Annotated in this window: 71 protein-coding genes and 28 pseudogenes (2 of these 99 only partly in view); 56 read left to right on the top strand and 43 right to left on the bottom strand. The window is 59.2% G+C overall.

What is annotated here, in order from left to right:
• The 3 genes from MTX23_RS27090 to MTX23_RS27080 form a co-directional block, all read left to right on the top strand.
• Positions 1–793: the 3' portion of an ABC transporter substrate-binding protein gene (locus MTX23_RS27090; protein WP_348637520.1), read on the top strand. The gene continues 248 nt to the left of window position 1, outside the view; only the last 793 of its 1041 coding nucleotides appear in the window; the start codon falls outside the window, past its left edge; it ends in the stop codon at positions 791–793.
• A 183-nt stretch (positions 794–976) separates the two neighbouring features.
• Entirely contained in the window at positions 977–2026 is a 1050-nt protein-coding gene (locus MTX23_RS27085; RefSeq protein WP_348637519.1) for an ABC transporter ATP-binding protein, read from the top strand.
• Positions 2027–2063: 37 nt separating this feature from the next.
• On the top strand, positions 2064–3818 hold the full coding sequence (locus tag MTX23_RS27080; RefSeq protein ID WP_280973223.1) for an ABC transporter permease subunit: 1755 nt from the start codon (positions 2064–2066) through the stop codon (positions 3816–3818).
• Positions 3819–3923: 105 nt separating this feature from the next.
• On the opposite strand, the pseudogene MTX23_RS27075 reads toward MTX23_RS27080, so the two are convergent.
• Both MTX23_RS27075 and MTX23_RS27070 read right to left on the bottom strand, forming a co-directional pair.
• Positions 3924–4114 (bottom strand): annotated as a pseudogene (locus MTX23_RS27075) (IS630 family transposase); the annotation flags it as partial.
• A gap of 27 nt (positions 4115–4141) precedes the next feature.
• Positions 4142–5239, bottom strand: a complete 1098-nt coding sequence (locus MTX23_RS27070; RefSeq protein WP_280990745.1) for an ISAs1 family transposase — start codon at positions 5237–5239, stop codon at positions 4142–4144.
• Between the two features lie 786 nt (positions 5240–6025).
• Here MTX23_RS27070 and MTX23_RS27060 point away from each other — a divergent pair.
• Positions 6026–6226 (top strand): annotated as a pseudogene (locus MTX23_RS27060) (ATP-binding protein); the annotation flags it as partial.
• A 248-nt stretch (positions 6227–6474) separates the two neighbouring features.
• Here the strand turns inward: MTX23_RS27060 and MTX23_RS27055 are convergent.
• From MTX23_RS27055 to istA (MTX23_RS27025), 7 genes and pseudogenes are all read right to left on the bottom strand, one after another.
• Positions 6475–6809 (bottom strand): annotated as a pseudogene (locus MTX23_RS27055) (ATP-binding protein); the annotation flags it as partial.
• Positions 6810–6938: 129 nt separating this feature from the next.
• Positions 6939–7715 carry an IS21-like element helper ATPase IstB gene (gene istB, locus MTX23_RS27050; RefSeq protein ID WP_280978213.1) on the bottom strand — a complete coding sequence of 259 codons (777 nt, stop codon included), beginning with the start codon at positions 7713–7715 and terminating at the stop codon, positions 6939–6941.
• A gap of 17 nt (positions 7716–7732) precedes the next feature.
• Positions 7733–9271, bottom strand: a pseudogene (gene istA, locus MTX23_RS27045) (IS21 family transposase).
• 251 nt (positions 9272–9522) lie between these two features.
• A pseudogene (locus tag MTX23_RS27040) lies at positions 9523–9795 on the bottom strand (IS701 family transposase); the annotation flags it as partial.
• A gap of 119 nt (positions 9796–9914) precedes the next feature.
• Positions 9915–11114: an IS256 family transposase gene (locus MTX23_RS27035; RefSeq protein WP_280973221.1), complete on the bottom strand. Its 1200-nt coding sequence runs from the start codon at positions 11112–11114 to the stop codon at positions 9915–9917.
• Between the two features lie 1408 nt (positions 11115–12522).
• A pseudogene (gene istB, locus MTX23_RS27030) lies at positions 12523–13222 on the bottom strand (IS21-like element helper ATPase IstB).
• A gap of 10 nt (positions 13223–13232) precedes the next feature.
• A pseudogene (istA, locus tag MTX23_RS27025) lies at positions 13233–14756 on the bottom strand (IS21 family transposase).
• A gap of 159 nt (positions 14757–14915) precedes the next feature.
• On the opposite strand from istA (MTX23_RS27025), the gene MTX23_RS27020 reads away from it, so the two are divergent.
• A complete protein-coding gene (locus MTX23_RS27020) occupies positions 14916–15134 on the top strand; it encodes a hypothetical protein (RefSeq protein WP_280973219.1) in 219 nt (72 codons plus the stop codon).
• Between the two features lie 460 nt (positions 15135–15594).
• Here the strand turns inward: MTX23_RS27020 and MTX23_RS27015 are convergent, their stop codons facing one another.
• The gene (locus MTX23_RS27015; protein ID WP_280973218.1) at positions 15595–16872 is read right to left on the bottom strand and encodes an acetyl-CoA carboxylase biotin carboxylase subunit family protein; all 1278 of its coding nucleotides are present in this window, start codon (positions 16870–16872) and stop codon (positions 15595–15597) included.
• A gap of 1493 nt (positions 16873–18365) precedes the next feature.
• Here MTX23_RS27015 and MTX23_RS27010 point away from each other — a divergent pair.
• The 3 genes and pseudogenes from MTX23_RS27010 to MTX23_RS27000 all read left to right on the top strand — a co-directional run bounded on the left by MTX23_RS27010 (position 18366) and on the right by MTX23_RS27000 (position 19426).
• Entirely contained in the window at positions 18366–18758 is a 393-nt protein-coding gene (locus MTX23_RS27010; protein ID WP_280973217.1) for a hypothetical protein, read from the top strand.
• Positions 18759–18819: 61 nt separating this feature from the next.
• A pseudogene (locus MTX23_RS27005) lies at positions 18820–18999 on the top strand (IS3 family transposase); the annotation flags it as partial.
• 22 nt (positions 19000–19021) lie between these two features.
• Positions 19022–19426, top strand: a complete 405-nt coding sequence (locus MTX23_RS27000) for a hypothetical protein (RefSeq protein WP_280978361.1) — start codon at positions 19022–19024, stop codon at positions 19424–19426.
• Here the strand turns inward: MTX23_RS27000 and MTX23_RS26995 are convergent.
• The 4 genes and pseudogenes from MTX23_RS26995 to MTX23_RS26980 form a co-directional block, all read right to left on the bottom strand.
• Positions 19395–20091 (bottom strand): annotated as a pseudogene (locus tag MTX23_RS26995) (transposase); the annotation flags it as partial. The gene MTX23_RS27000 and the pseudogene MTX23_RS26995 overlap by 32 nt on opposite strands.
• 298 nt (positions 20092–20389) lie before the next feature.
• Positions 20390–21468, bottom strand: a pseudogene (locus MTX23_RS26990) (IS630 family transposase).
• Between the two features lie 287 nt (positions 21469–21755).
• Positions 21756–21881, bottom strand: a complete 126-nt coding sequence (locus MTX23_RS36445; protein ID WP_348637518.1) for a hypothetical protein — start codon at positions 21879–21881, stop codon at positions 21756–21758.
• Between the two features lie 110 nt (positions 21882–21991).
• A pseudogene (locus MTX23_RS26980) lies at positions 21992–22135 on the bottom strand (transposase domain-containing protein); the annotation flags it as partial.
• Positions 22136–22873: 738 nt separating this feature from the next.
• On the opposite strand from MTX23_RS26980, the gene MTX23_RS26975 reads away from it, so the two are divergent.
• Entirely contained in the window at positions 22874–24037 is a 1164-nt protein-coding gene (locus tag MTX23_RS26975; RefSeq protein ID WP_280973216.1) for a Xaa-Pro peptidase family protein, read from the top strand.
• Between the two features lie 177 nt (positions 24038–24214).
• Positions 24215–24325, top strand: a pseudogene (locus MTX23_RS36440) (M20/M25/M40 family metallo-hydrolase); the annotation flags it as partial.
• Positions 24326–24868: 543 nt separating this feature from the next.
• Here the strand turns inward: MTX23_RS36440 and MTX23_RS26970 are convergent.
• Positions 24869–25282, bottom strand: a complete 414-nt coding sequence (locus MTX23_RS26970) for a hypothetical protein (protein ID WP_280990703.1) — start codon at positions 25280–25282, stop codon at positions 24869–24871.
• Positions 25283–26564: 1282 nt separating this feature from the next.
• On the opposite strand from MTX23_RS26970, the gene MTX23_RS26965 reads away from it, so the two are divergent.
• Together MTX23_RS26965 and MTX23_RS26960 are read left to right on the top strand one after the other, a co-directional pair.
• Positions 26565–27491 (top strand): TauD/TfdA family dioxygenase, encoded by a 927-nt coding sequence (locus MTX23_RS26965; RefSeq protein WP_280973213.1) that lies wholly within the window; start codon positions 26565–26567, stop codon positions 27489–27491.
• A gap of 666 nt (positions 27492–28157) precedes the next feature.
• Positions 28158–29347, top strand: a pseudogene (locus tag MTX23_RS26960) (IS3 family transposase).
• A gap of 529 nt (positions 29348–29876) precedes the next feature.
• On the opposite strand, the gene MTX23_RS26955 reads toward MTX23_RS26960, so the two are convergent.
• The gene (locus tag MTX23_RS26955; RefSeq protein ID WP_280973212.1) at positions 29877–31232 is read right to left on the bottom strand and encodes an LLM class flavin-dependent oxidoreductase; all 1356 of its coding nucleotides are present in this window, start codon (positions 31230–31232) and stop codon (positions 29877–29879) included.
• Between the two features lie 2268 nt (positions 31233–33500).
• On the opposite strand from MTX23_RS26955, the gene MTX23_RS26950 reads away from it, so the two are divergent.
• A complete protein-coding gene (locus tag MTX23_RS26950; protein WP_280973211.1) occupies positions 33501–34235 on the top strand; it encodes a class II aldolase/adducin family protein in 735 nt (244 codons plus the stop codon).
• A gap of 334 nt (positions 34236–34569) precedes the next feature.
• A pseudogene (locus MTX23_RS26945) lies at positions 34570–34692 on the top strand (IS630 family transposase); the annotation flags it as partial.
• A 41-nt stretch (positions 34693–34733) separates the two neighbouring features.
• On the opposite strand, the pseudogene MTX23_RS26940 reads toward MTX23_RS26945, so the two are convergent.
• Together MTX23_RS26940 and MTX23_RS26935 are read right to left on the bottom strand one after the other, a co-directional pair.
• Positions 34734–34901: pseudogene (locus MTX23_RS26940) on the bottom strand (IS256 family transposase); the annotation flags it as partial.
• Positions 34902–35429: 528 nt separating this feature from the next.
• Positions 35430–35531 carry a group II intron maturase-specific domain-containing protein gene (locus MTX23_RS26935; RefSeq protein WP_348637582.1) on the bottom strand — a complete coding sequence of 34 codons (102 nt, stop codon included), beginning with the start codon at positions 35529–35531 and terminating at the stop codon, positions 35430–35432.
• Positions 35532–36277: 746 nt separating this feature from the next.
• Between MTX23_RS26935 and tesB the strand changes: the two genes are divergently transcribed.
• The 5 genes from tesB (at position 36278) to MTX23_RS26910 (ending at position 42227) form a co-directional block, all read left to right on the top strand.
• Positions 36278–37138, top strand: coding sequence for an acyl-CoA thioesterase II (gene tesB / locus MTX23_RS26930; RefSeq protein ID WP_280978211.1), 861 nt, complete (start codon positions 36278–36280; stop codon positions 37136–37138).
• A gap of 376 nt (positions 37139–37514) precedes the next feature.
• Positions 37515–38051: a helix-turn-helix domain-containing protein gene (locus MTX23_RS26925; protein ID WP_348637581.1), complete on the top strand. Its 537-nt coding sequence runs from the start codon at positions 37515–37517 to the stop codon at positions 38049–38051.
• Positions 38052–38532: 481 nt separating this feature from the next.
• Positions 38533–39720, top strand: coding sequence for a pimeloyl-CoA dehydrogenase large subunit (pimC, locus tag MTX23_RS26920; protein WP_280973209.1), 1188 nt, complete (start codon positions 38533–38535; stop codon positions 39718–39720).
• Positions 39721–39849: 129 nt separating this feature from the next.
• On the top strand, positions 39850–40992 hold the full coding sequence (gene pimD / locus MTX23_RS26915; RefSeq protein ID WP_280973208.1) for a pimeloyl-CoA dehydrogenase small subunit: 1143 nt from the start codon (positions 39850–39852) through the stop codon (positions 40990–40992).
• Positions 40993–41402: 410 nt separating this feature from the next.
• On the top strand, positions 41403–42227 hold the full coding sequence (locus MTX23_RS26910) for an enoyl-CoA hydratase-related protein (RefSeq protein ID WP_280973207.1): 825 nt from the start codon (positions 41403–41405) through the stop codon (positions 42225–42227).
• Between the two features lie 284 nt (positions 42228–42511).
• On the opposite strand, the gene MTX23_RS26905 is transcribed toward MTX23_RS26910, so the two are convergent.
• Together MTX23_RS26905 and MTX23_RS26900 are read right to left on the bottom strand one after the other, a co-directional pair.
• The gene (locus MTX23_RS26905) at positions 42512–43084 is read right to left on the bottom strand and encodes a UPF0149 family protein (RefSeq protein ID WP_280978210.1); all 573 of its coding nucleotides are present in this window, start codon (positions 43082–43084) and stop codon (positions 42512–42514) included.
• A gap of 84 nt (positions 43085–43168) precedes the next feature.
• Positions 43169–43382 (bottom strand): annotated as a pseudogene (locus tag MTX23_RS26900) (transposase domain-containing protein); the annotation flags it as partial.
• 498 nt (positions 43383–43880) lie between these two features.
• Between MTX23_RS26900 and MTX23_RS26895 the strand changes: the two are divergent.
• Together MTX23_RS26895 and MTX23_RS26890 are read left to right on the top strand one after the other, a co-directional pair.
• Complete coding sequence (locus MTX23_RS26895; RefSeq protein WP_280973206.1) at positions 43881–45017, top strand: reverse transcriptase domain-containing protein; 1137 nt, start codon at positions 43881–43883, stop codon at positions 45015–45017.
• Positions 44909–45193 carry a group II intron maturase-specific domain-containing protein gene (locus tag MTX23_RS26890; RefSeq protein WP_280978209.1) on the top strand — a complete coding sequence of 95 codons (285 nt, stop codon included), beginning with the start codon at positions 44909–44911 and terminating at the stop codon, positions 45191–45193. Before MTX23_RS26895 ends, MTX23_RS26890 begins: the two co-directional genes overlap by 109 nt.
• Here MTX23_RS26890 and MTX23_RS26885 read toward each other — a convergent pair.
• A pseudogene (locus MTX23_RS26885) lies at positions 45121–45746 on the bottom strand (transposase). The gene MTX23_RS26890 and the pseudogene MTX23_RS26885 overlap by 73 nt on opposite strands.
• Positions 45747–45788: 42 nt before the next feature.
• On the opposite strand from MTX23_RS26885, the pseudogene MTX23_RS26880 reads away from it, so the two are divergent.
• Positions 45789–46269, top strand: a pseudogene (locus MTX23_RS26880) (transposase); the annotation flags it as partial.
• 284 nt (positions 46270–46553) lie between these two features.
• On the opposite strand, the gene MTX23_RS26875 reads toward MTX23_RS26880, so the two are convergent.
• The 3 genes and pseudogenes from MTX23_RS26875 to MTX23_RS26865 all read right to left on the bottom strand — a co-directional run bounded on the left by MTX23_RS26875 (position 46554) and on the right by MTX23_RS26865 (position 50463).
• Positions 46554–47897, bottom strand: coding sequence for an MATE family efflux transporter (locus tag MTX23_RS26875; protein ID WP_280973205.1), 1344 nt, complete (start codon positions 47895–47897; stop codon positions 46554–46556).
• 17 nt (positions 47898–47914) lie between these two features.
• Complete coding sequence (locus MTX23_RS26870; RefSeq protein WP_280973204.1) at positions 47915–49045, bottom strand: ATP-grasp domain-containing protein; 1131 nt, start codon at positions 49043–49045, stop codon at positions 47915–47917.
• A 339-nt stretch (positions 49046–49384) separates the two neighbouring features.
• Positions 49385–50463 (bottom strand): annotated as a pseudogene (locus MTX23_RS26865) (IS630 family transposase).
• Between the two features lie 207 nt (positions 50464–50670).
• On the opposite strand from MTX23_RS26865, the pseudogene MTX23_RS26860 reads away from it, so the two are divergent.
• The 7 genes and pseudogenes from MTX23_RS26860 to MTX23_RS26830 form a co-directional block, all read left to right on the top strand.
• Positions 50671–51255, top strand: a pseudogene (locus MTX23_RS26860) (acyl-CoA dehydrogenase); the annotation flags it as partial.
• Between the two features lie 1383 nt (positions 51256–52638).
• On the top strand, positions 52639–53496 hold the full coding sequence (locus MTX23_RS26855; RefSeq protein WP_280973203.1) for a MaoC/PaaZ C-terminal domain-containing protein: 858 nt from the start codon (positions 52639–52641) through the stop codon (positions 53494–53496).
• 1181 nt (positions 53497–54677) lie between these two features.
• Positions 54678–56036, top strand: a complete 1359-nt coding sequence (gene ectB / locus MTX23_RS26850; RefSeq protein WP_280978208.1) for a diaminobutyrate--2-oxoglutarate transaminase — start codon at positions 54678–54680, stop codon at positions 56034–56036.
• A complete protein-coding gene (locus MTX23_RS26845) occupies positions 55979–56869 on the top strand; it encodes a crotonase/enoyl-CoA hydratase family protein (protein WP_280973202.1) in 891 nt (296 codons plus the stop codon). The genes ectB and MTX23_RS26845 overlap by 58 nt, the downstream gene beginning before the upstream one ends.
• Positions 56870–57433: 564 nt before the next feature.
• Positions 57434–58129 carry a hypothetical protein gene (locus MTX23_RS26840; protein ID WP_280973201.1) on the top strand — a complete coding sequence of 232 codons (696 nt, stop codon included), beginning with the start codon at positions 57434–57436 and terminating at the stop codon, positions 58127–58129.
• Between the two features lie 356 nt (positions 58130–58485).
• The gene (locus tag MTX23_RS26835; RefSeq protein WP_280973200.1) at positions 58486–59832 is read left to right on the top strand and encodes an aspartate aminotransferase family protein; all 1347 of its coding nucleotides are present in this window, start codon (positions 58486–58488) and stop codon (positions 59830–59832) included.
• Positions 59833–59928: 96 nt separating this feature from the next.
• A complete protein-coding gene (locus MTX23_RS26830; protein ID WP_280973199.1) occupies positions 59929–60042 on the top strand; it encodes a group II intron maturase-specific domain-containing protein in 114 nt (37 codons plus the stop codon).
• Positions 60043–60288: 246 nt separating this feature from the next.
• On the opposite strand, the pseudogene MTX23_RS26825 reads toward MTX23_RS26830, so the two are convergent.
• Positions 60289–60408 (bottom strand): annotated as a pseudogene (locus MTX23_RS26825) (ATP-binding protein); the annotation flags it as partial.
• Between the two features lie 508 nt (positions 60409–60916).
• On the opposite strand from MTX23_RS26825, the gene MTX23_RS26820 reads away from it, so the two are divergent.
• A complete protein-coding gene (locus MTX23_RS26820) occupies positions 60917–63019 on the top strand; it encodes a recombinase family protein (protein WP_280973198.1) in 2103 nt (700 codons plus the stop codon).
• A gap of 6 nt (positions 63020–63025) precedes the next feature.
• On the opposite strand, the pseudogene istB (MTX23_RS26815) reads toward MTX23_RS26820, so the two are convergent.
• A pseudogene (gene istB / locus MTX23_RS26815) lies at positions 63026–63664 on the bottom strand (IS21-like element helper ATPase IstB); the annotation flags it as partial.
• 12 nt (positions 63665–63676) lie between these two features.
• Entirely contained in the window at positions 63677–65215 is a 1539-nt protein-coding gene (gene istA / locus MTX23_RS26810) for an IS21 family transposase (protein ID WP_280978207.1), read from the bottom strand.
• 205 nt (positions 65216–65420) lie between these two features.
• Here istA (MTX23_RS26810) and MTX23_RS26805 point away from each other — a divergent pair.
• The 6 genes and pseudogenes from MTX23_RS26805 to MTX23_RS26780 form a co-directional block, all read left to right on the top strand.
• Positions 65421–65599, top strand: a pseudogene (locus MTX23_RS26805) (transposase domain-containing protein); the annotation flags it as partial.
• Positions 65600–66022: 423 nt separating this feature from the next.
• Positions 66023–66289, top strand: coding sequence for a hypothetical protein (locus tag MTX23_RS26800; protein WP_280973197.1), 267 nt, complete (start codon positions 66023–66025; stop codon positions 66287–66289).
• A 12-nt stretch (positions 66290–66301) separates the two neighbouring features.
• Positions 66302–66559, top strand: coding sequence for a hypothetical protein (locus tag MTX23_RS26795; RefSeq protein ID WP_280973196.1), 258 nt, complete (start codon positions 66302–66304; stop codon positions 66557–66559).
• 1752 nt (positions 66560–68311) lie between these two features.
• Positions 68312–69601, top strand: a complete 1290-nt coding sequence (locus tag MTX23_RS26790; protein WP_280973195.1) for an aminotransferase class I/II-fold pyridoxal phosphate-dependent enzyme — start codon at positions 68312–68314, stop codon at positions 69599–69601.
• Between the two features lie 553 nt (positions 69602–70154).
• Positions 70155–70943 carry an SDR family NAD(P)-dependent oxidoreductase gene (locus MTX23_RS26785; RefSeq protein ID WP_280973194.1) on the top strand — a complete coding sequence of 263 codons (789 nt, stop codon included), beginning with the start codon at positions 70155–70157 and terminating at the stop codon, positions 70941–70943.
• Between the two features lie 62 nt (positions 70944–71005).
• A complete protein-coding gene (locus MTX23_RS26780; protein WP_280973193.1) occupies positions 71006–73438 on the top strand; it encodes a CoA transferase in 2433 nt (810 codons plus the stop codon).
• A gap of 127 nt (positions 73439–73565) precedes the next feature.
• Here MTX23_RS26780 and MTX23_RS26775 read toward each other — a convergent pair whose 3' ends face one another.
• Positions 73566–73715, bottom strand: a complete 150-nt coding sequence (locus MTX23_RS26775; RefSeq protein ID WP_280973192.1) for a hypothetical protein — start codon at positions 73713–73715, stop codon at positions 73566–73568.
• 1030 nt (positions 73716–74745) lie between these two features.
• Positions 74746–75042 (bottom strand): hypothetical protein, encoded by a 297-nt coding sequence (locus MTX23_RS26770; protein WP_280978360.1) that lies wholly within the window; start codon positions 75040–75042, stop codon positions 74746–74748.
• On the opposite strand from MTX23_RS26770, the pseudogene MTX23_RS26765 reads away from it, so the two are divergent.
• Both MTX23_RS26765 and MTX23_RS26760 read left to right on the top strand, forming a co-directional pair.
• Positions 75005–75226: pseudogene (locus MTX23_RS26765) on the top strand (group II intron maturase-specific domain-containing protein); the annotation flags it as partial. The gene MTX23_RS26770 and the pseudogene MTX23_RS26765 sit on opposite strands and share 38 nt — an antisense overlap.
• 66 nt (positions 75227–75292) lie before the next feature.
• Positions 75293–75553: pseudogene (locus MTX23_RS26760) on the top strand (transposase); the annotation flags it as partial.
• A gap of 338 nt (positions 75554–75891) precedes the next feature.
• Here MTX23_RS26760 and MTX23_RS26755 read toward each other — a convergent pair.
• Positions 75892–75965 (bottom strand): annotated as a pseudogene (locus tag MTX23_RS26755) (IS5/IS1182 family transposase); the annotation flags it as partial.
• A 198-nt stretch (positions 75966–76163) separates the two neighbouring features.
• Between MTX23_RS26755 and MTX23_RS26750 the strand changes: the two are divergent.
• The 9 genes and pseudogenes from MTX23_RS26750 (at position 76164) to MTX23_RS26710 (ending at position 86818) form a co-directional block, all read left to right on the top strand.
• Entirely contained in the window at positions 76164–77975 is a 1812-nt protein-coding gene (locus MTX23_RS26750; RefSeq protein WP_280973191.1) for a hypothetical protein, read from the top strand.
• The gene (rfbF, locus tag MTX23_RS26745) at positions 77972–78751 is read left to right on the top strand and encodes a glucose-1-phosphate cytidylyltransferase (RefSeq protein ID WP_280973190.1); all 780 of its coding nucleotides are present in this window, start codon (positions 77972–77974) and stop codon (positions 78749–78751) included. Before MTX23_RS26750 ends, rfbF begins: the two co-directional genes overlap by 4 nt.
• Entirely contained in the window at positions 78730–79839 is a 1110-nt protein-coding gene (rfbG, locus tag MTX23_RS26740; protein ID WP_280973189.1) for a CDP-glucose 4,6-dehydratase, read from the top strand. Before rfbF ends, rfbG begins: the two co-directional genes overlap by 22 nt.
• A gap of 620 nt (positions 79840–80459) precedes the next feature.
• Positions 80460–81299, top strand: a complete 840-nt coding sequence (locus MTX23_RS26735) for an NAD(P)-dependent oxidoreductase (RefSeq protein WP_280973188.1) — start codon at positions 80460–80462, stop codon at positions 81297–81299.
• Positions 81299–82297: a glycosyltransferase family 2 protein gene (locus MTX23_RS26730; protein WP_280973187.1), complete on the top strand. Its 999-nt coding sequence runs from the start codon at positions 81299–81301 to the stop codon at positions 82295–82297. Before MTX23_RS26735 ends, MTX23_RS26730 begins: the two co-directional genes overlap by 1 nt.
• 239 nt (positions 82298–82536) lie before the next feature.
• Positions 82537–82851 (top strand): hypothetical protein, encoded by a 315-nt coding sequence (locus MTX23_RS26725; RefSeq protein ID WP_280973186.1) that lies wholly within the window; start codon positions 82537–82539, stop codon positions 82849–82851.
• 519 nt (positions 82852–83370) lie between these two features.
• The gene (locus MTX23_RS26720) at positions 83371–83562 is read left to right on the top strand and encodes a hypothetical protein (protein ID WP_280990702.1); all 192 of its coding nucleotides are present in this window, start codon (positions 83371–83373) and stop codon (positions 83560–83562) included.
• A 197-nt stretch (positions 83563–83759) separates the two neighbouring features.
• Positions 83760–85017: pseudogene (locus tag MTX23_RS26715) on the top strand (IS256 family transposase).
• A gap of 488 nt (positions 85018–85505) precedes the next feature.
• A pseudogene (locus tag MTX23_RS26710) lies at positions 85506–86818 on the top strand (IS5 family transposase).
• A gap of 91 nt (positions 86819–86909) precedes the next feature.
• On the opposite strand, the gene MTX23_RS26705 reads toward MTX23_RS26710, so the two are convergent.
• The 3 genes from MTX23_RS26705 to MTX23_RS26695 form a co-directional block, all read right to left on the bottom strand.
• Entirely contained in the window at positions 86910–87326 is a 417-nt protein-coding gene (locus MTX23_RS26705; RefSeq protein ID WP_280973185.1) for a GtrA family protein, read from the bottom strand.
• Between the two features lie 718 nt (positions 87327–88044).
• Complete coding sequence (locus tag MTX23_RS26700; RefSeq protein ID WP_280973184.1) at positions 88045–89388, bottom strand: UDP-glucose/GDP-mannose dehydrogenase family protein; 1344 nt, start codon at positions 89386–89388, stop codon at positions 88045–88047.
• Positions 89388–90473: an NAD-dependent epimerase/dehydratase family protein gene (locus MTX23_RS26695; protein WP_280973183.1), complete on the bottom strand. Its 1086-nt coding sequence runs from the start codon at positions 90471–90473 to the stop codon at positions 89388–89390. Before MTX23_RS26695 ends, MTX23_RS26700 begins: the two co-directional genes overlap by 1 nt.
• Before the next feature lie 400 nt (positions 90474–90873).
• Here MTX23_RS26695 and MTX23_RS26690 point away from each other — a divergent pair, with 400 nt between their 5' ends.
• Complete coding sequence (locus MTX23_RS26690) at positions 90874–90999, top strand: hypothetical protein (RefSeq protein WP_280973181.1); 126 nt, start codon at positions 90874–90876, stop codon at positions 90997–90999.
• 589 nt (positions 91000–91588) lie between these two features.
• Here MTX23_RS26690 and MTX23_RS26685 read toward each other — a convergent pair.
• The 5 genes from MTX23_RS26685 to MTX23_RS26665 all read right to left on the bottom strand — a co-directional run bounded on the left by MTX23_RS26685 (position 91589) and on the right by MTX23_RS26665 (position 97279).
• The gene (locus MTX23_RS26685; RefSeq protein ID WP_280990735.1) at positions 91589–92446 is read right to left on the bottom strand and encodes an aminotransferase class I/II-fold pyridoxal phosphate-dependent enzyme; all 858 of its coding nucleotides are present in this window, start codon (positions 92444–92446) and stop codon (positions 91589–91591) included.
• 664 nt (positions 92447–93110) lie between these two features.
• The gene (locus MTX23_RS26680; RefSeq protein WP_280973180.1) at positions 93111–93329 is read right to left on the bottom strand and encodes a hypothetical protein; all 219 of its coding nucleotides are present in this window, start codon (positions 93327–93329) and stop codon (positions 93111–93113) included.
• Positions 93330–93856: 527 nt separating this feature from the next.
• Entirely contained in the window at positions 93857–95143 is a 1287-nt protein-coding gene (locus tag MTX23_RS26675) for an ATP-binding protein (protein WP_280973179.1), read from the bottom strand.
• Between the two features lie 93 nt (positions 95144–95236).
• Positions 95237–95443, bottom strand: a complete 207-nt coding sequence (locus MTX23_RS26670; RefSeq protein WP_280973178.1) for a hypothetical protein — start codon at positions 95441–95443, stop codon at positions 95237–95239.
• Between the two features lie 1557 nt (positions 95444–97000).
• Positions 97001–97279 (bottom strand): helix-turn-helix transcriptional regulator, encoded by a 279-nt coding sequence (locus tag MTX23_RS26665; RefSeq protein WP_280973177.1) that lies wholly within the window; start codon positions 97277–97279, stop codon positions 97001–97003.
• A 354-nt stretch (positions 97280–97633) separates the two neighbouring features.
• On the opposite strand from MTX23_RS26665, the gene MTX23_RS26660 reads away from it, so the two are divergent.
• The gene (locus MTX23_RS26660) at positions 97634–97912 is read left to right on the top strand and encodes a DUF2285 domain-containing protein (protein WP_280973176.1); all 279 of its coding nucleotides are present in this window, start codon (positions 97634–97636) and stop codon (positions 97910–97912) included.
• A 501-nt stretch (positions 97913–98413) separates the two neighbouring features.
• Here the strand turns inward: MTX23_RS26660 and MTX23_RS26655 are convergent.
• The 5 genes from MTX23_RS26655 to MTX23_RS26635 form a co-directional block, all read right to left on the bottom strand.
• Positions 98414–99322: a LysR family transcriptional regulator gene (locus MTX23_RS26655; protein ID WP_280973175.1), complete on the bottom strand. Its 909-nt coding sequence runs from the start codon at positions 99320–99322 to the stop codon at positions 98414–98416.
• A 345-nt stretch (positions 99323–99667) separates the two neighbouring features.
• Positions 99668–100540, bottom strand: a complete 873-nt coding sequence (locus MTX23_RS26650; protein WP_348637580.1) for an isocitrate lyase/phosphoenolpyruvate mutase family protein — start codon at positions 100538–100540, stop codon at positions 99668–99670.
• Positions 100541–100551: 11 nt separating this feature from the next.
• Positions 100552–100770 (bottom strand): hypothetical protein, encoded by a 219-nt coding sequence (locus MTX23_RS26645; protein WP_280973173.1) that lies wholly within the window; start codon positions 100768–100770, stop codon positions 100552–100554.
• A gap of 1161 nt (positions 100771–101931) precedes the next feature.
• Positions 101932–102213: a helix-turn-helix transcriptional regulator gene (locus tag MTX23_RS26640; protein ID WP_280973172.1), complete on the bottom strand. Its 282-nt coding sequence runs from the start codon at positions 102211–102213 to the stop codon at positions 101932–101934.
• 580 nt (positions 102214–102793) lie between these two features.
• Positions 102794–104656, bottom strand: a complete 1863-nt coding sequence (locus MTX23_RS26635; protein ID WP_280973171.1) for a hypothetical protein — start codon at positions 104654–104656, stop codon at positions 102794–102796.
• Positions 104657–105633: 977 nt separating this feature from the next.
• Here MTX23_RS26635 and MTX23_RS26630 point away from each other — a divergent pair.
• From MTX23_RS26630 to MTX23_RS26600, 7 genes are all read left to right on the top strand, one after another.
• On the top strand, positions 105634–106866 hold the full coding sequence (locus MTX23_RS26630) for an extracellular solute-binding protein (protein ID WP_280973170.1): 1233 nt from the start codon (positions 105634–105636) through the stop codon (positions 106864–106866).
• A 6-nt stretch (positions 106867–106872) separates the two neighbouring features.
• A complete protein-coding gene (locus MTX23_RS26625) occupies positions 106873–109845 on the top strand; it encodes a hypothetical protein (RefSeq protein WP_280973169.1) in 2973 nt (990 codons plus the stop codon).
• 659 nt (positions 109846–110504) lie between these two features.
• Entirely contained in the window at positions 110505–111683 is a 1179-nt protein-coding gene (locus MTX23_RS26620) for an ABC transporter ATP-binding protein (RefSeq protein ID WP_280973168.1), read from the top strand.
• Positions 111680–112633 (top strand): sugar ABC transporter permease, encoded by a 954-nt coding sequence (locus MTX23_RS26615; RefSeq protein ID WP_280973167.1) that lies wholly within the window; start codon positions 111680–111682, stop codon positions 112631–112633. Before MTX23_RS26620 ends, MTX23_RS26615 begins: the two co-directional genes overlap by 4 nt.
• Complete coding sequence (locus MTX23_RS26610) at positions 112630–113481, top strand: carbohydrate ABC transporter permease (protein WP_280973166.1); 852 nt, start codon at positions 112630–112632, stop codon at positions 113479–113481. The genes MTX23_RS26615 and MTX23_RS26610 overlap by 4 nt, the downstream gene beginning before the upstream one ends.
• A 17-nt stretch (positions 113482–113498) precedes the next feature.
• Positions 113499–114734, top strand: coding sequence for a hypothetical protein (locus MTX23_RS26605; protein WP_280973165.1), 1236 nt, complete (start codon positions 113499–113501; stop codon positions 114732–114734).
• Positions 114731–115343, top strand: the 5' end (the start) of a protein-coding gene (locus tag MTX23_RS26600; protein ID WP_280973164.1) for a DUF1592 domain-containing protein. The gene runs 1070 nt beyond the window's last position; only the first 613 of its 1683 coding nucleotides appear in the window; the start codon lies at positions 114731–114733; its stop codon lies beyond the right edge, outside the window. Before MTX23_RS26605 ends, MTX23_RS26600 begins: the two co-directional genes overlap by 4 nt.

The following is a 115343-nucleotide window of genomic DNA, read 5'->3' as shown; positions in this document are numbered from 1 at the left end:
GGACGATCTCTTTGAGGAGATCGACTACTCAATTTATAACAAGGAGGAGTTGGGCGCGATCCCGGATTACTGCAAGCAGTCGTACGGCATTGCCAGTTACATATACTCCTACAATATGGTCTATAACGTGACAAAGTTCCCGGCCGGCAAGCCGCGGCCAACCAGCTGGGCCGAATTCTGGGACGCACAGAGGTTTCCTGGGACTCGATCGCTTCAGAGTGGCCAATACGGAACTGTGGGCCCCTGGGAGGAGGCTCTCCTGGCGGATGGTGTGCCTGTTGACAAGCTTTATCCAATGGACATTGATCGCATTTTCAGCAGCTTGGATAAGATCAAGCCGCACGTCGTCAAATGGTGGACGAGCGCATCCGAGATTCAGCAAATTATGCGCGATCACGTGGCAGATATCGTACAATCCTCTGACGGGCGGGCGCTTCTTTTAATCGAAAACGGCGAGCCGATCGAGATCAATCGAAATCAAGCTAAGCTGGTTTGGCAGTATTGGTCCATCCCAAGGGGTAGCCCAAATGCGCAGAACGCACAGAAGTTTATCGAATTCGTGACCCGCGCCGAGCCCCAGGCGGCCCTTGCGAGACTATTCCCCCAGGCTCCGTCCAACCGCAACGCCCTCAAGCTGATACCGGAGAAGCTGGCCCGCAAGCTTTGTACCTATCCTGACTACATGGCGACCAGCTATTCTATAAACCCGAGGTGGTACGTCGAGACCGGATTGGACGGCCTGACGAATGCGCAGCATCTACTCCAGCGCTGGAACCAGTGGATTCTTCACTAGGTCTCCAGATCATTTCGCAGAGCAGCGATTTCGTCTTCGGTGAAATGGCGCCAGCCGTCAGTGGCCCACTGGCTCCGCACGCGGCTCGCCGCCCTTCAGTCGTTAGCGCAATCCGGTCATTCTGGAGTACGAATAGTGAATGTGCATGTTGGAAGTGCAGCCCCACTTGCTGAGGATCAAAGCTTGGAGAGAAGTGTCGTTTCTGCGCAGATTGAATTTCGCGGCGTTACCAAGATGTATGGGCCGATCGCTGCGGTGAAAGACTTGTCGCTTGTGGTTGGTCGCGGCGAATTTCTGACGCTCCTCGGTCCAAGCGGCTCAGGCAAGACTACGGCGCTGATGCTGCTCGCAGGCTTTACCGAGCCCAGCGAGGGCGACATTTTAATTGGTGGAAAATCCGTTGCCGCAGTGCCGTCCTATCGACGCGACCAGGGAATCGTCTTCCAGAGCTATGCGCTGTTTCCGCACCTTACGGTGCACCGGAACTTGGAATTTCCGCTCGAAATGCGTGGCATGAAGGCCGCCGAGAGGACAGCACGGGTCGATAGGATGCTTGAGTGCGTGCACCTCAAGGATTTTGACGGACGCATGCCGTCGCAATTGAGCGGCGGCCAGCAGCAGCGCGTGGCTCTTGCCCGCGCGCTGATTGCCGATGCACCGATACTCCTGCTCGACGAACCGTTAGGGGCGCTCGACCGCAATCTCCGTGAGCAGATGCAGGCCGAGATCAAGAGCCTGCACAGGAAGTTCGGCAAGACTACTATCTGCGTCACCCACGATCAGGAGGAGGCACTCACGCTTTCGGATCGGATTGTCGTCATGCGCGCCGGACGGATCGAACAGACCGACACGCCGGAAGCGCTCTACGATCGGCCCGCGACGCGCTTCGTGGCGAGTTTCTTGGGCGAAGCGAACATCCTCGAAAATCCTGAATTCGCGATTGAATCTAATGCTGCGCAGCCGTCCAGTACCGTAGCCATGATCCGACCGGAACGCATTTGCATCGCCTCTCCCGCGGCGCCGAAACGCGCTGATGCCGACCAGCGTCAGTCCGTAACCGGCACCGTGGAAGACATGATCTATGCTGGCCCGTTGCGGAAATATCACGTGCGCGTCGGGAACAACGTGCTCGTCGTGCGCGAGCATGTCGGGGCAGGCCAGCAGATATTTCAGCGTAGCGACCAGGTGCGGCTGGATTGGCTACGAGCCGACATTCGCTTTGTCGTGGCATGAGGCGACGCGAGTGAAAATGCTTCAAAGGATCTGGCGAATGCCCATTTGGCTCACCGTGCCGGCCTTCGCCATTCTGCTGATCGTCTTCGGCATACCTATCATGCGGCTCTTCTTGAGCAGTCTCGATGCGCCGGCCTTCTCGATCGCAAATTATCAGGCGTTTTTCGCTCAGCGGGCGAACGTGCTCGTTCTCTTGCAGACCGTCAAGATAAGCGCGGTCGCCACGGTCATCTGCGTCATCATAGGCTATCCGACAGCCTATCTGATCGTAGCCGTCTCGAAGCGGCTGCGCGTCGTGCTCATCGTGCTCATCCTCATTCCGTTTCTGACCAGCGGATTGGCGCGCACGTACGCCTGGGTCGTGATTCTCGGCAGCCACGGCCTGATTAACAATCTACTGCTCGATCTCAGGCTGATCTCCAGTCCGTTGTCTCTCATCTACAACCGCATGGCCGTCTATATCGGCATGGTGCATATCATGCTGCCAGTGATGATTCTGCCGCTGGTCAGTGTCATGCTGGGTATCGACAAGTCGCTGATGGCGGCGGCCAGCAGCATGGGTGCGCGGCCTCTGTCTGCCTTCTGGCGTGTGTTCTTCCCGCTTAGCCTGCCTGGTGTGCGTAGCGGTTCGATGCTGGTCTTTATTTTCTGTCTCGGATTTTACATCACGCCGGTCGCGCTCGGCGGGCTGCGCGACGCCATGCTGTCAACCTTCATCGTGGCTCAAGTCGAGAGCGCATTCAACCTCGCACAAATTGCCACCACAGCCTTCATCCTCCTGGGGATTGCCGCGATCATGCTCTCCTTGGTCGGCCTCGATCTTTCCAGCAAGCAGGGCCTCGCGGTCCAACCAGCGCGGAAGTACAGATCTAGCCGGCTGCCCGTACTTGGCGCGCTGAGAAAAATTCTTAATGAACTCGCTACCCGTTTTCGGGTGCGGCGCTGGATTTCCCAGCTCTACCGGGCTCGGGGCGGCAGCCGTTGGCTGAGCATCATTGGCACGATGTATGTCGGGCTCGTCATGGTCTTTCTGCTGTTTCCTGAACTCATCGTCATCGTCATGTCGTTCAGCGCCGGGCCATTTCTGGAATTCCCGCCCTCTGGCTTTTCGCTACACTGGTATTACGCCTTCTTCGACGATCCGTCTTGGACCGGCGCACTCTGGGCCAGCATTCAGATCGGGATCGCGGTTACCGCCCTGTCGACCATCGTCGGCATGCTCGCGGCCTACGGCCTCAGCCGCGCCCATCCGCGGCTGCGCGGATGGCTGACCATGGCGATCCTGACGCCGATCACCTTTCCGGCCATCGTAGTCGCCGTCGCAATCTATTTCGGGCTGATTAAACTCGGACTGATCGGAACAAAGACCGGCATCATCCTAGCACATACCATCGGCGCTATGGGCTCTGTCGTCGTGATCGTCTCGGCGACTCTGGCGAATTTCGACCGGCGCTTGGAGCAGGCGGCGATGAGCATGCGTGCTGGACCGCTGCGGACATTCACGAGGGTGACGCTGCCTCTGATTCGGCCGGGTATTATTGGGGGCGCCGTATTCGCGTTCATCCATTCGTTCGACGAGGTTGTTATCACCTCTCTGGTCAACGGACTCTCAATATATACCCTGCCACTGAAGATGTGGCAGAACATGCAGAACCAGATTGACCCGACGATCGCTGCGGTTGCGTCGCTGCTGACGCTTTTGCCCGTACTGTGGCTCGTCGCGCTCTATGTAACGTGGTGGCGGTCGAGACTGAACTCGCGATGCGGCGTGCAAGCGCTTTCTGAAACCTGAAATGAGGGGCCGCCTGTGAGCTGGACTTGACGCCTGAGCGGCACACCGCTTGGCACCGCGGATGAGCACAAACATCGGGACCGGTTTGGGCCTGTCCGCGTGAATCTAAAGTTCGCCACATAAGGTCTGCTGGGCTTTGTGGCAGAAGCGCTCGACTGAAGCCAAAATCTGATCTGCGGACTTGGTCCATCTGAAAGGCTTCGGGTTTTGTTGTGAGGGCCGATGAAGATACGGACGTCGGCCTCGAGCTGCCTGACGGAAGTGTGAACACCTCGCTGGATCTACTTCGCGCTCAGGCGCTAGGCCGCCCCCGGGGGGCAGGGCTATCGCATGTGGCCGAGGAGTTCGAAGAGGAAGGCATCGTTCCAACCGGCGCGCTTGAGCTTGCCACGCAGAGAGATCGCGGTGTCGGGGTGGGCTCGGGCGACGTTGAGGGCCAGGCGTCTGAGCACGGCCAGATTGGCCGGTCCGTTGTCTTTGCGGTTTCGGGCGCGGTCTTCGTCGAGGGTGACGTCGAGCGGCCAATGCAGGCCGTTTTCGATGGACCAGTGGGTCCGGACGATACGCAAAACGTCCTTGCGGCTGTAGGGGCGGCTCATCAGGAAGTAGCGCTCGACCGTGTCGTCCTTGCCCCGCTTGCTGGTGATGCGGGCGACAGCTTTGAGGCCTGGGAAGTTGTGCTTCCTGGCCATGCCTGGAACCGCCGCGACGAGCGCGACGCGCTTCTCGTTGCGTCCATGTTCCGCATCGGTGGTGGTGAGCGATGTCTTGCCCTTACGTTTGGCGGCACGGATCGCGGCTTTGGCATCCTCCAGCAGAGCGGACTGGTTCTCCTTCACCGCCAGCACATAGTCGCCGCCCCGCTCCACAATCGCTTCGACCATCCCGCGGTGGCAATGCAGGGCGTCGGCCGTGACCACGCAGCCCTTGAGTTGCGGAAGCTCCAGCAACTGCAGGGCGCCGTCCACTTCGTTGTTGTTCGGCGCCAGGACATTGGCGAGCGCCATGCGCGTCTGCGCCGCCCAGGCGGTCACCATCACCGGCGGCATATGGCTCTTGCCGCGCTCGTAACCGCGTCGCAATGCCTTGCCGTCGAGCGCAATCACTCCGCGCGGCCGTTTGATCTTCGCACCTTGAGCAAAGGCCTTCATAAATTGCCGGAACGCAGCCTCAAACGCCTTTGGATCGAGCATCCGGAACACCCGACTGAACGTGTCGTGGCTCGGCAGGCCGTTCTTCAGCTCCAGCACATCTTGCCAAAGATAGGCCTTCATCCGGGCAAACAGCGCCATGTCCGTGCAACTGGTCGCCCCGCACAGCGTCGCCATCAGCGAGATAAACAATATCTCCGTCAGGTCATGCAGTGCGTTGTCGGCCCGGGGGTCTGGCAACTCGGAAAAGCATTCCGCAAATCGCTGCATCGGCCGCTCCTTCCAGATCAGGAGCCACCTTCAGAATCGCTTTCTGCCGATTTGGCAACTACTTGCAGAATTCCACATGCGATTCCCCTGCCGCAGCAAGGGGGGGATGGCATGACGTGGAAGGGCTACGAGGCAGATCTCGAGCCACGGCTCGCAGATCTGCACGGTCGGGTCCATCGGGGAACGTACCGCCCACAACCGTCCCGCCGGATGTACATACCGAAGGCGGACGGGAAGCAGCGGCCACTTGCGATCGCGACTCTGGAAGACAAGATGGTCCAAGGGGCCATGGTCATCGTGATCAACGTCATCCGCCATCTATGAAGGTGACTTCTGCGGTTTCTGCTATGGGTTTCGGCCCGGCAGAAGCCCACACGATGCGTTGGATGCCTTGTGCACAGCGATCGACATCCAGAATTTCTTTGGGGCGGTCAGCCAGGCATGGCTTGTCCGCTTCCTGGACCATAGGATCGGCGACAAGCGCATCATCCGCCTGATCAGAAAGTCGTTGAAGGCGGGTATTCTCGAAGAGGGGATCGTGACCGTTAATGATAGGGGAACGGGGTAAGGTTCGGTGATCTCACCGCTCCTCGGCAACGTCTACCTGCATTATGTGCTCGACCTGTGGACCAAGCGCTGGCGATAGCGTGAGGCGACCGGCGACATGATCATCGTGCGCTATGCGGACGATGTGGTGGTGGGCTTCGAGCGCGAGGACGACGCCATCGTTTCCTCGATGCGATGCGCGTGAGGCTTGAGGAGTTTGCGCTTACGCTCCATAGCGCCGTGCTCGAGATCGTCGATGATCGCTACGACAAGGGATCATTATTGATCACAAGCCAGCTCCCCGTGTCGCAATGGCATGACGTGATTGCCGATCCCACGCTTGGCGTTGCCATCTTGGATCGCATCATTCACAACGCTCACCGCATCGAGCTCAAGGGCGACAGCCTGCGGCGTCGGGCCGATGATAGGACAAAAGCGTGACCACCGTGCGCCCGATCGTCCCACCGGCCCACAGCCCTCCCGCGCGCGACCGCTGCGTCGCTCGTGGGGCACTCCGCGCCGCGCGCGGGACCTTCCCATGGACCGCTGGAACGATCTTCAAACCCTCCCGCCCGTCTTGACCAGGAGGATCATTTCCAGCACACATAATCCCATCAGTCGTGTTCGCCTCTGCAAGTGATCACCATCATCTGGAATCCGTCATCACCATCGCCCGGAACCGCTGATCATCATCCCTGGAATGCGCAAGCGTTGTGAAGCAGGCGATCAAGTATGGTATCAGCGTAAGTTGCGTCATTTATGAGCTCATGCCATTTGGCAATTGGAAGCTGCTGGTGACGAGTGTTGATCGACGGCCGTAGCGGTCCTCAAGGATTTCGAGCAGATGATGCCGCGCATTGGCGTCGATGGCCTGGAGGCCCCAATCGTCCAAGATCAGGAGCTCGACGGCGGCGATGCTCTTCATCCGCGAAGCGAGTCGGCCGTCGCCCCGGGCAAGGTCCAGTTCTTCGAACAACCGCGGCAGCCGGGTGTAAAGTACAGAGTGGTTGTCCCGGCAGGCCTTGTCCTGCGCTGCGTAACAATTGCGTATTTCGCAAAAACGGGACAGTGGTTTCGCTAACTGACGGACAGCAGTTTCGCTAAATCGCGGACAGCGTGGCGGCGCTGGCTTTTGGTTGCCTGATTGTTGAAGTCAGTTGGTATTCGTTTCGCTGTTTTCGACGTTGGTCAAGGGGCGCGCGGCTTTTTTCCTTCGCATGCTGTCGCCTTCGAGGGCGATACGGTGGGAGTTGTGGATGATCCGGTCGAGGATAGCATCTGCGATGGTTGGCTCGCCGATCATGTCGTGCCATTGGGCAACGGGCAGCTGAGCGGTAATCAAGGTCGATTTGCGCCTATAGCGCTCTTCGAAGATTTCGAGGAGATCAAGGCGCTGCTGGTCATTGAGGGAGTGGGTGCCCCAGTCGTCGAGGATGAGCAACTGGACACGTGCGAGCTTATCGATGAGGCGCGGGAAGCGACCATCGAGATGGGCCATGGCGAGGTCTTCGAACAAGCGCGGCATACGCAAATAAAGGACGGAATGATCGAGCCTGGCCGCCTGGCGTCCGAAGGCGCACGCCAGCCAGGTTTTACCAGTCCCGGTCAGGCCGGTGATGATGAAGTTCTCATGGGCTTTCAGCCAAGCGCCTTGCGCCAGTTGCAGGGTGTTGCGCCGGTCAAGGCCGCGGCGGGACGCGAAGTCGACGTCTTCGATACAGGCGTCGACGAAGCGCAGCTTGGCTGCGGCGAGGCGATTGGTCAGGCGCCGGTCGGCACGCATGGCGGCTTCACGATCGAGCATCAGGCCGAGCCACTCATCCCGGCTGAGATCGGCGGCATTGTCCTGTTCGGCTAGTTGCCGGTAAGCGGCCGCCATTCCGGCAAGGCCGAGCGCCTGCATCTGCTCGAGGGTCGGGTGGGGCAGCATCGCGATGTTCCTTTCCTTCATTGATAATAGCCCCCACCACGGATGTTGGCGTGCGAGGGGGTGGCTTTGACGGGTGCGGCAGCAGGGCTCACTCGGTCGAGCCCAGATTTGAGGATCGCGCTCACCGAGGAGTAGCTGATCGCATTGATGACGAGTGCCCGCTCGCAGGCCGCTTCGAGCCGATCGCGCTCGTAGCGCCGTGCCAGGGCGATGATCCCCATGGCGGAGCGATAACCCTGCTCGGGATGCGGGCGCTCACGCATCATCCGCTCGACCAGCGTGGCGGCGTTGACGCCGATCCGCGCTGCCATCTTGATCAAGCTCGCCGGCGTCATATTGGCATAACGCTGATGGGCCTTGGGCATGTGCTCGTTCACGGTGACATGGCCGCTGCGCTGAGAGCGGCGCACATGGCTGGCAACACGCGTGTGATCCTGGAAGATCTCGACGGCTCGATAGGTGAGCCGGACGTCCACCCGACCGCCGATCAGCCGGTGCGGCACCGAGTAAAAGGTCTTGTCGACTTCGACGTGATAATCGGGATGGACCTTCGCCGTTTTCCATTCGGCGTATTCGAACGGTTCGCTCGGCAGCGGCGTCAACGCAGCGCGCTCGATCTCCTCGAACAGCTGCCGGCGGGATTTGCCGATATGGGGCATCGGCCGATGGTTCAGCTCCTCCAGCAGACCGCCGATCGCAGTATTGAGATCGGTCAGGTTGAAGAACCGCCGATGGCGCAGCCGTGCCAGAATCCAGCGCTCGACAATCAGCACCGCGCCCCTTGTCGCGCGGCTTGCGGCTGCGGGTCGGCAAAATCGTCGTGTCGTAGTGCTCGGCCATGGCCGCAAAGGTTTGGTTGAGCGTCGGTTCGAACCACAACGCCTTGACGGCCCCGGCCTTCAGATTGTCGCAGACGATCGCCTTGGGAACTCCGCCGAAGTACGACAAGGCCCGGGTCTGGCCTTCGATCCAATCTGGTAGTCGCTGACCGAAGCTCCCCATAGCGAAGGTCAGCGACGAGGCCCCGAGCACCGCGACAAATATCTGCGCCTGACGGATCTCGCCGGTTTGCGGATCGATCACCTCCACCGTCGGATCGGCATAGTCGGTCTGCATCACTGCACCCGCCGCGTGGCGATGACGGAAGGTCGGGTTCGCCCGGCGCCGATAGGCGTCAAACTTCTCGCAGAACCACGTGTAACCATAGCCGTCGGGATGCGCCGTCCGGTATTCCTGCCAAAGCAGCGTCAGCGTCACGCCCTTGCGCTTGAGCTCCTGCGCCACCCGCGGCCACTCAGGCTCGCTCAAGTCCTGCGGAGGCCGCCCGACCCGCCGGAACAGAGCCCGCTGCAACGCCGCCTCGCTCGCGTAAATCGGCGGTAACGGCCAGCTTAAGCCCGCTTCGCGTGCTCGCAGCAGGTAGGTGGCAACCGAGCTCTTGCTGATCTGCAGCCGTTCCGAGATCTCCCGAACCGACAGGTCCTGCTCGTACGTCAGCCTCAGGATGATCGTAGGTCCTTCACAGTGGTTCGTTTCGCTTGCTTCCGCCTCGGCATTGCCCCTCTCAAACTCAGCTTGAGAGAGAACATTGCCTGAACGGCGCTCCCGAAAACCAACCTCCCGCAACTGTCCGCGATTTAGCGGAATCCCTGTCCCGGAATTACTGAAATCGCTGTCCGCGAATTACCGAAATCGGTGTCCGGAAATTGCCGAAACACGCAACAATCATTCAATTGGCAACTCCGGCACAAACGGAGATCGCACTCTCAGGCCGATAACCCTGGACAACGAACATCAGAATTGGTGCAATGTCGCGCAGCTCATCGGCATCCCTAATGCCCTCGGCCCAGAATCGCCTGCTGGCGCCACGGGCCTAGATCGCCAGCCGCCTCTGCCCGCATCCAACCCGTCTTGCGCGGCTCGTTACCAATAGTCCCTCGAGAAACTGCCACGCCGAGGCCGCGACCCGCTCCTGTGTAAACAGCGCAAGGATCCGCGGCGTGGCATCTCGCAACGACGTAGCAAACAGCGTCAGCGTATCTTCAACCGAAGCGCCACCAATCATCAGATCCTGAATCATGGTCGCCCATGGATTCAGAACCCTCAGAAAAACGCAACTGTCATGTAGAGTAGATCGTGTCCCTGAGCGTGGTGTAACTGGCGGTGGGACACCGCGTTCGCCGGCAAGAGCCGGACTGGTCAGCTGGCGATAGCCGGGAGACTGACGGTTGGATCATCGCTCAACGGCGCGATGGTTTCCAGCGTCATGTAACGGGCGCGCTGGACGGCCCATTCATCATTCTGTTCGAGCAGGATCGCGCCGATGAGGCGGACGATGGCGTCCTCATTGGGGAAGATGCCGACGACCTCGGTCCGGCGCTTGATCTCGCCGTTGAGGCGCTCGATCGGGTTGGTCGAGTGCAGCTTGGTGCGGTGCTGCGGCGGGAACGTCATGTAGGCCAGCACATCGGTCTCGGCCTCGTCGAGGAAGCCGGCGAGCTTGGGTAGCTTGGGGCGGAGCTGATCGGCGACCTTTCGCCATTGCGCTCGTGCGGCTTCGGCATCGTCCTGGGCAAACGCAGTGGCGATGAAGGCGGAGACGACACGCCGTCCGCTTTTGCCGGCATGGGCCAGCGCGTTGCGCATGAAGTGCACGCGGCAACGCTGCCAACTGGCGTTGAGCACCTTGGCGACGGTCGCCTTGATGCCCTCGTGGGCGTCGGAGACGACCAGCTTGACGCCGCGCAGGCCGCGGCGGGCGAGCTTGCGCAGGAACGCCGTCCAGAATGTCTCGGCCTCCGAGGGACCAATGTCCATACCGAGAACTTCGCGCCGGCCATCGCTGTTGACGCCGACCGCGACGATCACCGCGACCGACACGATGCGCCCCTGCTGGCGCACCTTCACGTAGGTGGCGTCGATCCACAGATACGGCCAATCGCCCTCGATCGGGCGAGCGAGGAACGCCTTCACCTTGTCGTCGATCTCCGCGCACAGCCGCGAGACCTGGCTCTTGGAGATGCCGCTCATGCCCATCGCCTGCACCAGGTCGTCGACCGAGCGGGTGGAGACGCCCTGCACATAGGCTTCCTGCACCACGGCGGTGAGCGCCTTCTCGGCCATCCGGCGCGGCTCCAGAAAGCCGGGGAAGTAGGAACCCTTGCGCAGCTTGGGGATACGCAGCTCGACCGTGCCGGCGCGGGTCTCCCAGGTCCGGTCGCGGTAGCCGTTGCGCTGCGCCAGGCGCTCGGAGCTCTTCTCGCCATAGGCGGCCCCAGTCTGGCCTTCCACTTCCAGCTCCATCAGGCGCTGGGCGGCAAAGCCGATCATCTCGCGCAGCAGATCGGCATCAGGGGTCTTCTCCACGAGCGTGCGGAGGTTCATCATCTCATCGGTCATCGGTGGTTCCTCGAATCAGGTTGGTATCAGCAACCCGACCCTACCGGCGAACTGCCGGTGACCACCGCAAAGCCGCCCGCCCGCTACGGCGCCATGGGAGGGCGCGCGTGCGGACGGCTTTGCTCTACCGAGCTACACCACCAATGGGGACACGACCCTAGAGTACAGCGCCTGCCACGTTGAGCCGTCCTCCACGATCCTTCACGACGGAGGTCGAGAGGCGGTCTGGGACTTGCTTGATAACGCACTATGAAGGACTGTCCCTGGGTCATGAATCGCAAACCTTGTGCAGGAACAGACGCTCCACACCGACCTCATTCTCGAGCGTAACAGTCGTCCGTTCCTTAATCACGGGCACGGTGATCGATCCGCTGGGGCCGATTCTACCGATCCCCGTGTCCTCAAGAAGACGTCAGTCGCGATTACGCCATGTGAAGAACCGGTGCGGCAGCCAGCTAAAGCGATGTTTTGAACCGGGATGGTTGCGACGAACGTGCGGATGACGCGCAAAGGCTCTGTCAGCCACGCAGGCCGAAGTTGTAGCTGGCCCAGCAAGGACGGCGCCATAGAGGCTCGCCGCATCCACGTTGAAGGGGTATTGCGGCTACAACCACCCTTCATCGGCTTAGGGTCTGGATCTCGGGGCTGGTCCGCGGCATCCACGGCTTCCATACGTCGCGAGATGAAGCGTTGCCCGGTTGCTGAGCCCGTCATCGACCACGTCAAGGCCGAGAAGGCATCGAACAGCGCGAGCGCCTTCTCTTCGACGACATAGCGCCGTCGCAATGAGCGCTTGTGGGCGAGGAATTACTCGATCTCGTGGCCGAGAAACTCTGGAAGCGTCCATCGGAATTCACAGCACGTCCTCCCCGTTGCCGTGCGCGACCTCACTCAGCTGTCGACGGCGATCTTCCCATCGATCTGGGTGGAAGAGGCGCTGTGGCGGCCGGGAGCGACGTGCAGGTTGGCAACGGTGACGCGTCCCGAGGCCTGCGCGTAGAAGCTGGCGGCGCTGACAGCGACACCGACCGACGTAGTCGCCGATATCCTCCGTGATCTCGAAGAGACGATCCCTGAGCCAGACAATTTGGTTGATCGCACGACCATCTGATACCGGATTGCGGATTCCGACGAAGTCGCCCCTGCGTACCGAGATGATCGCGCCCCCGGATTCCGACATGATGTCGCCCCCAGGGCCGGTGCCGCTGGCGATGGGATTGTTGGCGCTGAGCCGGCTTTCGTCAATCGTCCTGTGATCTGATCTCTTTTGGTTGCTGCTGCGCTGTGAGCATGTGGGCAACGCGCCAGCGTTGTCCAAGCTTGTCCTTCAGGACAAGCGTCATACCCACAGCCGTTACGGTTCGGCCTTGGACGCTGCTGACCTTTGGGGGCGCTTGCGCCGCAAGGACTAGCCAGTAAGCTCGACACGCTGGGCGTTGTGGACGAGACGATCGAGGACGTCATCGGCGTAAGTGGGATTGCCGATCACCTCGTGCCATTTATCGACAGGCAACTGGCTGGTGACAATGGTGGAACGGCGGCCGTAGCGTTCTTCGAGAATCTCAAGGAGATCGTGACGCGCCTCGGCGGTGAGCGGCTAAAGCCCCCAATCGTCCATGATGAGCAGCTGGATGCCGGCCAGGGCGCGGAAGAGCCGGCCATAGCGCCCGTCGCCGCGGGCCAATGAATATCACCAAAAAGCTTCGGGACTCGCTGATAGAGAACGGAGCGGTCATCGCGGCAGGCCTTGTGGCCCAAGGCCGAAGCGAGCCAGCTCTTGCCGACGCCCGTTGGACCGGTGATGATCAGATTGTCGTGCGTGCCGATCCAACTGCCTTCGGCGAGCTTTTGGAAGAGTCCGCGATCGAGGCCACGCGCGGCGCGATAATCGACGTCTTCAATGGCGGCCTGGTGACGCAGGCGGGCATAGCGCAGCCGCCGCAGCAGCTTTCATAGCGATGGGTGATCTCTCGGTCGACCAGGAGCCCGAGCCACTCGGCGTGGCTCATGGCCCCGGCCTCGCCGGAGGCTTCGATCTCGTTGAAGGCCTTGGCCATGCCGGCAAGGCCGAGGAGATTGAGCTGATCGAGAGTGGGATGGGTGAGCACGGGCGGTCCTTCAGTTGTAGTAGCGCGCGCCGCGGATGTTGGGGTGAAGGATCGCCGGCTCCTCGGCGGCGCGCTGGAGCGGGGATCAAGATTGTTGTCGAGGATGGATTTGACCGAACCGTAGGTCCGGGCGCCGATCTCGATCGCCCGTGTGGCCGCGGTTTCAAGGCGTTGGGCACTGAAGGGCCGCGTCAGGCGGAAATGCCGAGGCAGGCCCTGAAGCCTTGTTCGGATGCGGGCGATGCTCCAGGATCAGATCGCACAGGAGCGCGGTTGAAGGGCCGATCGCCGCCGCCTCGCGTCGGATCCGCGCGACGGTCCAGTCGGCATAGCGCCTGTGGCTCGAGGGCATGTGCTCGGGGACTGTCGTATGCTTGCGGTTGCCGCTCATGCGCTGATGCGCGGTGATGCGCTCGCCCTTGAAGAAGATTTCCACCGTCCGCGCGGTGATCCTTGCTTCGACCGGCTGGCGGGCGAAGCGATACGGCACGGAGTAGAAGTGGTGGTCGATATCGACATGGTAATCTATGCCGACCCTGCGCGCCCGCCATTCGGCGAAGACATAGGGCTCGACGGCAGTGGCCGCAGAAAGGGCCGGTCCAACTCCTCGAGCAGCTGGCGGCGCGTGACCCCGAGCCGGCGGATGGGCCGGACCTCGTTCAGATGGTGGAGGAATTCGGCGATGGCCCGGTTCAGCTCGGCGAGGCTGTAGAAGGTGCGATGCCGCAGCCGGCCCAGAAGCCAGCGCTCGACGATCAGCACTGCGGCCTCCACTTTCGCCTCGTCCTTGGGCTTTCTCGGCCGTGCCGGGAGAACCGCCATGTCGTAATGGGCCGCCATCTCGGCATAGCTGCGATTGACCACAGGATCGAAGTGGCAGGCCTTGATCACCGCCACCTTGGCATTGTCGGGAACGAGGAGCTTCGGGGCGCCGCCGATCGCCTCGAGCGCGCCGACGTGAGCGGAAAGCCAATCGCAGAGCCCCTGCGTCCAGGCGGCCTTGGCGTAAGTGAAGCTCGAGACACCCATCACCGCGACGAAGATCTGCGCCGGCCGGGTCTCGCCCAAAAGCCGATCGACGATCACCGGCGACGGTGTCGCCGGCGTAGTCCACGAACAGCTTCTCGCCGCCGGTATGGCTCTGACGCATCGTGACCGACAGCCGGCCTTCCCAGCTGCGGTAGAGATCGCAGTACTGGCCGTAGCGATAGCCGTCCGGATTCTGGGCGATGTATTCCTCCCAGAGGATCGCGAGCGTGACGTGCTTTTTCTTCAGCTCGCGATGGACCACCGCCCAATCGGGCTCGGCGCGGTGCCGATAGCCCTGCTTCGTCCCGGCGCGGCCATAGAGCGAGCTTCTCCTCCAGGATCGCATCGGTCGCATCATCCGGCAGCGGCCAGGAGAACCCGGCAGCGCCGGTGCGCTCCAAGTCAACCGCACGGTCGAAAGCGCGATCCCCAAGCTCCGCGCGATCGCCTTGTGCGATAACTCCACGCCGAGCTTGAGCCGCAAAATCTCCCGCACCTTCCGCATCGCTACCCTCTCCGCCGGCATGAAGCCCCCTTCCTTTCAGGCAAAAGGAGGCACTCTACGCGCTGCCAGCCGCCCCACCGGATCCGTCACCAAGGGGGCGACATCATCTCGGAACGGAGGGCGACAATTGATCGGTACAGGGGGCGAGATTATTTCGGAATGAGGGCCGACATCATTTCGGATTCAGAGGGCGACTCCCTCGGAATCACCAGCCGGATGATTGGTTTTCTTGTCTCCGTGGCTGGAACGTTTCAATCGATGAATCGAGGTGTCACGGGCAGATGGTCTGTCGACAAGGATCTTTTTTCAACGGTTGCGGCCAGCGGATCTATTTTCTGCATCGCCATCGACGCCGTCGTCGACACGATCGAGTTCTAGCTCGCTGAGGTATCGAGCTGGCGACGGCGAAGCGCTTCTTGAGGCTAGCGCTGAAGCGTCACGCGCGGCCTGTCGTGTCATCGACGGCAGTTAGCGAAACCGAGAAGCGATTATCGCCTAGAATACCACGAAGCGCATGCAGCGTCATCCCCGGCGGCTACCGAAGACGATGCGGGTTCACGAAGCAGGTATTTGGACGCTCTCATCGAGCAGGAACATCTGCGTGTCGCGCACTGACGACCAGCGGCCGTTATGTCCTTGGCCGGCCACGGTGCTATTCTCGACGGGACCCAGATCATGATCGATGGTAAAAGGAGAAGGCAAGCTGGCTTTCAATCCGCATCCATCCCTCTCCAAGCAACTCCCTATCTGGCCGCTTGATCCGCTGTCACCGATTCTCGAAACAAGTCCTAGCTTTTCCATGCCCTCAATTGCACCAGCGTTCGGCGATCTCCACCATCTACCGGACGTCATCTGCATCGGTGCGGGCAGTACGAGGCTGCAGGCGTTGTTTCTGCTCACCTTGGGTTGGAAATGGTGTGATCGACCAATCAATGAAGTGTACAGCATGTTGAAGTATCGCCTTGGTCTGAGCAAGGTTAGGCGAAGCGGCGATAACATGTCCAATCCTGTCTCGATAATCGCCCTTTCTGACGATCGGAGTATTTGGTTCAATAGAAAACTTGACCTCTGTGACACCTGGTACAGCAGCAGCCTGACTTTCGCCACCAATGGCATCGAGGATGCCATCGCGATCGGGGACCAGAATCTTTGCGCCTGCAGAATGCGGATGACTTCTGCGCAAATTGCATTTTTCCCCGATCACAAGCTTGATGTGCTCGGTGATGAGATCGACACCGTAGGCCAACTTTACAAGTTGAGGGTTTGGTGTGCCAGCAAGACGCGGATTGACCTCAATCACCACAGGGCCAAGCGTAGTCCAGCGTACATCAACGTTCGTTGGCCCCCAGGCAAGGCCGAGGGCTTGCAAAGCGCTCAGCGAAACATCGGCGATCCCTCTATGCTCGTCATCACTCAGCAAAGCCGGATAAATGTACTCACGACAGACGAAATGTGGTGGGCCACCGAAGTCAGCGGTGCCAATCGCGATGACCTCATTCCCCATCATTTCAACGCTATAATGAGGGCCTTGGGCGAATTCTTCGACCAATATCCTTGGGGAAGACCGCCATATGTACTTCTCACCCAACAGATATGCTGAATGTTCCGCTAACTCATCGACATCGCGGCACAATCGGACACCGCTGCTGCCGGAGCCTGCGGCAGGCTTGACAATCACCGGCAGGCCGATTTCCGCAGCAGCTTTTTCTACGTCGGTCGGATTCACCGCCAAGCGATAGGCAGGCACTGGGACGCCAGCTTCCGCGAGAAGCTGACGTTGAGCGAATTTGTCGCGGCACCGTTCAACCGCTGCGGGGGGCGGACCCGGCAGGTCGAAATACAGGCAGAGCTTCCCGACCGCCGCACACACTGATTCGCCAGCGCTAGTGACGCCGGCAATGTCAAACATCGGAGGTAACCTGGAACACTCGTGTATCATCGCATCAACATTATCTGTGTCGACACGGATTGCCTCGCAGCCTCCCGCCGCAAGATAGTCATGCCGAGTTGGATCAGCCGACAGAGTGATAGGGTGGAGACCAAGACGCTGGGCCGTTTGGACGTACAGCCGACCATTACTTGCGCCTTCAAGCAAAATGAGAGCTCTTCTTGACATTGAGTGGAAACTCCGAGCACAGCATACAATGCTGCGGGCCGAGCGTGGAGCCGCACCCGCATCGGCCAAGTTTGCGCGGAACAAACATCAGAACAAAAGAACAGTAGCCAATATTCTGCTCCGGCGCGATCAAGGCCACTTCTCAATTCAAACACGGAGTAGCCAGTGGCGAGCGATGACGGCCATGAGTGGCTGCCTCGGTTTTGGGAAATGTTGATCTTCATGCTTATGGGACATGAAGGCACCCACTTTCAATCAAGATCGGTATTAGAGAATATCAATAAATATCTTTGCGATGATACTACCAACTTAGAGAGGGGCACACGGCGAGGTCGGATGCCAAGTTCGCCGTCGCGAGATACGCATGCTAACCTACTACTGAGTTTTCATCAGCGGCCGTTAGAGTCTCGCGCGGAACCGAACGTTGCGGCCCTCGTCGACAGGATTTGTATATTGAAATTGTCGGCATGCGCGCGGAGAAATAGGATGTAACGTTGCGTTTTTCGACACCCATTGATTGCCTTGCAAGCGTGATCGGAAATGCGGGACGAGCCAAACGCTTCGTACTGTGCCAGGGTGAGGATGCCGTGCGAGCGCAAAAGCATCGAGCCGATAGCCGCGATGACGGGTTCCTGCAGTGAGTATTCAGGTGTTGTTGCATTTTGTCGGCCAAGGCGACTGGCCGATTAGGCAAGTGTTAGCTAATGTCTGCGAGTGCTGCCGGACATAGAGCGCCGAGGAGAGATCGAAGCTTGGACATTGATAGCAGGCTTCCCTAAGAAGGAACGGCATTCCGACGTTGCACGACAATATTGCGGTCAGTTGGGCAAGTAAGTCACTTGTCAGGTTGCCGTGTCTCCTTCGAGTACGAAGATTGTGTCCCGTGGCGTGGTGTAGGTGAGTTTCGGTCACTCCGTTCACCGGCATGGGCCGGACCGGTCAGCTCCCGATGGCCGGGAAGCTGACGGCGGGATGACCGCTCAACGGGCGATCGTTTCCAGTGTTAGGTAGCGGCCGCAATGGACGGCCCATTCATCGTTCTATTCGAGCAGAATCGCGCCGACGAGGCGGACGAAGGCGTCCTCGTCGGGGGAAGATGCCGACGCACCTCGGTGCGCTTGAACCTCGCCGTTGACGCGTTCGAGTAATCGGTATGAGATTTCTCGGTGCCAACGTTCCGCTGAGATATTCTATATTGTAGCGTATGGTGCGACCATCCGGACAAAGACACCGGGAGCACGAAGTGCGGGCAAGCCGATGCACACGATGAGCCGAAGCTCGAGTTAGTAGCTAGCCGCCTCTGCGACTCGCCCTATTGCGCCGAGAGCGCGAATCCGTGGTTGTCGTGTCGCCCGCAACTCCCGTCATGTGTCTGACAGGAGGTGCGAATGCGACGGGTGATTGGCAACATCCACCGAACTTTCGGAGAGGTCTGATATGACGCGGACGGCGCTGGAGGGTTTGGTAAGACCCTGCTAGCGAGTGATGAGGTGGTGCTCGAAGTGACCGGCAACAGCATGGCGTTGTCGCGAGTTCTGGCGCCATTCGTGGCGCGGGTGGTTATCGCCAATCCGCTGCAGGTGAAGGCGATCGCCCAGGCTCACGTCAAGACCGACACGATCGATGCGTGCACGCTCGCCAGTCTGCAGACTGCGGGATACCTGCCGCAAATCTGGACGCGTGATGCGGAGACCGAACGCAGGCGCAGGCTGGAGGCGCGACGCTATCAGGTCGTGCGGGCATCGCACGCGGCTCAAGAACAAGGTGGACTCGATCCTGCACGCACACCTGATCCCGAAGTGCCGACACGCCAATCTTTTCGACTCCCGCGGTCGTGCCACCGTGCTCCGGCCGGTCAAGGCTGGCAGCAGATGCGGCCGTCTTGACCGGCCCTGCGCGCGCCGACGTCTGGCGGTGCTGGAAAGGGCTTGCAAGCAAGTGCGCTTCCCGGCGACGATCCGCATCGATCAAGGCAGCGTATTCGTGTCGCGTGATCTTGACCTGTGGGCCTACCAGCGCGGCGTCACGCTGGACTTCTCCCGGCCCGGCAAGCCAACCATCGAGGTCTTCAACGGCCGTTTCCGCGTCGAATGCCTCAACGCCCATTGGTTCCTGTCCTTTGCGGATAACAACTCGTCCCAGTGAGCACGTGCTGGCGCGGGTCGATCGCGTGCTCGACCTGTCTTGCCTAAGGGAAGAGGTCACGGATTGTTATTGCGCGAGCGATGGCCGACCCGAGCAGCATGTAGTTGACCTACTGAGCGAGAATCAACCCGAAGACGACGTCGCGGTCACAACTGGACAAACGAACGAAGACGAGATGATCGAGCCGCAAGTCGATGAGGTTGAAGCGATGACAGGCATCGACATCAAGGTGGTCACCGTCGATGCCGGCTATGCCTACGCTAAGGTCTACCGCGCTCCCGGTGTCCGCTCAAGAGCGATTGCCTATCGAAAGGGCGGGTTAACGAGGCAGTTGTTGTGCGTAACGATTATCCTGCACTGCTCGGCGCCCGCCGCCGTCGCTGCCAGGTTGTATTCAGCATCTTGCTGACCGCGGCCTTGACCCCCTCATGGGCATAGATGACCAGCTCGATGCCGCGTGGGCCGCTCTCGGGCCAGTTTGCGCAGGAATGCGGTCCAGAACTTCTCGGCGTCAGACGGGCCGATACCCATGCCGAGCGCCTCGCGCCGACCGGCGCTGTTGACACCCACCGCGATGATCACCGCGACGGAGACGATGCGCCCGTTCTGGCGTGCTTCACATAGATGGTGTCGATCCACAAGTATACCAGTCGCCCTCGATCGGGCGATTGAGAAAGGCTTTCACCTTGTCGTCGATCTCGACGCACAGCCACCACACCTGGCTCTAGGAGATCCAGCTCATGCCCATGTCCTAATCGTCGACGGAGTGGGTGGAGACGCCCTGGACGCAGGCTCATGGACCGCCGCGGTGAGCGCCTTCTCGACCATCCGCCGCGGCTCGAGAAAGCCCGGGAAGTAGGAGGCTTTGCGCAGCTCGGGAATGCGCAGCTCGACGGTGCCGGCACAGGTCCTCCCGGTTGCGATCGCGGTAGCCGTTGTGCTGGGGCCAGCGCTCCGGGGCTCTTCTCGCCATAAGCGGTCCCCGTCAGGCCCTCGACTTCGAGCTCCATTAGGCGGTGGAACGGCAAAAGCCGATCATCGCGCGCACAGATCGGCATTAGGGGTCTTCTCCACGAGCGCGCGCGCAGGTTCATCGTGTCGTCGGTCATCGGTGGTTCCTCGAATCAGGTTGGTGTCCGCAACCCGAACCTTACCGGTGAATCATCCGGGACCACCCGAAGCCGCTCGCTACGGCGCTATATGTGGGGCGCACGTCGCGAGCGGCTTCGCTATTGCCAAAGCCGGTAAGTGCACTTGATCATTTGCGTTGGCCTCGTTGGGCTTGCCGCGCGGCCTCTTACTGATGGACGTCGGTTGTGGCATCGACACTGCACCGCGCGGGGCATTACCGAACTGGGCCTTATACCAATCCTCAAATTGATCGACCGATATAGGCCCAATCGCGGAGCGCGATTGACATGATCTTCCACGGCTGATCGATGAGAGTGTTCCAAGCGTAACAGCAGTGATCGCCGATGTTGTCATGGGATTTGAAGACGCGGTTTGACAGCCAATTTTGGCGCATGAACTGCCAGATATTCTCCTGGCTGTTCAGCTCGGGCGAACGCGGCGGCAACGGCATCAGCGATGTTGTGCGGGATCTTCAGCTCCTTCGCTCCGTGCCAGCCGGCCTGATCGAGAATGACGATGGCGTGGGCGCCAGGGCTGACCTTGCTTGCGATCTCGTTGAGATGAAGCTGCATGGCCTCGCTGTTGCAGAGGGGCAGAACCAGTGCCGCGCCGGTTCCGAGCTCCGGGCACACGGCACCGAACAGGTAGGTCGATTGCGTGCGCTGGTCGTGAGCCGCCCGCGGCCGCGCTCCCTTTCTAGCCCAGCGATAGGTGAGCTTGTTCTTCTGCCCCACCCGCATCTCATCCTGAAACCACACCTCTACCGGGGTGTCCGGCAGCAAGGCTGCTGCGGATTTCCTCCACGCGAGCGTGGAAGTTTTTTAGATGCCTCGATCGCCTCGGGATCCTGCTTGTACGCTCTCGGCCGGGCGCTGACGTGTGAGAAGCCGAGGTCCTTGAGGGCTCGATAGACCGTATCGTCTGACACCGAGATGCCGAACTCCTCATGCAGCCGCATGATCAGGTCACAGGCCCGTCAGCGCACCACGCCCGCACCACGCCATGGATGGGCGGGGTCGGCCCTTCGTCCACGATCCGCGCCAGAAACGCCCGGTGCTCCGTGTTGAGCTTCGCCGGCGCGCCTGGCGCGGGAACATTGATCAGACCATCGGGCCCTTGCTTGTTGAATCGGATCACCCAGTCACGAAGCGTCTGCCGGTCCATCCCGCCAACCTTGGCGGCCTCCGCCCGCGATGCGCCATCGAGCACCGCAGCGATCGCCAGAAGGCGCCGGACCTGATCGCTGTCCTTCGACCGCCGCGCGAGCCGGCGAAGCTCAACCGCTGAAAAATCCGTTCGAACCGCAATCGGCTGGCCCATGGCAACTCCCTCCAGTTGCCATGTTGAATCATCGATCCTCTGATTTGGGAATGCCCGTCGTGAGTCAGCATCTCGGCGGGTTGGTATTAGCTATGTGGCCGGCAGTCGCCAGAACCTCCGTATGGGCGCCCGGAAATGGGACGTGGCCGCCGAAGAAGTGGTTTTGCGGGCGGACAATCTCCAAAATTGTTACGGCATGACAGGTCTTCGAGTGGATGCTTGGCACAAGATCATGTGGCGTGGCGTGCTGCAGAGTATCCATTTGGCGTAGGATGCTGGTCGGGCGGTCAGCCCTGGGCAGCGCGCGGTGTTCGTTCTGAAAACTTGATTAGGTCTGTCAGGCTTTCGATGCCGAAGTCGCTGAACGCCTGAAAGCCGCCTTCTCCGACGCCATAGACCCAGACGACCTCCATCCTTGATCTCCATTTCTATGGCGATGTCGCGCAGCCAATCTTAGTCCTCACCGATGTCCTTCGCGATCCAGTGGTGGTGGTAACGTGATGGACCTTGTTGACGTGGATGGTCATGCAGCTCGAGCGGAGATTGCTGATGTCGACATCCAATTTCCAGGGATAAGTTTGTCCAGCCGATCAACCGGGTGGGCGGCAATGCGAGTAAGGACATCGGCCAGCCGGGCTTGCGTGTCGACGCCGTTCATTTTAGCTGTTTATGCTGAGCACCGAACTATGCCGAATGGCTTTGTGAAGAGTCCGTCGTTCGCGTGGACTTGCCACTGGTCAAGCGGTCGTCGTCCCGGTTCCGTTCGGCATAGTCTGGCGTCTCGCAGCGTCTCAGGGAAGGAATCGCCGCGCCTCTATCTGCGGGGTCGGGTCTAGAAGCAGATCCAACGCTCACATTGCTGCGAAAGTACCCGATAGAAGAGACACTCGAGACTCGGAAAGCGGGAAAATACGAAGCTCCGGAGGTTTGACTTCGGAGAAACGACAACGTTGTCGCGGCGCCCGGAAGAATTTGCGAACATGAGGGGCTTCCTGTACGCGCTGCATCGCTCTTTTAAGACCTGCCCAGAAAAGAGATTGGCTTTCCGCGCAGAAAGGAGAACCACCTCACACACGTCCTTCACGATCGGGAGCTGGCCCTCATCCAAACAAAAGCTTCTAACGATGCTTATAGCTGTGTAAGCGCGAAGCGCAATGTCATTGACATCTATCTCCGTTTCGCTTCTATCCGATTGGATCTTCTGCATGTAGTGGTCTGCTTTGAAACTACCAAGATCAATAGTTGATATTCCTGCCTTAGAACACATCATCCTCGGCGAGGCATGGCGAACCCAGAACGATCGTGGCATAGAAATGAGCTCTGCCCGATCCATTGGATCTCGACCGCAAGCCGTCCTTGCGATGCGAGCGCAAGTCTATGTCGCTGAGACTAAGGGAGGTGATTTATGGCCACGACAACGGTCTCAGCGAGTCCTTTGATAGGTGCGGCGTTCCCGAGGTCAGAGTACGAGCGCAGGCAGCAGAAGGCGGTTGAAGCGATCATGCGTGCGGAATTAGACGCCGTATTGGTCACCGCCCACGGCCACCTCAGGTACCTCACCGGATATCACGGATTTGGTGGGTATTTCGCCCCGTTCCCGTTGATCCTCTCACCGGGGCGGGAGGCGACATATGTTGTCCGAGAGTATGATGTCGATGCTGTTCGCGCCGAGGGGTGCGTCAGTGAGATCGTCCCCTACACCCATCAGCACGAATTTCCCGAGGTGTGCGCCGATGTACTTCGGCGGCATGGATTGGCTGGCCGGAGGGTAGGGCTCGAACTCGGTTGCTGGAACCTCGCGCCGGCCGATGTGAATGCACTTCAAGCGCAAATGCCTGATCTGAAGATCGCCGATGCGACTCGTCTGATCGCATCGGTAGCGGCCGTGAAAACCGAGCTGGAACTCAAGGTAATGCGCGAAGCGATGGCCGTTACCGATCTGGCCGTGCGCACGTTTCAAAATTCGGTACGGGAAGGCGTGACTGAGACAGAAGTGTACGCGAACATCGCGGGGGAGATTAGCAAAGCGGGCGGCGAACTTTGGCGCTCTTTTACTCTGGTGTTCGGTGAGCGGACAAAGGTCCCGCACGGCAGTCCGGTGTGTCATCCGATCCGAAACAACGAGCCCGCTATGATCGAGATCGGCGGTTTGAAGCACGGCTACGCCGTGGGGCTGGTCCGAAGCGCTGTGCTCGGTCGGCATCCTGAGACCGAATCTCTGCACGCCCTATCGGTTGAAAGCCTCGAGGCGGCGATTGCTGTGATCAAACCCGGTGTAACCGCGGAGGCCGTGGATGCCGCCGCGCGCAACGTGGTCGAGCGATCCGGGCGCCCGCGGGCATTTCGCCACCGGACCGGTTATCAAACTGGCATCCATTGGACGGAGCGCGGTAACCTGAGCTTGGAGCCTAATGCGGCGGACATCCTTGAGCCCGGTATGACCTTCCACATGCCGATCATTCTGTTCAGTGAAGGCGGCCACTTATTTGGGTGCAGCGAGCACGTCCTCGTGACGGAACGAGGCGCAGAAATACTCAGCCGTACGCCACACATGCTCTATCGAGCCTGATCCTTAAGTTTGAGAGAAGATATGCACAGCCTTGAAACTTTCCGGGATCTGAAGCGCGAGGCGCGCGAGTGGCGCCACTACCTGCACGAAAATCCAGAGCTCGACTCGAGTACGCACGCAGCGACGTTTGCGACCGAGAAGTAGGTTCATTCGGTATCAATCACGTAGAGTCGGCGGGGGCACGATGGTGGCATCACCATGCTGCTGAGCGCCGCGAAATGACTTGCGAATATGCGCAACTTCAAAGGCTCCGTTGCTTTTATCTTTCAGCCGGCGGAAGAGGATGGACGGTCGTGCCCCGTGTGATGGTGTAGCTCGATAGAGCAAAGCCGTGCCGCACGGGCGTGCTCGAACTGCTGCTCCGGAGATGCGGCTCTCAATCGGGGGGCCGGCACACAGCCGCTGCTGGTGGGGTTGATCCACGTGGTCCTCTCAAAAACGCAACCCTGGCAGAATTTCTCCTCAGAGCCTCGCGGCAAAGGAGCGTTCCTAGAACCGATCGTCTGTGAGAGAACCGATGAACTGCCGAAAGGGCGTCTCGATCACGTCTATTTTATCGGCTAGGACCTTGTGTCGCCGTTTCAAGTGTGTGTCCCACCGAGACATCCGTAGCTGATGGACCCAACCCATGGATCTCTGTCAGATCGACGCCGCGCGCCGCACAGCGCCGCCCTGAGATGGAAGGTGGGTGGACGCGTTGATCTGTTTGGCCTTGATGCGTGACTTGGATAGCTTTCTGATCGGCTTCGCGCGTCTATTGTTCAGTGCCGCGATCAGGACCTCCAGCTTGCGGTCCCTGTCCAACATCTCCGCCTGGTAGACGTCGTAGAGTTACAGCGATTGGGGCAGCGCGAAGGGATGTTCGTGCCGATCGTTGCCCACCAGTGCCGTATGGATCGTCGCGATGGATGAATGGCATCGCACGTCCCCATAGGTTGCCAACAGGTAAGGATTCCGCTTGGACGGAGCGCCGCTCCCGTGCTGGCGCAAACCACGCGGCATCACTGACATCGGTCTTGCGTCGGGCACGTTCTTGGTCCGCCGCGCATTTACCAGAATCACTTCAAGCCCGCGCTGCTCCAGGACCTCGTGGACCGGGATTCGATAGACCACGGTGGATTCCATCGCTACACTCGTCGCGTCGCACATTTTGAACCAGTCCGCCAGCTCATGCAGGTCTCGTGTGATTGTACCGAAAGAGCGCACAGGCACGCCGGTGCAAGCTGGTTTCACCGCCATGTGCATCTTTTGATCCGATGTCGATGGCGGCGGCGGGGACGTTGACCAGCCTAAGTTCTGGGCAGTCGCCGGCCGTCCTCTACTTGGGCATGGCAATACTCCATTCAATGATGAGCAGGAGGGTTTAGGCTGTGCCAATCGTCATCTTCCTGATCGGCATCGTTGCCAGGGCGACGTCACCACTCTCAAGTTTGCGTGCACCCATGGGCCACAATTTTTAACGGGACTTGTGCCTCCAATAATCGAACGGCCGCTACCCTCCAGCTGCCGAGGACAACACAAGGCTGTTTCTACGCCACACAGGCGCAAAGGGTGCTGGACAGTTTTCCAAGTGTCACGCTTCATGCGTAGCCGCTCGTTCGCTCGCTTGCAAACGCGCGATCTCTGCCGCATGGTCCGCCGGCGATAGCGTCGCCCGCGTTGTGGAGCGCCGCGCGTCCAGCCGAGCTCCTCGCTGCTCCACCCACCGCAGCACGGAATCACGCGGGCCAAACTCCTTGGTAACAGATCGGATCGAGCGCCCGCTCGACGTTACGACCACTTGCCGCTTGTAGTCGTCGGCAAACGACCGACGTTGACCGTCGTTCCATCCAGATACCTGCTGGCTCTTCGAGCCTACTGACATCAATTCGGAGGAGGTTCAACCAGATGGAATTGGCTCGAAATTGAATCGATCGGGATCAATAGGATAACCTTCATCGGAAACTCCCGGACACGGCAGCTGCGGCTACTTTGGCTGTGGCGGCTCGTTGCGCTTCATCCGAGCAATCGGGCGTGCCGCGTGACTTGCTTGGCGAGAACGAAACACATGTAGCTGCAGTGCCTTCTGAAAGTGGCCCGGCCGCCTTGTCGAGTTTCCGGCATCGGTGTTCTCAACCAGACATATGTCACGATAGGCGGCAGGCTTAGGGTGAAGCTAGGCGCCTCCCTTGAACCCCTGTTTGAAGAATGATGATATGTTTTGTGGCGACCTGACGACCTGGTATCGGTGCATCAGCCGGCATCAGGCGGTTTGTCGCGCGCGGTCCAATTGTAGCGTTCGCCGATCATGCGGGTGGACCCCGACACTTTTTCTGCCGGCGCGAAGCGCAATTCGCGTCCCGCGCTGACTAGGCCGGCACGACTCTTGCTATTTGAGATCCCGCCATGATGAGTGACGATGAGTGGTCGCAGACGCGCGGACGGGCGATGCTCTCCCTCGTCTTGCCGTCCGCATCTGACCTTCCTCCATTCGTGTGCACCTGAACAGCTTAGTATTCCGAAGACCCAAACTTGGGAGAGTACCACCATGAGTGAAACAGCCTTGATAAACAATGTCATTCCGCGTGCCGACGTCGTCAAATGCGTAGCGCGCATCGGCGTTGAAATCAGAAATATCAAGCTTTCGGGCGATCTCCCGGACCAGATGATCGCCGCGATCAACAGCTTGGTACTCGAGCATAAAGTAGTTTTTTTCCGCGACCAGGATCATCTCGATGACGCCGAGCAAGAGAATTTTGCTCTTCGGTTCGGAAAGCTTGCGGCGCATCCGATCCTAGGTGCGACGAAGGGAACGTCGTCGATACTCGATCTTGATTCCGCCCGCGCTGGTAACCGGGCAGATGTCTGGCATGCGGATGGGACCTTCCTTAGTGCCTATCCCAAGATTTCGCTGCTTAGAGCCGTTGTGATCCCGCCATTCGGCGGCGATACGATCTGGTCAAACACCGCGGCCGCTTATCTCGACCTGCCGCCGCCGCTGCAGCGGCTTGCCGACGAGCTCTGGGCCGTTCACAGCAACGCGATCGATCATGCCGTAATGCCCCGCGCCAGCGAGGCCGATAAGAAGCACTTTGAGGAGGTTTACACCACAACGATCTACGAGACCGAACATCCCGTCGTCCGGGTCCACCCCGAGACTGGCGAGCGGACCCTGGTGCTCGGCGATCGAGTGCAGCGTTTTGTTAGCATCCCGAAATATGACGGCCAGAGGCTGTTTGATCTGTTCCAGTCTCATATCACCGCGCCCGAAAACACCGTGCGCTGGAACTGGAAGGAGGGTGATCTCGCGATGTGGGACAATCGGGCCACGCAACACTATGCAGTTACTGATTACGGCGACCAGCATCGCGTCGTTCGCCGCGCCACCATCGATGGCGATGTGCCCATGAGCGTCGACGGCCGGTGCAGCGTGATGCGCGTCAAGGCCAAGCGGCCGCACGCGAACGTCGCCTAGCACTACAACTGGTGCGCCGGGAGACCGGCAAGGAGTAGGTGGTGGAAGTCCACTGCGATGAAGGAGTAGCGATCCACATCGGCCCCGAGCCGTGCGCAGGCGTCCGCGAGGATGCCGGCGAAGCGTCGGCAGGGGAGCGCATAGGCCAGCCATCGAGCCGCGAAAGAATGTTTTCCCGAGGGCCGACGCTGTCAACTGAGCGGAAGCCAACACGAAGGGGTGCGATATGTGAGCGCCCAGACGTCTCGGCGTGGTCGCAGACCCTGGCATGTGCAGAAGCTTCTTGTACGGGAACTGGGATCTCTCTTGGTCGGCCAGATGCCCATAGAAGCAGCCTGGTCCGCGGCGGGAAGGCGAGGAGCTGTAGCCGCCGATGAACGATCTGGCGAAGTCTGACTCCGCCATAGTAGCTATGAAGTCGCCGAACAAAGCCGGAGGTACGGTGGCGCAGGCGATGGAGCGAAGGGCAGGGACCAAGGGAAACGTGAGACAGCAAAGCACACTCCGGACACAGGGTCGGGATCGTGTGATCCAGGACCTTGATCGCGTACGGCAAGCCGCAAGGCAGAGGAAGAAGGAGCGGTTCACCGCGCTCCTCCATCTGACCTTGCCCCACGGATTTAATCCAGGTTGAAGTTCGCTCTGGCCTACGACAAGGACCAGAGCATGAAGCGCAGCCGCTTTTCGGAAGAGCAGATCATCGGGATTTTGAAGGAGCACGAGGCCGGCGTTTCGGTCGCCGATCTGTGCCGCAAGCACGGCGTCAGCGACGCCAGCATCTACAAATGGAAAGCCAAGTTCGGCGGGATGGAGGTCTCGGAGGCCAAGCGGCTGAAGGCACTGGAGGATGAGAACACGCGGCTGAAGCGGCTGCTGGCGGATGCCATGCTCGACAATGTCGCGCTGAAGGACTTGCTGGGAAAGAAATGGTGACGCCCGCAGCCAAGCGGAAAGCTGTCGCCCATCTGCGGAAAGCATTCGGGATGAGCGAACGGCGGGCGTGTAAAGCCATCGGCTGTTGCCGCATGACCATGAGATACCGGACGATCCGGACGGACGATGCCGGCCTTCGCCAACGCATGCGAGCGATCGCCCAAGAGCGCCGCCGTTTCGGCTACCGGCGCCTGCATGTTCTGCTCAAGCGGGAGGGCTATGCAATCAACCACAAGAAGCTGTTCCGGCTCTACCGGGAAGAGAAGCTCGCGGTGCGCCGCCGTGGCGGCCGCAAGCGGGCGATCGGGACCCGGGCGCCGATGACGGTGCCGCTGGCCCCGAACGACCGCTGGTCGCTCGACTTCGTCTCGGATCAGCTCACCGACGGCCGCCGCTTCCGCATCCTGACCGTGGTCGATGACTGCACCCGCGAGTGCCTGGCGCTGGTCGCCGACACCTCGCTCTCGGGCACCCGGGTGGCGCGGGAACTGGACCGGCTGGTGATCGAGCGCGGCAAGCCGACAATGGTGGTCAGCGACAACGGCAGCGAGCTGACCAGCAACGCCATCCTGACCTGGGCCGATTAGAGCCGCGTCGCATGGCATTACATCGCGCCGGGCAAGCCAATGCAGAACGCCTTCATCGAGAGCTTCAACGGCCGGCTGCGCGACGAATTGTTGAACGAGACGCTGTTCACGTCGCTGGCCCAGGCCCGCGTCGCACTCGGATGTTGGCGGGCCGATTACAATAACACACGACCGCACTCGCAGCTCGGATGGAAGACCCCGTCCGAGTTCGCCATCACCTGTCATCCGCGCCGGGATCTGGCGCTGCGCTATGCCGAAGGCTCCGCGCCAGCTCCCGTCGCTCCCACCGCCCGACCGGGCAAATCCAACAGCCAGGGCGAACTCAGGACTGGATAAAACTTGGGGGCAAGGTCACATCATATCAACACAGACACGCTCCGTATGGCTTCCTACGCGCTCCGTTTCCTTGATGCAATGCGTGAACGGTTTGAAGCATTCGCGCTGACACTCCACTCAGACAAGACCCGCCTGATTGAGTTCCGTCGCTATGCGGCGGCCAATCGCAAGGGCGCGGGCTTGGCAAACCGGAGACCTTCATGTTTTGGGCTTCATCCACATCTGCGGTAAGTCACGCCGGGGGAACTACCTGCTCGAAAGGAAGACCCGTCGCGACCCTCTGCGGACGAAGCTGCAGGGCATCGAGGTCATCGCCAAACCGACTGACCGTCAGCCCATGGCCGCCGCCCGACCGGCCAGGCCGTCACCAAAATTTAGCGATAGCTCCACCGAGTACGAGCAGCCCAGTTATGTCGCTCCCCGCGCAGAGGAGATGCGTTCAGGTTCGCGCCTTCGCCCAACGTCACGCCGTTGAGAATCCGCAACGTACAGACGATCCGGTTTGAGTGTTAGTTAAAGTTCATTTTCACTAACGCCTGCCCGCACCACCGCACGTGAATTGATTAAATGGCCGCTTTAGTCCGAGGTTCTCCCTTAATGTTTGCCCAGAATATCCGGACCTGAATTTGCCTCGTCGACGTAATTCAGGGACGACGAGCTCAACAAAATCCTTGAGTCCACCGGGAACGGTCGCCGGCAATACATTAAATCCATCAGCCGCACGTTGATCAAATGTGTCTACCATGACGTTGGCAATTTCGTCTGGTGTTCCCACAACCATCCGGTGGCCACGGCTGTCGGCCACCAAGCGAATCAGTTGTCTCCAAGTCAATTTCTGGCGAGCGGCGAGCTCGAGGAGCACCTTTTGACGACTTTGGAAAAAATTCGTCTCCGGTAAAGTCTCCGGGACGGGTGAGTCAAGGTTCACAGAACGCAGATCAGTGACAAATCCAAGCCACTGATCGGCAGTCCCAATCAAAGAATCAATGGGCGTATACGATTGTAGTCTTTGAAGCTTCTCGGAGGCTTCTTGCTTGGTTCTCCCAACGATCGGGACAATCCCCGGCATGACTAGCAACTGATCGTCCTCCCGCCCCAGTCCGCGCCCTCTCTCCTTGAGAGTTGCGTAGTAGCGTTTACCGCTCTCTAGTGATGGTTCGGCGGTGAACACGACCTCGCCGATTTCTGCAGCGAATCGCATGCCGGCGTCGGATGCGCCAGCCTGAACCAACACGGGATACCCTTGCGGCGGTCTTGCGACGTTCAGAGGGCCTCTGACTGAGAAGTAGTCCCCACTGTGATTCAGAAAATGCAGCTTCGTAGTGTCCGCGAAAATGCCACTTTGCTTGTCGCGAATGAAAGCGTCGTCTTCCCACGTGTCCCAAAGACCCCTCACGACTTCCACGAATTCTCGCGCGCGAGCATAGCGCGTGGCATAGTCCGGAAGCTTCGTTTCACCGAAATTTGGAGCTTCGAATTTCCCGGCGGAGGTGACAATGTTCCAGGCCGCACGTCCTCGCGATAGGTGATCAAGCGAGGCGAGCATACGTGCAATGTGATAGGGCTGGTGGTACGTCGTCGTCGCCGTCGCGACAAGGCCGATATATTGCGTTCTCATTGAAAGCGCCGACAAAAGTGTGATCGGCTCGAATCCATCGTTTCGGCTTGTACGAGCTATGCTTGCGTCATCTTTTTCAGATACGCTTGGACTATCGGCGCGAAATATGAAATGAAATGCCGCACTCTCGGCAAGTGCCGCCAGACGAGCGTAGTGATCGATCTCGACTCCACCACTCACTGGCACCATGGGATCGCGCCATGCACCTTCGTTATACCCCGCCTGAGCCAGGAATAGTCCGAGCTTCATTTCACCATTGCGCTCCATTGCCGTGTCTCCTTGATTGGGCTATCTCGCACCGTGTTCAGGCGGCACGTCGTGTTCACACAACGCCATGCCTCAATGCTCGACTCATGGCAACCACCTGAGCTATCGACGGTTGTGCTTCCAACACGAGGCCGCTCCAGTACACATCCTCTGGCTCGTGCTAAGCAGTTGATCCGACCGAAGCGTCCTAAACGTCACCAAGCCTGGTTCCGGGAAAGAAAGCTATCGAAGACAGATACTGCTTATCCGGACCGCGATTGGTGATCTGGCGAAAGAGTCGGTCCGGCCGCTCCTTCGAACTATTCTCTTGCGATCGAACAGGGCATGTAACTCCCCACGAACCGGGGCAGAGGTCGAGCGTCTGTCTTCTCCAGAACTGGCGCGCTCGGCGAATGCGCCGGAGAACTCGTCTTGCACTTCCACAAGGTTCGAGCAGACTTGAGCGCGCGCAGAACTTCATGCGACGAACCAGCTGTTGATCAGGGCCGCTACAGACAACATTCGTGCTATACTGAACTTCTTTCAGGTGACGTTTGACCGGCTGGACATTCACTAATCGGAAGGTGACATGCTCCTGCGGTCTCGGTCAATTACTAGCCTTGGTAGTTTACCCTGGTGAAAAGTGTTTCGCTTCGCCAGAGGATCAGCCCGGGGCTCGCGGGACAGTCCTATAGATACTCGACGGTTGGTAACAGAATTTGGAATATGTCACGCCTTCGACCGAAGCACCTAGTCGAGCGAGACGGCGGACACGAGTGACGATTTGGTAGTACCGGCAGTTTGTGGTGTTGAAACGGCGCCGTTTTAAAGCGCGTGGCCTCGCCCGCCCAATAAAGGTTCGCTCGCTTACTGTAGTAGCGTCACGGAATGCGAGCGCCACTTTGCGATGATCGTTCTCAAACGACGCAACGACGGTAAGCGTTCATTCGTTCCCCTAGTACCGGCGCTAAATCGAACGTGTGAAGCAGCCTCCGATTTGGACGGAGGCTGGATGGTACTAGACGGCAGGATGTCCATTTGGATGTCTCGTCGGTGAGTTCATAAGCCCCCTCGAGGCGCTCGAAGGTCCGAGCCGTCGGCGTGTGCGTTTCGAAGCGGAGCTGCCGCGGATCGTCACCGAGAGCAGACGTCCAGGCGTCTGAGGTGGCGCGCTAGCACGGTGCGACACGCTGGCAAATTTACGATCGGCGCCGACATGTTCGACAGCGAGGCCAATTTACCATCCCGTGATACTGTACCGTCGACGGTTCGCGCAGCTTGTTAGTAGAAAAGTCGTTGGAAGAACGTGCGTCGACGCCGTCAAGCTCGAGATTTCGGTCGGCGACGTCGCCGTGCGGACGCGTTGATTGATGTGGATCAGCTTTGGTCGTATTGCGCATGACAGTTGCCCGTCGCACTTCGTTGCGGTCGTGAGCCTTACCGGTTGGTCTGCTGGGTGGTGCTGCGCTTGCCCGAGGCCCCGCTCGCGCGCCGCCGCGGGCGATCTGCTCCTCGACGAGACGGGCGCGCGCTCAAGCGCCGCATTGCACCTATCGAGATCCTGGCCTTGGGTCACCTATAGCGAGAGCGCAACAGTTTCACCCGTCAACTACCAACGCCAGTAATTGACCCGGAGTACGGAAGCATGTCACCTTATTAGCTGATGAGCGTCGGGCCGATCGAACTTCACCTACTGGAGTTGGACATGCAGGGTCCCAAAAATCTGTTCTCGCCAACTGCCTTGTTCAAAGCTGGGGGAATGCAGAAATTTGTCACGCTCAGATCGGCTCGAATTGTAACCACTCCTTTCTCATGGAGGGGCATGACAGGCGTTCCGGCGCGTTCGCCGAGCTCTCACACCTGTCAATTGGCTGCCGCTGGGGTAAACGAAACTGCACGGAACCAAATCGTCGAAGCCGCAGAGTCGATCGAAGCACTCGTTTATGGTGATAACGGCTACGCGAATTTCGACCATGAGCATCTCTTGGCATGCGAACTCCATCATCCGCGCTCCTTGGACACAGACCGGCCTTGTCCCGAGTTAACTACTATCGCCCCCAAAAGAGACGGGCGATCGTTTCCGCAACACCCACCGGCCGGCGTCCGTGGCGAGCAATTTAGCGGGGTGGGTCGCAGACGCAAACAAACACCTAACCTGAAGCCAGACGAATCCTGCAGAGAAGGAGAGCGACAGCAGTGTCGCTAGACGTTCTATAGTGGAGAGCGCCTACGTTCTCGGCGGCGTGCAAAAGGTCGATGCTTGCATGAGGTCGGATAAGGAGACGAGATATGCGAAACGAACCCTCTCAGGAGTGGAAGATCCGCTGTGATCTAGCTGCAGCTTACCGGCTTATCGCCCATTTCGGCATGGACGATCTGATCTCTACTCATCTTTCGGCGCGCCTGCCTGGCAAGGGGCACCGTTTCCTCATCAATCCGTACGGCATGATGTTCGATGAAATCACTGCCTCTAGCCTCGCCGTTGTCGACCCCGAGAGATATATGGTCGAAGAGCAGGAAACGTCTAACATAAACAACGCTGGCTTCACGATACATTCCGCCGTGCACATGAGTCGTCATGATGCCCAGTGCGTCATGCACACGCACACTTTGGCGGGCATGGCGGTCGCGGCTCAGGAGGAAGGGTTGTTGCCGTTGAACCAAATGTCGATGATTTTTCACGGCCGCATTGCTTATCACGAGTACGAAGGCCCCGTGCTCAATCTTGACGAACGTGCGCGGCTGGTGTGCGATCTTGGCGATAAAGATGCGATGATTCTGAGGCACCACGGCTTGCTGACGGTCGGGCGCACCGTGCCCGAAGCTTTCCTCAACATGTACTGGTTGGATCGAGCCTGCCAGATACAGGTCGCGGCTACGCAAGGTGGAAGAAGGGTCGCTCTGCCGTCCAACGCTGTCGCCGCTCACACGGCTGAGCAGTCTAAGGACTACAGTAAAGGGTGGCGCCCTTGGGCAGCGCTCAAGCGCCGGCTCGATCGCATCAGCCCGAACTATGCGACCTGATGGGCCTCCATCGGCGTGGCTAGAGTGGTTCCCGACCGGATTGAATCGTTTGGGATCCCCAAATCACGCCGGTTCTGATTCAAGCTGCCTGCTGGCGAAGGAGGCCGGCAGACAGGGCGCCAGCTCTTTCGATTGATCTCCGCAAGCGTGTGGTCGCCGCGGTTGAGGGCGGCATATCGTGTCGAGAGGCTGATCGCATCCTCGCGCTGATAGCGGCCAAGCCCAACAGCACATTGGAGGAACTGAAGGCGGCGCTCGCCGCCGATGGACACACCTTCAGCGTCTCCGCATCGTCACGCTTCTTCCAGCGTCGGAAGATCACGCTCAAAAAAGGACCGTGTATGCCACTGAGCAAGAGCGGCCGGACGTCCTGAAGAAGCGAGAAGAGTGGAGCGACGGCCAGATTGGCCTCAATCCTGACAAGCTCATCTTCATTGACGAGAGTGTGCTGCAGACAGCGGAAGAGCTATCGCTAAATTTTGGTGACGGCGTGGCCGGTCAGGCGGCGGCGGTTATGGGCTGACGGTCAGTCGGTTTGGCGATGACCTCGATCCCGTCGTTGAATGTCACACCGAGAACGAGTTTTGGCAACTGGTTGTGGCCATCGAGGCGGCGCCAGCGTTTCTGCGCGCCGGTGAGCAGTTTGAAGACCATCGCGAGCGCGGTCTCTGGATGGCGCGGACACATCCCGACCTCCCTTGGCGTCGATATGCTGACGACGGACTGGTGCACTGCCGGACGGAGCGAGAAGCAGAGGCCATTAGGGCGGAGCTTCAAGCGAGGTTGGAGGTGTGCGGACTTCAGATACACCGTGTCCCTCCGTTGAGGGCCGCCTTGTTTGACGGACGCGAGCGCTGCAGGTCCTAGGGTAATCCTACGAGAAGCGCTATGACGATTTCGCGGGCAGAGGTGATCACATCGGTCGAGCGGCGGCGTCGGTGGTCGCAGGATGAAAAGGAACGGCTAGTTGCAGCATCGCTCGAGCCCGGAGCCACTGTTTGATCTGGCACGTCCTGACGACCGGGAAGGGCTACGCTTACGCGCGTTCGATTCACACCGCTCCCGTCAGGTGAACGTGGTCGTTCCGAACAACTGCCAATGTACGAACAGCTCCGCATTATTCCGAGCCAGCTTTCGCAAGAAAAGCGAGGCACCGGTTTTGTAGAGCCGGAAGCGCTTGTACTTTCACATGATTCATGCCTTCAGCTCCTGATTGACGTAGTCGACCAGAGAGAACAGCGCCGAACGGCTGAACCGGCCGTAATAGGCTATCCACCCCCGGAGGAGCGGATCGATCTGCTGGACGATCTCAGCCAGCGTCCCCGGCGTTTGCCGGGGAATGCAAGCTTCGGATCGTCGCTCGCATGGCCTTCAAGGCTGTCGCGCTGACCGCCGGGGCATGCTCAGCGCTGGGACGCCTTCGCCCGCTTCCTCGACGATGGCAGGATCTGCTTGACCACGGATGGTGTTGAGAAGTCCTTACCTTCGGTTCGTGGCAACTTTTTTTGGTTTTTCCTTCCAGGCAGCCACCATGCGTTCGTTCCAGTTGCGGGGCCATACGAAGCGAAGACAGAGCTCCTTTGGAATGGCGCCGTCGCCACACGTTTGCGGAGCCGACCGCGTTGCGCGGCACTCCGTCGTGTTCAGTAGTGCACAGTTGAACACGTGTTCGGAATCCGACCCCAACGTGTAGGTATTCCGTCTCGGCGGTGGTTTACGCCTCTTCAAGAAAGGCTCGCACACCACTTCTTGTGGCGCGCCGATTGCTTGGAGAAGGAGATGACCCGGGTACGACAAGGGTCGCAGTCCTGGAGCGAGAACTTCAATGAAGCATTCTCGCAAATCAATGCCAAGGGTAACAACATCGAGCGCGGTTCCGGCAATTGAGACTCGGCTTCGCCAGTGGCGGCGAATGATGGCAGACAAGGGCTCAAAGGCGCCGACACGGTGATTCCGGCATGGCTCGAATGAGTGGTGTCCGGGGACGAATTCATGACTATACCATCCCCTGGAATGAAACCGAAGCAATCGAACACACGCAAATGCCAAACACCGTAATAGACTTACTCGCCATCCTCGATCTCGAACCGATCAAGGTGAACCTGTTTCGTGGTAACAATCCGAAGACCGGCTCACAACGGGTGTTTGGCGGCCAAATGATCGGGCAGGCGATGGTAGCAGCATGCCGCACGGTGGAAGGCCGACTACCGCATTCGCTGCACTGCTATTTCATCCAGTCAGGCGTCCCGGAGGTGCCGATCATCTATCACGTCGAACGTCTGCGCGACGGCAGGAGCTACTCGACCCGGCGCGTCACTGCGATCCAGCATGGCGATGTTATCTTCTCGATAATGGTGTCGTTCCACGTCGAGGAAGAGGGTGCCTTCGACCACCAGGATAAGATGCCCGACGTGCTGCCGCCGGAAGAACTCACGGCAGAGAAATTGTCGGGATGGCCGATGTTTTCCGAGATTCCTGAGATTGTCCGCCGCTATTACGAACCGGATCGTCCAGTCGAATTGCGACCGGTCGAAATTGACCGTTATGTCGGTGAGAAAATCGAACATGGCCGCATTCACATCTGGATAAGGACTGCTGCGCAGCTGCCTGACGATCCAGCGCTGCACATGTGCGCGCTAGCCTACGCCTCGGACTTCTCACTGCTTGATGCGGTCATGGCGCGCTACGGCCGCACGCTGTTCGACAAGCGCATGATATCCGGCAGCCTAGATCACGCAATGTGGTTTCACCGTCCGTTCCGTGTTGACGGCTGGCTGCTCTACGCCAAGGAATCGCCGAGCGCTCAAGGTGGGCGCGGCCTCACGCGCGGCCTGATCTTCAAGCCAGACGGCACGCTGGTCGCCTCCGTCGCTCAGGAAGGCTCGGTGCGCGAGCGCCGCTGAGTCTTCAGATGCGCACTAACGCGCCGCGTTATCATGACCGCTCAAGGTGGCTATGGAAGGCATTTCGCACACGCAGGTACCGCGCAATCGTTATTCAGAGCTCAATCGACGCCGTGGCAATGAATGGCGCGTCGACGTCGGTGCGCGCAGGCGGAACGCCAGCCTGCGAAGGCGCCTCGCGTAATGCCAGAAGTGTAGTCCGGGACGCGGCTCCTACAGGCGCGGCAGAACAATTCGCTCGACTACATGGCGACTGTTGATTGCCTAGTCTAGCTGTGAACTTTCAGGAGAGGTTGTCCATTCGGACCCGACCGTGAACGCTGATGTCGCCAAACACACAGTGATTCGCGGAGGGTCCGAATGGACACTCACAAGAATGCGCCCTGTGACGCCGAAAGGTCGAGAGGCCATGGTGCAAAGCGTCGTTGAAGGAGGGCTGAGCAAGGCGGCTGCCGCGCGTCAATTCAACGTTACGCCGAAGACTGTGGCCAAGTGGGTCAAACGCTTCCGAGCAGAAGGTGTGGATGGTTTGCGGGATCGTTCCTCACGGCCCCATTCCTTGCCGAGCCAAGCCCCAGCCGCCGCGCGCGCCGCCGTGGAGGCTTTGCGCCGACAGCGCTACACGGGCAAGCAGATCGCCGCCGAAGTCGGGATCTCGCCGGCAACCGTCAGCCGCATCCTCCACCGGCTCGGGCTGAACAGGCTCAGACGCCGGGCCAAACGGCCCCCGCGACGATGGCCGCACTACTGCCTTTCGCGCAAACGACTGCTGCTGTGTGTCCGGTTTCGAACACCGTGTAGAGCTACAGTGACTTCAAGACAACGGCGGCTGCCTGCGACAGGCGAACCCTTCTTCGAGGCGGATCAGAAGCTTAATACGCTTGAATGCCGTTGGCACGGCCGTTGCAATTGAAGGACGACGCTCAGTGAGTCGAGGGCTGGATGCGTTCAAGACACGCAGGACGAACGATGCTCTTTCTTCGCTTACCAAGGATACCCATTTTTAGCAGAGAACCGCGCTCGCGGGAGCCGGCGGCGACGTTTGACGGTTGGTTGATCCGGGACAAATTCATTCGGTGAGACAAATGACGCTAACGATCTCATCGCGTAATTGTCCTCCTGCCAGAATAGGTCGACACCGAGATGGTCACAGGATCCTCGTTCGCCCAATCCTGGGTCCGGCGCTTCGCATCGGCCTGGAAATATGCCTGAAAAATAGGAGCATCGGATGTCCTCAGGAGCTCGCGCCGATATGCTTCGTCAGCTTTCCCCGATGTTGACGCAGCACGGATTGGCATCCAGGAGATGGTGTCTGCTGCCTTGGCTACTGGTTTCATGCGCCCCGAAATTACGGTCTTGATCACTTGCTAGAAATTCGTTCGGAGGAGGAGCCGATGGACCTTGCATTCACACGCGAAGAGCATGAGTTTCGGGAGGAGGTGCGGAGGTTTCTGAGCGATAACGTGCCTCCGGAAACGCGGCGCAAGCTGGTCGAGGGGCGCCACGTCTCGAAGGAGGAGATGGTCACCTGGTGGCGCATCCTCAACAAGAAGGGCTGGGGCGTCAGCCTCTGGCCCAAGGAATACGGCGGCACAGGCTGGACCTCGGTGCAACGCTACATCTTTAACGAAGAGCTGCAGATGTATCCGGCGCCGACGCCGCTCGCTTTCGGTGTGTCCATGGTCGGCCCGGTCATCTACACCTTCGGCAGCGAGGCGCAGAAGAAGTACTATCTGCCGCGCATCGCAAACGTCGACGACTGGTGGTGCCAGGGCTTTTCCGAGCCCGGCTCTGGCTCTGACCTCGCTTCGCTCAAGACCAAAGCCGAGCGCAGGTGCGACAGGTGGATCATCAACGGGCAGAAGACCTGGACCACCCTGGCCCAATATGCCGACATGATCTTCTGCCTGTGCCGTACCGATCCAGCTGCGAAAAAGCAGGCCGGCATTTCCTTCATCCTGGTGGACATGAAGAGCAAGGGCCTTACGGTGCGCCCAATTCAGACCATCGATGGCGGCCATGAGATCAACGAGGTCTTCTTCGATGACGTCGAGGCGCCCTGCGAGAACCTCGTTGGCGAGGAGAACAAGGGCTGGGATTACGCAAAGTTTCTGCTCGGGAATGAGCGCACGGGAATCGCGCGGGTCGGCGTCTCCAAGGAGCGCATACGCCGCGTCAAGGAGCTGGCCTCGAAGGTCAAGTCCGGCGGCCGTGCGGTGATCGAGGAAGTCACCTTCCGCGAGAAGCTCGCGCAGTGCGAAATCGAGCTGAAGGCGCTGGAGCTCACGCAGCTGCGCGTCGTCGCGGATGAAGACAAGCACGGCAAGGGCAAGCCTAATCCGGCCTCGTCAGTGCTCAAGATCAAGGGTTCGGAGATCCAGCAGGCAACCACCGAGTTGCTCATGGAAGTGATCGGACCGTTCGCCGCGCGCTACGACGAGCATCCCGATTCGTCGAGCGAAGCGATGGATTGGACCGCGCAAATCGCGCCGAGCTACTTCAACAACCGCAAGGTCTCGATTTATGGCGGCTCGAACGAGATCCAGCGTAACATCGTCGCCAAGGCGGTGCTCGGGCTTTGATGGCATTTCGGGACCGCGTGAGCGCGAGCCTGGAATCTCGTGCCGTAACCTCTAGATTTCGCGTCCGCGGCTTTTGCGCGTGTCCCGGAATCACGGAGGAAGAGTTAGGGGTATGAGGATACAGAGCACATGGATTTCGATTTGTCCGAAGAGCAGCGACTCTTGAAAGAGAGCGTGGAGGGTCTGTTGACCGACACCTACGATTTCGAGCAGCGCAAGAAATACATGAAGGAGAAGGGCGGCTGGAGCAAAGCGATTTGGGGCCGCTTCGCCGAGCAGGGCCTGCTCGGTCTTCCCTTCGCGGAAGCCGACGGCGGCTTTGGCGCTGGCGCGGTGGAAATCATGATCGTGATGGAGGCGTTGGGCCGCGCGTTGGTGCTGGAGCCGTATCTGGCGACCGTCGTGATCGGCGGCGGCTTTTTGCGCCATGGCGGTTCGGCCGCGCAGAAGGCGACCCACATTCCCTCGATCATTGACGGGTCCAAGACCTTTGCCTTTGCGCACCTCGAGAAGAACTCGCGCTACGACCTGAATGACGTCACCACATCGGCCAAGAAAAATGGCGATGGTTGGGTGATCGACGGCGAGAAGTTTGTCGTCATTAACGGCGAGAATGCCGATACATCGATCGTGACCGCGCGCACCAAGGGTGCACAGCGTGACAAAACTGGCATTGGAGCCTTCCTCGTGCCCGCCAACGCCAAGGGCGTCGCGAAAAGGAACTATCCGACCCAGGACGGCCTGCATGCCGCCGACATTACCCTCACCGATGTCGAGGTTGGCAGCGACGCTGCGATCGGCGGTTCCGAAAATGCGCTGCCGCTAATCCAACGCGTGGTGGACGAAGCTCGTACCGCGCTGTGCGCGGAAGCGGTCGGCGCTATGGACGAGTCGCTGAAGATCACGGTCGAGTACTTGAAGACCAGAAAACAATTCGGCGTGCCGATCGGCAGCTTCCAGAGCCTGCAGCACCGCGCCGCCGACATGTTCATGGAACTGGAGCAGGCGCGCTCGATGTCGATGTTCGCGACTATGGCCGCTGATTTCGATGACGCGCCCGAGCGCGCCAAGGCGGTCGCCGCCGCGAAGTACCAGATCGGCAAATCAGGCAAATTCATCGGCCAGCAGACAATCCAACTCCATGGCGGTATCGGCATGACCATCGAGGCCAAGATCGGTCACTATTTCAAGCGGCTGATCATGATGGAGAGCGCGTTCGGCGACAGCGCGTATCACCTGCGCAGCGTTAGCGAGGGCGGCGGGCTAATATGATCTGTATTGGTGACGCGCGGATAACCAATAGTGATCGTCATGTTCTGCCTTGTCCTGCTTCCGATAAAGTATCACCGGGACATGATTTCCAGATCCGGCGAAACGACGGCGAAGACGACGGATGCGGACATTCGCGTCTTGACCGCAAACAAGAAAGCGGATGCCCGAGCTAAGCCCCGGCATGACGATCGGGAGCGAGAACGAAGGATGGCCACTATTGACAAGTTCAAGGTAGGTCGCTTAGCCGGGGCCAGAACTGTATTGTCGCGCGCGACGGGCGCGAAGCCCCCTCTGGGGCCGCTGATTCGGCAACAACCAGAATGCCTTGGTCCGAAGGCTTGCCCAAGCTTGGCACGGCTAACGGTGAGCCGCCAGCGACCTACTCGGCAAAGCACATGGAGGAGTGAAGTATGCTGCAGAGAATGGAAGTCAATTCAGGAACAGGTGAATTGTTGGCGGAAATCCGCGACCGCGTTGCGATCGTCACGCTCAATCGACCGGAGGCGCGGAATGCCTTTTCGAATCGCCTGACCGCCGCCTTGCGCAACTTGATTAAATGCTTTGGTGATGATCCGCAAGTTGGTTCGATCCTCATCACGGGCGCGGGAACCGCCTTCTGCGCCGGCGGCGACGTAAAGAGCATGGGCCAAAGTCCGCCAAAGACCCGCGTCACTTTCGAGAAGAAAGTCGCCGAGCTGCGCGTCGAACAGCGAGCGCTGACCGGTGCGCTGGTTGCAGTGAGAAAGCCAACTGTTGCGGCTATCCCGGGGCCGGCAGCAGGCGCGGGCCTTGCGCTCGCTCTTGCCTGTGACATACGCATAGCCGCACGGTCGGCCGTTCTGACCACCGCATTTGCACGCATCGGCTTGTCCGGCGACTACGGAATCGCTTGGCTGCTGACGCGACTGGCCGGATTCTCCCGCGCACGCGAACTGATGTTTCTGTCCGAACGACTTGGCGCGCAGCGGGCGGAAGCGTTCGGTCTTGTCAATCGCGTGGTACCGGACGCGGAGTTACGCGACGCCGCTTTTTCCCTAGCGGCGTCGCTAGCAGGAGGTCCCCCAATCGCGTTCAATCTCATGAAGGACAATTTGGACCACGCCGTGACCTCCACATTATTGGAGTCGTTGGACTATGAGGCAGAGAACGTACTCAGGACAGAGCAAACGCTTGATCACAAGGAGGGCGTGCGCGCGTTTACGGAGAAGAGAAAGCCCGTTTTCAGGGGACACTAGCGTCGGCCCGCCGCCGGTGCGCTCCGGGGTAATGCCGCCCGGCGATGTGATCGAACGAAGTTGTGCGAAAGAATCATAGGCGCCACTCATTCCCAAAAGTTTTCCTTCTTCAGTCGCGGGTTCGGAGGGCGAGCCGGTTAAGTATTGCAGTGCTCACCACAGCTTCTTAAGGGTTCTGCGGACCTATTGTCGGTTGACCCGACCGACGCGCTGGCTGTTTCGTGGTTGGGAAGGCGAGCGGTCGCTTGAGCCCACGGTGCTGACCGCCGCCTGCCGCTTAGCTCTCACTCCAGCTGGCCTAAGCAAGCAGGTGATGGCGCACACGCTGCTGCATCTCGACGACGTCCGGAATGTCGAGCGTTGCGCAGGAATTCCTCGGTCTCGCGTCCCTTTCGTGGTGGCCCAAGCAGTGGACGCTCTTGATCGTCGACGCACTGCAGCAGGATGGGCAGGAGCACGCCGTGGTGTATGTTGCTAATGTCGAGCAGCGGGGCCCAGGCCGATAGTCTCAGCCGCATGGCGGCATAGAATCCCTGGCACCACGGCCGCGCATCAACGTCGCCATTCGGCTTGCGGCGATGGATCGGCGCGAACCGATGTGGTGCGGTGGAAAGAACGGTACTGATGCCGTAGTGGCGCAGCGCGACAGCCGAAATCGCGGCGAACTCTGGCATGCCGCCATGGTTGAATGCGTCGGCATCGATGGCGAGTAGCGGACAGATCCAGTCCGGCGCACTCATTGACACCGGCCCGGCCACGATTGCGGCGACATAGTCGTCGAGCATGGGAAGACTCGTGGCGAGGGGATGCTGCTTGGCGCGAGCCGGCAGCCATGGCTCAAGTTCGTCGAGCGGCATCGCGACTGACGCCCATCGATGATGAAGATGATGATGAACGGCGGCGGCGGCTCTTGCGGCCACTCGTGCGCTGAGCTCGCGGGCCGCCTTCCAGTTCCGGGCGAGAAGTTCGTGCAGCTGGTGACTCCTGGTCTGACCGGAGACGATGCGCTCCAGTACATCGGCCAGATAAGCCTGCGGATCGAGTTCGTGGAGCTTTGCCGTGTTGACCAGCGAGGCAAGGATTGCCCAGCCCGCTAAACTATGAGTTCCGCCTTCCCATCGCAATCGGGCGCATTGAACGCTCGACCGTATTGGAATGTGTGCCTTGGCGCACTGTTCTCCCTGGTGGAAGTCCAGGCCGGCAAACTCTCGCTCCAGCCGGAAGTACTCGGAGCGGGTCAGGAGGCGACGAATGGCCTGAAGCACTCTGAGAAAAGGCTCCTTTTGGGGGGCCATCGGTCCGCGCGGGCCGCAACTTGCGAGTGAACACTAAGCAGGCTCCGAAAGCGTCATCGTGGGAGCCGACCCGCCACTCTAACGGGGAAGGCCGGCGTCCTGGGGGAAGCGAGCGAGAAAAGCACCCCAGGATCCCACCGGGGTAGTGGTGGCAGCACGCGCGGGACATGGACAGTGGGCAACAAGGGAAGTCTGCCGTCGATGAAGGATGACGAATCCGGACAACGACGAACCCGTGAGGGCCAGCGTCGGTGGCGGCAGATGGCGGATGGGTCCGTAATACCTATGACAACGCCGGAAGAGGGAAGGGGCCCTGACTTGTCTCAAGCGAGAACGAAGGAGAGCACGGCGATTGACGATGAGTCTAGCAACACCGGATATACGCGTTCAGAAGCTGCAGAGCTCGCTACAGGCGAAAGCTAAGACCGAACCGACATACCGCTTCTACTCTTTGTGGGACAAAATCTGCCGACCGGATGTCATGGAAGAAGCTTACCAAAGGTGCCGCGAAAACGACGGCTCTCCTGGGGTGGACGGCATAACGTTCGAACAGATCGAAGTAGAGGGACAGCAGCAATGGTTGGAAAGTGTCAGACAGGAGCTGAAGGACGGCACTTACCGTCCCAAGCCCCTTCTGAGAGTATGGATACCAAAGAGCAATGGCGGACGCCGACCACTCGGAATCCCTTGCATTCATGACAGAATCGTTATGATGGCAACGGTCTTAGTGATCGGTCCCATCTTCGACGCGGACCTGCTGGACAACCAGTACGGATTCCGTCCGAAGCTAAACGCCAAGATGGCCGTGCGCCGCGTGTTCTGGCACATCAAGGACCGGGGACGGAGCGAGGTATTTACGCGACTACTTCACGTCGATTCCACACGGGCCGCTGATGCGATGCCTGACACGGCGGATCTCCGACGGACGACTTCTCTCGACCATCAAAAGCTGGTTGACGGCTCCGGTGGCCGAACGGAGCGGAAGGCGGACGATACGGACGGCAGACGCGCGCGAAAATTTAAGAAAGGGACCCCGCAAGGGTCTCCTCTGAGTCCGTTGCTGGCGAACATTTACTTCCGACGCTTTCTGCTGGTCTGGCGCGACCACGGGCACCAGGAACAACTCGATGCCCACGTCTTCAACTATGCCGACGATCTCGTGATCTGCTGCCGTCCCGGACAAGCCGAGATGGCGATGAAGCGAATGACGGTACTGGTGAATAGGCTCGGGTTGGAGGTGAACGAGACCAAGACCGCATCGCACGGTTGCCGAAGGAGCGATTCACGTTCCTCGGCTACACAATCGGGCGGTTCTACCGAAAGGGCGGACAAGCCTTCATCGGCACGCGTCCGTCCAAGAAAGCGGTCTCGAGATTGCTCCGACGAATCCACGAACGCACGACGCCACAGTGGTACCCGGACACACCGGAGAACAGCGTCATCAGCCGCCTTCTTCGCGGCTGGTGCGGCTACTTCGACCAAGGAGCTGTCATGAAGACTTATGACTTCATCAGGCAATACGTCGATTGGCGTCTGCGGCACTGGTTAATGCGACGAGCCGGAGGACGTGGCAGGGGCTTCGAGCAGTATCCGCAGGATTACCTGCACGATACGCTCAAACTCTTCCGCATCCCGAGCCGTCGTACTGACCGATCGAGCGCGAAGGTCTGATGAGACAAGTGAAAGCCGGGTGCGGGAAATCTGCATGCCCGGTTTGACGAGCGACGACCGGAAACGGAATTATGGTGCGAACTGCGACACCGGCGAAGGCGAAAGCCGCCAGAAACAGTCAAGCCTCGCGACCTACGGTCACCGCGCCAGTCGTCGACTCTACCGACCTCGACGCGGCCATTATCAAGGAAGCGGGTCAGCTCATCCCAGTGGTTGAGCGCATAGTTGATGGCCTCCGCCAGCTTCGACTGGGAGAAAACTTGGTCGAGTACCGAGGTCAGGCGCGCCTTCCCATCAGCGGTGCGGTCCTGGTATGGCGGGCAGCAAGCCGCTGTTTGGCGCTCAAGCCGCGGATCTCGGCCTTGATGGTGTAGACCGCTTGCAGGCGCTCGATCACTTCGTGAGCGAATGGCGACTGCATAGTCTTGTACACCTCGACGAATTTGCGTCGGGCGTGGGCGAGACAAAAAGCCAGCCGGATCGCCCCACCATGACCGCGGGCAAGCGCTTTGTAGGCGGCATAGCCGATGGAGTGGACGCCCCCCGACGGCATCGACTGTGATGTGGGTGTTTCAACCGAGCAAGGAGGGCATCCGTGGACGAGGTTAGCATCATTGGTTTGGATTTGGCCAAGAACATATTCCAGCTCCATGGTGCAGGGCAGGATGGGAGGACCGTTCTGCGCAAGAAGCTCAACCGCAGCAGATTGCTTGAGTTTTTCGCCAAGTTCCCAAGGTGCGTGGTCGCGATGGAGGCCTGCGCCAGCGCCCATTATTGGGGACGGGAGATCGGTAAATTCGGCCACGATGTCCGGCTGATCCATCCCTCCTATGTGAAACCCTTCGTTAAGCGTCAGATGAACGATGCAGCGGATACCGAAGCGATCGCCGAAGCCGCGTCCCGACCAACGATGCGCTTTGTCGGCGTCAAGAGCGCCGAGAAGCAAGCCTCTTCCATGGCATTCAAGGTTCGCGATCTATTAGTTCGACAGCGCACACAGGTGATCAATGCTTTGCGGACATTTTGCGGAATTTGGTTTGATCGTGGCTCAGGGCGTGAGACATATCCCCCGATTGGATGAGCTCCTGGCAACATATCCGGACCTGCCCGATCTGGCCCGCGGCCTTTGCCAGAATCTCTTGAAGCATGTGGAATCCCTGTCGGAGCAGATAGCAGAGGTGGAGAAAGGACTACGGTTGCGCAAGTGCCTCGGCGTGACATTCTGTTAGTTACCGCCATGGCAATGCACCGCACTCCATGAGTTGGCGCTATACGAGGTCGTCCGCCGGCGCCCACCTGTTAACGACGGCTGATTAGCTATCTATCCGCGGATTGCTACCGCCCAGATCGTCGCAGCTGGTCACTCCGGGAAATCGGTTCGGACACGGCGACACATGACGGATAGTAGGCTTATCCCCCGCACGAGCAAAAAAATGTGATATGCGGCCCAGAGGCCGTGATTGCCAAACATTTTTTGGAATGCGAACAAGGCAGTGATATAGGCCGCGAAGGAGATGAGCATCACGTTGCGCATGTCACGCGACCAGGTGGCGCCGACGAAGACACCATTCATCTGGATGGCCAGCACGCCGCTCAGTGCAATGAAGATCGCCCAAGGAAGATATAAAATTGCCTCTGCACGCACGTCCGGCGCCTTTGTTATTGCGCCTACGAGATGTTCGCCGAGCGTGAAGACTAGGAGACTAGTAAGGCCCGCGACCGCAAATCCCCAGGCCGCGGTAAGTCTGACAGCACGAAAAACGGCCGTCTTATCACCGGCGCCAATGGCGCGCCCGACGAGCTGCTCTGCTGCGATCGCGAACGAGCCGATGACGTACTCTGCGAATAGCACAAAGTTCATCAGCACTGCGTTGGCGGCCACGATCAATGTGCCAAGCTGCGCGCTTTGCCGCGTGAAAATGATGTATGCTGCCATTAGCACGGAGGTGCGGATCATGATGTCGCGGTTGAGGTGGAACATCCACCTCACGGCCGCGCCGTCGAAGGCATGCTGGAGCGATATTCTGGGCATTGCGCGGAATCGTCTAAGGAGGACGGCCATGCTGGCAATCATGGTGACGACTTCGGCGCACGTCGTTCCCCAGGCGACTCCTGCAATACCCCAGCCAAGGCACGCGCCTAAAAAGGTTGATAACGCGATATTCACTCCATTGAGGAGCAGTTGCCGGAAAAGTGCGACTCCTGCTTCGCCACGCCCGACGAAATAGCCGATAATTGCATGGTTGATGAGCGCCACAGGCGCCGAGATAAGGCGAATGCGGATGTAAATGTCCATCGCCGCGGTCAGGGTCGCTTCCGCGTTCATGAACCATTCGCAAATTGCGGCAATCAGCGGTGCAATCAGCACCAGAGCTACGCCGGAGAGCGCGGCAACGAGAAGTGCACGCAAGAAGACCGCTCGCTCTTCCAGGGCATCGCCTCTCCCAAAACAGCGGGCGACAAGGCCGGATGTACCAGTGCGTAGAAAGTTGAAGGACACAATGATGACGTCGAGAACCGCGGCTCCGGCTAGGAAACCGCCAAACAAAGCGGCATCGCCAAATTGGCCGACTACAGTCGCCTCGACAAGGCGGACCAGCGGCGTTGTGATGGACGCGAGCATCATGGGAATAGCGATCGCAAGTACCTGGCGATTGGTAACCGAGAATGAATTAGAGCTGAGGATCGGCGCTTTGTGCTCCACGTCGCCTCCTTACTGGATCAGCGCACCGCTTTGATTGCCGGCAATGTTGCGCGGAGCCCTTGGACCAATTGTGCAAAATTGCAATGAAGGGAGGCTAGTTTGTTGTTCCCTGGTTTACCCTGGGTTGGAAATGGCCGCCAATCGATGGAGTCTGCGGCACATTGGAGTATCGCCTTGGTCCGACCAAGGTCAGGCGAAGGGGCGATAATATATCCGATCTTGTCTCGGTAATCGCCCGTCCTGACGATCGGCGACTTGGGCTCAATAGAAAACTTGATCTCTGTGACACCTAGTGCGGCAGCCGCCCGGTTGTCGCTACTAATTGCAGCGCGGATTTCATCGCGATTAGGGATCGGAATCCGTGCGCCCGCAGTATCCGAACGACTTCTGCGCAAGTTGCATTTCTCCCCGATGATAAGTTTGATGTGCTCGGTGATAAGATCGATACCGTAAGCCAGCTTGATCAGTAAGTGGTTGGGCGTGCCAGCTAGACGCAGATCGAGTCCGATCACGACGGGGCCAAGGTTTGTCCACCGTAGATCGATGTTCGTTGGTCCCCGGACAACATCGAGGTCTTGCGAGCAACTTAGCGAAACGTGAACGATACGCCTATGCTTGTCATCAGTCAGCACGATACGATAGATATACTCACGACAGATGAAATGCGGTCGACAGCCGAAGTCAACGGCGCCAATCCCGATAACCTCATTTCCTATTATTTCCACGCTATAGTGACGACCTTCTGCGAATTCGTCGACCAGCATCCTTGGGGAAGACCGCCATATGCACTTTTCGTGCAACAGATAGGTTGTATGCTCGGCCAACTTGTCGGCGTCGGGGCACAATCGGACACCGCTGCTGCCAAAGCCTGCAGCAGGCTTAACAATCACCGGCAGGCCGATCCCCCCAGCATAGCTTTCTACCTTCGTCGCGTTCGTTGCTCGGCGATAGGCAGGTACTGGGACGTCGGCTTCCGCGAGAAACTGACATTGTGCGAATTTGTTGCGGGACACTTCAATCGCTGCGGGTTTTGGTCGCGGGAGATCGAAGTGGCGACAAAGTTTGCCGACCGTTGCATATACAGACTCCTGGGCGCTGGTAATGCCAACAATATCGGAGGTCGGACTTAACCTGGAACATTTGTGCATCATCGCATCAATATTATCTGTGTCGACACGGGTTGCTTCGCAGCCTCCCTACCGCAAGGTAGTCATACAGGGCCGGTCAGCCGACAGGACAATAGGGTACGGACCGAGACGCTGGGCGCGTCGACGTACGACCGACCATTACTTGTACCTTAATGAATGATGCCTCTTGGTGACATTGACTGGCGACTCCGTCGACGTTGGATGCAGTGCTGCGTACAGACGGCAGCGGCATCCGCAATCGACACGGCTTCGGACAACAAAGCTATCGGCGAATACCTTGCGACGCTACCACCATCCTCGATAGGTACCCGTGACGATGTTGATGACTTATACCAATCCTCAAATTGATCGACCGATATAGGCCCAATCGCGGAGCGCGATTGACATGATCTTCCACGGCTGATCGATGAGAGTGTTCCAAGCGTAACAGCAGTGATCGCCGATGTTGTCATGGGATTTGAAGACGCGGTTTGACAGCCAATTTTGGCGCATGAACTGCCAGATATTCTCCTGGCTGTTCAGCTCGGGCGAACGCGGCGGCAACGGCATCAGCGATGTTGTGCGGGATCTTCAGCTCCTTCGCTCCGTGCCAGCCGGCCTGATCGAGAATGACGATGGCGTGGGCGCCAGGGCTGACCTTGCTTGCGATCTCGTTGAGATGAAGCTGCATGGCCTCGCTGTTGCAGAGGGGCAGAACCAGTGCCGCGCCGGTTCCGAGCTCCGGGCACACGGCACCGAACAGGTAGGTCGATTGCGTGCGCTGGTCGTGAGCCGCCCGCGGCCGCGCTCCCTTTCTAGCCCAGCGATAGGTGAGCTTGTTCTTCTGCCCCACCCGCATCTCATCCTGAAACCACACCTCTACCGGGGTGTCCGGCAGCAAGGCTGCTGCGGATTTCCTCCACGCGAGCGTGGAAGTTTTTTAGATGCCTCGATCGCCTCGGGATCCTGCTTGTACGCTCTCGGCCGGGCGCTGACGTGTGAGAAGCCGAGGTCCTTGAGGGCTCGATAGACCGTATCGTCTGACACCGAGATGCCGAACTCCTCATGCAGCCGCATGATCAGGTCACAGGCCCGTCAGCGCACCACGCCCGCACCACGCCATGGATGGGCGGGGTCGGCCCTTCGTCCACGATCCGCGCCAGAAACGCCCGGTGCTCCGTGTTGAGCTTCGCCGGCGCGCCTGGCGCGGGAACATTGATCAGACCATCGGGCCCTTGCTTGTTGAATCGGATCACCCAGTCACGAAGCGTCTGCCGGTCCATCCCGCCAACCTTGGCGGCCTCCGCCCGCGATGCGCCATCGAGCACCGCAGCGATCGCCAGAAGGCGCCGGACCTGATCGCTGTCCTTCGACCGCCGCGCGAGCCGGCGAAGCTCAACCGCTGAAAAATCCGTTCGAACCGCAATCGGCTGGCCCATGGCAACTTCCTCCAGTTGCCATGTTGAATCATCGATCCTCTGATTTGGGAATGCCCGTCGTGAGTCAGCACCTCAGCGGATTGGCTGAGGCGCCGAACCGAATGGATCTCCCTTGTTCACGTTGATGCCGTGGTTGCATGCCGACGGCACGACCCCCGGGGCATCATAGGCACTCGCTCTGGCGCGGCCTGGGCTTCCTCCCCCAATCAGTCGCTGATCCCAGCGCCCTTAGACATGCCCGGCATCAGGACAGAAGAAATGCCGCCCGTCTTTTGGGTGTGACGATTCGCCCAACGGCCACGAACAGGTGCTGCTTCAGAATGTCCACGATCCTGCGAGCAATTTGTTGCTGGGGCAGGGAGGAGGTTTGAGATCACGGAGGGCTGGTCCGGCCCGAGTTGCATTCATCACTGCATGCGCATCATAAGCAGGGCCAAAATGGGGCTACAGAAGATGGTCAAGCGGCTCAATTCGCGCGTCGCTGGAAGATCGTCCGGCAATTGGTATGGGAATTGCCGACGCTCGCATCGACATCGAAATGAACAGGTGCTTGTGGCTGAAAGCCTCGGGAATGATGTATATGGTAAGCAACAAGACGGCACGCTGCATAGCGCTGAAGACTATCGACCAGGCGATCCAGGCCTTTGGTGGCGCTGGCGTCTCCGGCGAGGCGGGCCTGGGTTACACGTCGGCGGCGGCACGATGCGTCTGGCGGATGGCTCCGACGAAGTGCACTATCGCGGCAATGCCAGACATGAACTCCGAAGTATGAGGAACTCTCCGGTGACCTAAAAAAGAGAGCCCCGCGGTTGTCGTTTGCAGCGCGCGGCGGTTTGCGCTGACTGCGGCGATCGTCTCGCTGCTCGTCCTTGTCCTCGGCGGCGACACACGGACGAGGAGAGGAGGAGCTTTTGGCACGAGGCCGTCGAGCGGAGTGCCATCGCTTCAACGAGGTGATTTGATACCTGGATGCAGGAGCATGTCGAGGGCGCTGTCAGCCCCTCGTGCTGTAGTTCAAGTGCGGATTCAAACCCGATCCACTTACGTAATGCGCCGCAGCCTTCCCAAAACCTTTGTTGTCGGCGGTTGAGGTCGAGCGACGCAAGTTTCGTGTCATCTCGGCTGCACCAGCCGACGCGATCCCAGGGTCGGTGACCCAGGTACTGGATGGCATTGACAATGCTGCTTGTTCATATCGCTGGCTGATAGCAAGGGCGGCTAATAGGGAGCTGCGGACAAGCGCTCGCGGCTTCTGCCGCATCCCCTCATTCCCGATAGAAACGATCGTATAGCTGTCCACGAGGCCACCGCTGGCCAGCCATCTTCTGATATTATCAGCGAACAGCCACGAGGGATGGTATGATGACGCCGTCTCACATGGCAGTTCGCGGCGACAATGGTTCCAGATCAACTGAGGACTGCTCATTGTCGCTCGCAACGTCTCGATCTGTCGTTGTTTGATTCGGCGTTCAGCATCTGGGCTGCGTTCTGATTTTCAATGCGCAAACGTGTGACGCGCTCGACGTTGCCTTGTAAATGTTCCGACTATCTCTGCAGCGAGAGAGATTCCTGATTTCATCCCTGGCAGTAAGATCGCTCGGGCGACCGCAATAGGTGTCTCTCCCGCAAGGTGAGCATTTGGAAGCGGCCAAATTCCGTCTTGCTAAAAGGCGAAATTCGTACTCCGAGGCAGGCTGTTTGTCCCTGTCAGACGAGTCGCCCGTGGCGCAGCAGCTATGCTTGCAAGATTGTCGGGATAGAGTCGTCCAGGCGAAGCAGGTGAGCTGGTGCGGAACCCGCAAGTCAATGACGTTCGTGTTCGAAAATGTTCTGCGAGAATAGGCCGAGTCAAAATTGTCAAAGTCGACAAAGGCGCCGCGCCGGGCATGGCGCAAGACTTGCTTCCGACAGGACTGGGCCACCTGCATTTTGGAGATGTGCGGACTTGTGCAGCATCGATATCGAATCCGGAAACCGAATCGGAGTGCAAGGAGCTTGTGTGACACTGAGGAGAGGCCGAACTATCTACACGAATTTCGTCGATCGCGATTTCGACGGGATCAGAGTGGCGTCCGAAGGTGAAGGTCATATGCAAATTGACGGAGGGTGAACCTCCATTGTCGCTCATTTTACGTGGGCATGGCGCCAAGGGCAACTCGAACAGGAAAGTACCCAATGCCGATCGACTATCCCGCTGTACTCAATCTCAAAACCGATGCCGTTCCCTATTCGTGGAGCGATCGTGAGGTAATGCTCTATGCGCTTGGCATCGGCATGGGCTCCGATCCCCTGAACGAAAAGGAGCTGCAGTTTGTCAACGAGACATTTGCAACACCCAAGCCGCTGAAGGTGGTTCCGACCTTTGCTTCGGTCTGCGCCTGGGGGGCGCGGCCGGGAATTATCGACCTCAATCGCGTCATGGTTCTTGATGGTGAACGCGACATCACGTTTCATAAGCCGATGCCTGTCGCGGCCAGCGTTACCGCGGATGCTCGCGTGCGAGGCGTGTATGACAAGAAGGAGAAAGGCGCGATTATTCAAAACGAAGTCGTCATCCGAGATGGTAATGGTGACAAAATCGTTACGATCGTTTCGTCGACCTTCGCGAGGGGCGACGGCGGTTTTGGCGGACCATCGGAGGGAATGCCAGAGCCGCACCAGGTACCCCGCCGAGCGCCCGACAGGTCAGTCGATATTCCCATCCGGCCTGACCAGGCGCTAATCTATCGTCTATCGGGTGATCGAAATCCGTTGCACAGTGATCCGGAATTCGCGCGTCGGGCTGGTTTTTCCAAGCCCATTCTCCATGGCATGTGCACCTATGGACTGACCTGCAGAGCCGTATTGCAGACGTATGCCGACTACGATCCCTCAGCGTTCCATCTTCATCGCGTCCGCTTTTCGGCTCCGGTGTTCCCGGGTGAGATCATCACGGTCAATCTCTGGAAGGACGGCAATTCCATTTCGTTCGAAGCTCATGTTCGAGAGCGTCGAGTTACTGTCGCCAAAAATGGGCAGACGGTGCTGGATTGAGGCCGGACCCTATCCCCTACAGAGGCGCGCGACAATGCGATGCGAAGGCGCCCGCGAGGATGTCGGTGAAACGCAGGGGAGCGCATAGGCCAGCCATTGAGCCGCGAATGAATGTTTTCGCGACGAGCGGCAGGCCGCTGAGCTGATGGTATCGAGTGACGGTCGATCACGTCGGCCGGCAAGGAACTCGGTCTGCGCGATTCTGTACTGCGGCGCTGGGTGGAGAAGCTTCGGCAGGAGCCGGCATCGGCGACGCGGCGCCCCACCACGCAAGCGACGCCGATGCCGGCGGCCAGGCTGCCGAGATCGCCCGGGTGCGCGAGGAGAACGAGCGGCTGCGCATAGAGTGGGACATTAAAAGAACCGTCCAGCACTGTGGCGCGCCTGTGCGGCGTAGAAACGGCCTCGTGCTATTCTTGGCGGCTGGAGGGTAGCGGCCGTTCGATTGTTGGAGGCACAATCTCCGTTAAAAAACATGGTCCATCGGTGCATGCGAACTTGAGAGTGGTGACGTCGCCCTGACGACGATCCCGATTGGGAAGATGACGATTGGCATAGCCCAAACCCTCCTGCTCATCATTGAATCAAGAAGAGGACGGCCGGCGACCGCCCAGAACTTAGGCCGATCAACGCCGGGGCCGCCGCCATCGACATCGGATCAACGATGCACATGGCTGCGGTGAACCCGCTTGCACCCACGTGCCTGTGCGCTCTTTCGGCGCATTCACGCGAGACCTGCATGAGCTGGCGGACTGGTTCAAAACGTGCGGCGTGACGAGTGTGCGATGGAATCCACCGGGGTCTATTGGATCCCGCTCGGTTTGAGGTGATTCTGGTCAATGCGTGGTACATCAAGAACGTGCCCGGCGCAAAACCGATGTCAGCGATGCCGCGTAGTTGCGCTAGAGTCGTTCCTATGGCTTGTTGCCTGCTAGATGGCGAGGACAGGCGTAACTCTGACTCACAGAATACTACTAACGTTAGTAGGCGCGTTGTTGCCGGCTCTCAGGTAAGTGAGTGGAGCCGTTCTCGGAGACACGCGTCGTGTGCGCCGAGACGCGCGCCGCGTTCGGGCCAACATGTCGACAGCTGGCGCAATCTGACAGAACCGAGCTTATTCTTTGAACCGTTTGCTTACGGAGGAGACGATCATGGGTGAAGTGATCAGCGAGCCACGTAAAATGCAGGCCCTCGAAGCCTTAGAATCAAACGTCCGCTCGTACTCTCGTTCATTTCCGGCTATCTTCAGTAGAGCGCGGGGTTCCATTATGTTGACGGACGATGGTCGAAAGATCATTGATTTCCTCTCCGGTGCTGGAACGCTGAACTACGGACACAACAATCACCAAATCAGAGCCGCCATTACGGAGTATCTAGCATCGGATGCCGTAGTCCACGGCCTCGACATGGCCACTCCTGCAAAGATCGAATTCATGGAGACTTTCAGTTCTGTTATACTTCGAGAGCGAGATCTGCGATACCGGTTCCAATTCACAGGGCCAACAGGTGCTAATGCTATTGAGGCAGCTTTAAAGCTCTCGCGCAAAGTCACAGGACGTCAAAACATCATTTCGTTCACGCAGGGATATCATGGCATGAGTTTGGGAGCGATTGCCGCGAGCGGTAATCGCTTTTATCGCAGGGCCAGCGGAGCTTCTTTGTCGGGCGTAACTTTCATGCCTTATGATGGCTATCTTGGGCCGGCTGTCGATACCGCTGATTATCTACGAAAGGTATTGATGGACGAGAGCAGTGGCGTCGATTGTCCAGCTGCCATTCTCGTCGAAGCTGTGCAGGGAGAAGGTGGCATAAACGTAGCTCGTAAGGAATGGCTGCAATCAATTCAGACCATAGCAAAGAATGTTGGCGCCCTCTTTGTAGTTGATGATATCCAGATGGGCTGTGGTCGCACCGGCGAATTTTTTAGCTTCGAATTCGCAGCGTTGTCGCCAGATATTGTCGTTCTGTCGAAATCGCTAAGCGGGTATGGGCTACCATTATCAATGTTATTGATCAAAGAAGAGGTCGACGTATGGCGGCCGGGAGAACACACAGGCACTTTTCGCGGAAACAACCTTGCACTTGTATCTGCAACCGCCGCCATAAATATCTATTGGCGCAGCCGGACTTTGTCGCAGGAAGTTAATCGCACGGCAGAACGTATGCGGCGCCGACTTCAGGCCATAGCATCCGGGTATGGAAACAATTTTACAGTTCGGGGACGGGGCATGGCATTGGGCTTCGATTGCCAAAAGGCCGAAATCGCTGAGGCTACGGCTCGCAGGGCATTTGAGTGGGGATTGATTGTCGAACGATGCGGCCCCGTTGATCAGGTCGTAAAATTTTTGCCTGCACTCACGATTGATCTCGAGACGCTAAGTCAAGGACTTGACGTATTCGAGGAAGCTTTGGCCGAAACATTGAAACAGACTGGGGCGCGTAGCGCACCGACCACTGTTCATCCAGACAATAGGAAAAAAACATGGCTTACGAGACCATCAAATATGGGGTCGTCGAGCAGATCCTCACGATCAGCTTGAACAGGCCGGAGAAACTCAATGCCTGTACGGTCACCATGGAGCGGGAACTCATCGATGCATTCGACCGCGCCGACGCGGACAATGACGTCCGCGCCATTGTCGTGACTGGCGAAGGCCGTGCCTTCTGCGCTGGCGCTGACCTTTCCTCCGGCGCCGACACATTTGATCGTGACGCGCGGCTCGGACCCGTGAGACGGCTGCCCAATGGCACCGTGGATTACAGCGATCCGAAGGTCAGCGACAGCGGCGGTCAGCTCACGTTGCGGATCTTCAAGTGCCTAAAGCCTGTCATCGCCGCGGTGAATGGCCCGGCCGTCGGCATGGGCGTGACCATGCAGCTCGCGATGGACATCCGTATCGCGTCTGAGGCCGCGCGCTTCGGTTTTGTGTTCTCCCAGCGTGGTCTTGTGCCGGAGGGGGCTTCGAGCTGGTTCCTGCCGCGCATCGTCGGCATCGCGCAGGCGCTAGAGTGGTGTTACAGTGGACGGGTGTTCCCGGCGCAGGAGGCGCTCGCCGGTCGGCTGGTCAGCAAGGTGGTGCCGCCCGATCAACTGCTACCCACGGCGCGTGCGCTCGCGCGCGAGATCGCCGAGAAGACCGCACCCGTATCGATCGCGCTGATCCGGCAGATGATGTGGCGCATGCTAGGGGCCGATGATCCCATGGAAGCCCACAAAATCGACAGCCGTGGAATCTATACGCGCGGCCGCTCGCCCGACGTCAAGGAAGGCGTGATGGCGTTCCTGGAGAAGCGGCCCGCAGCGTTCAAGGATAGAGTGCCAGCCGACATGCCAGATTATTTTCCATGGTGGACGGAGCCCGAGTACAAATAATCATCGGTCGTTCCGGCCAAGCGAGGCGCAAGCCGGGAATGTGCAGATATTGCAAGTCTAAAGGTGAGAGTCCGTTCAATGTGAGGTCTCGTCACATGCTACGAATTTAGAACTTCGCATGCGACTGCGCTGAAGGGGGCGACGAGCGCGGAGACGAACAAGCAGCCTGCGCGACGACCCGTTTCGGCGCACGTGTGCTCCGAACAGGCGGAATATCCGGCGGGCGCATCGCAGCAAGACCGGTCAAAGTCCATTTGCGTGACAATCTCCGCGGCAATCATCGGTGCGCCGCGAGGCCGAATCGTCGCCCCACTCGAGCAGTATCTGAGCATGCGCCAAGGGACTTGGATACAAGTACCAGCATCCGGGCCGCCGGCTCGGCGAGTTCGTCTCCGTCATGGCAAGCACACAATAGCTCACAGTGAAAAGCGAAAGTGACCAGCTTCCAACTTTCCTCACCAGAGTAGGTAGTGTCTTGATGTATTGTTGATGGAGTACCATCAATTTTATACTCGCCGTATAGGCTAGGACGGAACTCATCACGATGGGGCCAAGGGTGCAGCAATGGTAAGCGTAGTTAATCCGCTGCAAGTTTCACGTTTCCTTCAAGCATACGACGCCGCCGCCGCCCAAAAAGGCATCAAGCTTTCGATAGGATTCGATTTTCATGAATATGTCTCGATCACACGAGCTCTTCCAACAAAGAAGCCGACATATCCAAATTTCCGGCCAGATCGCTCGCCAATTAAACTAGGCGAAGGATATTGGATGATAGGCGTCGATAAGAATAACGAAGTCGCACTTGTAGAGGCTGCTCGACTGTATGACCTTTCGCAGAGCAATCTTGCGGAACATCTAGAGTCCTTGAAAGCGTTTTACGCTGATCCCAATTTACATGCGCATCCTCAGGATCGTTGTACTTGCAGGGCACCTAGCGCAAAGAAGATTAGTGGCAAAGTAGCCTATCACGGGGATTTTTGGTTGCGCAAAGACTTTAGAGGGCAGGGCATGCCAGAAATCATGGCCGCTGTACTGCGGGGCGTGTCGTTTGCCATGTGGAGGCCGGACTTTGTGGTCGGACTGGCAGAGCGTTGGCTATTAGCTAAGGGCGTCCTTGCACAATACGGACATACGCACCATGAACCGGGCGGGTCGATACTACACTTGGTAGAGGAAGATATTGTGGACGATGATCTACTTGTTTGGCTTACTGGCGAGGAGTTGGAAAGTCTTGTTGATCGCACGACAGAAGCGAACTGAGTCGATGTTAGTCCACAGCATGATGATGTTCCACAGCAATGTCAAAAAAGTTCGAGGGGACCATTCTGGCATACGCGCGAGATGCTTCTATCAGCGTCATCGTTTCTACCTCCGTGCTTGAGATGCCTGGGACCCGAACGACTGGCAAAAGTGCACTCCGCGAGACGCAAAGAGAGGCGGCTAATTGTATTCATAGCGAATTTTCATGTTCAGTGAACGTCGCGATGCTCCAGAGAAACGTTGGCAATTCGTCTGCCAAATGGAAGGAGCCAAATGAGGGAGCGACGACAAGTAGAGCTCGGCCCAAATGGCATATAAATCGATGTCTTCCTAGACTAGAGGACAGGATCTAAGCGATGATGGCAATCGCAGGTGTCGGGCAGAAATCTAAGGAACGGTTTGCTCGTGCGCACTTGGTTTTTCCTGATGGTACGTCCCGAGTAACTGTCGAGCGGGATCCGGAGCCGCTCTATGTCGATCGCGGAGAGGGCAGTTATTTGATCGATGTCGATGGTCGTCGGTTTCTCGACCTCAATTGCAACTTCACGGCGTTGATCCACGGTCATGCTTTCACGCCCGTTGTGGAAGCTCTAACGCGTCAACTCCAGCGCGGCAGCTGCTTCGCAAATCCGACAGAGAGTGAGATCGAACTCGCTGGGCTGCTTTGCGGCCGGATTCCGCAGGCTGATCGTGTTCGCTTCGTAAATACGGGGACTGAGGCCGTGCTGTTTGCGATCAAGGCTGCGCGGGCCTTCACCGGGCGTTCGAAAATCGCCAAGCTTGAGGGGGCCTATCACGGCGCCTACGATTGGGCGGAGGTGAGTCTGGCCGCAACGCCAAACAACTGGGGTGATCCGATCGCACCTAAGTCAACGTGCGTCTATCGCGGGATGCCTGCGAGCGTGCTCGACGAGGTGCTTGTGCTCCGCTTCAACCAAGCTAAAGTCGCCCGACAGTTATTGTCGATACATGGGCACAAACTTGCGGCCGTCGTAGTGGACCCAATGCCCAGCCGCGGAGGTCTAATCCCGCCGAAGCCTGAATTCGTTGCTGCGGTCCAGGAAGCGGCCCATAGCCACGGCATTCTAGTGATTGCTGATGAAGTGCTGAATCTCAGGCAGAGTTTCCAAGGGGCGTCCGCCCGCTATGGCCTTGTTCCGGACCTCGTCACGATGGGCAAAATTATCGGCGGCGGTTTGCCGATTGGAGCAATCGGCGGCCGCGAAGATGTGATGAAAGTATTCGATGCCTCCGCGGGCCGGCCGCTCGTTCCGCAAGGCGGCACATTTTCCGCCAATCCCCTGTCCATGGTAGCGGGTCTTGCCGCAATGCGGCATCTAGATCATGCGGCATTTTCACACCTTGAAACACTTGGAAACATTGTCCGACATGGAATCGATCGAGCCATCTCGGATCGGGGCGCGCCTCTCTGCGTAACCGGAGCCGCCTCACTTTTTCGCATCCATCCTATGGCACGGGTACCGAACGACTATCGTGAGGCGCATCCCTCACCGGCCGCAGCGACTCTGATGAAGGAACTCACGCGCTTCCTAGCAGGCAACGGTATCATCTTGCCATATGGCGCTGCCGCGTCGATCTCAACACCGATGACTCGCGCCGACGCAGAGCTTATCGTTGATGTGTTCGCAGGCTTCCTCGATAACCATCAAGACATGCTGGACGCCATTAGGGAGCGCGAATAATCGCTTTTAGTACTCGATGAGGTTGTGACGCTGCAAATGTTTTCCATGCGAGCGGCAATCCGGGATTTGAACCTCTGAAGACGAATCCATGTATCAATGGTTGACATCGCTCGGCAGCTGAATCCATTCCTTCGGGGGTGGATTGAGTACTACAGTCGATTCACGCGCGCGGCTCTAGGGCCACAGGGCGCGGAGTGCGGATTCCGATGATCTCGCCCGGGTGTACCGATTTGATCTCGCCCAGGATTCCGAGATGATCTCGCCCACCATTCCGATTTGATGTCGCCCGGGGCGCGAGGCGTTCTGGCTGTTTGGTTTCTGGCATCGGTGAAGCCGCGGGGTCAACTTGAATCGCGGCTTGAGGCCCTTCTTCGTCTGCTGTTGGTCTGCTGTGGGCATGTGGGCAACGCTCTTTGCGTTGTCCAAGCGCAGCGGCATGTCCACAGCGCCACTGGCTCAGGCCTTTCGATCGGGTTTGCGGGTTCGCCGCAGGCTCTCGCCGTTGAGATCGATCCGGTGGGCGTTGTGGACCAGGCGGTCGAGGACGGCATCGGCGTAGGTGGGATCACCGAACACGACAGAGTACCCCTATTCTTGAACGGGTCGTGTCTCACATCACGATCACTGACCCGCATCATTTCCTTTTTGGGCAGCGGCTTGAGGTGCTGAAGGAGCGGTCGGGGCGCGGTCCCGCCTACGTCGTTGTCGCGCTGCCGGACGGACGGCGGCGGGGGGTTCGGATCGCCTCGACGGACCTTGCCGAGACGATCACTTCCCACCCGAACGCCGCCGATCTGCCGCGCATCAGTGCACGTACGCTGATCCCATTGATGCAACATTTGAGCGCGAGTCTGAGCCTTCTCGACGAGAAGGTGATTCGCGATGACCCACCGACCGCTTCCAGGTCGCGTTGCGTATCGACCCCTACCGACATTGGCAAATCCACCAGACCGCCGCACGGCCGACATTCCACGCCTCTGGCCAAATCTGTCGGCCGCGACACAAACCCAGATCGCTCAAGTCCTCGCCACGCTGCTGCGGCGAATGCAAGCGGTTCCCGGCACGCCCGGAAGGGGACTGGGTCGTGCTGATCAGCTTGAACGCCGTTGACGAGCGGCTCACGACTGCGCACCGAGCCAAGTTGGCCTATGTCTACGTGCGGCAGTCGTCCGTGAACCAGGTGCGCCAGCACCAGGAGAGCACGGAGCTGCAGTATCGCCTTGTCGATCGCGCCGTCGGTCTGGGCTGGCCCCCGGAGCGCGTCCAGGTCATTGACGAGGATCTGGGCAAATCCGGTGCTGGCGCTGTGGATCGGCATGGTTTCCAGAAGCTCATTGCCGAGATCGGCCTTGGCAACGCCGGTCTTGTGGTGAGCCTCGACGCTTCTCGCTTGGCCCGCAATAACCGGGACTGGCATCAGCTTCTCGAACTGTGTTCGGTGTTCGGCGTGCTCATTGCGGATGGCGAGCGGCTTTACGATCCGCGGGCCTACCATGACCGCCTGCTGTTGGGCTTGTCCGGCATCATGAGCGAGGCGGAGCTGCATCAGCTTCGGATGCGCCTTCACCAAGGGGAACGCCAGAAGGCGGAGCGGGGCGAACTGCGGCTGCCGCTGCCGGCGGGGCTCGCCTACGACCGCGCGGGCACAATTGTTCTCAATCCCGATGAGGAGGTGCGGGCCCGTCTTCATCTGGTGTTTGCCAAATTCCGGGAACTGCAAAGCGCGCGCGGTGTAATGCGTTACTTGGACAGGAATGGATTGTCCTTGCCGGTTCGGCCGCTGCTTGGACCATCTCCACACGAGATCGTCTGGCGTGCGCCAGATAGTGCACGCGTCCTTAATATCCTTCAGAATCCGGCCTATGCTGGGGCGTATGTTTATGGCCGCCGGCAAAAGGATCCGAGCCGATGCCGGCCGGGATCGCTGACGGGAACGGTCAAGGTAGCGATCGCGGATTGGGCGGTTTGCCTCCACGCCGCTCACCCAGGATATATCAGCTGGGAGGAGTTCATGGCCAACCAGGGGCGATTGGCAGATAACGTCTGCCGCTATGAGGGAGGACACTCTGGCGTACCGCGCAAGGGGGCAGCCCTGCTACAAGGAATCGCGGTCTGCGGTCGTTGTGGACGGCGCATGAGCATGCGCTACACGGGCCCGAATGCCGACTATCCGGTCTATTGCTGCCGCTCGGATCGGGACCAGCAAGGCAGTGCAATGTGCCAGGAAGTCCGGGCCTTGGCCGTTGACGCGCTGGTTGAGCGGATGGTCCTCGATGCCCTGGTGCCGGATCAGATTGAGATCGCGCTCGCAGCCGCGGGCCAACTGGAGCAGGAGAGCCGTCAGCTCGAGCGCCAGTGGGCGCTTCGCGTGGAGCGCGCCCGCTACGAGGCCGAGCGCGCTCGACGCCAGTATGACGCCGTAGAGCCCGAGAACCGCCTTGTGGCACGCTCACTTGAGCGGGCTTGGGAAGAGAGGCTGCGTGTCGTCGAGGCGATCGAGCAGGAGCATGCGCGTTGGCGCGGGCACGAGCCGCTTCTGATTGGCCCGGCGGAACGCGCAGGGCTACAAGCACTCGGCGAGAACCTGCCGCGGATTTGGAACGCGGCCACCACTTCGGTAGCCGATCGCAAGCGCATTCTGCGATTTGTGATCCGCGAAGTCGTTCTTGATCAGAAGCGGACCCGAGGTCAGGTGTGGCTCAAGATCGTCTGGCAGACCGGTGCAACCAGCGAGCATCACGTGCAACGGCGCGTTCAGACCTACCGCGATTACATCGACATTGATCGGTTGCGGAAACGGATCATCGAGTTGAATGCTGAACACAAAATGGATGCCGAGATCGCGGCAATACTCAATCAGGAAGGCTTCGTCGCGGCCCGAGGCTGCGCCTTCAAAGGCGAGAATGTCTGGCTGTTGCGTACCCGCTGGGGCATTCCCACCGTTAAAATTAACGGCGTGGACAAGAATCCGATGCGCTGGCCCGATGGGAGTTTCTCAATTCAGGGCGCCGCGGCTGAGCTTGGAGTGACCCCGCAGACAGTGTTCGATTATCTCGCGCGAGGATTGCTGGCAGGTCATCAGTTGGCCAAAGGCCAGCCGTGGCAGATCGAGCTCTCAGACGACCAAATCCGACAGCTTCGCAATCGGATACGACGCACCAATCGTTCGAAGAAGGAGGCATCATGAAGTCATCGGCTCGCCGATCAGCGCGTGCCATTGATCGACGGGGAGCTGGCTGGTGACGGTGGTGGAGCGGCGGCCGTAGCGGTCCTCGAGGATCTCGAGGAGGTCGTGGCGGGCTGCGGCGTCGAGCGGCTCGAGGCCCCAGTCGTCGAGGATGAGCAGATCGATGCGGCCGAGCGCCCGCAGGAGCCGCGGGTGGCGGCCGTCGCCGCGCGCCAAAGCGAGATCGGTGAACAGCCGCGGGACACGCTGGTAGAGCACGGAGCGATTGTCGCGGCAGGCCTTGTTGCCGAGCGCCGAGGCGAGCCAGCTCTTGCCGACGCCGGAGGGCCCGCAGATCAGCAGGTTGGCGTGGTCGTCGATCCATTGGCCTTCGACCAGCATCGTCAGGAGGCTGCGGTCGAGGCCGCGCGGGGTGCGATAGTCGATGTCCTCGACGCAAGCCTGCTGGCGCAGCTTGGCGTATTGCAGCCGCTTCGATAGCCGCTTGTCGCGTCGCAGCGAGGCTTCGCGTTCGAGCAGCAGCGCGAGCCATTCGGCATGGCCGAGGCTTGCGGCATCGCCGCCGGCTTCGATGTCGGCAAAGGCCTTGGCCATGCCATGAAGGCCGAGCGCGTGAAGCTGATCGAGGGTCGGATGGGTGAGCAAGGCGTGATCTCCCTAGTTGTAGTAGCGCGGCCCGCGGATGTTGGGATGAAGGATCGGCGCGTCGTCCGCGGAGCGCTTGGGTGAAGGACGCCGATCAAGGTTGTTGGCGAGGATCGATTTGACCGAACCGTAAGTGCGCGCGCCGATATCGATCGCCCGCATGGCGGCGGCATCGAGCCGCTGTTGCCCGTAGGATCGGGCGAGCCGGATGATGCCGAGGCAAGCGCGGAAGCCCTGTTCCGGATGCGAACGCTCATCGAGGATCAGATCGCACAGCGCCGCGGTGGCCGGTCCGATGATGGCGGCCTCCTTGCGGATGCGCTCGATGGTCCAGCCGGCGTAGCGCCGATGACTGGAGGCCATGTGCTCCGGCACGGTCGTGTGCTTGTGGTTGCCGCTCATGCGCTGATGCGCGGCGATCCGCTCACCCTTGTGGAAAATCTCGACGGTGCGGGCGGTGACGCGTACCTCAACTTCGGCGCGGACGAAGCGATGCGGGACGCTGTAGTAATGCGCCTCGACCTCGACGTGATAGTCGATGCTGACCCGGCAGATCCGCCACTCGGCAAACACGTAAGGGCTTTCCGGCAAGGCCTTGAGTGCCGGCCGGTCGATCTCCTCCAATAGCTTGCGGCGGGTCACGCCGAGCCGCCGGATCGGTCGCTCCTCGTTGAGCCGGGTCATTAACTCGGCGATCGCCGCGTTGACCTCGGCGAGGCTGTGGAAGGTCCGGTGGCGCAGCCGTCCAAGCAGCCAGCGCTCGACCATGAGGACCGCCTGCTCGACCTTCGCCTTGTCGCGTGGCCGCCGTGGCCTGGCCGGCAGAATGGCGGTGCCGTAATGCGCCGCCATGTCGGCGTAGCTGCGGTTGATCTGCGGATCGTAGAGGCAGGCTTTGATCACCGCGACCTTGGTGTTGTCCGGCACCAAGAGCGCCGGCACGCCGCCGATCGCCTCGAAGGCGCCGACGTGGCCGCTGATCCAGTCGGTGAGCCCCTGCGTCCAGGTCGCCTGCGCGTAGGTGAAGCTCGATGCGCCGAGCACCGCGACGAAGATCTGCGCGGCGCGTCGCTCGCCGGTGAACCGGTCGATTACCACCGGCACGCCGTCGCCGGCATAGTCGACGAACAGCTTGTCGCCGGCCGTATGCGACTGGCGCATCGTCACCGACAGGCGGCCTTCCCAGGCGCGGTAGAGCTCGCAGAACCGCGAATAACGATACCCGTCGGGTTCGCCCGCGATGTACTCGTCCCACAGGATCGACAGCGTCACATGCTTGCGCCGGAGTTCGCGGTGTACCGCCGCCCAGTCCGGCTCGGCCTGCCGGCGATGGCCCCGCCGGGTGCCGGGACCGGCTCCCGCGCTGGCGAACAGCCGGGCTTCCAGCGCAGCGTCGGTGATGTCGTCGGGCAATGGCCAGGTCAGCCCCGCCGCCTCGAACCGGTGGATCGTCAACCGCACCGTCGAAGGGGCTGTCCCCACCCGCCGCGCAATCTCGCGGGTCGGCATCCCGGCCGACTTCAATCTGATCACATCGCGCACATGGCGCATCGCAAACCTCTCCGTCGGCATCCAGGTCCCCCTTCGCAAAGCCGAAAGGCGGGACCGTATCGGAGCCAGAAGAGGCCTCGTCACCCCGGGCGACATCATCCCGGAATGGTGGGCGAGATCATCTCGGAATGGTGGGCGACATCAAATCGGAACGGTGGGCGAGATCATTCCGGAATGGTGGGCGACATCGAGCGGAATCAGCAGCGCGGAGAACTGGGCCTGCATCACTTCGCTGATCGAGACCTGCGAGCTCTGCGGCATCGAGCCGTAGGCCTATCTCGCCGACGTCCTCGCTAAGCTGGTCAACTCTGGCTGGCCTCCCGTCTGGACGAACTCATGCCTTTGGCCTGGGCCGCCGAGCGCGGAAGAAGCCTCGCGGCTTGACGAACTCCGATCCTGGATTGCGTTCGAACCTGAGGGCCTCGTCGCCACGGGCTCGGTGCGATCCGGCAGCTTCAGCAAGCCATCGTGGGCCGCCCCGCGCCGGGTCGAAAGTTGCTGCGGCGAAATCTCGTGCCGACGGGCGACCTCCGAGATCACTGCGCCTTGCGCGTAGGATTCCGCCATGATGTCTGCCTTGGCATCGTTGCACCAACGACGGTGCCGAACCCGAGCTCGCAATGCGTCAACAACATCCGCAATCATGCTGCGATCCGCTCTCTTCATAACGGAAAGCATATTGCAGGCCAGTTCGCCCACAACAAGGTGGGGACGATGATCGCTTACCTTACATTGCACAAGGCGGCCGGTGCTACAGTGAACAGCGGATGCAGTATGTCGAGGAAATCGCACGCCTGGGGCTGACGGTTGCTAGTCGAAGGTTACACCCTTGACGGAAAAGGTCGGCTGCGGATTATTTCACGAGGTGAAGCCATTACCTGTGGTGAGGTTTGCGTCCGTCCAGATGATTTGGTCGTCATGGATGATATAGGAATCGTGGTGGTGCCCCAGGACAAGATTTTGGCTATCCTGACCGCGGCTGAGGAACTGGATCGTCGCGACGCGGATTTTGCAAAGCGCTTGAAGAACGACGGCAGCTTCGCTCGCGCGGCGGCCTCGCTCAAGAACGCTTGAGAGCAAGAGCGCATGGAAACTTACCGCTATCGCCCATTGGCTGGCATCTCGTTGGATGCACTGAAGGTGATGGAGGCGAACACATCACTGTCCATCTGCAACCAACCGGCCGCGGATGCCAATCGCAGCCCTCCTGAGACTTGGAAGAATCGTGTGCAACAACCGGCGCCTTTCACCCGCGACCGTCAAAACCAAACTACTTATGCCGGCCAGAACTTTCCGTCCTTTGTCAAAATGGGAACGGCGACCGCCCAAATTCGGGATTGGTAGACCGCTTCCAGGTACTCTTCGTCGGCGAGCGCGTGCCCATCTCGACGGATTTGCGCAAGTCTCGCGTCGAGCCTCGAGGTGATACGAGGGACCGTGTCCCAACGTCCTCCCGTTTCCCGTGCACGGGAAAGTGCTGTCTTGCGTTCTTCTTCGGACATAAACGCCACCGTGACCAGTCCAACACCGGTGGCAAGTAGGGGGATTCTTGCGCCTCTTCGACCGGGCAAGGACAACCCCAGCGAAGCGCTATTGCTATACACTATGACCATTGCGTCGCGATCGAATACGGCGAGATTCGATGGCCAGCCAACCTCAATGTGCATTTCGTCGACAATGGGAGACGCGATCTCAAGCAGATGCGATTTGGAATCGAAGCCCCGGCTCAGCGCTAGAGTTCGACCTGTCACAAGGTACGTCGATTTTCCGGCTCGGTGATAGACGTACCCCTCCGCGACCAAAGTCTCGAGTACGCGCACAACAGTTGGCTGTGGGAGTCTGCACTTTGAAACCAGCTCTGCAATTGTGATGGGCCCGTGCTCGCTGATAGCCCGCAACACCGCAAGACCCCGCTGAATTGCACGGACCGGCTCGTACGATGGCATAACTGTTTCCTCGACCAAGACTACGCAGGGTCCGTCACCGCGCCAACGTTTGGTTGTCAACGGCTTATCGGTAGCAAGAGTGTATTAAGTGATCAAGAGCGCAATCGGCCTCCAAGACTCGGAAAGTGCATGGATGAGGTGGCGAGGGTATGTGGGGCGCGTCGCGTTGGGATGTCCGCTGCGTCGGATCGTACCACCATTCGTGCCGCTCTCGTGAATGCGAACGATTGCCGGAGACCAGGTGAAGCAATAATCAGGCGAGTCACGCGCCGCCGTCTCGGCGTCGCGGGCCACGGCGTCTTTAAGATCGAGGATGATGACCGGATCTCCCTGAGCCGCATCGCGGCATAGAAGCCTCGGCACTAGGGACGCGGATCGATACCGCATTGACTTTGACCGGTGCATTGAACCTACTCCGAATTGATGGACACCTGTAGTAGGCTCGAAGAGCCAGGAGGTGTTCATCAATTCGGAGGAGGTTCATCTTTGCCTATATCGAGGCCTTCTATAATCGAACTCTTGTCACTCCGACGTCGGCTCTATCAGCCCGATCGAGATGGAGCTAGAAGGAGCTTAACACCCTGTCCATTGGATCACTGCTGACCGATCAGAGATGGTCAGTTGAGCGTGAAGCGCAAGACAAAAGAGAAGCGCCCGACGCGCAAGCTGACGGCTTGCGCGAGCACGAAGCGCGCGGTCAGGGTCTAGAAGTGCGTTCAGCTCATGCGCAGCGCAAATGTAATCAATTTTCATCGAGAGCACCATCCGAGAGCTGGAGTTGCCGAGCCGAATCCGAGGCATGGCTTGCGGCAACGGTAGCTTGCGAGGAGGTTGTTTGTATGCCGCGGAAGGTCCGCTTTCCCTGCAACGTTTCTCCGTAATCATGGTGATTTCATCTCCCGAATTAGTCCATGAAGTTGGTTGCGAACCACTCCATAGCTACCGCGATCCGGTACTGCCGCGATGTCCAAGCTCATCTGTCCTATCTAACTTGGTAGCTGCCAAAGGAAGTACCCGGTGGTTTATTCGTTTGGACCTAGGAGGCCGATCGAGCTGCTATTAGATTTATGACCTCCAGTGCGGCCCGACGCCATTGGGCCACTTGCCGAGCCACTCATCTGGTCGGCTACTTCTGCTTTCGGGAGGTGGAATGAAGAATGAAATGCAACAGCGGAGCGCGCTCTCCGACCCTGGTCGGCCGATTGGTCGTTTCCGGAACACTGCCTACGTGATCAACGAAAGCAGGACGCACTTCGACGCGGCCCACGCGGCTGGTCTCATGGCCGTCCCCGGACGTTCCATGACCGGACGTTCTTTTGCCTTGGGCACCGGCCCGCTTGATGGGCGACCTCAGGTAATTGATTTCGCGCGATGCTCCTACCTTGGCCTAGACAATCATCCCTTGATCGTCGCTGGCTCAATCGAAGCTGTCGAGATGCATCGATCATTGCACTGGTCGTGCGCACGAACACGGCTCAATTTCGATCTTCTGGCAGACCTTGAAGCAACCCTGTCGGAGATGTTTCGTGCACGTGTGCTCGCCTTTTCGACTGTCATGCTTGCCAATCTAGGCGCAATGCCGCTTCTTGCTTCGGGTGAATTGACAGGTGGAAGGAAGCCGCTCGTCGTGTTCGATCGCGCTGCGCACATCTCGCTCGCCTATCACAAGCCAGTGGTTGCTGATGAGACGCGCGTAGAAACGATTGCACACAACGACCTCGAGGCTCTCGAACACTTATGTCGCGAACATCCCATGGTCGCTTATGTATGCGATGGTATCTACTCCATGGGAGGGAATTCGCCAGTCAAGGAATTGCGTCAGCTCCAGGAACGTTATGGACTCTTTCTCTATATCGACGATGCTCACGGCATATCGCTGTTCGGACGTCAAGGCGAAGGGTTTGCTCGGTCTCAGTTTTCGGAAGCGCTTGGTGACCGCACGATCATAGCAGCCTCGCTGGCCAAGGGATTCGGTGCGTCAGGCGGCCTGTTGATGCTCGGAACGGCCGATCACGAGGACCTGTTTAGACGGTATTCTATTCCCTATGCGTTTTCGGTGGCCCCCAATCTAGCGGCGGTTGGCGCGGCGCTTGGCTCATGCAAGGTTCACCGGTCGGCAGAACTCGGCGAACGACAGAACCGGTTGGCCCAACGAATTAAGAGTTTTGACCGTCGTGTCACCACAGCTGAGAGAGGTAATTCATTTCCAATCAGAATGATCGGCATCGGATCCGAAGCCAAGGCGATCGCAATCGCAAGAGAACTGCTCGATGCTGGCTTCTACACTTTGGTGACGTTCTTCCCGACGATCGCCCGAGGAAAGGCGGGGATTCGGGTTTGCATTACAGCCGACCACGAAGTCCGCGATATAGAGCGGCTATGCGACTGCATCTTGGAAAAAGTACCCGACACCGCGGCTACCGCATCGGCGCTGTCCTGAGCGATGTCAGCAATATCGTGGGGAAATTCATGGAGGCGGCCGGTACAACGAAGTTGCTATTGCCTTACGTGGAAAACAAGGAACGAAAGCTCGTAGCGTGTGGACATTGCCAGTCGCCGCTAAGCGTGGCGCAGTTCACTATGCGGGCAACGCATCGTGGTCGTATCTGTGCCGCCTCGGGTCGATTTATGGCAGCTGGCGTGAACAGCAGGCGACCATCTACAGAGAACGCAGGAATGGGATGCCGTAGCCTTGAAGTGTGCAACTGCGTGCTCGGTGAAGATCCCTTTGGGGGCGGGCTTGTCTACCAGCGAACTGCTCAAGTCAACACACTCTCGCGAATCGCTGACATTCTTCCGGAAGAGCTTTGACCAATTGCGAACGAGGAGACGAGAATGCCTGGCTTATGGAAAGGAAGACGCGACGGCTCCAGCCCGAGCCCGCTGCTCGCCAGTTGGACGAAACAACGATATTTCCCACCGAGGCACGCGGAGATATGCCATCCCAGCGCTGTCGACTTGTCCGTTACTGTTTGTGCGATTGTTTGACGATTATGCAGAAAGCAGGAAAACTCTCAGGCAAAAATGACCGGCGCGTTGCTTTCGTGACCGGAGGAGCACGCGGGATTGGACTCGCAATCGTACGCCGGTTCCTGGGCGATGGCCATCAGGTCGCGTTTGTGGCAACAAGATCAGAGAAGGTGGAGCGAGCGCTTCATCTTCTTAGTTATCCAGAGGATCGGCTCTGCGCTGAGGCGATCGATGTAACGCGACAAGATGAGGTACGAGGATTTGTTGATCGTATCCGGGCGCGTTGGGGCGACATTGCGATTCTGGTGAACAATGCAGGCGTCTCCCCCAAGCGCGCGGACCGGGATGCACCTTGGCTTTCACAGACGCCGCTCGAGGAGTGGACGCGGGTCATCGATGTTAATCTCCACGGCCCCTTCATTCTCATGCGGCTCTTGGCGCCAGCAATGATCGCGAAAGGATATGGACGTATCGTCAATGTCGGATCACTGGCGGGCCGTGCCGTGCCGTGGATTGCAGGGCCACATTATGCCGCGTCGAAGGCGGGATTGGTCGGATTGACCCGCGCCGCAGCGCGTGATCTCGCTCCACACGGCATTACGGTCAATTGCATTGCTCCAGGGCGGATTCTCACCGATCTAACTGGACCACTCGAGGCCGCCGTCAATCGCTCGGCGCTCAGCCGGATTCCGGTTGGCCGTTTTGGAACGGCTGAAGAAGTAGCGCACGTCGCATCCTTTCTGATCTCGCCGACAGCGGGCTTTATTACCGGTGCAACCATCGACATGACGGGCGGCGAGTTCGCTGCCTAGTCCGATGCAGTCATCGCCGACGATGTTCCGGAGCATCAGAGACCTGGAAAGTGGAGCCTTCGATGGGAGTATTATCGTATCTGAGGGTCATCGAGATCGGCAGCTCGGCGGCAACGAGCTATTGCGCTCGATTGTTTGCGGATTTCGGCGCCGATGTGCAGAAGGTCGAACCGCCAGCTGGAGATCCACTTCGGCGAAGCGCACCACTTACGCCCGGCGGCCAGAGCGCTTGGTTCGCATTCCTGAACTTCAACAAGTCAAGCATCGTCATAGATGGCGCCGATCCCGATGCGATCATACGCCTGATCGCACTAATCGAAGGTTGCGACATTCTGGTCGATGGTCGCGATGTTGATCCGGCGGATTGTCCGTCCATTGACATCGCCGCGATCCGACAGCGACGTCCAGGGTTGATCTACCTCGAAGCGAGCTGGTTCGGCCGCGATGGGCCCTATGCAGAATTCGCAGCAACCGATTCGACCGTCCGCGCGCTCGCCGGCCTCGTCAAGCTGGTTGGGCCGGCCGAGGGCCCGCCGGTGCACGCACCGGATTTCCAGACGGGTATCCTAGCAGGCCTGTGGGGCTTCATCGCAGCGGCTTCCTCGACGGCTGTGCGAACACGGGGCTGGATAGGGCGGTCGTGGTCGCTTAGTATTTTCGAATCGAGCCTCGCTCTCAGTGAGGAACTCATGTTGGAGACGTTTGGGCGCGGCGATATGATACGCCGGGTTGGTATTAACCGTTTCTGGCCGACTTTTCCTGCCGGCATTTACGAAACCAAGGAAGGGTGGCTTGGCGTAACAACAATTACGCCAGCACAGTGGCGTGCATTCTGCGACATGCTCGGCCTGTCCGAATTGCGTGATGATCCGGATTTGGTCCTTGGCGCCGATCGTTTGTTGCACATGGCGCAGATCGAACAGCAGTTTGTGCCGGGGCTGAAGACGCGGACAGCGCAGGAGTGGTTTGCAGAGGGACTGAAGCGCAAGATTCCGATCGTGCCGGTACCCGAAATATCCGATCTGCTCCGGGACACGGAGAAGAAGGTGCGCGGGGCGATCGTGCCCATTGTGTTTGGCGAAGAAGAGGGCATGACGGCTGGTTCGATGCAGCGACTGACATTGACGCCGCCGTGCCGGGGCGGAAAGGTTCCCGGTCCCGGCGAGCAGCAGGCCGTTGCGAATGCCCAAAGACAGTCGTGGGGTGCGGCGTCGGCCTGCCGCATCGATGCCGACCGGAAGCCGTTGCACGGAATTCGCGTTATCGACTTCTCGATGGGCTGGGCGGGTCCGTTGTGTACGCGCATACTGGCTGATCTCGGCGCCGACGTCATCAAGATCGAGGCCATCCAGTACCCGGATTGGTGGCGCGGCGTTGACCGACGAACTGCTTATGTTGACAGCCATATGTACGAAAAGACCGTTCGCTTCTGCATCATGAACCGCAACAAGCGGGGCATCACGCTTGACCTGACGCGGCCGCAGGGCCTCACGCTTGCCAAGCGGTTATTGGTTGGGGGCGATATCGTCGTCAACAATTATTCAGTCGATGTGCTGCCGAAGCTCGGACTTGGCTACGACGTGCTCAAAGCGCTCAATCCCCAACTCGTCATGTTATCGATGTCAGCCTTTGGTGCGGACAGCGTCCGTCGGAACTGCCGGGCCTACGGCTCGACTCTCGAGCAGGGCTCTGGGTTGCCGAGCGTGATCGGGAGCGCCGGCGATCCTCCTGTGATGAACCACGTGGCGTTCGGGGATGCTGTCGGCGGGTTGAACGGCTGCGCTGCAGTTCTGGTTGCGCTGATTCATGCCCGCAACACCGGACAAGGACAGTTCATTGATCTTTCGCAAATCGAATGCATGATGCCGTTCGCGGCGCCGTGGATCATCGTCCACTCGATCGGCGGTAGGCCGCCGCCAAGATATGGAAATCGACATCCGCAGTTCGTGCCGCATGGCTGCTTCCGGTGTGCGGGGGATGACAACTGGATCATAGTAGCGGCGACTGATGGGAACATGTGGCAAAGGCTGGCCATCCTCATTGGTCGGCCAGACTGGGCCACGGACACATCGCTAAAAGCTGCGGAAGGGCGCCGCGGCATCGAGGATGAGATCGAGAAAGCCATTGAAACCTGGACGCTCGCCCGCGATGCGGATCAGGCGATGTCCGAGCTGCAGGGCGCAAGGGTCGCGGCCGGCGTGGCGCGTCTGCCAATTGACCTGTTGAAGGATCGGCACCTCAAGTCGCGCGCATTTCTGCAGGAAGTCGACCGGACTTTCATCGGCTTGCATCTGCAACCCTCGATGCCAATCCGCGAAGGCACACGACCCTATGCGATCCTTACAGCAGCGCCGACGCTCGGACAGCATAACGGGGAGATCCTATCAGGGCTTCTTGGGCTCTCTGACGCCGAGATCGCGCAACTGGAGAGGGAGGCCATCGTCGGAACGGCGATGCTCTCCGAAGGGGAACTCGCAAAAGCAAGGTACCGTTAGATTGATAGCCGAGGCTACGGTCCATATTGAATACTCCTCAGCCTAGGGAGATTGGCCATCCAGTTGGCGAGACTGTTGCTTAAGTAGTCCTCTGAAGAACGTGTGCGATTGCCGATCAAAGTATCTTTCAAGCCAGGGCCGTTTCAGTAAGCACCCAGATGATGGCGCGCAGGAATGCTGCCAGCCATCGCAGGAGCAGGCCGAAGTTGTAGCCGGCGCGGCAAGGACGGCGTTGATGCGGGTCGCCGAGGCGTCCCTTGAGATAGTTGCGGTCCATGCGGTGTTCGACCCTGACTTGGCCGATGACGGGCTCGACAGCCGCACAACGCTTTCTCACGCCGGATGGAATCCGGGACGCGGCGGACTTGCCCCGAGATCTAGAACTGAGCCAGCCCGCTCGGGTGGTGGCCGCGGTAGCCCTTGTCGACGTGGACGCAGCGAGCCTATGAGCTTTTCTATCTCGGCAATCGGGGCCGAGCGTGTGCCCATCGAAGGGATTGCCATGCAGTGCCTTAGCATGGAGCACGAACTGCCGGGTATCGGGGAAGTTGGGGAGGCGATACAAGACCTTACAACCAAAACTCGTAAGAGGCGCGGGCTTTGCTTTGCCGACGCACTCGACCTCCGCGGCTAAGCGGATACCCTGCTTCAGGGTTAGATTAAGTGTGCAGAAACCTCCAGCTTGAACGGAGGTTTGGGATGGGCCTGGACGGCAAAAAAGTATGTCCGTCCATTTGGACAACTCGTCAGTTGGGGCGGTCAGCCGGCTTGAAGTGGAAGGACCGTCCGGGCTCGTGTGCGTTCGGAGGCTGAGCGGCTCGGATCGTCGCCGAAAGTCTTCTGCCCGGCGCACAGGTGTCGGAGGCGGCGTGCAGCACGGGCGACGCGCTGGACAAGTTTACGATTGGTGACGACGCTTTCGACAGCGAGGCGAATTGCCGTCGTGCGAGGCTTCGCAGCCACCGTTCGCGCTGCTGATTGTAGAAGGGTTAGTGGAGCGTCACGTTCCGGCGATCAAGCTCGAGATTGCGATTGGCGACGTCGTCGTGCGGACGGACGGCGATAGATGGAAGCAGAGCGTCAATCACGATGAGAGAGCGGCCGCGGCCAAGGCTGTCAGCCGGCGTTCAAATTTGGCTCTGACTCATATGTGGAACGGCCCGGGCTGCAAGATCTTTCTTTGGTTGAACGAGGGATGACGGTGCGGTCATATGTTCGGCCTGTTAACGCGGCACCCGGCCGCTGGCAACGATGATATCCGCGGAAGCAATCGCCCAATCAATTTCTCGCGCTCGAAGCGCGGTGGTTCAGGCGGTCTGATTGCTACCGGGAATGTCGTCATTCAGGGTCATCCAGATTTGCACCTTGCCTCGTCGGCAGTGAACCGGTTCCTGAAGCATTGGCGTCTCAGCGGTCGGCGTGAAGCATTCCATGGCCAGATTATCTCCTACGCCGACGACCTCGTCATTCTCAGCCGCGGCCACGCGGAAGACGCATTGACGTGGACGAAAGCGGTGATGACCAAGCTTGGGCTGACACTCAACGAGACTAAAACCTCGGTGAAGAATGCCCGATTGGAGAGCTTCGACTTCCTTGGGATACACGCTCGGACCCCGCCACTTCCGCAATGGGGGGCGGTGGTATCTTGGCGCGGCTCCGTCGAAGAAAAGCGTGCTGCGGATCAAGAGGAAGGTCAGCGAACTGCTGACGCCGGGCAACAAGGCGCTTGGCCCGAACGAAGTACAAGCACGACTGAACCACCTTCTGCGCGGCTGGTCCGCTTACTTCAGCTATGGCTCGCTTGCTAAGGCTCATCAAGCCGTTGATCGACACGTCTTCGACCGCGTGCAGGATACAACCGGAGGAAGGCCGAAGCTCTTGGGATCACAAAGCGCGGGAGCAAGTATCTTCGCAAGATGTTGATCCAGGGCGCACGATCCGCATGCCATCGCTGGTCAGGAGTACTATAACATGGGACTGGAGTCTGGCTGCGGGCGCTTCTCGCTCGCGCCCATCCAACGTCGCCGTCGTCGCCTTGGCCGTGAAGATGGCCGCATCGCTGGGGGGCTGCTCCGTCATGAACGGACTTATCAGGCCGTGTCGACAACGGCATAAGGAACAAGCGCCCGACCGATACTTCGTGGGACGCGACGAACTGCGAGAGATGGCCTGACAGTCGATCGGTGTTACTTCCGGCGAAAAATGGCCCTCGAGGCCGGCCCTTTTTGAGGATCGGGACGCGCGGATCCCCTCATCTTGCAGCGGCCAGAGCACCGACATGCCGGATACGTTTGTGCAGACTGTTCAAACCATCCCTCATCGCGCTTGCAGCGGGGCGGGCCACACGTTTCCGCAGCAGCCGAGCGATGCGTTTTGATGTGCGTGGAATCGATCATTTGCGTCTCCGTGGCGTCCCTGGCCGGCAAGCTCTCGGAACAAGTTTCCAGACCCCACGCCCAGCGCACAAAGCGATTGTAGATCGTCGTCGGAGGACCATTGCCGGCGGGCAATCGCACCAGCGGCAGCCCCACGGCGAAGCAAAACTCTAGTTCTGTCCGCTCCACACTCCAGTCTCGCTACACTAGGTGATGGACTCCACCAATTCTTGGAGGAGATTGGAGGGCTCAGATCGGCTACAAGTATTTGGCCAAATGGGCCTCGTCTACAAGGCGGGAAGGAGCTTATGCGGAGATATAACCACTCTGCCAATAGGAGGACGTGGTCAGTGTTGTTGGAGCGGATTTTGCTGGCTCAATCCGCCGTAACCACAGCGATCCTTTTTGCTTGGCTGCTATACTACAGCGGTTATTGTCTAGACATTAGCATCGAAGGTTTCTACCTCAACTCTATGGCGAACCCATTCGCCTACGCGATCAATGTTCCGCCGTCCCTCTTCGGCTTCGTCTATCACTGGCCATATCAGTGGGCGGATGGCGATATCGCAGTGCTTCGCGCGGCGAACGTCACGCTCACTCTGACGCTGGGCTGGATTCTTAGCTTCCTTGTGATCCGGCGCCTCTGGACGGAGGGCTGGCCGCAGGCGGCGGTGCAATCGTCGGGGATCGCCAGCCTGGCATTGTGTCACTTCAGTACTGGCAGCTGGGGGCTCTGGGGGCGCACCCCCACCCACTATTCACTAACCTCTCAGTCGATCTTGATGGTGATGATCGGCTTGCTGCTAGCCGACCGGCCAGGGTACGTCCGTCACGTCTTGGGATGGATCCTGGTCGGTGTTGGCGGTTGGTGCTGCTTCATGGCCAGGCCGCCCACCGCTGCGGCCATTGCGCTCGTCGTTATGCTCTATGTCGTCGTTTTGCGGCGAAATTCGCTCCTGCCAATGATTGGCGCGGCGCTGGTCGCTCTCGCGCTACTGATTGTTACCGCCTACTTGATTGACGGCAGCATCTCTGGCCTCGTGACTCGTATGGTCAACAGCGCTGAGATGGAAATCCTGCTCGGTGCCGGGCACGAGGTACCTCTCATGTTTCGGATCGACTGGCTCGCCACCAGCCACTCGCAACTCGCGATCGCTGTGTTAGTGGCAATATCCGTTCTGCTCAGCATTCTCATGGTGTCTACCCACCAGTTGCTCACATCGCTGACTCTCGCTGCGGTGTTGATCATAACTATAGCGATTGCGCCGGGGACCGATCCGATCAGTATCGACTCCTCGACCTTGTTCCTGGTGCTGGCCTTCATATGGCTTGGCGCGATGTTCTATCGAAAGGGATGGGTTCTGCGCACCCAGACTCCCACCAGCATTGCTCTAGCGCTAATCCTTTTGGTCTTGCCGCATCTGTCCGCACTGGGCTCCAATCTCAACTATTGGCTCGTCGGTGCGAGGGACGCCTTGTTTTGGATGCTCGCGGTCGTTGCTTTGCTGAGCCCTTTTGCGCAACAGGGACGTAGCGTCGTTACCCTGCTGTCCCTGACGGCGGTCGCACAGCTACACACTGCATCAGTCATCAATGCTGGCCTCCTCAAGCCGTTCCGTCAGGTGAAAGACGTGCGCGCATATACCGCTGTCATGTCCATGCCGGGTGGCGGAAAATTGGTGCTCTCGCAATCCTTCCACGACTATCTGGCCACGGCCAGCGCCCAGGCTCGTGCAGTTGGCCTTGATGTCGGTGCCCCGGTAGTCTATCTGAATGGCCGCGCGTCGAGCCTGCAGTATGTGCTTGAGACGCGACCGCTCGGTCTACCATGGCTCCAAGGAGGATATCCCGGCAGTAACGCAGCCGCGGTAGAAGCACTCGGACTTGAGAGCTGCGTCGATCTTGCCAAAGCGTGGGTACTGATCGAGCCGGAGGGCCCGTATCATCTTGACCATGCCAGTGTCATGGCCACCTTTGGAGCCGGGCAGGCGGACTACGTTGCCGCCGCTACATTCGTCCTCCCCGTCGTGGGCGGGGATATCTATCCGAATGGTGCCAGACAGTTTCTGTTGAAGCCTGGACGTCCCGCCGCGCTTGCGGAGCAATCCTGCGATGAAGCCAGGCGACAACGGTCGGATCGCCAGAAAAGGAGCCCGCCGTGAAAGCTGTGATCCTCGCAGGTGGATTTGGAACTCGAATCTTCGAGGAAACCCACCTTCGGCCCAAGCCCATGATCGAGATCGGCGGCAAGCCGATTCTGTGGCATATCCTCAAAATCTACTCGCACCATGGCATCAACGATTTCATCATCTGCTGCGGCTACAAGGGCTATCTGATCAAGGCATACTTCGCTAACTACTTCCTGCAGATGTCGGATGTCACGTTCGATATGACAAGTAACCGCATGGAGGTTCACCAGCGCTATGCCGAACCTTGGAAAGTGACGCTTGTCGATACCGGCGAGAACACCATGACTGGTGGTCGGCTTAAGCGAGTTGCTGATTACCTAACCGATGACGACGCCTTCTGCTTCACCTATGGCGATGGTGTGGGAGACATCGACATAACCGCATTGATCGCCTTCCACCGTCGCCAGGGTGCGTTCGCCACTCTAACTGCCACCTATCCGCCTGGCCGCTTCGGAGCCCTTGAAATTCGTGCCGATCACCGTGTCGTCACGTTCAAGGAAAAGCCCCGGGGTGACGGGGGAATGATCAATGGTGGCTTCTTCGTGCTCTCGCCGAAAGTCATTGACCTGGTGATGGATGACTCCACTGTTTGGGAGCGCGAGCCGCTCGCGGCCTTGGCTGAGCAGCAACAGCTTTCGGCCTATCAGCACCACGGCTTCTGGCAGCCCATGGATACTCTTCGCGACAAGACAATCCTCGAGGCGCTCTGGGTTGAGGGCAAGGCTCCATGGAAGGTGTGGGAGAAATGAGCGGCTTCTGGGCGGGCAAGCGCGTCTTTCTCACCGGGCACACGGGCTTCAAGGGCTCGTGGCTCGCGATTTGGCTCCAACATCTCGGCGCCCGGGTGACTGGCTACGCGCTGGCGCCGCCGCCCGCAACGCCCTGCCTCTTTGAAATCGCCCGCGTCGGAGCTGGCATGCATTCGATTCTGGGCGACGTAACTGACTACGACCATTTGGCTAGCGCACTTCGTAGCGCTGAGCCCGATATCGTTATCCACTTGGCCGCACAACCATTGCTGCGCTATTCCTATGCCAATCCATGCGAGACCTATCGCACCAATGTCATGGGAACGGTACACTTGTTGCAAGCCGTTCGGCAGATCAGCGCGGTCCGCGTTGTGCTCAACATCACCTCCGACAAGTGTTACGAAAACCGTGAATGGGTCTGGGGTTATCGTGAAAATGATCGGCTTGGCGGACGTGATCCCTATAGCTCCAGTAAGGCCTGTGCCGAACTTGTGGCCTCGGCCTTCCGTGCCTCTTTTTTTCAGCCCGGCAGCCATGCTGGACGCACGGTGGCGCTGGCCACAGCCCGTGCGGGCAATGTGATCGGCGGTGGTGACTGGGCCCCGGATCGGTTGATCCCCGATATCCTGCGCGCCATTGCAGCGGGGGAGGTGGTGGAAATCCGCTCGCCGACCGCAATTCGCCCGTGGCAACATGTGCTCGATCCCCTTTCTGGATATCTTGCACTAGCTGAGCACCTGTTCACTGATGGTTTGGCCTTTTCTGACGCCTGGAATTTCGGTCCAGCCAAAGCTGACGCTCACTCCGTGGCTTGGATTGCCGATCGTCTGACAGGCATGTGGTCGCCGGAAGCCCGCTGGACCGCCACTAGGGTACCGCAACCGCACGAGGATCACTATCTGCGGCTCGATAGCGCAAAGGCTGGCCAGAAGCTGGGGTGGCGTACGCGCTGGGACTTGTCGACCGCGCTAAGCCATATCGTATCGTGGCACAAGGCTTGGCTGGCTGGCGACGACATGGCAGCGCGTACGCTTGCAGACATTGTCGATTTTACGGGCGCTCGACGAGATCGCGGCGATAGTGGGTGATGGGCCTTCGTAAGATTCACATTGGCGTTTGTGGCGCTATTGGTCCTTTCCGGTATGCGCAAGGAGCATCGGCGCACTGGCCAGCGTGGAGGCATTCTGCGTGTTGTACGGAATTTTGCATGGCCGCAGTCTATTCCACCAAGTATGGGTTGATGCCGAATGGGGCGCTTCTTTTCTGCTAACCGCGTTGCGGCTTCAGCCGACCTATCTTGTGTTGCTAGCGTCGACTGTCGGCACCTAGGTCGCTCGAGGGGATGACCTCGAATTGTTCAAACTGTTCTCGCGCTCGAAAGTTACATGCTTCTTGCCGGGTTGATTTCCAATAATGCGACGTTGTTCGCACGATGCGTAGAACATCGGGCCCACGGATGACCGGAGTTACTCGGTGAGACACGTTCCCGAATCGATATGTGAACATTGGGAACGCCGGCCGGAGCTGACATGCGTCCCTGCATCGAAGCTGCCCGCTCTCGATAGCACAAATGCCAGGAAATTGCTTGGATGGCGACCAGCCTGTGAAACCGAAAGGGTGGTTGCCGAGACCGCGAGGCCCTATCGCGATTTCTATGCGGTCCCGTCGTCGGTCTCGAAGATCGCTGTAGATCAGATAGGTACCTGGCATGCAGAACTCTGATGCATTCATTCTCGGAGCGCGAGGCCGCCTGGGCAGCGCCCTGGCTGGCTCGCCCCATCTGCGCCGGTCTTTTACACTGGACCGGTCAGATTATTCATCCTGGACGCGAGAGGGGGCAGTCGACGACGTCGCAAGCTATTTTGAGAAGCTGGCAGCTCGAACACAAGATGCATGGGTCCTCGTCGCGACCGGGATTACCGACCCCGCACGTTCCCATTTCGAGCATGACCGGATCAACTATGTTCTAGCTCGAAACGTTATCGAGGGCGCAAGGCGATGTGGATTGAAAGTCGCAACGTTCGGCTCGATCATGGAACGCTTCGTGGGCGGACCAGCCGACAATCCCTATGTTGCCAGCAAGGCTCGACTGGGAAATTTTGTCGAGGAGTTCTCCACCAGAGAGGCGGGGGTCATCCACATCCGGATGCATACGCTATACGGGGGAGGTCCACCTAGCGATCACATGTTTCTCGGGCAGATCCGCGACGCGATTGTGCGCAAAGTGCCATTTGAGATGTCCGAGGGAAGGCAATTGCGCGAGTATCATCACGTCGCCGACGAGGTAGGCGCAATCGCCAAATTGCTGCACTCGGATCTCAACGGCGCATTTGACCTCAACCATGGGCAGCCGATCCGCCTCTGCGATCTTGCCGCCCATATCTTTGCAGCCTTCGGCTGCCTTGACAAGTTGCAGGTGGGAGCTCGGCCGATGGCTCGCCCTGAGAATTTAGATACTGTGTTTTTGCGGTCGCCGCTCGTTCGAGACATCGAATTCAGGGATGCGTACCCGGCAATCGTTGAACATCTAAGGGCTTATGTCGACTGATGACCCAGGAAACTCCGTCCAAGACTCGCAGTGATCGACTATCGTTCCTCCCGCTGATCTCGATTGCCATCCCTGTCCTCAATGAGGCCGACAATCTCGATGCACTCTACGAGCGACTTTGCCGTCTGGACGAAACCATGGCGGGGCGCTGCACGCTTGAATTCGTGTTCAGCGATAACCATTCAAGTGATCTGACTTGGACGAAACTCTCGCAGCTAGCGAGCAAGGATTCCCGCGTAAGGGCCATTCGCTTCAGCAAGAACATCGGGTTTCAGCGATCGATTCTCGCCAACTATATGCATGCACGCGGAGACGCTGTGATGCAGATCGATGCCGACCTCCAGGATCCGCCCGAGCTTCTTGCCGACTTCTTTGACTTGTGGCGATCGGGCTACCGGGTTGTATACGGCATTCGCAGAGTACGAGCTGAAGGTGCTGCTATAAATCTCTTTCGGCGGCTTGGCTACTGGATAATCGACAAATTGAGCAAGCATCCCATTCCCAGAGACGTAGGCGACTTCCGATTGATCGATCGCGTGGTCATCGACGCACTGACGAGAATGAACGTGCCCGAGCCTTACCTCCGCGGGATGATAGCTGGATTCGGCTTCGAACAGATCGGCGTTCCGTACACGCGGGATCCTCGAACGCTCGGACAAAGTAAATTCAACCTCGTGCGAATTACCAACTTGGGGCTTACCGCCATTATTAATCACTCGGTCGTTCCGTTGCGCCTTGCTGCCTTTGTGGGAGCTGCTGCACTCGTAGTCAGTGTCATCGGTGGGCTGTATTTCGTAATCGGGAAGATCGTTCAGCCGGACTATCCGCGCGGATTAGCGAGTGTTTACGTGCTGCTCTTTTTCGGGATAGGCCTGCACGCGTTTCTGCTCGGCATCGTTGGGGAGTATCTGCTCCGAACTTATCTGATCTTACGTGGAGAACCTCTCGCCATTGTCGAGGACGTCCTTAATTTCCGGATGGACGAAATCAAGCTTTGACCTCCGCGCATAGCTCTGCTTCTTTGTCCGGATGAGGAGTTTCGTAACGATTTCGTTCGGTGGGACCAGCGATGCAATGTTGGTTCACTGTTTCCTTACTCTATTGGCAGTTTATGCTCGTTGGCTCAGAATGAAGGTCGTCATTTTAGTCGACGGTAAGGTAACGCGCTCGGCCGAAGCTGCTTGGTTGTTCCAAAACCCTCGATCGAAAACGAAACATCGTGCGAGTTCACCGGCGCATGGTAAGCAGCTACACCACCGCAGACCTTGACGATTTAATCATCCACTTTGGTTACAAGAGCGATCCAATCTTACTTCGTCAGCAAGTTCTCCAGATCACGGTTCATCTTGGCGAGTACCGTATCGACTTCCACGGCAATCCGACTGATTGTTGGACGGTTAGACTGCTCGATACCGATCTCGACGGTGACCGGATGAGCCGCTTTGCTCCATGCATTGGCAATCAGACGCTCTCTAGTCTGCGGAGATGGCAAGACGATGTCGATAAGGCCATGGCACGACTTTCCGTGCACGTCGGACTCGTACCACCGTGACAGCGGGTCCCGTCGCCCAAGGGTGGGTCTTCATTGGTTGAGCCGGAGGCCATCACGTGCGTTGACGGTGTAATACCTGGAACGAGAGCCACTCGAGACGCAATAGAGAACTTGCTTGTCGCCTATCGGCGTCTGGCATTCTGTAGGCCGATAACGCTCTGCGCGATGAACGGGAGCTGGCAACGATGTGGAAGTCGCGCCGAGCCCGTGGGACCCCGTAGACCATGGACAGATAGATTCTGAAGCCCGGCGCAGGGCAAGTTGCGGAGAATTTCGACGGCTTGGCGTGAAGCGCGAACACATCCTGTGTATGGCGCGACGATCTCGCGGATCTCAAAAGCCTGAATTGGATCTGGTTGTGGATTCGATGCGTATCATCCCGCTTGAGGCCAAGTTTCACGAATCAATGGCGTGGATGTGTCGGCTCAAAGAGTTAAATTGGCGATGACGCTTATCCGGTGCGCTACTCGACCTTCGAGGGCAGGTAGCTGCCTTATGGCGATGTCAGCGTGATGCACCATGTCCCTCCGTTCCAATGGGAGAAATTCCTGCAATCCGCTGACACAACACATCGTCAAAACATGCGACATCGACGAGGATGCCGGCTTGTTGCGGCCTGCAAGGTTGCGCCGCGTGTTCGCTGCTGCCAGCTTCACTGATGTCGTCACCGCGGACCATCATTTCAGTTCCGCCCGCTGGGCAGATTCCTGACGGGAATGGCTTCGTTTTGGGTAAACTGCCCTTCGCCGCCCAATACCATCTGAGCGCTACAAGAAACACAGACATGCTACAAGAAACACAGACATAAAGGGGATGTCCCGGGTTCTGTTGAACTTCTGAGGAGGCCGGCGTTGCCCGCCTTGAGCCGGTAGGCTTGGGGTGCTGATTCCACAAAGGAGAGCAACGCCATGACGAGAGATATCACACCGGCTGGTTGGCCGGCCACCGGAGCTGTGGACGAAGCGTTTGCGGAAGTGCGGGCGAGCTTCGATCGGTTCTGCCTTGCGGCAGGGATCGAGGCGCTCGGCACGATGATGGAGGCGGATGTCACGGCGGCCTGCGGGCCGCGCCACGGTCGCGACGCGGCGCGGCGGGCGCACCGTTGGGGCCGAACACGGGGTCGGCTTCCACGGCGTCAAGATCGAGGTCGAGCACCCGCGCGTCCGAGGCGTGGACGGCCGCGAGGTCACGATCCCGAGCTGGGAAACGGCGGCGGAGGAGGATTGGCTCGGTCGTTGGGCGATGAACCTGATGCTAATCAATGTGTCGACGCGCTGGTTCGGTCGCGCTGTCCGGCTGCCCGAGGGTGGCGTGCCGGCACCGCCCGGATCGGAGGTTTCGAAGTCGGCGGCCTCGCGGAGGTTCGTAGCGCTGTCGGCAGCGCGGCTGGCCGACTTCATGGCTGCCGATCTGTCCGCGCTCGACCTTCTGGTGGTCCAAATCGATGGGCTGCATCTCGGCGACGATCTTGTGCTGGTCGCCGGGATTGGGGTTGACGGCGAAGGCAACAAGCATCCGCCGGCGCTGGTGGAAGGGGCGAACGAGAATGCCGCAACGGTTCAGGCCCTGCTGGACAACCTGGTCTCGCGCGGGCTCGTCCCGACGGTGCCAAGACTGTTCATCGCCGACGGCGCGAAAGCGTTGTCGAAGGCGATCCGCCGCACCTTCGGTTCGGCCGCTGCGATCCAGCGCTGCCAGATCCACAAGGCGCGCAACATCGTGGAACGCCTGCCGAAAGGGCATCATGCGGCCACTCGTCGGGCCTGGGAGCTCGATGACGCCGACAAGGCTGAAAAATTGATCCGCAATCTCGCGTGTCGACTCGACCAGCAATGGCCCGGCGTAGCGGCCAGCATCCTCGAAGGCATCGACGAAATCCTGACTGTCGTCCGGTCGAAGCTGCCGAAGGAGCTTCATCGATCGCTCGCCTGTACCAACATCGCCGAGAACATGATGGGCACCATTCGCCGCGTCACGCGCAACGTCAAACGCTGGCGGGATGCCGGCATGACCTTGCGATGGGTCGCGGCCGGCATGATCGAGGCCAACAAGGGCTTCCGACGATTGAAGGCGCATAAGAAATTGTCGGTTCTGCGTGCGGCCCTTCAAGCTCACCACGATCGCATGACGATCGAGCCCGCTGCCCACGTGACGAGGGCCGCATAACATTCATTCCGGCAACGTCGGCCCGACGTAGTTCAACAATGATCGGGACATCCCCGACGCAAATGGGCGTTCATAAAAATCTTGGTGCCAATTTTGCGAAGGAAATTCACCATTGTGTCGGGGCTAGGCACTAACGCACGATTTGGAGGTAGTTGTCCCCTCGTGGCTGCATATGTGCGCTAAAATCTCGCGTTCTCAGCGAGATAGTGAGGCAATGGATACCTCGGTGCTCGACCAGCACTTTGCACGGTGATAGCCTGACGGAGAGTTGCATCAGTGACAGCGGGGTACGCAGGCGCCGGCCGCAATGGCGAACCGCATCGTAGACATGTGGTCCGTGAAGAATGCGGATCGACCTGAGAAACAAGCAGAATTGATCTTGATGTAGTATTCGATTTTGCAGGAAAGCGGGGTATTGGACCTCGCTTTACTGCGTTTTAGGATTTTGCTTTTGGGCGATTCGTGATTCCCTGACGGCGTCGTCGACATTGGGGAATGCGACGAGCAAGCCGCGGGATGATCGCCAGAAAGACCTGTTGCTTCCGGCGCTCGATCAGATCATCGACATGGGTCATCTGCTGGTGCGGTTGGCAGCGCTGATCGACTGGAACATCCTGAATAAGCGCTTCAGTTCGGTGTGCCAAGCAGGGTCGGGACAGCCGGGCTTGCCGACGCGGCTCGTCGCCGGCCTGTTCATTTTGAAGCACATGCACAACCTATCAGATGAGGTGCTGTGCACTCGCTGGATCGAGAACCCCTGTTACCAATACTTCTGCGGCGAATTGAGCTTCTGCCACCGTCTGCCGTTCGATCGATCGTCGATGACATGCTAGCGGCAGCGGCTCGGCGAGGAACAGCTTGTCGCGTTGATCCAGGAAAGTCTTTCAGTGGGTCCCAAGGACCTGGAACGGGTGGTCGTCGATATCACAGTGCAGCCCAAGGCGGTTGCACATCCGACCGACGCGAGGCTGCTGCATCGAGCAATCATCAATCTGGTCGGGGTCGCCAAGCGCAACCGTGTGCCGCTGCGCCAGAGCTATCTGCGCTTGGCCAAACGCGCCGCCATCATGACCGGCCGCTATACCTACGCCCACCAGTTCAAACGCGCCCGGCGGCAGCTCAAGTTCCAGCGGACACGGCTTGGCCGGATAATCCGCGACATCCGCCGCAAGATTGATGGCGATACGGTGCTGGAAGCTCGCTTCGGCCCGTTGCTCGGTTTGCGCAGCAGGTGCGCAGCCAGGATCAGCATCAGCGCGGTCCGAAGGTCTATGCGTTACATGCTCCGGAGGTTGAGTGCATCGGCAAGGGTAAAGCACGCGCGCCCTACGAGTTCGGCTGCAAGGTCAGCATCGCCACCCCCGTGACGTCTCCGGAGGGCGGCCAGTGCGTGCTCCATGCCAAGGCCCTGCATGGCAATCCCATCGATGGGCACACGCTCGGTCCCGTAATCGCCGACATAGAAAAGCTCATCGTCGTGGAGGCTCGCCGTATCCACGTCGACAAAGGATATCGCGGTCACAACCACCCGCATCGGTTCAGGGGTCAGGTCCGCCGCGTCACAGCTTCCATCCGTCGCGAGATGAAGCGTCGCGCGGCAGTCGAGCCTGTCATCGGCCACGTCAAGGCCGAGCACCGCATGGACCGAAATGATCTGAAGGGACGCCTCGGCGACCGCATCAACGCTGTTCTCGCCGCTGCCGGCTATAACTTCGGCCTGCTGCTGCGATGGCTCGCAGAGCTCTTGCGCGTTATCATCCGAGCCTTCTTCGAGACCGTCCCGGCTCGATACATCGCTTGAGCCGGGCGCCGCGCCATTTCTTCACGAACGACTAGACATCTCTGGTGGCCACCGGTTTTCATTGAAACACTGTGTCACGATCAAAGCTTCTTCATCGGCGCCTGCCAAATACAAGATAGCGATTGATCGCGTAAGAGAGCAGGACGAGAAGGGGAAGGGCAAGGAGTTGAGCGGCTGGCGGCGATATTGCGAGAGCAGTCAATTCGTTCAGTAGCAGGATATTGACGAGCCAGACGGCTGTATAGCCAGCCATAAAGGGCAGGAGTGCGGAAAGCTTTCGATTGCGAAACACCAGCCTCCCGGTTGAATGAAAATTGAACACAACGCCGCATGCCGCCGCGAGCGTTATATCAAGTTGATGAGATCCGAGCAGAAGGTAAAGAAGCGCAAACAGAAGATAGCCGAAGGCCGTGTTGCCGATACCGACCAGCACAAACTTGACGAAATTGACCAGTGTGCGCTCGCCTTCGTAGCCAGCGACGCCATCTGCCCGAGGCTCACTTGCCATGGCCGACTCTCGCGCGGCCCGCAGCCGCCTCAATGATAGTTGATACGAGTTGGAGGGAGAGGTACCAGAGGCCATACGGAGCGAACCAGCCTCTTGGAAATTTAGAGCAAACACCACCTTGTATCCCGAGGGGGCTGTCGGCCCTCCGGGCTAACTGGATTTGAACGTCGAGGCGCATGGCAGCAAACTCGGGGAGTTTATCTTATTGACGGGACTCTCCCGATACAGATCGCCACAATGGGCGCGTTCGCCAGCCGCTGGTAGTCGATGACGTGTCAACTCAAGTGCCCTAGTCCAGAGAGGAAACAAAGACTGCGCGCACCAAATCGAACGGACGAGTTCCACGAGCAGAAAAGACACTCGAGAGGTATCGAGATGTACGATGCATCCAGGCATCGTCGTATAACTTGAGCACATAATGCGCTTCAGTATTCGGCGCCCAGTACGTTGTGCGGCCCGACGCGTCGGCCGTCGCTACACAATCTAAAGTCGATGCCACGTAGGAGCTATGCGGCTGAACAGATGGTTCGCTGCCGCTTCTAGATTCGCCAGCGTTACTTAATTGAGTTCCGCAGCCCCAAGCTCAGGTTAGATATCGCGCGAGGCACCAAACTCGTCGGCGAAGACGCGGGCAAAATGCCGCGATTGCCGCCGCGACGCTCGACGCTGACGAGGAAAGCTCTCGGTAGAGGGTAGGTTCGAAGATCATGGCGTGATCTCAGCTCAGGCGGCGCCCAATGGAGAGGTAGTCCGCCGAGGGTACAGCGGCTGGGTCGATCAGTCGACGAGCGTCAAACACCGTCTTGCCGGCGACACGCAATGAGGCGAGCTCGCAGTATTCCTGCGCTCGATTCACGATGATGACGATCTCAGCCCACTCGACCTCGCGCCGCCAATCAGATGAGAATTGAATGCGGTCTGCAGCGATACCGATGGCGAGCTTGAAGTTCTCCGTTGCGAGCGGGTCGTAACATCTGACATCCGCTTCGGCTCCCAGAAGATCGCGAACGATCTTAATAGAAGCGGATTCGCGGACGTCGTCGGTGTTCGGTTTGAAGGAGAGGCCGAGAACGAGGGTTCGTCGGCCAGACAAAACTCCGAGCTTCTGCTCGAGCGCAGAGACGACCTGGCCCGGCTGAGCGACGTTCACGTCGAGCACGGCATTCAGCATGTTCATCGGGAGGCCCAGGCTCTCGCCCTGGGCGCGCAGCGCCTGTACGTCCTTGGAAAAGCACGACCCGCCGAACCCGCAGCCCGGGATGAGATAGGTCAGGATCTCTGGCGCGAGGCGGCCCAAGCGAGTGATCGGCGACCAGCGTTTGTCGAGATGAACGCCGTGCATGACGTCGAGCACGTCGATGCCTCCCACCGCAGCGCAGAGATTTGCGATCTCGTTCACCATGGAGATCTGGGTTGTGAGAATTGCGTTGTTGGCGTATTTGATCATTTCGGCCGTGCGGGTGTTCACCCGTACTTTGTCGCAATTCCACGGAGCATAGAGTTCCTCAAGCCGCGCCAGCGTCCTCTCGTCCTCGTGACCGAGCACGATGCGATCGGGCCCCATGAAATCCTCGATCGCCTCTCCTTCGCGAAGGAATTCCGGGTTCATACCCAAGCCGAATGCCCCGAATTTCTTCCCGGACGAATGCTCAAGCTCTTCCCGCACTAGTGTATCCGTTGTGCCCGGAATGACGGTGCTCTTTACGATGAGTGACAGGTGATGAGGAGTGGTCGCGAGACAAGAGCCAATCTGGCGAACGCACTGCCGGACGGCACCGAGGTCGATCGCGCCGTTCTCGGACGGCGTGCCGACGGCGACCAAGGCGATTTCCGCCGTCTCGATCGCCGCGTGAAGGTCGGTGGTGGCCCTAAAGCGGGCCGACGCTAGGACTGACTTAAGAAGTTCAGCGAGGCCACGCTCATAGATATGCGGGACGGCGACGTTAAGCCGCGCGACGACGTCCTTCCGCAGATCGACGCACGTCACGTCGTGTCCCCTAGCCGCGAGGCACACGCCCGAGACGAGGCCCACATAACCGGAGCCGACAACCGTGATGCGCATCACGCCGCAAACTCGTCGCGTAGAAAAGACAGGTAGCGGCGCACGCCCTCATTTACGAGGACCTTAGGAGCGTACCCGAGAATGTCCCTCGCCTTCTTGATCACGGGGCAGCGCCGGTTTGGATTGTCGACAAGATACTCTGCGTCGGAACTCCTCTCGAAGACGACCGTGCTGCGGAGCCCGAAAAGATCGAGCGCAGCCTGCTGATATATCTCGGCAAGTCCGTGGACGGAGATCTCCGGCCTGTCGATCCCGATGTTGAAGTAATCGTACTTCCCATGCAGGAGGCAGAGGAGATAGCCTCTGATGGCATCGGATATATAGCAAAAAGTGCGCGTAGGGCTGCCGTCGGAAAGAATGACGATGTCGCGCTGATCGATCACGCATCGCGCGAAATCGGCCGGTAGTCGACAATCGTCGATGCGCATGCCGGGCCCATAATTATTGAAGGGACGGGCGACAGTGATGGGCATGCCATACGCCTTGGAGAAGACGTAGCACATCATCTCGCCAAAACGCTTCGATTCGTCATAACAGGCCCGAGGGCCAAAGCACGCGACATTGCCCCTATATTCTTCGTCAGTCGGGATTGCCGTTTCCGTTGGATCGCCATAGATTTCGCTGCTCGAAAAGAACAACAGACCTTTGAGCCGATTCGAATCTCGATAGAATTCGAGTAGCCGCCGCAGTCCCCAAATGTTGGCATCGATAGTCTCGACCGGATACCGCCGATAGAACGTCGGCGAAGCGATCGAAGCTAAATGGATTACGTGGTCCGCTGCGTGAGCGCCGTCGACTGATCGAAGGTCATCCGAGGCGATGTTGAACGTGCGTGTCTCGAGCACATTCGGAAACTCCGCAGTCAGATCAGTGAGCCAGTGCGGCCGATGGAGCAGAAAGGTGTCGAGTGCGATGACTCGCTTCAAGTCGAGCTCAAATGCTTTTCGCGTGAAATACTGGAGGAAGTAGTATCCAAGGAAGCCTGCGCAGCCTGTGACCAGGATGGTTGCTTCTGCGAAGCGTGCTCGCGGCAAGCCCGCATGGATATGCTCGATATCTTCTTTAACGATGCGACTGATTGTCACGAAGCACTCCGAACCAGAGGTTGGGCGGCCCACAAGACGGCGTGATGCCATGTGGGCAAACCGCCGGCGCGGGCAAGACCCCTGAGGGCTCTTTCTCCACGACGAGGTCGGCTCGGTTGTAGTGGTGGTTCATGAGCGTGGAACCCAATCTCGATGAGATTCTTGATGGCAGCTCTCCATTGAGCCAGCGGACAGCTCTAGCGCGATCTATAGTTGTCTCGATAGTTTTTGGTTCGCCGTTGCCTATAGATAGTGGCGCCTTAGTCTTGAACCGAGGACCTATCTCGATGGCGAAAATGCATCAAATGGAGAAGAAGTTCTCCTACCAATTCTGGAAGGAAGGACAGATCACTCTCGCTTTGCATATTCGTCAAATAGTTGATCTTGAAAATCATGAGACATGGGCAGCAACGTTGCGCCCTCCGCCGACCTCGACAAGCCGGCGCGTCGCATCGCCTTCTACGAGCACTGGAGCCAGCGTTGCGCGACACTGCATCGGCTGTTTGTCCGACTTCGTGCCGGTTGACGCGCGCCTGATGCATACGTCGAGGACAGCGAGGCCTGCGCAGGGCCATGCGGGAGGCCGTCGGTTTCGCCTGACTGTGGAGGAGGTCGCGCGGGCGGTCATCCCCGCATTGGTCGGTGGGCGCTTCGCTCAGCGGACTTTAACGTAATGAATTCGGCCCGATGGCCTCGTTGTTCAAGCCTCGAGCATCGTGAACCAGGAACCGTTGCGGTTCTAGCGATTGACGTTGTCGTAAATCGTGCAAGGCTATCTCAAGGTCGCAAATCACTCGTCGTGGCGTTCCAATTCATCTGGAACCGCTCGATGCCGATTTACGCCGATGTCTTTAAACGGAGTGCGGATCCTGCCACCTTTTTGGCGATCGTCCGCGAGCTCGATGACCTTCCGCCTGGAGGCCGCAGGAAAGCGGGAGTTTCTGCCCAGCATGTTCCGCAAGGCTGAGCCGACGTCTACCCGAAGGAGGAGCGACGATACTCGCGCAACTGTGTTGGTATTCCGATGAGAGCTGCGGGACGACTGAGTGAGTCGATAATTGCGACCTGCCGACGGAGAGAACCGGGTTCAGGCTGACCCATTCAGTTCCACGTGTTCAAAGTGACGGCCAGACGCTGCAGCGCCTTGCGGAGCAGCTCGGGGTCGACACGTAGGAAAGACGGACCCCGGCTGGGTCGCCAAAGGCTGTGCCCGAAACTGTCGCGACACCAGCGTCCATCAACAACGCATTACCGACGTCATCAGCGTTGAATTCGGGGCCAAGGCCCCTGGCGCGCCGCTGCAAGCTGCTGAGATCGAGATAGAGGTGAAATCCGCCTTGAGCGGCAGGTTGGGGGATCGACCTCAACGTTGATAGGATCGACAGCCCGAGCGTTCGCGCGTCGCCAACATGGCGCTGTAGTTTTTGTTGGAAGGCGGCATCGCCGGATTCCAAGTGATGGAGCAGCGCATGCTGCGCAATGGCGTTCGTATTGTAGGTTGTATGACTTTGTAGTGCCTTGACCGCGCTGATAACAGCCTCGGGGCCGGCGAGATAGCCAATCCGCCAGCCGGTCAGGGCCAGTGATTTGGAAAACGAATTGACGATCAAAGTACGAGCGCGTACCCGAGGAACAACCGAGACGATCGGATGATGGGTATGAGGGGCATGGGCGAAAGCCCCGTAGCAATCATCGAAGACGATCCAGAGATCCCGGTCGATGGCAAGCTGGGCAATGTCAGCAAGAGTATCGCGGTTGTAGATCATGCCAGTCGGATTGTTCGGCGTGTTGACGACGATCGCTTTAGTCTTTGATGTAGCGGCCGCGGCCAGATCTGCAAGCTTGGGCTGAAAGTTGTTGTCGCGGGTCTCGACGAAGATCGGCGTGCCGCCGGCCAGGAGGGGCTGCACCGGGAAAGCCGTCCAATGTGGGGCGGGGATGAGCACTTCGTCCCCGGGATTTAGAAGAACCATGGCCACGTTGAAAAGGGCCGGTTTGGCCGCCCGTCACGGCGATTTCGTCCGCCGACCAATCTTGATCGGTCTCGGCGGATACCTTCCGAGCCAATGCACGGCGCAGCTCAGTCGGCTCGGCTGTCTCGGTGTTGCGGTTGATATTGCGATTAATCGCAATGATCGTACCCTCGCGCACCATCGGCGCGATGTCACTCCGGATCTCTTCAGCGGTCAAGTCGATGATTTGCTCGGCGCTCGCTCCAGCTGCCTTGGTCACAGTCCAGGCCGAGGGGTTTCTGTCGATTTGAACAAGGCTATCCGTTGCGCCAACATATGCGATCTCCGCCAAATGCACCACGTCATGGTTACGACTGCGACGCCAAACTTTTTTATCACTCAAAAGGAAGAGTCCACGCGCTCAAGTGAACGGTGCATCGTAGTCGTTCTCTTTTTTTGGGTGATTGGATGGCACTTGAGACGTTAATTGCACCCGAGTGATAGTCATAATGAGCGAGCGTACCTGGGAAGGGCTGTCGTGTCTCACGCTATGTCCAATGTAAGGGGCAGATCGTTTGCTCCCTTTGCACTAGAAGCGGTTTCATGACAGCCGTCGTTCAAAGTCGCTGGGTGGACGAAGGTGAGCATCTTGGCTCGAGAAGATATCGCTCTTCGACGAGCGAGTTCATTGTACCTTTGAATTTCGCAGACCTCGAGCGCCGCAATATTGGGATCCAATGCTGGCAATGTTCTCCTCAGCGATGATGCGACTGCACTTGTGGCATTGCCGCCCGCAATCCGCGCCGAAGCTCAGGACGGATTTGCGACCATTTTGTGCTTGAAAGTCGGCGCGATCTCGTCGTCCGGCGTCGGTGGAGTTCGCGGTGAACGCGGCAAGCTTCATCGCAGACTCCCGGCACGAATGCGCAGCCATGAATTGTGCTCTCTGGTCTCGAACAGGCCGTCGAACTGCGGTGAAGTGTATAGCAAATGAAAAAGCAGGTCCCCTACCAACTCTGGAATAAGTACGAGAGTGCCCGTGGTCCATATACGTTCACTCAATAGTCGACTTTAATGCGGAGTGATCCGGCCGGCGGCTATCAGGGTGAGACTTCGGCGACAGTCAGGGGTTCTTCCGCATATTTGGTGCAGGATGCAGAATCACGCACAGTGCGAATAAAGGCGCAAAGTCAGAATTGCAGTCGATGCTGATGATTCGCCTTGCTCCAAGCCTTCCCCTCACTAGTGTCCCCCGAGCTTTCGATCGTTCAGATCCTCCCCAAGGTCGACAGGGTGGCGCTCGTGGCTCGGCCGAAGTCTGCGGTCTCGCCTGACCCTGTTGCAGTTGCCAGCCAGGTTCGCCGTCCACCGCCATTACGTGCGACGCTTGCCTGATCTGTCATAGCACGGTAGGGTTGTTGAAATGCGGCCTCACGCGCGAAGGCTTTGACGCGCGAATCCGTAATGACCGCGTCGGATATTCGCGGAGCGGCTTCCGGCAACCGTCCGGCCGAAAGCAAGACGCAAACCCGCCTCGGCGAGAGCCGACTGGCGATTGGCTCTAACGATGTGGGCGGCCGCGAGAATCGGACGCGCGCGTTTTCGAGCGGCAAAAGCTTTTGAAGCTACTCGTATCGGACGCGTAGAACGGTCCTGAGTTCCGTCAGTTCGGAGGCGTCGACCGTAGGCGATAGCAGGCTCGCATAATCGATCACCATGTTCAGCGGTGCCGGCGGCATGAAGACGGTCTAGGATGGGGTTCAGCTTCACTTCGAGCGCGGTCCGGCGCTTGCTTACGTCGTCGAGGTGGGCGAGCCTTGCGGCGAGATGACCCTTGAAGACATCGGGCTCGAATGGCGTGTCGCAGACGGGGCAGGCCGTTCCATCGTAGAGGTCCAGCGCCGACTTTAGAAGCGCTTCGTGCGACAGGCTGGTGAGGCTGTGGGCATCCTTGCTGAGTTCGGCCGCAGTGGAATCGGCGGTCGAGCAGGCCTGCTTGAACGCGTCGGCCTCGAGCGCCTGGAGTGCTTGCCTCAGCGTGGCAAGGTCGGCAGTGGCTTGTGTCTTCGGCACACGGGCCGATCCGCTGGGGGCTGTTGCGGTCAGCCCATCCTTCAGCGACGTGTTGGCATCGAGCTCGGGCAGAGGGGCCAGCCCGAGAAGTTCGCGCTGTGGATTGACCGCGTCGAGGACCGATTTCCTCGTGAGCTGGGCCGTGTCGAGCGCTGCCAGGAGATTCGTGATTGCGTCCCTTTCTGCTCGTTCAAGGCCAGAAAGCTCTTTGGTGCAGGCGTTTGCGATCTTCTGCAGGACGCCGCGGAGCTTCTCGATTTCGTCCAGACGCAGAAGCGACTGGACTTCCTTCGCTCGTTGCCCGGGTTCGGAGAGAACATAGCGGATGAGTTCGCGGCGTGAGAGCACGAATTCGGGGTGGAGATTGATGCTCTCGAACGTCGCGATGACATCCTTGTCGGCAGGCGTGATTTCGGGCGCGCTTGCCGATTTTACAGATCGCCGATCCGGGCCTTCTTGTTGCCGAGCCCGGGCAGAGTGACGTCGACGGTTACCGACGCGGCCTCCGGCTTGTTGCGACTGTCGACGTGCGGACCGTGTGGCCTGACAGAAAGGCCCCCCGGTCCCGGCGCTGGCCAGGCGAGAGATGTTGCCGCTCAGAGCGAACTCGATTGCGTCGACGATGCGGCTCTTGCCGGTCCCCATTGGGTCCGCATGCAGCGAAGTTCTGGCCCTTGAACTCAAGGGTCAGGTCACGGATGCCGCGAAACTCCTTGATATGTATCGTATCGATCCGGATCATGGCGCATCAGGAAACAGTGCGGCTCGTATGGCGGATTCGTGGAGGATGCCATCTTGTACGACCTTGCGAAGCCTCGGCGCGACCTCGCTGAGGTCTTCCTTCTTCTCCAGAACCTGGAAGAACTCGCGAAGAATGGTGGCGGCGACGGACTTAACTTTTGCGGGTGGCTCCGCCGCCTCAATTTGATCTTCCGTGGTGTCCAAGCTATTTACCTCGCTCCGCGCAAGAGCGATGATTTTTGATCGTCTTAACTCGCCGGCTGTTCGCGATGCGCCGTCATCGAAGCCTGGCGAGCACCTATTATGTAGTTTGGCGATGTTTGTCGTCGAATGTACTTTGAACCTTGATACAATGTGGCCGCAATTTCTGCTCGTAGCCCCGGCCCGCATGGATGAGAGCTCAGAGATGGCGAGCCGCAGTCTCAGTATCATGCTGTGGAAGCAAAGCGAGACCAAAGTTCGGTTGGAGCGACCGTTGAAACAAAAAGATCTGTACGTAACGTACACATCTCAACTCCGTCGCCTGAATAGCGGAGCTTCATTTTGTACGAAGCCTACCAGTGTCCAGCCAGCATTCTTATCTGTTGACGCTTCGGCAATGCGCAAGACCGGATGTTCGGCTCTGCCCGTAAGATGGCTCGCCCTACACTGCGTGTCCGAGGGGGCTTGCGCGGTCCGGGCCAATCCCCCATCACAAGAGGACGAGCGGTGGCTGATAACCGAGAAGTGGCTGATAACCGAGAAGCTTTTGCCGGAATCGATGTCGCCGAGCCGAGAAATGCTGTCGCGGTTGCGGCCGCCGGCCGGTAGGAGAGGTTCGCTTCTTCGGTGAAGTCGATGCGTTGGCCGTCAATATGCTCAGACCTGGGATCGCGCAGGCTTGCGTAGCGCTCTCCAATCGTTCTAGCGAGCCGTCGATGAACGGGGCCGTCAGGCGGGCCTCCTGACGGAAGACGTGGGCTTCGCAGTCGATCCTTATGGGCGTCCTCGCCTCAACTCGCAACCGGCAAAGCGCGCCACGCCGCTCTTCACTCGAAACCGCAGGTCGTCGATGGATGCGCGGCGCCCATGGATACTTGCGAGCTTCTGCTCAAGCCCGCGGCTGGCGACGTCCCGCCGCACGCGCCAAGGCCGCGGCGCTCGCTCTGCCGACATCGCGCCGTCAGGGCCGCATCCCTGGATGATGTGCTTGAGCGCCATTGCAATACGGGCTCCCTGTAGATGCCGGGTGGCTGTTTGCTCAGCACTTCTGTCCTGAGCTTGCTTCCCCATGGCGCGAACTGGAAACGGGAACAATGCCGCCGGAGAAGGGAGTTGAAATCGTTCGTACCTTTCGGACGCAAGTGACGCGCGTCTTCTATACACCAGTTGCAGGCTGTTTCGGAAGACCTGGAAGCCGGTGAATTCGAGAAGCCTCAACCTTGCCGGCAACTTTCCTTTCTTGGGCGAACCGACGCCGATGTTGTGACTGGCGTCAGGATGTCCGGGCAACTACGTCTTGCCTGACCGGCGTCCTGAGCAATTGCCACGCGCTAACTGGAGCGATCGTTGATCAGAATACATCTCGTTACCACACCGGTTGTACGCCGATGAAATCCAGGTCGATGATAACGCTTGTTGGGTAAAGCCGAAGGTTCGAAGAGTTTGGCGTGAATTTTTCTGAAGCTTCTGATTCTGCGACTTAGCCGACGTTCGACCCAAGCGGAACTGTTCGTTCAGTGCCGTTGCGACCGCGCGCCGTAAAGCATCGTCTGAAGCGCCCTATTTCCTGCGATTTGAACGCATCCTTTTCCGACCTTTAGGCAAAGGCTTGGGAGGCGTTGCTCCTTCCGGAGGTTCGACAAACAATTCAGACATATGGACACCCAGCGTTTCGGCAACACGTTCAAGTAGATCAATCGTCGGGTTCTTCTTCTGCAGCTCGATACCGTTCATATGTGAGCGATCAACGCCGGCATCGTAAGCCAGTTGCTCTTGCGGAATACCGCGCTCTCCGCGGATCCGGAGCACATTCCAGGCCACAAGCGCACGAGCTCTCATGCGCTTAAGCAGCCATTTGGCAGGTCATCAAACCACTGGCTATAGACCTCGTATTAGAGTAGCGTCGCCCAGTGTGCAGATGAGCGAAGTCGACGCATGCTGGACTGAAGGTCCTCCGCTGATCGCGGCCCGAGCGATACCGGCCGCGGCCAGATTTACCCCGGCGAAAGCCGCAGTGAACCAAATTGAAGTCAGCGAGGGATTGGCAGCAGGGAGATTTCGCGGCCAACCAATAGTTGATGTTTGGCGGGAAAATATCCCTGCAGAGGGCGACAATCGATCGCTACGAAGATGCTCTGAATACCGCTACCATTGCTCGGATTAAGGCTTTTCATTTGGTAGGATTTTCAGACAGTGCCACCCGACCGTAAAATCGCTGATCTTGCACCCAGCGTGCCCCAGCTCACGTCGTACGACGAGCAACACGCCGTCACCTATATGCGTCTCCTCGACGCCGAAGCCGACAACGCCGATTGGCGCGAAATCACACGCATCGTGCTTGGTATTGATCACGTCATTGAGCCGGATCGCGCGCGCCGTGCTTTTGACAGCCATCTGGCTCGCGCCAGGTGGGTGGCGCGTCACGGCTATCGTGATCTCGTGCAGCGCGGTTGGCCGAAATGTGAGGGATAAGCAGGGCCTGAAAATGGGGTCAGTTTGTGTTGCCATCGCAAAAGTCGATCGTTGCGTCGGCTAAATGGATCAAAAGCGAAGAGCAGGTTTAGCGCAACAGAAATCGTGACATCTGTCCGGCTGCGCTTCCAACCCGCGCTTGCAAAACACACGATCCTCAGCATTCGCCTGGTCAAGGCGGGCTGCGTCTCATGCGGGTAGCTACCACGTGTTGCTGCGGCACACGTACGACAGTCCTGAACTCCTGGATAATCGTCTGGCTGCACGTCATGACCTTGAAGACATCTGGCGAGCAAGCGAGCGATCGTCATCATCGCACGTATTCGGTCGGCGTCTTTTCAGCCAGGTTGCTGGAAACGGCAAAATGGAATCCAGAGGCGGTGGACCGGTTCGTACGATTTGACTTGCCATCTGGACAGACGCTTCTTCTGCTGCCTTTTGCTGTGTTGTTTGCACGCGAGGCCAGTCCGTCCGTCAGGTCTGATATCGCCGGACACGATGTCAGGCGGCTTGCGGAATTGCAGCTTTCTTGCAGAGCCGGGCGACCCACCGGCAAAAGGCGCGGGCGATTTCGGGGTTGTCGCTGCGGTCGACGGCATAAGCCCGATACTGCATGCCACTTGGCGTTCGCGATCCCGGTATCACATGCAGTGCACCCTCGCGTACCAGGTCGCTGACAATGATCTCAGGGACGACCAGAAGGCACTTTCCCGTCATCACGGCCGGCAGGGCGAGGTAGTTGTGATCGTATCGCGCGCCCGACTTTATGTCTTTCGCCGTCAGGTTCATCGCCCTCAGCCACGTAGGCAGTATGTCGGGCCGGGACGTGATATTGAGAATTGGCATCGAACGAACAACTGAGAGGGTTTTTCCCGCCACATGATTTGGAGAGCCCACACAGACCAGGGCCTCATTGTAGATTTCCCAATCGTCGGCCGGCTCAATGACGGACAGATCGCGGCTGATCAGGATGTCGAAACTGTCGGAAGATGTCGGCGGAGACAGCGAGCTGATCACGTCCACGATGACGCCGCCCATCTCCGCAGAAAACGCCTGGAGATTCGGAATCAGAAAGGTGTAGGCGAAGGTCGAAAGTGACGTGCGGACCACGATCCGGTTGGCCTCCGACCGGTTCCGGTGTCGCATCCTCCTGGCTGTGAAGCAGACTGTATCGAGCGGTTCGGCGACGGTGTTCGCGAAAAGCCTGCCGAATTCCGTCAGTTCGCTCCGCCGACCTCGCCGTTCGACAAGTTCTGTACCGAAGTAGTCCTGTAACACAGCGAGGTAACGGCTGACCGAACTTTGTGTCGTGCCCAATGCGCTGGCCGCGCGCGTGACGCTTCCTTCCCGCGCAATCGTCACGAACACCCGGATCGCATTGAGGGGCACTTCATCGAATTCGGCAGCCATCTTCTGCTCCGATAGCCTCTGAAATATCAGCTAATTGTGACAGGCAGGCCAATCGCCAAACACGAACGCTCCATCACACTATATGTTGGATATAGTCAACATTATCTCGCGCGCAAAATCGGCGCGCTCCGTACGTTTCGTACGGTTATGTGCGCGACTTCGATTGTTGTCGGTATTGCTTTCGAAGATACCTTAGAGAGGCTCGTCGCGAGTGAGCCATGCGATCGCGGTTCTCGCCGGCGAAATCGCGCGGCGAGATCAAAACCAGTTATTCCGGCTTGTCCCGGAGAGGGGTGGGCCGGGCTCACGTATCGTCCAGGATAGTGCCGATCTAGTAACAGAGGTTCAGCGAAGGAAGCGGGCCTCGGCCGACCTGACGTCGTGCATTCTCTGGAGCCTGAAAATCTCTTCGACCGCAAGAATGTCCTTGTGAACGTTCTGGACCCCGCCGTCGGCAATGATTCGGCGGAAGGTTTCCTGCATGGCCGTTGCAGCGGCCCGGATACCATAATTGCCATAGATCATCATGCGGACATTGCGCAGCGCCTTGACCCGCTCTGCATCGAGCTCGGGATAGGCATTCGGAACGATCACGAGCGGTACGGGTCCAGTCCAGGCGCGGGAAAAGCTTTCGATCTCGAACGGGTCCTTCCTTTTCGAGTGGATCAGGATCATGTCGGCGCCAGCCTCCATATAGGCTTGCGCCCGCTGCAGGGCCTCTGCTTCGCCGCAGCCGGCAATCAAGGCTTCAGTGCGCGCGATGACAAGAAAGTCCGGGTCCCGTCTCGTGGCGATGGCAGCCTCGATCTTCCCTTCGAACTCCTCAATCCGCAGCAGCTCCTGACGGCAACCGGCAACAAGGCTCGTTACCTTCGGAAACGTCTTGTCCTCGATGACGACGCCACTGGCGCCGGCGCGCTCGTATTCGCGGATCGCATGGATGACATTGATGGCATTGCCGTACCCTGTATCTATATCGGCGATGACCGGCAGCGTCGTACACCCGGCGATCGCCCGCAGCATGTCGAGATGCTGTGTCATCGAAATCAGGCTCATGTCTGCGAGGCCATAAAGTGCCGACAGTTCGAAGCCGGAAGCCCATACGCCATCAAATCCGGCTTCTTGCGCGAGGATCGCTGACAGCGGGCTATGGGCGGCCATGATGTGAACAAGGCCGGTCTCGGCCATGCGGGTGCGCAGGCGTTTGGCAGGGGACATCGGGATATCCTTCAGGTCACGGCGGCCACGACGGCTTCGCTTGCGCGGGCACGGTGTTCCTCGAACGGCGGCGCATAAGAAACGCGCATAAAGTGCGAAGCCATGAAGCGGCGTCGGGGCACGACAGCCACAACAGATACGGGCTGATACATCGCGAACTTGGTGTCGGTCTCGATCACGTTGCGTCCGACATGCGATTTGTGATGACAGCCGCGCAGGAAGGAAGACATTGAAGGCACCGTCGAGCACACCGACGCGAAAGTTCCTGCCTCCTCGCATCCCGGCGACAACGCGACCGCAGACAGCCACGCTCGGGTCAACACTATATTTGCGCCCGTGCGGGCGGTCGAAGCTCCTGCCTGCGGCTCCGCCCGCCGGCTTGATCGGGTCGTCGGGCGCATATTGGTTGCGTCCTTCGGGCGCTGCCGGCCGTCATCACCAACGGCGGCCGACCTGCCGAATTCCGGTTCGCCCTTGCTGCTCGTCGTCTCAGCGCCTTGATCGCGCAAGACAGCAGGACGGGATGTCATGGGCTTTGTTCAGAGGAAGTTGACGATCCTAAGCCGTGCCTGCATGCAACCAGAGACAAACCAGATTACTTGCGAAGCTTCACGACAAATCTCCGGACGACCAGTAACTGCCGCCAAGTGCACCGACCAGTCTGCGTATCGGGTTTTTGAATGATGTAATCGAAAGTTGCGATGATTTGCCTTCGAGTGCATCCGTCGAGCGGAATGAACCGAAAACGTCCCGATCAGCGTGATCGAGAGCTCCATCGCGGGATTTCGAAGTTCGGAATCTCGAGTTTGGGATCGTCTTGGCTCTAGGCGCGTGAGTCGCGCCAGGAAGCCGTCGGGCATGATGAGGTGACCTCCGGCCGTAGTTCCCCGGAGGGAATTGGACTCCGGCCCCGAAGTGAGCAGACCAGTATTTGTTCGGCGAACAGTGGCGTCAATTGCCTGCGCCCTGACGTCGCTAAGCTTGATGAACGTAGGCCCAGTCGGTTGGGATGGCCTCGAGAAGTCCAGCACGATGGAGCTGGTTGGTCGCGCGAAAACGAACCAGCTGCCTCGATCGACGACTTGTCGCCGTAAGTCGATTCCTTCCAGGCCCTTACGGCATCAACACGGCGTCGGCCCCGCGGAAGGCGAACCAGGGCGCCTGCGCCGAAACAGGAAGTAATATCGACAATGATGACGAGGCGCGAGCCGGCCACCCCCAACTGCTCCGGACGGAGTGCATGCCTGCGTCTGGTGGATCGCGGCGGCGGCTTGCGGTCACCACGTGTTTGGTAAACTCATTGCGCAGCGCCTACGCCACGCTCAATTCAAGTCAGAATTGCGCCCAGTGCCGTCACGGGCTGTGCGCCAGAGTGCTGGTGGGGACGCATGCTATCTCTTCTTGCCACGTGGACGAGTTAGCTTGCGGCCTTTTGGCAGGGTCTTCGGAGCCGACGTACCTCTGGGTGGTTGGACAAACAACTCGGACACATGTACGTCCAGCGTTTCGGCGATGCGGTCCAGAAGATCGATCGTCGGGTTCGCCTTTTGCCGTTCCAGACCGCTCATATAGGAGCGGTCAATCCCGGCATCGTAAGCCAGTCGCTCTTGCGGAATGTCGCGATCTACGCGAATCCGGCGCACATTCCAGGCCACAAGCGCACGAGCTTTCATGCGACAAGGCAGCCATTCGGCGGGTCATCAAACCACAGGCTATAACCAGCCTATTGCGACGACTTCGTTCAAGATGCGGATTGGCCGGCCCCGTACGCAAGCTGCTGAAATGGCCCGGTGTTGACCCGGTGCCGTTGATGCGTCCGCCGGGCTGATGTGAACCGTACGGAATCTCCAACCTGCTGTGAGGTGATACAAGCTGGCTGCAGGGACCAGAGGCCCGGCAGCACATGCTTGCGCCCTTTTTGAGGGTATTCGGGCTCAGGGCTCGCTACCATGGAGGCGACGCCTCACACGGTCCTCACACGGACAGCAGGCGAGCGACCTATATTGGAAGGGCGCAAGCCGGAGACGAACCGACGAACCATGCGCGCCCGAGCGCTCCTGTCGGCGCACGCGGATCTCGCCGGATCGAGGCGCGGATTCAAGGCTATTGATAGAATGGCCGGATGGCGTGGTCCAGTCGCGAAACAGCTGCAGGACTGGCTCCATGGGCAACCCCATCTCGGGCCCGCATGGCGCATGCTTTGCGCCAAAGAGGCCAGCTGCAGGGAGGGCTGCTCTCACCTGCATTTCAGTATTATCCCGGCCGTTGTCCTCTGGATTCACGGCACGATTGCTCGGCCAGCGCTGGCTGACGTATGGGCTTCAGGAATAGCTGCCGGTAGGCCTCCGGATCTTCGCCGTCGTTGACGGGGGTTTCGAACACGGCGGCGGCAATATAGTCGGTCTGCGCGGATCCAAAGGAGGCCATGACGCCGGCCTCGTCAAGGCGATGCGGGCCCTCCGGCTCGATCAGGACCCAGGCATTGGCCAGATCGGCGCAATCCTCAAGCCGCAGCGCTTCCACCGCGGCTGAATTACTGCCGGCATATGGCACGATCGGCCATGTTTGACCAAAGTGCGCCTCGTTACTTTTCCATTGCCCGAACAGCCACGGCAGACCGAGCGGTCTCGTCCCGAGCACAAAGAGCAGGCCCGGGGAACGGCCAGAAAGATCAACGACGGGGGTACCGATTTCAAGCCCGGCCGCGCGAGTCTGATCTCTGGCCGTGACCAGATAGTCGTGCAGCGGCTGCGAGAGAACCAGTGTACCACCACGTGCTAGCGGCGTGACAGCGGCATAGGCACGCAGATCTTTCACCTGCGCCCGCGGCGCGAGGATGCCGGCATTGAACGCCGATGCAGCGAGCAACTGTGCAAACACGGTCAGCGGCAACAGGGTGAGGACGCTGCGTCCCTGCCGCGCCAAAGGGCTCAGGAAGGCAATGACCGCGAGCATCCAGAACAGGGCGCATTTCGAAGCCGCAAACCAGTAGTTGAGATTGGAGCCCAGCGCGGACATGTGCGGCAGGACGAAAAAGACAAGTGCAAGAGCAATGCTGGTGGGGGTCTGGCTTCGCAGAAGCAATCCCGCACGCCAGAACATTGCGCCAAGGCATGTGAAGGCCGGCACCAGAAAAAGGGTGGCGACCTTGACTTTGACTGGATCGGTCCCCAGCAGCGCAATCGCCAATGTTGCGATCAACACCGCCGCGAGTCCGAGCGACGTGACGAGCTTGTGTCTGGGCCCCGCGACCATGGTGAGCGAAAGGGACATTGTCATGAATAGAGCCACAGCGAGTTGTGCCCCACTGATTTTGGGCCAGTCGATCCGAAACATGAGAGATACCTCGTGCCGGGAACCCAGCACGAATTCCAGCTCAACACTGTTGACCATGCGGGTCACCAGTCCGGCGGTGCTGCCGTCGATGAACCAGGCGGTAACAATCAATAGAGCGAGGGCAAGCAGCGCAGCGCCACACATCAGCAGCAGCGACTTTCGACGCAAGACGACAACATAGAGCGCGACGATGAGGGCGACGGCCACAGCGGTAGTCAGCTTGGCCATGAGACAGCACCAGCCGCCGGCGCCGACCAGGATCCAGCCGAGAACCTGACGGACGCGCCCTGACTCGTCGGCCAGCAGCAGGCCGATCATCACCAGCAGGATCGATTGAAACGTGAGTGTGTAGTAACTGGGGCTCAGCAGCCAGTTGTGAAAGAGCACCAATGACAGGCTGGCGATTCCTGCCGACGGCACCAAAGCCTGTGACCAGCCTGCGGTCCAGAAGCGCCGGATCACCAGGAAACTGAGACTCCAGCCCAGCAGGATGGTCAACATGACGTTAGCCACGCGAAGTGCTGCGATGTTGCCTCCCAACCACTGATACGGCCAGTGATAGACGAAGCCGAAAAGCGAGGGCGGGCTGTTAATTGCGTAAATGAATGGGTTCGCGATGGAGTTCAGCCAGAAGCCCTCGGCGCCGAGATAAAGGCCGTAGCTACTGTAGTATAGCGGCAAGGTGAAAAGGACCGCCGTCGTCGCCGCGGACAGCGAGAGCAATGTTCGCTCCAGCAAGACTGACGATGGTTTCTCGCCGGCAAGGTTGCTGCTGGACATGATCCTTCTTGCGAACCTCATGGAGAAAGGCGCATTGCGATGGATATCAGGCCAGGATGGTTCTAGCCGACCTCCGTCCCGCTATCCCCTCCAAGAATTGGTAGAGGCAGACCATTTCCAGGGTTCCTCGCTGCCAAATTTACCGGGCTGGAAGTAGCGGGAGACGAGAGCAATTTCCGGGACGCGCAAAGGGCGTTCACGTCGAGTGAGCGCAATGACGCCGGCCGGTTCGAGACGTTCGCCGCAAGGCCGGCATCAGTAGGCTGGGAGAAGGGCGTACGATCGAACTATGCAGCGCAGTGAATCGTCAACAAGTACCGAGGTAGGCAAGCTTCGTCGCCCGATGTTCCCTACCTGGGCGCAGTACGGCTCAGTTGAAGTTACGTCGATAAGTTGGTGGTCTTGTCCCACGATGTCTCCGGCTCGGGCGCGGGAGTGATGAGCCGCCGAGCCGTGCCGGTCAGCGCGGAGGCTCTTTGCAAGTCGCAGCGCCAGCAGCGATCCTCCCGCCGCCCCCGTGAGCGAACCACCCAGGAAATTGAAAAGGTCAAAGCTCACTTGCCACCCCCAGCACGATCTCGCAGCGGGCATCAATTGCACGCGATTTTGAGAATCGCGACAAGCTGGAGCTGCGCGCCCTCGTTTTGCCGGATTGTTCCCTGGTACGAGGGGGCTGCAGTCGCATACGTTCGCTTGACCGAGTATGAGACAAAAATCTTGGTGCGAAGCGTACCAAGTTGATGCGCCAGCGTCACAACAGCACGATCTGATCCGCTCACAAATCAGGACGTTGGATCGCATTGGTCGATGTTTGTCATTGAGCGGTCGTCTTCCGGCGATAGCGCATTACGGCCCTCAACGTGTCGCCTGGGCCGTGCACAGAGCCAATCGGTGGCGTATCCGCAACTGGGCGAGTTTCGCATGAGGGTGGGCAAGCTCCGGCGTAGCACGCCCTACCTACTTGTCAGCGAGGATAGATGAAACGCATTGCACTCACGATCATCGCCGTCGCCTTGGGCGTCGGGTCAGCTTCGGCAGCGGACCTCAATTTGCTCTACGGTGGATCCAATCTGATGACCCCCGTGCAGAACAGGCTCAAGGAACACTTCCAGCTGACTCATCCCGGGATCAGCGTGAATCTGGAGCCTGCGCTTGAGTACACCGACGCGATGGCGATCACACTGAGGCAATCCCTCATAGGCCAGGCTCCGCATTTCGGATATTTCGGAATCTCCGACGTTTGCATCCTGGCCCGGCGCAACATCGCGCATCCGCTGGATGACTTCATCGCCAGCGATCCTGAATGGGCTTCACTTGGCATGCCCGACAGTGCGCTTGAGGTCACAAAATGCGGCTCGAAGACCTATGGTGTCCCATTCAGCGCCTCATTCCTCGTCGTCATGTTCAACAAGCAGCTCGTCGCCAGAGCGGGCCAAGATCCTGATCATCTGCCGAAAACATGGCCGGAAATCCTCGAGCTTGCCAGGAAGATCGACGCCACAGGTGGTGGAATCGCCTTCAACTACGATGCATCCTCGAGCTGGAGTTTCATGACGCTTGTCGAGAGCGAGGGCGGAAAAATTCTATCTGATGACGGTGAGGACATCGCTTTCGATTCGCCGGAGGGCCTTAAGGCGCTGCAGGATCTGGCCGATATCGGCGCCGCGCGCCATTACGCGGACATGACCAAAGCGCAGGCGCGTCAGGCTTTCGCAGCTGGCGTCCTGGGCATTCTGGTTGATTCATCAAGCGGTTTTGCCAACTACGCGAAGGCGGCAGCCGGGAATTTCGAGATAGCGGTCACTCCACTCCCCCTCGCACAGAATGGCAGACTGCCGACGTCAGGCATGGCGGGAGTGCTATTGACCTCAGACAAAAAGAAATCCGATCTCGCATGGGACTATCTCAAATACGGATCTTCGCCCGATGGCCAAACTCTCGTCGGCAAACTGACCGGATTTCTGCCGTTCAACCGCGTCGCGATCGAATCCCCGGAAAGACTGGCCTCGTACTATTCCGAGAGGCCTGAATTGGCGGCTGCTGCCCAAAGCCTGAAAATGGCCGGCTCCTGGCCCAGCTTTCCCGGTCCCAATGGGCTGAAGGTTCACGCCATTATTACGAGTTACATGCAGAAGGTCTATACGGGTGTCCTGGATCCGGCCGCCGCTCTGAAAGCCATGGCCAAAGAAACCCGCGCATTGCTGAAGTGAGCAGACGTGCTGCCGATCCGCGAAGACGTCCCACGCGTCAGCATCGGGTTGCAGAACGCGCCGGTTGATCGCGCAGCAGTCATGAAGAAGATCGACCGCGTCAGCCATCGGCGATTGTTTGTGTTTTTGTTTTGCGGCGCACAAGCTGCTGTCGCGTCCAGTACCTCTTGCTACGTAGGGTTGACCTCCACGCTGAATTGCGCCGATTGTTCTGTCTTTACTCAGACAAGATTCGGCATGTCACAATCCAAGGAATTATTCATAAACAGCGTCCGCCAGGTACGGATACAGGGACAATCACTGATACCGACCGTCGTTCTCTACAAGGACAGGAAAAGCTGGGTCGGCTTCGACGCTCTGGAAAACAGTGATCAGGCAAGCGAGCTGCGCGAGGACTTCAAGGTCCAGATCGGCAATGACGACCCGGTGAAGCTTGCGCAGTCCCGCAGTGGCTCGTCGTCGGGCCAGGGACGCTCGACGCTCGGGATCGCCAAGGACTTCATGGATGCGGTCGTCGCCCAAGCGATGGATACGATTCGCCTGCAGGGATACGAAGCCCCCTCACGGATTCTGGTCGCCGAACCTCTGTCGCTGATCGGAACATCGGATCGGCTCGATCACGAAGACTGGCTGAAGAACTATCGCGGCAGCATCCGCCGTATCCTGGCAAGCAAGTTCGCTGAAATAGATTTCATGCCGGAGCCGTTCGCGGTGTTTCAGTACTATCGCTACGGCGTAAAGCACCCACTCGTTGCCCAGCGCGCAAAGCAGATTGCGCTTGTTTTCGATTTTGGTGGCGGAACGTTCGATGCCTCGATCATCGAAACGACAATCGCTGGCGACATCAGTCAGAGTGGACGGAACTCGAAGCCGCTGGCGGCCCGATCGCTGTCCGTCGGCGGCTTCGTCATCAATCATGCAATTGCGCGCGAGCTGTTGTTCCGCGGGATCGACCGCTCCGTGGACAAAAGTGCGGTCCATCGCGCTCTCGAGGCGTTCCCGAAGCTGAAAAATGCCGACGATGAAAGCCTGTCGCTGGTCCGATCCGACCACGCCGCGTTCGTACGGAATTATCGGCGCGTGTTACGCTCAGTGGAGCAGGCCAAGCTGACCGTTTCATCCGGAATCGCCTCATGGAAGCTTGACGCAAACCTTGCGTCCTCGCCCGCTTGCGTCGTCGACATTCCGCAAAAGCCCCTGCAGGATTCATCGACCTGGGTCCCGATACGCTTCGAGCCGACGGAGTTCAGATCGATCTTTTCGGACAGAATCTGGAGGCAGAAGCTACTACCGGAGATCCAGTCGGTGCTCAAACGTGCCGAACAGGAGCTGGGTGGCCGCCCGATCACGGTCGTGTTGCTGTCGGGCGGCTCATCGAACATCGGATGGCTCAAGCCGCTGATCGAGCGGGATCTCTCCTCGCAGCTCGGTCAGGCCGAGATCCTCGAGCTCAGTGAAAACTTTCAGGAGATCGTGTCCAAGGGACTGGCCGTCGAATGCGCACGGCGCTACTACACCCAGGGCGAAGGCGATTTCCGCGCCATTACCTACAACCGTCTGTGCCTCGGATTGAATCCGAACGGTCACGGACTAGAGGTCAGGAAGTTCGTGCCGGACAGTCCGGAGCTTGAGGGGATCGACACCGATCCGGGTGTTCTTCTTCCATCTTCGACGAGCCTGCGCAGTCTGGTTAACCGGCCCCTTCGGTGGAAGGTCCGCCTCAGCAAGGCACCGAGCCAGTCCCTCGAGTACTTCTTCATGCGCTCCTCGTTCGATCCGGAAGAGGCAGGCGCAAGGCACAATCTGGATACCCGCATTGCCACGCCCAAAGATGCAGTATTCGGAAGCGGAATCGGCGTTGAACTTCTGGTACGGGAAGATGGTACGGCGGAGCCATCGTTTATCTATGGCCGCGGTTCGCAGGGGCAGCAGTCGGTCGTAAAGGGACGGCCGTTTTATGTTGATATGACCTACGCCGCGCAGGAAGCGGGAGGTGAGACCTATCTGGGCTTCGATTTCGGCTCCAGCACCTCGTCGCTTTGTTATGTGAACGCCGGCGATATTCGGGTCTACGCTGATCGCGCGATGGACCGGACCTGGATGACGTTGAGCGACCTGATCGATGTCTTGCCGTATCCCGCTGCATACCCACTCGCCAGATTTTTATCCGAAACTTCGCCTGACCAGATGGATCGCTGGGGGAGGGAAGCGCTCGAGGGCGCGCTCGGTCTTGCATGCTACCTTGCGTATGCCGAGCACTGCACGTTTGCCGGCCCGCAAGGAACTCTCTTCAAAGCGCTCCGGCAGCGCTCAGGCGGGCCACTGTGGGATATGCTCAAGCGCTGCGCGTCGTTGAGCGGCACAAGGTGGACATTCGCCAGGGAGCTCCTGGCTCTCACGCAGGAGCCCTATATCACCGACCTCAATCATGCTGTCTCGCAGCTCGCCCTGACTAAGCATGGAAAGCGCGCCGATGGACTGGACTACGCGAGAATCCTTGAGAGGATCGGGAATGTCCTTGCGAAATGTTTCAACGGGAAGCTATTCGGTTACTTTGAAGATGCCCGACGCAAGCCATTCAGCACGAAGATCTTCCAGGGCATTTTCCGGAATGCTCGCGGTGGATCTCCGCCATTCATCGATGTCTACGAGTATGAAGGTCTTGAGGACTTTCCTCAGGAGTTCGTTTTCGTGCTGGACGTCGAGACCGGCAAGGGTTTGAGCCTGTTTCCTCTGGTCGTGCGAGGTATCGACCAAGCTCGTTCGCACCACGAAGAGCCGGATTTCTTCGTCTACGATATCGCCCGGCAGGGCGGCAAGGAAATCGCTTTCAGGGCCATCCAGGAAAAGGCGGAGATCGTCCTGAGCGCAGACGATCACCTCGGCGAGCTATTTGCTGCTACGGCCGGATTGCTTCAAAACGATCCACGATCGACAGCCATCTCGGGTGTAACCTTGCGCAACAGGGTCGTAGAATAGGCTTGTTCGTCTGGAATCTGCCTTTTTGTGCCGACGCGATTGCGTTGGGATTGCGATTTTTCGCGCGACAGCGCCGACGCCGGAGGCGGCGGCTTGCAGTCTCTTGCACCGGATCAATCGCAGGTGCGCCGATCAGCCGGCTCGCCGCAACTGACTTTGCGGATTGCATTCAGGAAAGGGTCGAATTGTATTCTTTATCGGATGCCAGCGGTCCGCGTTCCCGACGCGCCCCGCGGTGTCTGTGCTGCAGCTTCGGCATATCGCTCGCCATCAGCGCAGACGGCGAGTGCTGTTGCGGATGAACCCGCTGCCCACCTCGGACGCTGGGGCGATGATTGTCAGCGACGTGACTGCCGCTAAACCCGATCGGCGAATGATCTTACGCTCGCGCGGTCACGCGAGCCGCAGAGTGTCAGGCGCACACCAGACGTCCCGTTCCTGAATGGAACCATCAAGGCCGGCGCTCTGCGCGGGCGGACTAGGCTCAGTGAGTGCGGCACGTCATCGCGTTTGGCCTCGTCTTTCATCGAATTCCTCGATGGTCGTCATCCGCCGGTAGCACTTCGGGTCTTGAAGTTTCGCATGCGCGCACAACGATCTCGATCGGATCTCACCGTGCTGCGCGGAAGTCTTGTGCCGACAACGGGGAATCAACGGCTGTGGCGTCCGTCTCGATCGCAGGCATCAACAAGAACTACGGCGAGACCCCCGTCCTGCGCGGGGTCTCGCTGGCGATCGCCGATGGTGAGTTTCTGACGCTCTTGGGGCCATCGGGCTGCGGGAAATCGACCCTCCTGCGGATCCTCGCTGGACTTGAGACGCAGGACGCGGGCTCCGTTTCGATTGGTGAACGCGTGGTGGATGGACTGCACCCCAAGCGGCGGGACGTGGCCATGGTGTTCCAGTCCTACGCACTCTATCCCCACCTGACGGTCGCATCGAATATGACGTTGCCGCTGCGGATGCGCCGCCTCTCGGCCTTGCAGAGACTTCCTCTTCTGGGCCATTGGCTGGCGGGAACGGCGCAGATCAGTGCCGCTATTGAGCTGGAAGTTGCCCGTACAGCCAAGGCCCTTGGCATCGGCCACCTCCTGTCGCGCAAGCCCGGGCAGCTCTCGGGCGGACAGCGCCAGCGCGTGGCGGTTGGGCGGGCAATGGTGCGCCACCCGGCCGTGTTCCTGATGGACGAGCCGCTGTCCAACCTCGATGCCTCGCTCCGCGTGCAGATGCGCGCTGAAATCAAGGACCTGCATCGGCGGCTCGGGGCGACATTCGTCTACGTCACCCATGATCAGGCCGAAGCCATGACGCTGTCTGACCGGGTCGCAGTGATGTCCGATGGAGAGCTGTTGCAGGTCGCTCCGCCGCGGGAAATCTACGCCGATCCCGACGACCGGCGCGTTGCAGAGCTTGTCGGCTCGCCCAGGATCAACGTCCTCGACGGTGTCGCGCGTGAGCGCGGCCGGATTGATGTGGCCGGTTCAATGCTTGCGATCGAGGCTGACGCCTTGTCCGGCACATCTGTCGCGCTCGGCATTCGTGCGGAGGCCTTCCATCTGACGGATCATGGAGGTCCGGGCGCGCTGACCGGCTCGGTGCGCATGGTCGAGCACATGGGCTCTGATCTCTTCGTTCATCTTGATCTGGCCGGCGTCGAGCTCCCGCTTGCCGCAAGGCTCCCGGCCGAAAGCGCACCCTATATAGCACCCGGCCAGACCTTGCATCTCGAGGTTCGGCCAGACCGCGTGCTTCTGTTTGCGCGCGACGGGCGGCGCTTGCGACGGAAAGGGACACCGGCCCACGCATCGCTCACGCGGATCAGGGAGGGGGTCCGATGAACCAGGCTTGTCCTCCTGCCGCTGCGTCCGCCAAGCCGTGGATCCTCTCGGTTGGCTTCTCTCCGGCTCGCAGCCGCGCCTTTCGCGAAATACTGGCGGGTTGGTCGCTGGCCGGGCCCGCCGTCGTCTTTCTGCTCGCCTTGTTCTTCCTGCCCGCGATCGGCGTTCTTGTCATCGCCGTCACGGATTGGCAGCTCGGCGCACGATCACTTTCGTTCATCGGCCTGGCCAACTTCCGTGAGGTCTTCTCCGACCCGGTGTTCCGAGCCTCGCTTGTCAACACCATCTCCTACGTTCTGATCGTCGTGCCGGGCACGGTCATTTCCGGTCTTCTGATCGCGCTTCTCATCGAAAGCAAAAAGTCCTGCCGCGCCTTTTACCGTGCCATCCACTTCCTGCCTTTCATGGCGACGCTGACGGCGATGGCGATCGCCTGGGAGGCGCTGCTGCACCCGACCGCCGGGCTTGTCAACCAGGCGCTCGTCGCAATCGGACTGCCGGCGACCAACTGGCTGCGCAATGAAAATACCGTCCTGCCGGTGCTCGCCGTCATCGGCATCTGGCAGAATCTCGGATTTGCCATGGTGTTGTTTCTCGCAGGCCTGAAGGACATCCCACGCGATCTTTACGATGCTGCCGATGTCGACGGCGCCGATCGGTGGCTCGACCGGCTGCGCACCGTGACCCTGCCGATGCTCGGACCGGTCTCAATGTTCGTTGTCATCGTCGTGGCGCTGCGGGCGCTCGAGTCGTTTGATACCGTGAGGGTGCTGACCCAGGGAGGCCCAGGCCACGCCTCCGAAGTGCTGCTCTACACGCTCTATCGCGAAAGCTTCGAATATCTGCGCACCAGCTATGGCGCTGCCCTTGCCGTGGTCTTTCTCGGCATGTTGGTGACGCTCACGCTCGTTCAGGTGCGCCTCATGGACAGGAAGGTGCATTACCAATGAACCGCGCCACCTCGATCGGTCGTCTGGTGCCGCCGGCCACGGTTCTTCGTCACGCCGTGCTGCTTGTTACCGGGGCACTCGTTCTCGTGCCCTTCGTGTGGATGGTGTCGCTGTCGCTCAAGCCGCCGGGCGAGATCTTCCGCATCGCTTTCTCCCTGTGGCCCTCGCAGTTCTATGGGGTCGAGAACTACACGAAGGCGCTCACGGAGACTTCGCTGCCGCGCTACATGGGCAACGGCCTGATCGTATGCACCCTGATCCTCGCTCTGCAGATTCTCGTTTGCGCACCTTGCGCCTATGCGCTCGCCAGGCTCCGGTTTCCCGGACGCAACATGCTGTTCGGCATGGTGCTGATCGGTCTGCTCCTGCCGCATCAGGTACTCTCGCTGCCGCTGTTCATCCTCGGCTACCAGCTCGGCATCCTCAATACGTATGCGGCACTCATCTTCCCCTATGTCGTCTCGCCATTCGGCATCTTCCTGTTCCGCCAGTCCTTCAGGACGATTCCCGATGATGTGGTGAATGCCGCGCGGCTCGACGGTCTCTCCGAGCTCGCGATCGTCTGGAAGATCGTGGTGCCAATGGCGCTGCCGTCCATCATTGCATTCGCGATCTTTTCGGTGGTCGGGCACTGGAACGACCTGTTGTGGCCGCTGATTGCGGTTCACGACCAGTCCCTCATGCCGCCGCCGCTCGGAATCATGTCTTTCAGGAACGAGGAGGCCGGCAATGACTATGGTCCCCTTATGGCCGCATCCACTCTCGTCGTGCTGCCCCTCGTCATCACCTTCCTGGCCGCACAGAGGTGGTTCATCGAAGGAATGACAGGCGGGGCTGTCAAGCAATAGGCCACGGAGTTCGAACGATGCGTTGTATCAAGTTTGCGGCGGCGGACGCCAGCTCCGTGCCGCTGTCGTCCGGACATCCTGCCGAAAGCCGGAACAGCAGGGGCCGCGCCGGACTTGCCGCCGCGCCTCACAAAGCCAGACACACTGCGACGTTCGGCAGGTCGGCATTCGGCGTCGGACTATTGATACTGGCGTGTGCCGCAGGCGATCCGGGCGCGTGCCTGGCTGCCGGCAGCGAAACCCGGGACACGCCCGGGATGGGACACACGATCGGTCTGGTCCTATCCAATTTTGACTGGGCCATGTCGCCACTCAAGGACGAGAAGGCGGAGTGCCCGGACGGTCCTGTGCACACCAACCGGCAGAACTGGGAGGCACAGTTTCCGTCGCGCTCTGCCCGACAGGATCAGCTTAACAGATGCTGGCGGATCGACAATCGCGGGCCCGATTGCGAAAATGCCTTCTTCAATCCAGGGGCAGTGAGTGACCCGTTGCCGTTCCGCGAAGTGCAGAGCCCAGTGGCCTCCGGCTTCAATCTGGATGGTACGTTGGACGGCGAGGCTACGGCCACAACGTGCGGCCACAAAAAATTCCGTGAAGTGACCACCGGACAGAGGGTCGATAATCAGCTCTTCAGATTTTTCGGTTGTCACCGCAATCTCGTCAACAATCTCTTCAGCGAAGCGAACACGAGGAAGTTTGTTCAGGCGGCAATAGTCAATCGCCTGCTGCTCGAGATCTCGGGCGTGACGGACGATCAGAACAGCCCGGATGTGGAAGTCACTCTGTATCGCGGCTCAGATCAGTTGCTGGTCGATTCTGCCCGGAAGATCGTTCCGTGGCAAAGTCAGCACGTGAGTGGACAGCCGCTCTATCGCGCCAAAGGTCAAATCGTTGACGGGCAGCTCGTCACCGAAGCTGCGGATGGCATCTGGCCCGAAACCTACATCGGGGTGCAACGGGTCCGCGGCATGACACTGCATCTGAAGTTGTCCTCTGCGGGAGCGGAGGGCATGCGGGCTGGTTATGTCGAGCTCGATCCGCTCTGGGAATGGTATGCGCATTTCGGAATCATTACCTCGGCGGGCGAAGTCTATATGGCCAGCCCGCCATCGGCATACGCCGCACTTCACCGGCTGGCCGACGGCTACAAGGATCCACAGACCGGCCAGTGCACGGCTCTCTCGTCTGCCCTCAGGATCGAGTTTGTTCGCGCCTTCATAATCCATCCACCGGGGGAGACGGATCGATGAGAGGCAGAACGGGTCTGTGGGCCGCTGCAGCCACCATACTCGTCGCTGCGACCGGGGTGGCTGGATATCTGGGCGTGGAGCGTGGCGGGCGTGATCCGGAACCCGCGGTGGTCGGCGGTTCTGCATCGGTCCGGCTGATCTCGGCCGATCAATATGTCACCGCAATCCACGACATATTCGGCGAAGACATCAAGGTCGACATCGATTTTGCGCCGCCGCAGCGCGTGCAGGGTCTTCTTGCGCTCGGCGGCTCGGCGGCCGCAATCACGCCTGGAGCGCTGGATCAATTCGACCGTGCAGCGCTCACCGTGGCGCAGCAGGTCACCGATGACCGGCACCGGGGCATGCTTGTGCCCTGTATTCCGGTTTCGGCCATTGACGCCGACAGCGACTGCGCAAGGCAGTTCTTCATTCGTGCCGGGCGCTTCCTGTATCGCAGACCTCTGACCAATGCCGAGCTGGAAAGACAGGTCGAAGCTGCGGGCGCGGGGACGCGAAGGCTTGGCGACTTCTATGCCGGCCTGAGCTACAGCCTCGCCGGCATGCTTACCTCGCCGAAATTCCTCTATTTCATCGAAACGACCGAGCCGGACGCGGACCATTCCGGTC

Origin of the sequence: Bradyrhizobium sp. ISRA436 (genome assembly GCF_029910015.1) — a bacterium.
Lineage (GTDB): Bacteria > Pseudomonadota > Alphaproteobacteria > Rhizobiales > Xanthobacteraceae > Bradyrhizobium.
The sequence above is the reverse complement of the archived record's forward strand: the minus strand, read 5'-3'. Positions and strand labels throughout refer to the sequence as shown.

Coding starts and splice junctions, on each gene's coding strand:
- MTX23_RS27080 (WP_280973223.1), top strand. CDS start 2,064: ATGCCCATTTGGCTCACCGTGCCGGCCTTCGCCATTCTGCTGATCGTC.
- MTX23_RS27070 (WP_280990745.1), bottom strand. CDS start 5,239: ATGCAGCGATTTGCGGAATGCTTTTCCGAGTTGCCAGACCCCCGGGCC.
- istB (WP_280978213.1), bottom strand. CDS start 7,715: ATGCTGCCCCACCCGACCCTCGAGCAGATGCAGGCGCTCGGCCTTGCC.
- MTX23_RS27035 (WP_280973221.1), bottom strand. CDS start 11,114: ATGACCGATGAGATGATGAACCTCCGCACGCTCGTGGAGAAGACCCCT.
- MTX23_RS27020 (WP_280973219.1), top strand. CDS start 14,916: ATGAGGGCCGACATCATTTCGGATTCAGAGGGCGACTCCCTCGGAATC.
- MTX23_RS27015 (WP_280973218.1), bottom strand. CDS start 16,872: ATGTCAAGAAGAGCTCTCATTTTGCTTGAAGGCGCAAGTAATGGTCGG.
- MTX23_RS36445 (WP_348637518.1), bottom strand. CDS start 21,881: ATGGAGGTCGTCTGGGTCTATGGCGTCGGAGAAGGCGGCTTTCAGGCG.
- MTX23_RS26975 (WP_280973216.1), top strand. CDS start 22,874: ATGGCCACGACAACGGTCTCAGCGAGTCCTTTGATAGGTGCGGCGTTC.
- MTX23_RS26970 (WP_280990703.1), bottom strand. CDS start 25,282: ATGCACATGGCGGTGAAACCAGCTTGCACCGGCGTGCCTGTGCGCTCT.
- MTX23_RS26965 (WP_280973213.1), top strand. CDS start 26,565: ATGAGTGAAACAGCCTTGATAAACAATGTCATTCCGCGTGCCGACGTC.
- MTX23_RS26955 (WP_280973212.1), bottom strand. CDS start 31,232: ATGGAGCGCAATGGTGAAATGAAGCTCGGACTATTCCTGGCTCAGGCG.
- MTX23_RS26950 (WP_280973211.1), top strand. CDS start 33,501: ATGCGAAACGAACCCTCTCAGGAGTGGAAGATCCGCTGTGATCTAGCT.
- tesB (WP_280978211.1), top strand. CDS start 36,278: ATGCCAAACACCGTAATAGACTTACTCGCCATCCTCGATCTCGAACCG.
- MTX23_RS26925 (WP_348637581.1), top strand. CDS start 37,515: ATGCGCCCTGTGACGCCGAAAGGTCGAGAGGCCATGGTGCAAAGCGTC.
- pimC (WP_280973209.1), top strand. CDS start 38,533: ATGGACCTTGCATTCACACGCGAAGAGCATGAGTTTCGGGAGGAGGTG.
- pimD (WP_280973208.1), top strand. CDS start 39,850: ATGGATTTCGATTTGTCCGAAGAGCAGCGACTCTTGAAAGAGAGCGTG.
- MTX23_RS26910 (WP_280973207.1), top strand. CDS start 41,403: ATGCTGCAGAGAATGGAAGTCAATTCAGGAACAGGTGAATTGTTGGCG.
- MTX23_RS26905 (WP_280978210.1), bottom strand. CDS start 43,084: ATGCCGCTCGACGAACTTGAGCCATGGCTGCCGGCTCGCGCCAAGCAG.
- MTX23_RS26895 (WP_280973206.1), top strand. CDS start 43,881: ATGAGTCTAGCAACACCGGATATACGCGTTCAGAAGCTGCAGAGCTCG.
- MTX23_RS26870 (WP_280973204.1), bottom strand. CDS start 49,045: ATGCACAAATGTTCCAGGTTAAGTCCGACCTCCGATATTGTTGGCATT.
- MTX23_RS26855 (WP_280973203.1), top strand. CDS start 52,639: ATGCCGATCGACTATCCCGCTGTACTCAATCTCAAAACCGATGCCGTT.
- ectB (WP_280978208.1), top strand. CDS start 54,678: ATGCAGGCCCTCGAAGCCTTAGAATCAAACGTCCGCTCGTACTCTCGT.
- MTX23_RS26845 (WP_280973202.1), top strand. CDS start 55,979: ATGGCTTACGAGACCATCAAATATGGGGTCGTCGAGCAGATCCTCACG.
- MTX23_RS26840 (WP_280973201.1), top strand. CDS start 57,434: ATGGTAAGCGTAGTTAATCCGCTGCAAGTTTCACGTTTCCTTCAAGCA.
- MTX23_RS26835 (WP_280973200.1), top strand. CDS start 58,486: ATGATGGCAATCGCAGGTGTCGGGCAGAAATCTAAGGAACGGTTTGCT.
- MTX23_RS26830 (WP_280973199.1), top strand. CDS start 59,929: ATGGTTGACATCGCTCGGCAGCTGAATCCATTCCTTCGGGGGTGGATT.
- istA (WP_280978207.1), bottom strand. CDS start 65,215: ATGCGCCATGTGCGCGATGTGATCAGATTGAAGTCGGCCGGGATGCCG.
- MTX23_RS26795 (WP_280973196.1), top strand. CDS start 66,302: ATGGAAACTTACCGCTATCGCCCATTGGCTGGCATCTCGTTGGATGCA.
- MTX23_RS26790 (WP_280973195.1), top strand. CDS start 68,312: ATGAAGAATGAAATGCAACAGCGGAGCGCGCTCTCCGACCCTGGTCGG.
- MTX23_RS26785 (WP_280973194.1), top strand. CDS start 70,155: ATGCAGAAAGCAGGAAAACTCTCAGGCAAAAATGACCGGCGCGTTGCT.
- MTX23_RS26780 (WP_280973193.1), top strand. CDS start 71,006: ATGGGAGTATTATCGTATCTGAGGGTCATCGAGATCGGCAGCTCGGCG.
- MTX23_RS26775 (WP_280973192.1), bottom strand. CDS start 73,715: ATGGACCGCAACTATCTCAAGGGACGCCTCGGCGACCCGCATCAACGC.
- rfbG (WP_280973189.1), top strand. CDS start 78,730: ATGGAAGGTGTGGGAGAAATGAGCGGCTTCTGGGCGGGCAAGCGCGTC.
- MTX23_RS26735 (WP_280973188.1), top strand. CDS start 80,460: ATGCAGAACTCTGATGCATTCATTCTCGGAGCGCGAGGCCGCCTGGGC.
- MTX23_RS26730 (WP_280973187.1), top strand. CDS start 81,299: ATGACCCAGGAAACTCCGTCCAAGACTCGCAGTGATCGACTATCGTTC.
- MTX23_RS26725 (WP_280973186.1), top strand. CDS start 82,537: ATGGTAAGCAGCTACACCACCGCAGACCTTGACGATTTAATCATCCAC.
- MTX23_RS26720 (WP_280990702.1), top strand. CDS start 83,371: ATGTCCCTCCGTTCCAATGGGAGAAATTCCTGCAATCCGCTGACACAA.
- MTX23_RS26705 (WP_280973185.1), bottom strand. CDS start 87,326: ATGGCAAGTGAGCCTCGGGCAGATGGCGTCGCTGGCTACGAAGGCGAG.
- MTX23_RS26700 (WP_280973184.1), bottom strand. CDS start 89,388: ATGCGCATCACGGTTGTCGGCTCCGGTTATGTGGGCCTCGTCTCGGGC.
- MTX23_RS26690 (WP_280973181.1), top strand. CDS start 90,874: ATGGGCAGCAACGTTGCGCCCTCCGCCGACCTCGACAAGCCGGCGCGT.
- MTX23_RS26685 (WP_280990735.1), bottom strand. CDS start 92,446: ATGGTTCTTCTAAATCCCGGGGACGAAGTGCTCATCCCCGCCCCACAT.
- MTX23_RS26680 (WP_280973180.1), bottom strand. CDS start 93,329: ATGAAGCTTGCCGCGTTCACCGCGAACTCCACCGACGCCGGACGACGA.
- MTX23_RS26675 (WP_280973179.1), bottom strand. CDS start 95,143: ATGGGGACCGGCAAGAGCCGCATCGTCGACGCAATCGAGTTCGCTCTG.
- MTX23_RS26665 (WP_280973177.1), bottom strand. CDS start 97,279: ATGAGAGCTCGTGCGCTTGTGGCCTGGAATGTGCTCCGGATCCGCGGA.
- MTX23_RS26655 (WP_280973175.1), bottom strand. CDS start 99,322: ATGGCTGCCGAATTCGATGAAGTGCCCCTCAATGCGATCCGGGTGTTC.
- MTX23_RS26650 (WP_348637580.1), bottom strand. CDS start 100,540: ATGTCCCCTGCCAAACGCCTGCGCACCCGCATGGCCGAGACCGGCCTT.
- MTX23_RS26645 (WP_280973173.1), bottom strand. CDS start 100,770: ATGTCTTCCTTCCTGCGCGGCTGTCATCACAAATCGCATGTCGGACGC.
- MTX23_RS26640 (WP_280973172.1), bottom strand. CDS start 102,213: ATGAAAGCTCGTGCGCTTGTGGCCTGGAATGTGCGCCGGATTCGCGTA.
- MTX23_RS26635 (WP_280973171.1), bottom strand. CDS start 104,656: ATGTCCAGCAGCAACCTTGCCGGCGAGAAACCATCGTCAGTCTTGCTG.
- MTX23_RS26630 (WP_280973170.1), top strand. CDS start 105,634: ATGAAACGCATTGCACTCACGATCATCGCCGTCGCCTTGGGCGTCGGG.
- MTX23_RS26615 (WP_280973167.1), top strand. CDS start 111,680: ATGAACCAGGCTTGTCCTCCTGCCGCTGCGTCCGCCAAGCCGTGGATC.
- MTX23_RS26610 (WP_280973166.1), top strand. CDS start 112,630: ATGAACCGCGCCACCTCGATCGGTCGTCTGGTGCCGCCGGCCACGGTT.
- MTX23_RS26605 (WP_280973165.1), top strand. CDS start 113,499: ATGCGTTGTATCAAGTTTGCGGCGGCGGACGCCAGCTCCGTGCCGCTG.